Origin of the sequence: Enterococcus sp. DIV0703, assembly GCF_051711065.1 — a bacterium.
GTDB classification, from domain to species: Bacteria; Bacillota; Bacilli; order Lactobacillales; family Enterococcaceae; genus Enterococcus_B; species Enterococcus_B hirae.
This window is the reverse complement of sequence record NZ_JBIOLX010000001.1, coordinates 1-115,343: the sequence shown is the minus strand read 5'-3', so window position 1 is coordinate 115,343 and position 115,343 is coordinate 1. Positions and strand designations below refer to the sequence as shown.

The 115,343-nt window shown below is 37.0% G+C and carries 122 protein-coding genes and 1 pseudogene (1 of these 123 running past the window's edge); 13 read left to right on the top strand and 110 right to left on the bottom strand.

Annotated features, from left to right (window positions below; genetic code table 11):
• From IGK81_RS00615 to rpsL, 49 genes are all read right to left on the bottom strand, one after another.
• Positions 1–1,022, bottom strand: the 5' end (the start) of a protein-coding gene (locus IGK81_RS00615; RefSeq protein WP_051641762.1) for a hypothetical protein. 1,609 nt of this gene lie to the left of the window's left edge; 1,022 of the gene's 2,631 nt are visible here — the first part of the coding sequence; the start codon lies at positions 1,020–1,022; its stop codon lies off the left edge, out of view.
• A gap of 345 nt (positions 1,023–1,367) precedes the next feature.
• Positions 1,368–1,670, bottom strand: a complete 303-nt coding sequence (locus IGK81_RS00610; RefSeq protein ID WP_034698620.1) for a hypothetical protein — start codon at positions 1,668–1,670, stop codon at positions 1,368–1,370.
• Between the two features lie 347 nt (positions 1,671–2,017).
• Complete coding sequence (locus IGK81_RS00605) at positions 2,018–4,645, bottom strand: hypothetical protein (RefSeq protein ID WP_412003977.1); 2,628 nt, start codon at positions 4,643–4,645, stop codon at positions 2,018–2,020.
• Between the two features lie 361 nt (positions 4,646–5,006).
• Entirely contained in the window at positions 5,007–6,764 is a 1,758-nt protein-coding gene (locus IGK81_RS00600) for a hypothetical protein (RefSeq protein WP_232622390.1), read from the bottom strand.
• Between the two features lie 285 nt (positions 6,765–7,049).
• A complete protein-coding gene (truA, locus tag IGK81_RS00595; protein ID WP_010720434.1) occupies positions 7,050–7,796 on the bottom strand; it encodes a tRNA pseudouridine(38-40) synthase TruA in 747 nt (248 codons plus the stop codon).
• Positions 7,797–7,811: 15 nt separating this feature from the next.
• A complete protein-coding gene (locus IGK81_RS00590; protein WP_010720435.1) occupies positions 7,812–8,609 on the bottom strand; it encodes an energy-coupling factor transporter transmembrane component T family protein in 798 nt (265 codons plus the stop codon).
• The gene (locus IGK81_RS00585) at positions 8,599–9,468 is read right to left on the bottom strand and encodes an energy-coupling factor ABC transporter ATP-binding protein (RefSeq protein ID WP_034697740.1); all 870 of its coding nucleotides are present in this window, start codon (positions 9,466–9,468) and stop codon (positions 8,599–8,601) included. Before IGK81_RS00585 ends, IGK81_RS00590 begins: the two co-directional genes overlap by 11 nt.
• Positions 9,444–10,283 (bottom strand): energy-coupling factor ABC transporter ATP-binding protein, encoded by an 840-nt coding sequence (locus IGK81_RS00580; RefSeq protein WP_034697737.1) that lies wholly within the window; start codon positions 10,281–10,283, stop codon positions 9,444–9,446. The genes IGK81_RS00585 and IGK81_RS00580 overlap by 25 nt, the downstream gene beginning before the upstream one ends.
• Before the next feature lie 272 nt (positions 10,284–10,555).
• Positions 10,556–10,936, bottom strand: coding sequence for a 50S ribosomal protein L17 (rplQ, locus tag IGK81_RS00575; RefSeq protein WP_005880733.1), 381 nt, complete (start codon positions 10,934–10,936; stop codon positions 10,556–10,558).
• Between the two features lie 27 nt (positions 10,937–10,963).
• A complete protein-coding gene (locus tag IGK81_RS00570; RefSeq protein ID WP_005880735.1) occupies positions 10,964–11,902 on the bottom strand; it encodes a DNA-directed RNA polymerase subunit alpha in 939 nt (312 codons plus the stop codon).
• Between the two features lie 79 nt (positions 11,903–11,981).
• Positions 11,982–12,371, bottom strand: coding sequence for a 30S ribosomal protein S11 (gene rpsK / locus IGK81_RS00565; RefSeq protein ID WP_002288714.1), 390 nt, complete (start codon positions 12,369–12,371; stop codon positions 11,982–11,984).
• 27 nt (positions 12,372–12,398) lie between these two features.
• Positions 12,399–12,764 (bottom strand): 30S ribosomal protein S13, encoded by a 366-nt coding sequence (rpsM, locus tag IGK81_RS00560; RefSeq protein ID WP_002288713.1) that lies wholly within the window; start codon positions 12,762–12,764, stop codon positions 12,399–12,401.
• Between the two features lie 17 nt (positions 12,765–12,781).
• Positions 12,782–12,898 carry a 50S ribosomal protein L36 gene (rpmJ, locus tag IGK81_RS00555; RefSeq protein ID WP_002288710.1) on the bottom strand — a complete coding sequence of 39 codons (117 nt, stop codon included), beginning with the start codon at positions 12,896–12,898 and terminating at the stop codon, positions 12,782–12,784.
• Positions 12,899–12,930: 32 nt separating this feature from the next.
• The gene (gene infA, locus IGK81_RS00550; protein WP_002288695.1) at positions 12,931–13,149 is read right to left on the bottom strand and encodes a translation initiation factor IF-1; all 219 of its coding nucleotides are present in this window, start codon (positions 13,147–13,149) and stop codon (positions 12,931–12,933) included.
• 191 nt (positions 13,150–13,340) lie between these two features.
• Positions 13,341–13,988 (bottom strand): adenylate kinase, encoded by a 648-nt coding sequence (locus IGK81_RS00545; RefSeq protein ID WP_010720438.1) that lies wholly within the window; start codon positions 13,986–13,988, stop codon positions 13,341–13,343.
• A gap of 59 nt (positions 13,989–14,047) precedes the next feature.
• Positions 14,048–15,343, bottom strand: coding sequence for a preprotein translocase subunit SecY (gene secY / locus IGK81_RS00540; RefSeq protein WP_010720439.1), 1,296 nt, complete (start codon positions 15,341–15,343; stop codon positions 14,048–14,050).
• On the bottom strand, positions 15,343–15,783 hold the full coding sequence (rplO, locus tag IGK81_RS00535) for a 50S ribosomal protein L15 (protein ID WP_010720440.1): 441 nt from the start codon (positions 15,781–15,783) through the stop codon (positions 15,343–15,345). Before rplO ends, secY begins: the two co-directional genes overlap by 1 nt.
• A gap of 61 nt (positions 15,784–15,844) precedes the next feature.
• Positions 15,845–16,024 carry a 50S ribosomal protein L30 gene (gene rpmD, locus IGK81_RS00530; RefSeq protein WP_010720441.1) on the bottom strand — a complete coding sequence of 60 codons (180 nt, stop codon included), beginning with the start codon at positions 16,022–16,024 and terminating at the stop codon, positions 15,845–15,847.
• 14 nt (positions 16,025–16,038) lie between these two features.
• Entirely contained in the window at positions 16,039–16,539 is a 501-nt protein-coding gene (gene rpsE, locus IGK81_RS00525) for a 30S ribosomal protein S5 (protein WP_002288681.1), read from the bottom strand.
• A 20-nt stretch (positions 16,540–16,559) separates the two neighbouring features.
• A complete protein-coding gene (gene rplR, locus IGK81_RS00520) occupies positions 16,560–16,916 on the bottom strand; it encodes a 50S ribosomal protein L18 (protein ID WP_005880747.1) in 357 nt (118 codons plus the stop codon).
• Between the two features lie 158 nt (positions 16,917–17,074).
• Positions 17,075–17,611 (bottom strand): 50S ribosomal protein L6, encoded by a 537-nt coding sequence (gene rplF, locus IGK81_RS00515; RefSeq protein ID WP_010720442.1) that lies wholly within the window; start codon positions 17,609–17,611, stop codon positions 17,075–17,077.
• Between the two features lie 31 nt (positions 17,612–17,642).
• Positions 17,643–18,041, bottom strand: coding sequence for a 30S ribosomal protein S8 (gene rpsH, locus IGK81_RS00510; protein ID WP_002288675.1), 399 nt, complete (start codon positions 18,039–18,041; stop codon positions 17,643–17,645).
• 36 nt (positions 18,042–18,077) lie between these two features.
• Entirely contained in the window at positions 18,078–18,263 is a 186-nt protein-coding gene (locus tag IGK81_RS00505) for a type Z 30S ribosomal protein S14 (RefSeq protein WP_002356214.1), read from the bottom strand.
• An 18-nt stretch (positions 18,264–18,281) separates the two neighbouring features.
• The gene (gene rplE, locus IGK81_RS00500) at positions 18,282–18,821 is read right to left on the bottom strand and encodes a 50S ribosomal protein L5 (RefSeq protein WP_002288671.1); all 540 of its coding nucleotides are present in this window, start codon (positions 18,819–18,821) and stop codon (positions 18,282–18,284) included.
• 25 nt (positions 18,822–18,846) lie between these two features.
• Entirely contained in the window at positions 18,847–19,158 is a 312-nt protein-coding gene (gene rplX, locus IGK81_RS00495; RefSeq protein WP_010720443.1) for a 50S ribosomal protein L24, read from the bottom strand.
• 36 nt (positions 19,159–19,194) lie between these two features.
• Complete coding sequence (gene rplN, locus IGK81_RS00490) at positions 19,195–19,563, bottom strand: 50S ribosomal protein L14 (protein WP_002288669.1); 369 nt, start codon at positions 19,561–19,563, stop codon at positions 19,195–19,197.
• Positions 19,564–19,620: 57 nt separating this feature from the next.
• Positions 19,621–19,887, bottom strand: a complete 267-nt coding sequence (gene rpsQ, locus IGK81_RS00485; protein WP_010720444.1) for a 30S ribosomal protein S17 — start codon at positions 19,885–19,887, stop codon at positions 19,621–19,623.
• A gap of 24 nt (positions 19,888–19,911) precedes the next feature.
• On the bottom strand, positions 19,912–20,100 hold the full coding sequence (gene rpmC, locus IGK81_RS00480) for a 50S ribosomal protein L29 (RefSeq protein ID WP_002288664.1): 189 nt from the start codon (positions 20,098–20,100) through the stop codon (positions 19,912–19,914).
• A complete protein-coding gene (gene rplP / locus IGK81_RS00475; protein ID WP_010720445.1) occupies positions 20,090–20,524 on the bottom strand; it encodes a 50S ribosomal protein L16 in 435 nt (144 codons plus the stop codon). Before rplP ends, rpmC begins: the two co-directional genes overlap by 11 nt.
• 2 nt (positions 20,525–20,526) lie before the next feature.
• The gene (gene rpsC / locus IGK81_RS00470) at positions 20,527–21,183 is read right to left on the bottom strand and encodes a 30S ribosomal protein S3 (protein ID WP_010720446.1); all 657 of its coding nucleotides are present in this window, start codon (positions 21,181–21,183) and stop codon (positions 20,527–20,529) included.
• A 13-nt stretch (positions 21,184–21,196) separates the two neighbouring features.
• Positions 21,197–21,544 carry a 50S ribosomal protein L22 gene (gene rplV, locus IGK81_RS00465; RefSeq protein WP_002288657.1) on the bottom strand — a complete coding sequence of 116 codons (348 nt, stop codon included), beginning with the start codon at positions 21,542–21,544 and terminating at the stop codon, positions 21,197–21,199.
• 21 nt (positions 21,545–21,565) lie between these two features.
• Positions 21,566–21,844, bottom strand: coding sequence for a 30S ribosomal protein S19 (gene rpsS, locus IGK81_RS00460; protein ID WP_010720447.1), 279 nt, complete (start codon positions 21,842–21,844; stop codon positions 21,566–21,568).
• A gap of 42 nt (positions 21,845–21,886) precedes the next feature.
• Entirely contained in the window at positions 21,887–22,720 is an 834-nt protein-coding gene (gene rplB, locus IGK81_RS00455; protein WP_010720448.1) for a 50S ribosomal protein L2, read from the bottom strand.
• 39 nt (positions 22,721–22,759) lie between these two features.
• Positions 22,760–23,050, bottom strand: coding sequence for a 50S ribosomal protein L23 (rplW, locus tag IGK81_RS00450; protein WP_034697734.1), 291 nt, complete (start codon positions 23,048–23,050; stop codon positions 22,760–22,762).
• The gene (gene rplD, locus IGK81_RS00445) at positions 23,050–23,673 is read right to left on the bottom strand and encodes a 50S ribosomal protein L4 (RefSeq protein ID WP_010720449.1); all 624 of its coding nucleotides are present in this window, start codon (positions 23,671–23,673) and stop codon (positions 23,050–23,052) included. Before rplD ends, rplW begins: the two co-directional genes overlap by 1 nt.
• A gap of 27 nt (positions 23,674–23,700) precedes the next feature.
• Positions 23,701–24,330 (bottom strand): 50S ribosomal protein L3, encoded by a 630-nt coding sequence (gene rplC, locus IGK81_RS00440; RefSeq protein ID WP_002290445.1) that lies wholly within the window; start codon positions 24,328–24,330, stop codon positions 23,701–23,703.
• A 30-nt stretch (positions 24,331–24,360) separates the two neighbouring features.
• Entirely contained in the window at positions 24,361–24,669 is a 309-nt protein-coding gene (gene rpsJ / locus IGK81_RS00435; protein WP_010720450.1) for a 30S ribosomal protein S10, read from the bottom strand.
• 459 nt (positions 24,670–25,128) lie between these two features.
• A complete protein-coding gene (locus IGK81_RS00430; RefSeq protein ID WP_034697718.1) occupies positions 25,129–26,028 on the bottom strand; it encodes a ketose-bisphosphate aldolase in 900 nt (299 codons plus the stop codon).
• A gap of 18 nt (positions 26,029–26,046) precedes the next feature.
• Complete coding sequence (locus tag IGK81_RS00425) at positions 26,047–26,898, bottom strand: class II fructose-bisphosphate aldolase (RefSeq protein WP_010720452.1); 852 nt, start codon at positions 26,896–26,898, stop codon at positions 26,047–26,049.
• Between the two features lie 24 nt (positions 26,899–26,922).
• The gene (locus IGK81_RS00420) at positions 26,923–28,005 is read right to left on the bottom strand and encodes a PTS fructose transporter subunit IIC (RefSeq protein WP_126342725.1); all 1,083 of its coding nucleotides are present in this window, start codon (positions 28,003–28,005) and stop codon (positions 26,923–26,925) included.
• Between the two features lie 15 nt (positions 28,006–28,020).
• A complete protein-coding gene (locus IGK81_RS00415; protein ID WP_010736797.1) occupies positions 28,021–28,335 on the bottom strand; it encodes a PTS fructose transporter subunit IIB in 315 nt (104 codons plus the stop codon).
• A 20-nt stretch (positions 28,336–28,355) separates the two neighbouring features.
• Positions 28,356–28,844, bottom strand: coding sequence for a PTS sugar transporter subunit IIA (locus IGK81_RS00410; RefSeq protein WP_034697711.1), 489 nt, complete (start codon positions 28,842–28,844; stop codon positions 28,356–28,358).
• Position 28,845: 1 nt separating this feature from the next.
• Entirely contained in the window at positions 28,846–30,315 is a 1,470-nt protein-coding gene (locus IGK81_RS00405; RefSeq protein WP_438757322.1) for a BglG family transcription antiterminator, read from the bottom strand.
• A 240-nt stretch (positions 30,316–30,555) separates the two neighbouring features.
• Positions 30,556–32,532, bottom strand: coding sequence for an N-acetylglucosamine-specific PTS transporter subunit IIBC (gene nagE / locus IGK81_RS00400; protein WP_034697705.1), 1,977 nt, complete (start codon positions 32,530–32,532; stop codon positions 30,556–30,558).
• A gap of 9 nt (positions 32,533–32,541) precedes the next feature.
• On the bottom strand, positions 32,542–33,378 hold the full coding sequence (locus IGK81_RS00395; RefSeq protein ID WP_010736794.1) for a PRD domain-containing protein: 837 nt from the start codon (positions 33,376–33,378) through the stop codon (positions 32,542–32,544).
• Positions 33,379–33,731: 353 nt separating this feature from the next.
• The gene (gene tuf, locus IGK81_RS00390; protein ID WP_010720459.1) at positions 33,732–34,919 is read right to left on the bottom strand and encodes an elongation factor Tu; all 1,188 of its coding nucleotides are present in this window, start codon (positions 34,917–34,919) and stop codon (positions 33,732–33,734) included.
• A gap of 171 nt (positions 34,920–35,090) precedes the next feature.
• A complete protein-coding gene (gene fusA, locus IGK81_RS00385) occupies positions 35,091–37,175 on the bottom strand; it encodes an elongation factor G (RefSeq protein WP_010720460.1) in 2,085 nt (694 codons plus the stop codon).
• A gap of 78 nt (positions 37,176–37,253) precedes the next feature.
• Positions 37,254–37,724 (bottom strand): 30S ribosomal protein S7, encoded by a 471-nt coding sequence (gene rpsG / locus IGK81_RS00380; protein ID WP_010720461.1) that lies wholly within the window; start codon positions 37,722–37,724, stop codon positions 37,254–37,256.
• Between the two features lie 91 nt (positions 37,725–37,815).
• The gene (gene rpsL, locus IGK81_RS00375; RefSeq protein WP_002294318.1) at positions 37,816–38,229 is read right to left on the bottom strand and encodes a 30S ribosomal protein S12; all 414 of its coding nucleotides are present in this window, start codon (positions 38,227–38,229) and stop codon (positions 37,816–37,818) included.
• Between the two features lie 308 nt (positions 38,230–38,537).
• Between rpsL and rpiA the strand changes: the two genes are divergently transcribed.
• The 3 genes from rpiA to gpmA all read left to right on the top strand — a co-directional run bounded on the left by rpiA (position 38,538) and on the right by gpmA (position 40,935).
• Entirely contained in the window at positions 38,538–39,221 is a 684-nt protein-coding gene (rpiA, locus tag IGK81_RS00370) for a ribose-5-phosphate isomerase RpiA (protein ID WP_010736793.1), read from the top strand.
• 137 nt (positions 39,222–39,358) lie between these two features.
• Positions 39,359–39,940, top strand: coding sequence for a recombinase family protein (locus IGK81_RS00365; RefSeq protein ID WP_010720463.1), 582 nt, complete (start codon positions 39,359–39,361; stop codon positions 39,938–39,940).
• A 308-nt stretch (positions 39,941–40,248) separates the two neighbouring features.
• On the top strand, positions 40,249–40,935 hold the full coding sequence (gene gpmA, locus IGK81_RS00360) for a 2,3-diphosphoglycerate-dependent phosphoglycerate mutase (RefSeq protein ID WP_010720464.1): 687 nt from the start codon (positions 40,249–40,251) through the stop codon (positions 40,933–40,935).
• 54 nt (positions 40,936–40,989) lie between these two features.
• On the opposite strand, the gene deoD is transcribed toward gpmA, so the two are convergent.
• The 13 genes from deoD to IGK81_RS00295 form a co-directional block, all read right to left on the bottom strand.
• Positions 40,990–41,697, bottom strand: coding sequence for a purine-nucleoside phosphorylase (gene deoD / locus IGK81_RS00355; RefSeq protein ID WP_034697702.1), 708 nt, complete (start codon positions 41,695–41,697; stop codon positions 40,990–40,992).
• A 21-nt stretch (positions 41,698–41,718) separates the two neighbouring features.
• On the bottom strand, positions 41,719–42,537 hold the full coding sequence (locus tag IGK81_RS00350) for a purine-nucleoside phosphorylase (protein ID WP_010736792.1): 819 nt from the start codon (positions 42,535–42,537) through the stop codon (positions 41,719–41,721).
• A gap of 212 nt (positions 42,538–42,749) precedes the next feature.
• Entirely contained in the window at positions 42,750–43,916 is a 1,167-nt protein-coding gene (deoB, locus tag IGK81_RS00345; RefSeq protein WP_034697699.1) for a phosphopentomutase, read from the bottom strand.
• A gap of 97 nt (positions 43,917–44,013) precedes the next feature.
• Positions 44,014–44,970: an ABC transporter permease gene (locus IGK81_RS00340; protein ID WP_010720468.1), complete on the bottom strand. Its 957-nt coding sequence runs from the start codon at positions 44,968–44,970 to the stop codon at positions 44,014–44,016.
• Positions 44,970–46,103 (bottom strand): ABC transporter permease, encoded by a 1,134-nt coding sequence (locus tag IGK81_RS00335; RefSeq protein WP_010720469.1) that lies wholly within the window; start codon positions 46,101–46,103, stop codon positions 44,970–44,972. Before IGK81_RS00335 ends, IGK81_RS00340 begins: the two co-directional genes overlap by 1 nt.
• Positions 46,096–47,658: an ABC transporter ATP-binding protein gene (locus IGK81_RS00330; protein ID WP_010720470.1), complete on the bottom strand. Its 1,563-nt coding sequence runs from the start codon at positions 47,656–47,658 to the stop codon at positions 46,096–46,098. Before IGK81_RS00330 ends, IGK81_RS00335 begins: the two co-directional genes overlap by 8 nt.
• 502 nt (positions 47,659–48,160) lie before the next feature.
• On the bottom strand, positions 48,161–49,243 hold the full coding sequence (locus IGK81_RS00325) for a BMP family lipoprotein (RefSeq protein ID WP_010720471.1): 1,083 nt from the start codon (positions 49,241–49,243) through the stop codon (positions 48,161–48,163).
• 73 nt (positions 49,244–49,316) lie between these two features.
• The gene (locus IGK81_RS00320) at positions 49,317–49,715 is read right to left on the bottom strand and encodes a cytidine deaminase (protein WP_010720472.1); all 399 of its coding nucleotides are present in this window, start codon (positions 49,713–49,715) and stop codon (positions 49,317–49,319) included.
• Positions 49,716–49,732: 17 nt separating this feature from the next.
• Positions 49,733–50,395, bottom strand: coding sequence for a deoxyribose-phosphate aldolase (gene deoC / locus IGK81_RS00315; RefSeq protein ID WP_034697697.1), 663 nt, complete (start codon positions 50,393–50,395; stop codon positions 49,733–49,735).
• A gap of 14 nt (positions 50,396–50,409) precedes the next feature.
• A complete protein-coding gene (locus IGK81_RS00310) occupies positions 50,410–51,711 on the bottom strand; it encodes a pyrimidine-nucleoside phosphorylase (RefSeq protein ID WP_034697695.1) in 1,302 nt (433 codons plus the stop codon).
• Positions 51,712–51,851: 140 nt separating this feature from the next.
• Entirely contained in the window at positions 51,852–52,868 is a 1,017-nt protein-coding gene (locus IGK81_RS00305) for a LacI family DNA-binding transcriptional regulator (protein WP_010720475.1), read from the bottom strand.
• 168 nt (positions 52,869–53,036) lie between these two features.
• Positions 53,037–55,358 carry a hypothetical protein gene (locus tag IGK81_RS00300; protein WP_438757312.1) on the bottom strand — a complete coding sequence of 774 codons (2,322 nt, stop codon included), beginning with the start codon at positions 55,356–55,358 and terminating at the stop codon, positions 53,037–53,039.
• Between the two features lie 353 nt (positions 55,359–55,711).
• The gene (locus IGK81_RS00295; RefSeq protein WP_034697692.1) at positions 55,712–56,317 is read right to left on the bottom strand and encodes a class I SAM-dependent methyltransferase; all 606 of its coding nucleotides are present in this window, start codon (positions 56,315–56,317) and stop codon (positions 55,712–55,714) included.
• A gap of 265 nt (positions 56,318–56,582) precedes the next feature.
• Between IGK81_RS00295 and coaA the strand changes: the two genes are divergently transcribed.
• Both coaA and guaA read left to right on the top strand, forming a co-directional pair.
• Positions 56,583–57,506, top strand: a complete 924-nt coding sequence (gene coaA / locus IGK81_RS00290; RefSeq protein ID WP_010720479.1) for a type I pantothenate kinase — start codon at positions 56,583–56,585, stop codon at positions 57,504–57,506.
• Positions 57,507–57,565: 59 nt separating this feature from the next.
• Complete coding sequence (gene guaA / locus IGK81_RS00285) at positions 57,566–59,131, top strand: glutamine-hydrolyzing GMP synthase (protein ID WP_010720480.1); 1,566 nt, start codon at positions 57,566–57,568, stop codon at positions 59,129–59,131.
• Positions 59,132–59,198: 67 nt separating this feature from the next.
• Here the strand turns inward: guaA and IGK81_RS00280 are convergent, their stop codons facing one another.
• From IGK81_RS00280 to IGK81_RS00265, 4 genes are all read right to left on the bottom strand, one after another.
• Entirely contained in the window at positions 59,199–60,392 is a 1,194-nt protein-coding gene (locus IGK81_RS00280) for a site-specific integrase (protein ID WP_000237798.1), read from the bottom strand.
• 26 nt (positions 60,393–60,418) lie between these two features.
• Positions 60,419–60,619 (bottom strand): DUF3173 domain-containing protein, encoded by a 201-nt coding sequence (locus tag IGK81_RS00275; RefSeq protein ID WP_000633909.1) that lies wholly within the window; start codon positions 60,617–60,619, stop codon positions 60,419–60,421.
• 495 nt (positions 60,620–61,114) lie between these two features.
• Positions 61,115–61,345 carry a helix-turn-helix domain-containing protein gene (locus IGK81_RS00270; protein WP_000845144.1) on the bottom strand — a complete coding sequence of 77 codons (231 nt, stop codon included), beginning with the start codon at positions 61,343–61,345 and terminating at the stop codon, positions 61,115–61,117.
• Positions 61,342–61,764, bottom strand: a complete 423-nt coding sequence (locus IGK81_RS00265) for an RNA polymerase sigma factor (protein ID WP_000804878.1) — start codon at positions 61,762–61,764, stop codon at positions 61,342–61,344. Before IGK81_RS00265 ends, IGK81_RS00270 begins: the two co-directional genes overlap by 4 nt.
• A gap of 531 nt (positions 61,765–62,295) precedes the next feature.
• On the opposite strand from IGK81_RS00265, the gene IGK81_RS00260 reads away from it, so the two are divergent.
• Positions 62,296–62,649, top strand: coding sequence for a helix-turn-helix transcriptional regulator (locus tag IGK81_RS00260; RefSeq protein ID WP_001227349.1), 354 nt, complete (start codon positions 62,296–62,298; stop codon positions 62,647–62,649).
• A 57-nt stretch (positions 62,650–62,706) separates the two neighbouring features.
• Here IGK81_RS00260 and IGK81_RS00255 read toward each other — a convergent pair whose 3' ends face one another.
• The 23 genes and pseudogenes from IGK81_RS00255 to IGK81_RS00145 all read right to left on the bottom strand — a co-directional run bounded on the left by IGK81_RS00255 (position 62,707) and on the right by IGK81_RS00145 (position 86,337).
• Complete coding sequence (locus IGK81_RS00255) at positions 62,707–62,892, bottom strand: cysteine-rich KTR domain-containing protein (RefSeq protein ID WP_413926387.1); 186 nt, start codon at positions 62,890–62,892, stop codon at positions 62,707–62,709.
• Between the two features lie 100 nt (positions 62,893–62,992).
• Positions 62,993–64,912 carry a tetracycline resistance ribosomal protection protein Tet(M) gene (tet(M), locus tag IGK81_RS00250; RefSeq protein WP_000691737.1) on the bottom strand — a complete coding sequence of 640 codons (1,920 nt, stop codon included), beginning with the start codon at positions 64,910–64,912 and terminating at the stop codon, positions 62,993–62,995.
• A gap of 15 nt (positions 64,913–64,927) precedes the next feature.
• Positions 64,928–64,975: pseudogene (locus IGK81_RS00245) on the bottom strand (hypothetical protein); the annotation flags it as partial.
• A gap of 313 nt (positions 64,976–65,288) precedes the next feature.
• Complete coding sequence (locus IGK81_RS00240) at positions 65,289–66,218, bottom strand: conjugal transfer protein (RefSeq protein WP_000584387.1); 930 nt, start codon at positions 66,216–66,218, stop codon at positions 65,289–65,291.
• A gap of 16 nt (positions 66,219–66,234) precedes the next feature.
• Positions 66,235–67,257 carry a bifunctional lytic transglycosylase/C40 family peptidase gene (locus tag IGK81_RS00235; protein ID WP_000768374.1) on the bottom strand — a complete coding sequence of 341 codons (1,023 nt, stop codon included), beginning with the start codon at positions 67,255–67,257 and terminating at the stop codon, positions 66,235–66,237.
• Positions 67,254–69,281: a CD3337/EF1877 family mobilome membrane protein gene (locus IGK81_RS00230; protein WP_000192390.1), complete on the bottom strand. Its 2,028-nt coding sequence runs from the start codon at positions 69,279–69,281 to the stop codon at positions 67,254–67,256. Before IGK81_RS00230 ends, IGK81_RS00235 begins: the two co-directional genes overlap by 4 nt.
• Positions 69,278–71,731, bottom strand: coding sequence for an ATP-binding protein (locus IGK81_RS00225; protein ID WP_000941001.1), 2,454 nt, complete (start codon positions 71,729–71,731; stop codon positions 69,278–69,280). Before IGK81_RS00225 ends, IGK81_RS00230 begins: the two co-directional genes overlap by 4 nt.
• On the bottom strand, positions 71,715–72,110 hold the full coding sequence (locus IGK81_RS00220; protein WP_000723886.1) for a conjugal transfer protein: 396 nt from the start codon (positions 72,108–72,110) through the stop codon (positions 71,715–71,717). Before IGK81_RS00220 ends, IGK81_RS00225 begins: the two co-directional genes overlap by 17 nt.
• 70 nt (positions 72,111–72,180) lie before the next feature.
• The gene (locus tag IGK81_RS00215; RefSeq protein WP_000234705.1) at positions 72,181–73,206 is read right to left on the bottom strand and encodes a hypothetical protein; all 1,026 of its coding nucleotides are present in this window, start codon (positions 73,204–73,206) and stop codon (positions 72,181–72,183) included.
• Positions 73,207–73,284: 78 nt separating this feature from the next.
• Positions 73,285–74,451 carry an IS256 family transposase gene (locus IGK81_RS00210; RefSeq protein ID WP_000195404.1) on the bottom strand — a complete coding sequence of 389 codons (1,167 nt, stop codon included), beginning with the start codon at positions 74,449–74,451 and terminating at the stop codon, positions 73,285–73,287.
• 162 nt (positions 74,452–74,613) lie between these two features.
• Positions 74,614–75,114, bottom strand: a complete 501-nt coding sequence (locus IGK81_RS00205) for an antirestriction protein ArdA (RefSeq protein ID WP_000421245.1) — start codon at positions 75,112–75,114, stop codon at positions 74,614–74,616.
• A gap of 61 nt (positions 75,115–75,175) precedes the next feature.
• Positions 75,176–75,937, bottom strand: coding sequence for an abortive infection family protein (locus IGK81_RS00200; RefSeq protein ID WP_000494842.1), 762 nt, complete (start codon positions 75,935–75,937; stop codon positions 75,176–75,178).
• A 59-nt stretch (positions 75,938–75,996) separates the two neighbouring features.
• Entirely contained in the window at positions 75,997–76,218 is a 222-nt protein-coding gene (locus IGK81_RS00195; RefSeq protein ID WP_001009054.1) for a hypothetical protein, read from the bottom strand.
• Complete coding sequence (locus IGK81_RS00190; RefSeq protein WP_000055367.1) at positions 76,215–76,487, bottom strand: hypothetical protein; 273 nt, start codon at positions 76,485–76,487, stop codon at positions 76,215–76,217. The genes IGK81_RS00195 and IGK81_RS00190 overlap by 4 nt, the downstream gene beginning before the upstream one ends.
• Complete coding sequence (mobT, locus tag IGK81_RS00185; RefSeq protein ID WP_000426691.1) at positions 76,484–77,668, bottom strand: MobT family relaxase; 1,185 nt, start codon at positions 77,666–77,668, stop codon at positions 76,484–76,486. Before mobT ends, IGK81_RS00190 begins: the two co-directional genes overlap by 4 nt.
• A 181-nt stretch (positions 77,669–77,849) precedes the next feature.
• On the bottom strand, positions 77,850–79,253 hold the full coding sequence (locus tag IGK81_RS00180) for an FtsK/SpoIIIE domain-containing protein (RefSeq protein WP_001130247.1): 1,404 nt from the start codon (positions 79,251–79,253) through the stop codon (positions 77,850–77,852).
• Positions 79,254–79,274: 21 nt separating this feature from the next.
• Positions 79,275–80,048: a hypothetical protein gene (locus IGK81_RS00175; protein WP_000185760.1), complete on the bottom strand. Its 774-nt coding sequence runs from the start codon at positions 80,046–80,048 to the stop codon at positions 79,275–79,277.
• A 9-nt stretch (positions 80,049–80,057) separates the two neighbouring features.
• A complete protein-coding gene (locus IGK81_RS00170) occupies positions 80,058–80,435 on the bottom strand; it encodes a YdcP family protein (protein WP_001234189.1) in 378 nt (125 codons plus the stop codon).
• 20 nt (positions 80,436–80,455) lie between these two features.
• Complete coding sequence (locus IGK81_RS00165) at positions 80,456–80,770, bottom strand: YdcP family protein (RefSeq protein ID WP_000421280.1); 315 nt, start codon at positions 80,768–80,770, stop codon at positions 80,456–80,458.
• 465 nt (positions 80,771–81,235) lie between these two features.
• Positions 81,236–82,402 (bottom strand): helix-turn-helix domain-containing protein, encoded by a 1,167-nt coding sequence (locus IGK81_RS00160; RefSeq protein WP_034697689.1) that lies wholly within the window; start codon positions 82,400–82,402, stop codon positions 81,236–81,238.
• Positions 82,403–82,438: 36 nt separating this feature from the next.
• Entirely contained in the window at positions 82,439–83,158 is a 720-nt protein-coding gene (locus IGK81_RS00155) for a hypothetical protein (protein ID WP_034697686.1), read from the bottom strand.
• Between the two features lie 804 nt (positions 83,159–83,962).
• Positions 83,963–84,514 (bottom strand): hypothetical protein, encoded by a 552-nt coding sequence (locus IGK81_RS00150; protein ID WP_034697681.1) that lies wholly within the window; start codon positions 84,512–84,514, stop codon positions 83,963–83,965.
• Positions 84,515–84,888: 374 nt separating this feature from the next.
• Positions 84,889–86,337 (bottom strand): helix-turn-helix domain-containing protein, encoded by a 1,449-nt coding sequence (locus IGK81_RS00145; protein WP_034697678.1) that lies wholly within the window; start codon positions 86,335–86,337, stop codon positions 84,889–84,891.
• 531 nt (positions 86,338–86,868) lie between these two features.
• On the opposite strand from IGK81_RS00145, the gene IGK81_RS00140 reads away from it, so the two are divergent.
• Positions 86,869–87,318 (top strand): hypothetical protein, encoded by a 450-nt coding sequence (locus IGK81_RS00140; protein WP_034697676.1) that lies wholly within the window; start codon positions 86,869–86,871, stop codon positions 87,316–87,318.
• 512 nt (positions 87,319–87,830) lie between these two features.
• On the opposite strand, the gene IGK81_RS00135 is transcribed toward IGK81_RS00140, so the two are convergent.
• A complete protein-coding gene (locus IGK81_RS00135) occupies positions 87,831–87,971 on the bottom strand; it encodes a hypothetical protein (protein ID WP_164885437.1) in 141 nt (46 codons plus the stop codon).
• A gap of 90 nt (positions 87,972–88,061) precedes the next feature.
• Complete coding sequence (locus IGK81_RS00130) at positions 88,062–88,643, bottom strand: TMEM175 family protein (RefSeq protein ID WP_010720484.1); 582 nt, start codon at positions 88,641–88,643, stop codon at positions 88,062–88,064.
• 217 nt (positions 88,644–88,860) lie between these two features.
• On the opposite strand from IGK81_RS00130, the gene IGK81_RS00125 reads away from it, so the two are divergent.
• Positions 88,861–89,052 carry a hypothetical protein gene (locus IGK81_RS00125; protein WP_063626391.1) on the top strand — a complete coding sequence of 64 codons (192 nt, stop codon included), beginning with the start codon at positions 88,861–88,863 and terminating at the stop codon, positions 89,050–89,052.
• 99 nt (positions 89,053–89,151) lie between these two features.
• On the opposite strand, the gene IGK81_RS00120 is transcribed toward IGK81_RS00125, so the two are convergent.
• Positions 89,152–89,970: a ZIP family metal transporter gene (locus IGK81_RS00120; RefSeq protein ID WP_010720486.1), complete on the bottom strand. Its 819-nt coding sequence runs from the start codon at positions 89,968–89,970 to the stop codon at positions 89,152–89,154.
• 167 nt (positions 89,971–90,137) lie between these two features.
• Here IGK81_RS00120 and spxB point away from each other — a divergent pair, with 167 nt between their 5' ends.
• Positions 90,138–91,868 carry a pyruvate oxidase gene (spxB, locus tag IGK81_RS00115; RefSeq protein ID WP_034697673.1) on the top strand — a complete coding sequence of 577 codons (1,731 nt, stop codon included), beginning with the start codon at positions 90,138–90,140 and terminating at the stop codon, positions 91,866–91,868.
• 99 nt (positions 91,869–91,967) lie between these two features.
• Here spxB and IGK81_RS00110 read toward each other — a convergent pair whose 3' ends face one another.
• Positions 91,968–92,489 carry an HdeD family acid-resistance protein gene (locus IGK81_RS00110; RefSeq protein WP_010720488.1) on the bottom strand — a complete coding sequence of 174 codons (522 nt, stop codon included), beginning with the start codon at positions 92,487–92,489 and terminating at the stop codon, positions 91,968–91,970.
• Positions 92,490–92,897: 408 nt separating this feature from the next.
• Here IGK81_RS00110 and IGK81_RS00105 point away from each other — a divergent pair, with 408 nt between their 5' ends.
• On the top strand, positions 92,898–94,520 hold the full coding sequence (locus IGK81_RS00105) for an ABC-F family ATP-binding cassette domain-containing protein (RefSeq protein ID WP_010720489.1): 1,623 nt from the start codon (positions 92,898–92,900) through the stop codon (positions 94,518–94,520).
• A 314-nt stretch (positions 94,521–94,834) separates the two neighbouring features.
• Here the strand turns inward: IGK81_RS00105 and IGK81_RS00100 are convergent, their stop codons facing one another.
• The 6 genes from IGK81_RS00100 to dnaB all read right to left on the bottom strand — a co-directional run bounded on the left by IGK81_RS00100 (position 94,835) and on the right by dnaB (position 100,387).
• Positions 94,835–94,921, bottom strand: coding sequence for a putative holin-like toxin (locus IGK81_RS00100; protein ID WP_223603319.1), 87 nt, complete (start codon positions 94,919–94,921; stop codon positions 94,835–94,837).
• Positions 94,922–95,292: 371 nt separating this feature from the next.
• The gene (locus tag IGK81_RS00095; protein WP_223603319.1) at positions 95,293–95,379 is read right to left on the bottom strand and encodes a putative holin-like toxin; all 87 of its coding nucleotides are present in this window, start codon (positions 95,377–95,379) and stop codon (positions 95,293–95,295) included.
• A gap of 349 nt (positions 95,380–95,728) precedes the next feature.
• Complete coding sequence (locus IGK81_RS00090) at positions 95,729–95,833, bottom strand: putative holin-like toxin (RefSeq protein WP_191984885.1); 105 nt, start codon at positions 95,831–95,833, stop codon at positions 95,729–95,731.
• Between the two features lie 256 nt (positions 95,834–96,089).
• Positions 96,090–96,953: a DegV family protein gene (locus tag IGK81_RS00085; RefSeq protein ID WP_010736781.1), complete on the bottom strand. Its 864-nt coding sequence runs from the start codon at positions 96,951–96,953 to the stop codon at positions 96,090–96,092.
• 336 nt (positions 96,954–97,289) lie between these two features.
• Complete coding sequence (locus IGK81_RS00080) at positions 97,290–98,582, bottom strand: adenylosuccinate synthase (protein ID WP_010720491.1); 1,293 nt, start codon at positions 98,580–98,582, stop codon at positions 97,290–97,292.
• Between the two features lie 437 nt (positions 98,583–99,019).
• Positions 99,020–100,387 (bottom strand): replicative DNA helicase, encoded by a 1,368-nt coding sequence (gene dnaB / locus IGK81_RS00075; RefSeq protein WP_010720492.1) that lies wholly within the window; start codon positions 100,385–100,387, stop codon positions 99,020–99,022.
• 459 nt (positions 100,388–100,846) lie between these two features.
• On the opposite strand from dnaB, the gene IGK81_RS00070 reads away from it, so the two are divergent.
• The gene (locus IGK81_RS00070; protein WP_258863291.1) at positions 100,847–100,978 is read left to right on the top strand and encodes a hypothetical protein; all 132 of its coding nucleotides are present in this window, start codon (positions 100,847–100,849) and stop codon (positions 100,976–100,978) included.
• 48 nt (positions 100,979–101,026) lie between these two features.
• Complete coding sequence (locus tag IGK81_RS00065) at positions 101,027–101,518, top strand: hypothetical protein (RefSeq protein WP_034697671.1); 492 nt, start codon at positions 101,027–101,029, stop codon at positions 101,516–101,518.
• Positions 101,519–101,910: 392 nt separating this feature from the next.
• Here the strand turns inward: IGK81_RS00065 and rplI are convergent, their stop codons facing one another.
• Both rplI and IGK81_RS00055 read right to left on the bottom strand, forming a co-directional pair.
• The gene (rplI, locus tag IGK81_RS00060; protein WP_010720494.1) at positions 101,911–102,363 is read right to left on the bottom strand and encodes a 50S ribosomal protein L9; all 453 of its coding nucleotides are present in this window, start codon (positions 102,361–102,363) and stop codon (positions 101,911–101,913) included.
• A gap of 5 nt (positions 102,364–102,368) precedes the next feature.
• Positions 102,369–104,342 (bottom strand): DHH family phosphoesterase, encoded by a 1,974-nt coding sequence (locus IGK81_RS00055; RefSeq protein ID WP_034697669.1) that lies wholly within the window; start codon positions 104,340–104,342, stop codon positions 102,369–102,371.
• A 238-nt stretch (positions 104,343–104,580) separates the two neighbouring features.
• Between IGK81_RS00055 and IGK81_RS00050 the strand changes: the two genes are divergently transcribed.
• Positions 104,581–104,988: a hypothetical protein gene (locus tag IGK81_RS00050; RefSeq protein WP_034697667.1), complete on the top strand. Its 408-nt coding sequence runs from the start codon at positions 104,581–104,583 to the stop codon at positions 104,986–104,988.
• 148 nt (positions 104,989–105,136) lie between these two features.
• Here IGK81_RS00050 and rpsR read toward each other — a convergent pair whose 3' ends face one another.
• The 9 genes from rpsR to dnaA all read right to left on the bottom strand — a co-directional run.
• Entirely contained in the window at positions 105,137–105,373 is a 237-nt protein-coding gene (gene rpsR / locus IGK81_RS00045) for a 30S ribosomal protein S18 (RefSeq protein ID WP_002288370.1), read from the bottom strand.
• Positions 105,374–105,398: 25 nt separating this feature from the next.
• Positions 105,399–105,911, bottom strand: coding sequence for a single-stranded DNA-binding protein (gene ssb / locus IGK81_RS00040; protein ID WP_010720497.1), 513 nt, complete (start codon positions 105,909–105,911; stop codon positions 105,399–105,401).
• A gap of 51 nt (positions 105,912–105,962) precedes the next feature.
• The gene (gene rpsF, locus IGK81_RS00035; RefSeq protein ID WP_010720498.1) at positions 105,963–106,262 is read right to left on the bottom strand and encodes a 30S ribosomal protein S6; all 300 of its coding nucleotides are present in this window, start codon (positions 106,260–106,262) and stop codon (positions 105,963–105,965) included.
• A 399-nt stretch (positions 106,263–106,661) separates the two neighbouring features.
• Positions 106,662–109,160, bottom strand: coding sequence for a DNA gyrase subunit A (gene gyrA / locus IGK81_RS00030; RefSeq protein ID WP_010720499.1), 2,499 nt, complete (start codon positions 109,158–109,160; stop codon positions 106,662–106,664).
• A 19-nt stretch (positions 109,161–109,179) separates the two neighbouring features.
• Complete coding sequence (gene gyrB, locus IGK81_RS00025) at positions 109,180–111,126, bottom strand: DNA topoisomerase (ATP-hydrolyzing) subunit B (protein ID WP_010736776.1); 1,947 nt, start codon at positions 111,124–111,126, stop codon at positions 109,180–109,182.
• Complete coding sequence (gene recF / locus IGK81_RS00020) at positions 111,127–112,248, bottom strand: DNA replication/repair protein RecF (RefSeq protein WP_034697664.1); 1,122 nt, start codon at positions 112,246–112,248, stop codon at positions 111,127–111,129.
• Positions 112,235–112,477 (bottom strand): S4 domain-containing protein YaaA, encoded by a 243-nt coding sequence (gene yaaA, locus IGK81_RS00015; RefSeq protein ID WP_010720502.1) that lies wholly within the window; start codon positions 112,475–112,477, stop codon positions 112,235–112,237. The genes recF and yaaA overlap by 14 nt, the downstream gene beginning before the upstream one ends.
• 211 nt (positions 112,478–112,688) lie before the next feature.
• Positions 112,689–113,819 (bottom strand): DNA polymerase III subunit beta, encoded by a 1,131-nt coding sequence (gene dnaN, locus IGK81_RS00010; protein WP_010720503.1) that lies wholly within the window; start codon positions 113,817–113,819, stop codon positions 112,689–112,691.
• A 189-nt stretch (positions 113,820–114,008) separates the two neighbouring features.
• Positions 114,009–115,343: chromosomal replication initiator protein DnaA (gene dnaA / locus IGK81_RS00005; RefSeq protein ID WP_010720504.1), on the bottom strand; the 1,335-nt coding region annotated here is incomplete at its 5' end.

The window sequence follows — 115,343 nt, the reverse complement described above, 5'->3', positions numbered from 1 at the left end:
GGAGCATATTTTTCACAAAACTCGCGCAGGTCAATACTAGAAACACGATCCACGTTTCTTACGACATAAAGATGAAGACGGACATCACGTAGTCGTCCTATAGTCCATTTAATAGACTCATTCAAACTAGAGGTTTCTTGCTTTCTTGATTGTTTAATCAACGAAGCAAGTGATTTATTGTACTTCTCTTCTAGTTGCTTTAGTTCCTTCTTATTTTTAGTATGAATGTCAAAGTCAAATGTTTTATGATTATAGCTTCTATGAGTTAAACGTTCTTTGCTATTTGTTATAAGTATATTTTTACTATCTATATCGTGTATCCTTGCTTTTTGTAAAGTTTTGCTTCGACTTAGATCGTAATAATCATAGCTATGTCGATCGTTTAGGTATTGTAATATTTTATACATTTCAGGTTGAAGTTTGTTATGCAAAATCTTAACTAAACTCCTTACTTTTTCTAAATCTTTTGTTTCTAACTTCTTTATTTGCTTATAGAGCTTACCAATTTCTTTTAGATCTTTTTTTGATGGTTTAGCTAAATAATCTACTGATTGTTCTGGAGGGTCTGAGATTCCATTAGAAAGAGCAACTATTTTTTTTTTGTATGTTTGATTCAATGGTTGCCCTTCTACGCTTCGATCATCAAACAAATGATCTTTATGATACAAAGCGTGAACATCAATACCGAATTGTTTTTTAAGCTGATTTCTAGCAAGAATTTGGTATCGTATGTTTAACAAGTTACGTAATTTTTCTTTCGATTGATTGGTATCCAAATCCCCTTCTTCATAAGCTGGGATGATTTCTTTGTACAAATCTTCTTTCTCGTGTTTCAACTCTTTCATTGTTAGCTTACTATAGTCAACGATCATGGCTTGGTTTTCGTTAGCCCCAGCATTCTCCCATGGGTCTGCAGCTTGTTCAAACTCATCCTCAGAATCCGAACTATCGTCAAAAATTTGAGAGTAAGTAATAGGGTTATGGCTTGATGTTCCTAAATATGTATCTTCTTCAGTTTCCATAAAATAACTCTCCTTTCGTTAATAAACCTACTAAGTCCTTCACATTATATACTCAAAACAAGCGGTCCCTAGTCCATTTTTTTCTTTATTTTTAAAATTTAAGTTCTGTGATAGTAACAGAGGATTCAGTAAACTGATTGATCTATTTTAGAATTTACCCGTAGTACGCAAGCTTACCTGAGTCTTCCAATTAGGAACTCCAAAAATAAAATAACACAAATGATACATCCTGGCTGAATGCTTCTGTCACTCTTGATGCTTTATTTATCTATTAGTTAAAAAGAACGATCATTTCTAGTTACAGATTTCGGTCGACTATTAGAAAAACTATTTGTTGATGGTAAATTATACCGAAGGACCTTCTGATGATTGCTGGTTTTTTTGATAAAGTTCAGTCATTTTATTTTTGTAAATTTGATTTAAAGGTTGTATTGATTCTAAAGTTTGCTCCAAACTTGATTCTATAGCTGGTATAGAAAATAAAGACTCTTTTTGATAAAAAATGGAAATATCTACACCAATACTTTGTTCAAATTCTTTTTTTATTGCAAGTTGATATCTTATTTCCAACAAATTAGATAGATTTTCTTTAAATGTTTCGGTATTTACCTCCCCTTTTTTAGATAACGCAATAATAGTTTTATACAATTCTTTTTTTTGTTTGTTGCAATTGTTTTATTGTCATTTGATGATACTTGGTTCGGATCGCATTGCCTGCTCTTTAGGGATACCATCGTTTTTTTATTTTCCATGGTGCTTACCTTGTCCTATTGATTGCTTATTTTCCATAAATTTTTTCTCCCTTCGCTCTTTCAGTCCCTATGTCATAGGTAAATTATAATGTTGTGGTGTCTTTTTTTTGTCCCTTACTTTTTTGTCTATTTATTCATAAAACTACCGACCCCCAGAAGTTAGTTTTTGAGCTAATCTTTAGGGATCGGTACAAAAATGATTTTAGATTCTTTAACTGTTTGTTTTACATTTTATAATTTAAATTAGACACTAGTCTCTCTTAATAAATCATTACTAGGCTTTCCTTTAGACGGATCAAATTGTTGATTTTGCGCATCCTGCTGTACTTTACTTTGTGCTCCATTTATTCTATTTAATAATCGTCCTTGGTCATTTTCTGGATTCATTCCCTTATTTTTATTCACTTCAGCGTAAAGGGGTTCTATTTTTTTCACAGGATCTGGTAAATACTCACGGCAATCTTTAATTCCTAAGTTCTTTAATGTAGGACACTCATTAATAGGGGTATTAATGTGATAAAATGGTTGTTCGATTAGCGTGTATTTATTAAGTAGCTTATCTATTTCTGGTAGTAGCTTTATGAACTCTTCATTCGCCCTTTTATATGATCCCTCTTTATCCAATCGTTTTATATAATTGACCTTATTAATAATCCAAGCTCTATCTTGAGCATAATCAACCTTTTTGGATTCTAAATAGTTCTTCGCTATTCTAGCCTTATATTGATCCATATTAAAAAATTCATTCAACTTCCCAACTGATACCGGGTCAGCACTCCTTGTCACATCCTGAAATCTTTTGCTAACCTCCTGTGTAAAATCATCCACCAGATCAGGACTTTTATCTTTTAATTGCGTTGCTGCTGTCTCCTGCCATGCATGAATGATTTTTTGGGGATCAACGTTGTTTCGCTCAGCAAATTTGTGACAAAATTTCTCATAGTCCATCCCAAGCATGTGTTCGATCGTTTTTCTAGTCTCAAGTTGATGATGGATGTCACGTAAGTTGCTTAGATTAGTGATGAATTCTTTTTCATGCACATCCTTATTTAGTGAAGTTTTAGCATTTTTAAAAAGCTTATAAAATTTAGTAACTTGTTTATTGAAAACCAATTCAAGTTCCTTCAACTCTTTTTTGCTTTGTTTAACGTACTGCAAGTTTTTAGTATCAGGTGACGGATAATTAAACTTTAATCGATTCGAAGCATCCAATATCTTCTCAACATTTCCCCATTTATGAAGACCGGCCTTTTTCAACGTTTTACTTTTACTCAAATCGTAATAATCATAGGTCGATAGGTTATTAGGTATATTTTTGTTCAATACTTCTACTATAAGTGGATAAATCTGTGCAGCTGATTCTCTTCCAGACAATATTTGATTGGTATTAAATTGATGTTTCATTTTCTGATATAATTTAGCTCTTTTTTTCTTATTCTCATCTTTAGTATTGTCAGTTGTTACTTGTGGTATATTAGTTTTCGTTTGGTTTATAAAATTACTGATTGCAGCATCATATTTGTTTATCATGTCTGGATTGTCTCTACCTAAAAATTTAGAATTATTTAAAATTTTTGTGAAATCAAAACCAACCTTTTGAATCAGTTCTTTTTTTATGGCGATTTTATAGCGAATATCTAGTAATCTCTCTACTTTTTCAGAAAATTCTTTTGTACCTACTTTATGTTCTTTAGATAACTGAATGATCTCTTTATATAGTTTTTGCTTTTCATTTCTTAAAGAGTTCATGGATTGCCAAAGTTCCGGTTTTGGACCTTGATCCCGGTTATTATCTACGACTTCATAATCATTATTAATATCCGCAACTTCATCATAGATGCTAAAAGATATTGAAGACGTGGTAGAAGCATTACTTGGACGAGGAGTTGGCTCTAAACTTACTTCCTCAAGATTCCCGTTCTTCCTATAACTGTCTACTTCATAATATTCAACTGGTTCGTCATACCCATTATCCTCAACAGCACTTGAACGAGAAGTTCGCTCCTCAGGATTCCCGTTCTCCCCATAAATGTCTACTTCATCATATTCAACTGGTTTGTCATACCCATTATCCTCAACAGCATGATTTCCGTTTTGTCCTTGACTCGTAAGTTGGGAACTATGTATTGTGTTGTCCTCTGAACTGTTTTTTAGACTCTCTTGTTGTTTCTTTTGGAATTCTTTAAATTTCATTTTAACCACTTCTGCTAAACTAACCGAAGAGTTTTGGCTATTAGCACCAACACTTAAATCTTGCCTTCGAATTTGTTTTAAACCAAGTTGTTCCCTTACTTGATGTATCATGTGATATGTATTTAAAAAATTCTTTCTCTGAAATAATAGAGATTCTATTACTGCAGTGTCAGTCATTCCATCAGGAGCAATACCCTCGTCTTTTTTTAATAGGTTCAAATTGTTCTTAGTAGCTTCCCAACCTTCTTCAATTGAACTAATTAGCTGTTCTCTTTCATGCGGTCTAGCTTTCTTCAGTGATTCCACTCCATCACTAATACTTTTGTTATATGCTAGTATATCTTGTAAAATACCATCTGAATCTTGCTTTTTTTCGCTTACAGCACGTGTAAATAAACGTGTGCTTTTACTTGCTACTAGCCTTTCATGTGCCTTTAGTTTAGTTTTTATAGTATTCGGTATCATTTCAGTTAAGTTCATCACTGCTACTTCTAGTTTTTCTTTGGTTAATTGCTTATTGTCTTTCGATAACGTTTTCTTTGTTTCTTCACTTATTTTTTTATGAAATGTTTCGCTATCATAAAATCCTAGATTGTTAGCTATCGCTATAAGGTCTCCATGTATAGTCTCCAATGTTTCCTGATTATTTTCCATTAATGTTTCCTGATTATTTTCCATTAAAAAATCTCCCTCCGTTAAGTTAGTCCATATTGTATACTAAAATCCAATCATTCCTTTACCTATTTTTTCTTTTTTTTAAAATTTATGTTTCGCTTAGTAAAAATGTTTGACATTCGTACACATCGTCTAACTTAATATCTAGTCATTATTTTTCATATCTACTCTTCCAATATTTAGCTGAGTACTGAACTCGATTCGCATATTCATAAAACAAAATCATGAATTGAAGCATTCTATCCTACAAAAATGGCTCACCTTGAGTAGCTATGGTACGTTCTCAAATAATTAAACAACAGGTATACTCACTAGCCGTATAAAATCCATCTGAATTCTTTATTTAAGGGTTGATTATCAGCTATTACCTAGATAAAGATTGTCCATTTGTCACAGTATTTTGGGAAATTCTATTTTTTTCTAACTCCGCACCTTGTTTTGCTCTATCACAAGCTTCGTTTATAGAACTCTTTGTTTCAAAAAACTTAGTTAACGCTTTGACATTTGTTTTTGGTACCAGTTGATTGGTTTTATTGTTATGTTTTTCTTGATCAACTTCTAGTTTCGAAGAAGTGTTTGCCGTAAGATCTGTTCTTGTTGGCTCAGGTTGCTCTAGCTTCTCCTTACTCGGTAATGTCAAAGGGATGTTTTCTGTAAATTCTTTTTTTGCTGACTCGGGTTGTTTTGGTTTCTCTTCGCTCAATAGTTTCGAAGGATTATCGTCTGCCGAGTTTTCTACTGTTTGTTCTACTGATATTTTCTGTGCCGTTAGTTTATTTAACATTAACTGGTTTAATACATTATCAAAGATTGATCGTTGCAGTTTTTGATCACCTTGTAGTTTTGAAGAATTGTTTTCCGTAAGATCTGTTCTTGTTGGCATGGGTTGTTTTGGTTTCTCCTCATTCGTTAATGCCGGAGGAGTGTTTTCCGTAAGATCTATTCTTGTTGACTCGGGTTGTCCTGACTTCTCCTCACTCGGTAATATCAAAGAGGTGTTTTCTGTAAATTCTTTTTTTGCAGACTCTGCTGTTCTTTCTTGTGCTACTGGATTATTTAACTTTATTTGGTTTAATACATCAACGAATTTTCTTCTATGCTCTCCTTGATCAGAAGGTTTAGTTTTTGACGATTCCTTTGTTATTGGCACTGGTATTACTGTTGTCTGATGTATGGGCAGGTTCTTTAGGAATATGTTACCCATAGCGTTTTTAAAAATTTCTTTCTCAGTTGCTGTCATAGCCATAAACGATTTTGAACCGGTTGTTTCTCCCAATATGCTAGTTGAATTTTCCATCTTCGCACTCGATAGTATGGATGGATTATTGTTTGCCGAATTTTTTGCTGAGGCTGATGTTACTATTTTTGGCTGTATGGTTAGGTTTTGTTGGAATATATTACCCATAGCGTTTTTAAAAATTTTTTTCTCAGCTGCTGTCATAGCCATAAACGATTTTGAACCGGTTGTTTCTCCTAATATGCTAGTTGGATTTTCCATCTTCGCACTCGATGGTATTGATGGATTATTGTTTGCCGAATTTTTTGCTGGATCTGGTGTTACTATTTTTGGCTGTATGGTTAGGTTTTGCTGGAATATATTACCCATAGCGTTTTTAAAAATTTTTTTCTCAGCTGCTGTCATAGCCATAAACGATTTTGAACCGGTTGTTTCTCCTAATATGCTAGTTGGATTTTCCATCTTCGCACTCGATGGTATTGATGGATTATTGTTTGCCGAATTTTTTGCTGAGGCTGATGTTACTATTTTTGGCTGTATGGTTAGGTTTTGTTGGAATATATTACCCATAGCGTTTTTAAAAATTTCTTTCTCAGTTGCTGTCATAGCCATAAACGATTTTGAACCGGTTGTTTCTCCCAATATGCTAGTTGAATTTTCCATCTTCGCACTCGATAGTATGGATGGATTATTGTTTGCCGAATTTTTTGCTGGATCTGGTGTTACTATTTTAGGCTTTATGGTTAGGTTTTGTTGGAATATATTACCCATAGCGCTTTTAAAATTTTCTTTCTCATCTAGTCTCGTCTCAATAAAGGGTTTTTCCTCATGTACTTCTCCCAGTATGCTGATTAAAGTATTCTGATCTAATTTTTCATTGCTCATATCATTTATTCTCCTTTCGCTCATTAGGTTCTATTATAAAGAAAAGAATCCTCTCTTTAGCAACAACTTTTTCTTTTTTATATACTTTATGTTATTTCGATTGTTATTTTAAATAATAGTTATTTTATATTTCTATAAAATTGATCATTTAGCTACTTAGATGCTAGTAATATTTTGTTACTGTTATTATTTTTTGGAGAATTAAAACTCATAAAAAAATAAAAAAACGTTCCGTTTAGAGAAATATTTTTTCTCTAAACGAAACGTATGAATGAAAGGTCTTTATTAATCATACACCACTTCATACAGATATAACCCTTCTGGATGAGCTGTGGGACCTGCAGCATTTCGATCTTTTTTCGCAATGATTTCGGGTATACTATCCTCTGAAAGTCGTCCGTTCCCAATCTTCAGCAACGTACCGACAAGGATCCGAATCATCTTGTACAAGAAACCATTCCCACGAAAAGTAAATAACAACTCATCCCCGGCCTCATTGACTTCCATCTTTGCTTCATAGATCGTTCTTACTTTGTCCTCGATTGAACTTCCAGAAGCACAAAAAGAAGTGAAATCATGTGTACCTATTAAGTCAGGCAATGCTCGTTGAATTTTCGATAAATCAAGTGGATAGGGGAAATAACTTGCGTAATGCCGACGAAACGGGCTGCGTGGTTTTCCAATATCGACCCGAAACTGGTAAGTTTTTTCTTTTACTAAATAGCGCGCGTGAAAATCATCTGAAACGATCTCAACGGCTTTAACTGCGATATCTTCTGGCGATTGCGTATCTAATGCAAAACGCATACGTTCTAAAGGTCGTTCTTCAGGGTAATCAAAATGGATCACTTGCCCCATCGCATGGACCCCTGCATCAGTACGGCCAGAACCAAAGACAGTGATCTCTTTTCCATTGGCCATTTTCTTTAGCGTTTTTTCCATTTCCTCTTGGACAGTACGACCATTTGGTTGCTTCTGAAAACCATTAAAATGGGTACCATCATAGGCAATAATTGCTTTATAACGTGTCATACTTTCACCTACTCATCAACTTCTTAAAAAGACTAATGCAATGGTCATCAAGACAAAAACAACAAGGACCATCGTATCTCGTTGATGCCAATGCAGTATGCGGTACTTTGTTCTTCCTTCACCACCTTGGTATCCTCTTGCTTCCATGGCAGTCGCTAAATCTTCTGCCCGGTTAAAACTGCTAACAAACAAAGGAATCAGTAAAGGAATAACTGCTTTCATTTTTTGGACTAGACTTCCTTCACCAAAATCAACCCCACGAGCTCGTTGTGCATTCATGATTTTCTCTGTTTCATCCATCAACGTTGGTACGAATCGTAGAGCAATCGAAAGCATCAACGAAATTTCATGCACCGGAAAGCGAACTGCTTTTAATGGGCGAAGTAAATACTCAATCGCATCAGATAATTCCAAAGGTGGAGTCGTTAATGTTAATAAGGTAGACATAAAAATGATTAGTACAAATCGGCAAAAAATAAACAGCCCATTCATTACACCGAACTCCGTAATATTGAAGATTCCCCAACTCCAGTAGGTAGCACCACCGCTAGTAAATAATACTTGGAGTGCCACTGTAAATAAAATCAACCAGATCAAAGGACGGATGCCTCGGATGAAAAATTTGAAATCTACCTTTGAGAGAAAGACAGCAAGTAAAGTGAAAACAGCTAATAACGCATAAGTCTGCCAATTATTTGCCAAAAAAATAATTCCAATAAAGTAGAAACTTGCTAATAACTTTGCTCGAGGGTCTAATCGATGGATCAAAGAATCTCCAGGCATGTATCGACCAAAAATTAATTTATTCATCATCAGGTTGTCCCCCTACTAATGCTACGAGCTGATCTGCTAATTCATCTGCAGTGATTGGAAGTTCGGAAAAAAGCGCTGTTCGACTATTCAGCTTTTCCGCAAATTCTGTCGCAGTCGGAACACCTAATTGCTTTTCTTTGAGCCAAGATAGATTTTGAAAAACTGCATGAGGTTGACCGCTATTTACAATCCTACCTTTTTCTAAGACATAAACATAATCAGCGTAATTTGCCACATCATCCATTAAATGAGTGACCAATACGATCGTAATTTTTTGTTCTTTGTGCAGTCGCCAGAACATATCCATCATTTCTTTTCGACCTTGAGGATCAAGTCCAGCCGTTGGTTCGTCTAATACTAGTACTTCCGGCTTCATAGCAAGTACACCTGCAATCGCTACTCGACGCATTTGTCCTCCTGATAATTCAAAAGGAGAACGCTCTAAGTAAGTTTCATCTAAACCAACTTGTGCTAATGTTTCTTTAGCTAAATCTCGTGCATCTTCCTCACTGACACCAAAGTTCTTTGGTCCAAAAGCAATATCTTTTGCTACCGTTTCTTCAAATAATTGGGCTTCAGGAAACTGAAAAACAATACCTACTTTTTTACGAATGGGTTTTAAGTTTTTATTATTCGTATCGGGCTTGATTTGTCGATCGCCAATATGTACGATCCCGCTGGTAGGTTTAATCAACGCATTCAAATGTTGCAGTAAGGTTGATTTCCCACTTCCAGTATGCCCGACTAAGGCTGTGTAGCTATTTTCTTTAATCATTAAATCAATATCAAATAATGCACGTTGTTCGAATGGTGTGTTTGGTTGATAGGTGAAATCTACTTTTTCAAAACGGATGTCCATAACCATTCCACCATCCTTTCTTCTGTCATATATTCACTAGGAACATCAATTCCTCGTTGCTTCAAGGCGCTTTTCAATTTTTCAGGAAAAGGAAGATCTAACCCTAAATTGATCAATTCTGGGCCAGCAGAAAAGATTTGTTCTGGTGTGCCTTCATTGACTAATTCTCCTTGTTTCATCACTAATATCCGATTGGCATTTGCTGCCTCATCGATATCATGAGTGATAGATATGACGGTCAAATTACTTTCGTCTTTGATTTTTTTAATCGTAGAAATCACTTCTTCACGACCTTCTGGATCAAGCATACTAGTAGCTTCATCTAAGATAATAATATCTGGACGTAGAGCTACGACTCCAGCAATGGCTACTCGTTGTTTTTGTCCACCAGAAAGTCTTGCTGGTTCACGTTTGGCAAAATCGATCATACGTACCTTTTCTAGCGCATCTTGTACACGGATCACCATTTCTTCTCTAGGTATACCTTGGTTCTCAAGACCAAAAGCAACATCATCTTCAACAGTAGATCCAACAAATTGGTTGTCTGGATTTTGGAAAACCATTCCAACCATTCGACGGATCGACCAGATATTTTCTTCATTAAGTGTTTGATTGCCAACTTTCACAATACCAGACTCTGGTAGAAGCAACCCATTGATTGTTTTTGCAAGTGTTGATTTCCCTGATCCATTATGTCCGATGATTGCGATCCACTCACCTTGCTTGATGGTAAATGAAATGTCTTTTAATGCTGGACGAGGGTCATCAGGTTGATATTTGTAATTAATCTTTCCTAATTCAATTATTGGCTCCATAATTACTCCTTCTCCATCCTAAGTTCCTACTAACACTATCAAAAAACACCTGATTTTTCAATTGTTTCCGTTTTAATTAAAGTGTTTTTTTACACCTTCAATTAGATGTCTTGACAGGTAATTGAAGGTACAAAAAAACACTTTATGATGAGTGCATACTCCCCAAACCGATAGATTTGGGGAGTAGCGCTGAGCTAGACTCGGAAGAGTTAACTTCCAACATCATAACACTCTAAAAGAATCATCTATAAAGTGATGTTATTAGTGTGATTTTAGACAAGTTCTAAGACAACCATTGGTGCACCATCACCGCGTCTTGGTTCTGTCTTCAAGATACGAGTGTAGCCACCTTGACGTTCAGCATAACGAGGTGCAATATCATTAAATAGTTTTTGTAAAGCTGATTCAATGACGATGTCCTCATTTTCTTCACGTACGCTAGCAACTTCATTACGTACAAAAGCCGCAGCTTGACGACGTGCATGTAAGTCTCCACGTTTGCCTAAAGTGATCATTTTTTCTGTAGTTGAGCGAACTTCTTTCGCACGAGCTTCAGTAGTCACAATACGTTCGTTAATTAATAAGTCAGTTGTTAAATCACGCAACATCGCTTTACGTTGGCTAGATGTGCGTCCTAGTTTACGATAACTCACGTTGGTTTCCCTCCTTCGTAAAAGGTTTTAATCTTCCTTACGTAAACCTAAACCTAAGTCGTGTAATTTAGCTTTCACTTCTTCTAATGATTTACGTCCTAAGTTACGGACTTTGATCATTTCTGGCTCAGATTTATTTGTAAGTTCTTGTACAGTATTGATTCCTGCACGTTTCAAACAATTATAAGAGCGAACAGACAAGTCTAATTCTTCAATTGTCATTTCTAACATTTTTTCTTTTTGTGTTTCTTCTTTTTCGACCATGATTTCAGCATTTTTAGCTTCATCAGTTAGGTTTACAAAGATGTCTAAATGTTCTGTCATGATTTTTGCAGATAAACTCATTGCTTCCAACGGTTCGATTGAACCATCTGTCCAAATCTCCATCGTCAATTTATCAAAATCTTCACGGTGTCCAACACGAGTGTTTTCTACTTGGTAGTTCACACGACGAACTGGCGTGTAGATTGAATCGACTGGAAGTACACCAATTGGCATATCTTCTTTTTTGTTTTCATCTGCTTGAACATAACCACGTCCTGGCTTCACTGTTAAGCGAGCGTGGAACGTAGCTCCTTCAGAGACGCTACAGATGTACATATCTTTGTTAAGAATTTCTACCTCACTATCAACGATAATATCGCCAGCAGTTACTGTAGCAGGTCCGGTAATATCGATTTCAAGGGTTTTTTCTTCTTGACCATACATTTTAAGTGCTAAGCCTTTAATGTTCAAGATGATTTGAGTGACGTCTTCTCTTACCCCTTTAATGGTAGAGAATTCATGCAGTACACCATCGATTTGAATATTAGTGATGGCAGCACCTGGCAAAGAAGATAATAAAATACGACGTAGGGAATTCCCTAAAGTAGTCCCATATCCTCTTTCAAGAGGTTCAACGATGAACTTGCCATAATCTTTTTCTTCATCAATTTTTGCGATTCTTGGTTTTTCGAACTCAATCATTCTTATCTTTACCCCTTTCAAAACGAAAAGTGTCTTGTTCAATGACGTTACTAATAGAACTCAAAATGAGCGGCACTCATTAAACACGACGGCGTTTTGGAGGGCGGGCACCATTATGAGGAACTGGAGTCACGTCACGAATTGCAGTCACTTCTAAACCTGTAGCTTGTAATGAACGAATTGCTGCTTCACGTCCAGAACCAGGTCCTTTAACTGTTACTTCAACAGTTTTTAATCCGTGTTCCATTGCTGCTTTTGTAGCTGTTTCTGCTGCCATTTGAGCGGCAAAAGGAGTTGATTTTTTGCTTCCTTTGAAGCCTAATGAACCAGCTGATGACCACGCTAATGCATTCCCGTGAGTATCAGTGATCATGATGATAGTGTTGTTGAATGTAGAATGGATATGTGCAATACCTGCTTCTATATTCTTTTTCACACGGCGTTTACGATTCACTTTTTTTGCTGCCATGAAGTTCTAACCTCCTTCACTTAAGAATTATTTTTTCTTGCCAGCGATAGCGCGAGCTGGACCTTTACGAGTACGTGCATTGTTTTTCGTGTTTTGTCCACGAACAGGCAATCCACGACGATGACGGATTCCACGGTATGAACCGATTTCCATCAAACGTTTGATGTTTAAGTTCACTTCACGACGAAGGTCACCTTCAACTTTTAATTTATCTACTTCTGCACGGATAGCATCTGTTTGTTCATTCGTTAATTCACGAACACGAACATCTTCAGATACACCAGCATCAGCTAAGATTTTTTTAGCAGTAGTGTTACCAATACCATAGATATAAGTAAGAGAAACTACTACACGTTTATCACGAGGAATATCTACTCCTGCAATACGAGCCATATTTATTGCACCTCCAATTATCCTTGACGTTGTTTATGTTTTGGATTTGCTGGGCAAATCACCATAACGCGTCCTTTACGACGAATTACTTTACAATGTTCGCACATTGGTTTTACTGATGGTCTTACTTTCATGATAATACCTCCTGTAGTTTTACGGAGTACAATTATTTAAAGCGATAAGTAATACGGCCACGGTTTAAATCATACGGAGACAATTCAACCGTCACTTTGTCACCAGGTAAGATACGGATGTAATGCATACGGATTTTACCTGAAACAGTAGCAAGAACTTGGTGTCCGTTTTCTAGTTCAACTTTAAACATTGCATTCGGCAAAGTTTCGACGACTGTACCTTCGACTTCAATCATATCTTCTTTTGCCACGCACAGTACCTCCTTGTACTTGTTTCGCATTTTCACACGATAAAATGGCGGAAACTGCAGTTCCCACCTCAAAATTCTCAAAATGGATCATCTAGAGGATTTCTCTAGAAGTCGGACTGACATATTCTATCATAATTTATTGAACTTGACAAGAGTAACTGCTTAATGCAAGTCGGCTACGGGCAATCGTGCTATTTTTCAATAATTTTTTGGACATCAGTAAATACAGCATCGATTTCACGATCACCATCGATAGTGTTTAGCAAACCTTGTTCTTTGTAATAGGCCAAGATTGGTTCACTATTTTTGATGTTGATAGCCAGACGATTTTTAACCGTCTCAGGTTTATCATCTTCTCTTTGATAGAATTCATGCCCACCACAACGATCACATGTATCTTCAACTTTTGTAGGGTTAAAAATTTTATGATAAGTTGCTCCACAATTGCTGCAAATGAATCGGCCAGCTAAACGCTCAACCAATACATCTTCACCAACATGGATATCGATGACTGCATCAATTTTTTTGTCTAAGTCTTTTAACATTGCATCTAGCGCTTCTGCTTGCTCAAGTGTACGGGGAAAACCATCTAATAAGAAGCCTTTTTCCGTATCAGGTTCAGCTAAGCGCTCTTTCACGATTCCATTTGTTACTTCATCAGGAACTAATTCACCTTTATCAATATAAGACTTTGCTTCCAAGCCAAGAGCTGTTTCATTTTGCATTGCTGCACGGAACATGTCTCCTGTTGAGATGTGAGGAATATGATAAGCATCAATGATTTTTTCTGCTTGTGTTCCTTTACCTGCGCCTGGTAGCCCCATTAAAATGAGGTTCATTGTTTTCCCTCCTAATAAATGTGAGAACGTGTGTTGAGGAAAAACCTCAACACGCTTTCTTACTCGATAAATCCAACGTACTTACGTTTCAGCATTAAGCCTTCTAACTGTTTCGCAGTTTCTAAAGCTACACCGATGACGATCAGTAAGCTAGTACCACCTAACCCAATGGACTGAGGCAGATTCCAAATCATTTGAGCAATGATCGGTAATAAAGCCACTAAACCAAGGAAAATCGCACCGACTGTACTTAAACGCATCAATAAGCTTGAGACATACTCTTCAGTTCCTTTACCAGGACGTACGCTTGGTATATAGCTTCCTTGTTTTTGTAAGTTTTCCGCTAATTTCTCAGGGTTTACTTGAACAAAAGCATAGAAGAATGTGAATGCGACGATCAAGATCGTATAAATAGTTGCACCAGGTGCAGTATTATAGTTAAAGATCTGCATCATTATTTTATACCAGTTTTCAGCCCCAAATCTTCCACTCAATGCTTGTAAAACCGCATTAGGTGTCGCAATAAACGAACTTGCAAAGATAACCGGGATAACCCCAGCCGCATTGACTTTCAACGGTAGATAACTACTTGTTGGCGCCCCTGCTACACGTTTCGTATATTGAATTGGGATTTTGCGTTCAGCTTGTTGGAAAAATGTAACGCACGTTACGATCAATAAGATTGCAACGATTAAAATAGCAATGAAAATTGCAGATTTCCAGATATCTGATTGATTGATATTTACGAAATAGTCTTCATAAATTTCTTTTACACTTTCAGGAAGTCGAGAAATGATCCCTGCAAAGATGATCATTGATACTCCGTTACCGATTCCTTTTTCTGTGATTTGTTCTCCTAACCAAGTGACAAACATTGTACCCGCAGTCAAAATCAGACCGATAGTAACATAGGTTGAAACGTTAGGGTTATTCACAAAACCTAGTTGAGCATATTGGTTAAATCCAGCAGTGATCCCAACAGATTGGACAAATGCCAATACTAATGTCAGGTATCGAGTTGCTTGATTCAACTTCTTACGACCAACCTCCCCTTGTTTTGACCATTCAACAAAACGTGGCACGATATCCATTTGTAACAATTGGATAACGATCGAAGCTGTAATGTAAGGCGAAACCCCCATTGAGAAGATGGAGAAGTTTTGCATCGCACTACCACTCACCAAGTTCAACATGTTGAAAAAAGGCAAAGAAGAAAGGTTTTGCAATGAACTAGCATTTACTCCGGGCACAGTGATATGAGCACCTAAGCGAAATACAAATAGAACAAAAACAGTAAATAGGATTTTGGATCTAATGTCTTTTACTTTAAAAGCATCTTTTAACAGTTTGAACATTAGATCACCTCAATTGACCCACCAGCAGCAACGATTGCTTCTTCAGCTGCCTTAGAGAATTTTGCGGCTTTCACAGTCAATTTCTTAGTTAACTCACCGTTAGCTAATACTTTGATTCCAGATTTTTCGTTTTTCACGATTCCAGCTTCTACTAAAGCAACTGGAGTTACTTCAGCACCATCTTCAAAACGATTTAGGACATCAAGGTTGATGACTGCATAATCTTTGCGGTTCACGTTTGTGAAACCACGTTTTGGTAAACGACGGAATAATGGAGTTTGACCCCCTTCAAATCCTAGACGTACACCACCGCCTGAACGAGCTTTTTGACCTTTTTGACCACGTCCAGCAGTTTTTCCGTTACCAGAAGAAGTACCACGTCCAACACGGTTACGTACTTGTCGTGAACCTTCTGCAGGTTTTAATTCATGAAGTTTCATAGGTTTGGCACCTCCTTAATATTCTAGTTCATATTTCTTACTATATACTAGGTTTGTTTAATTAGATTTCTTCAACGTCCACCAAGTGAGAAACAGTGTTGATCATGCCTTTGATTGCTTCATTAGCAGGTTTAACCACTGAGCTGTTAATCTTTGTAAGACCTAACGCTTTTACTGTATCACGTTGGTTTTGAGGACGTCCGATAATACTGCGTTTTAAAGTAACTTTTAATTCAGCCATTATTTTTGTCCTCCTTATCCGATTAATTCTTCAACTGATTTGCCGCGAAGTTCTGCAACTTCTTCTGCACGTTTCAATTGTTTCAAACCTTCAACAGTTGCACGAACAACGTTGATTGGTGTATTTGAACCTAAAGATTTAGAAGTGATATCTGCTACCCCTGCTAATTCCAATACGGCACGAACTGGTCCACCAGCAGCAACCCCAGAACCTTCAACAGCAGGTTTCATTAGGATTCTACCACCACTAAAAGCACCGATGACTTCGTGTGGGATTGTTGAACCAACCATAGGTACTTCAACTAAGTTTTTCTTCGCATCTTCAATTGCTTTACGGATTGCTTCAGGTACTTCTTGTGCTTTACCAGTACCAAATCCTACATGTCCGTTTTTGTCACCGACAACAACTAAAGCAGCAAAACGTAGACGACGTCCACCTTTAACAACTTTCGTTACACGGTTAATTGCAACAACGCGGTCTTCTAATTCCAAATGTTTTGGATCGATATAAACCATGAATGGTATTCCTCCTTTTCCTAAAATTCTAGTCCATTTTCGCGAGCAGCTTCAGCTAAAGCTTGCACACGGCCATGGTAAAGGTATCCACCACGGTCAAAGACTACTACTTTAATGCCTTTTTCAGTTGCACGTTCAGCAACTAATTTACCGACAGCTTGTGCTGCTTCTGTTTTTGTTCCACCTGAAATTTCTTTATCCAAGGTAGAGGCACTTGCTAGCGTTACACCCGCTACGTCATCAATAATTTGAGCGTAGATGTTTTTGTTAGAACGAAAAACGTTCAAGCGTGGGCGCTCAGCAGTACCAGAGATATTGTTACGTACACGACGATGTCTTTTCTGACGTGTTTTGTTCTTATCTGGTTTTGTAATCACAATTGTCACCTCTTTAATTTTATTGTACTGCACTTAGGCAGAAACACCAAAGTCTCGAAAAATAGAAGCTGCGGCACAAGTTAAATTTCTTTTGAATGAAGGTAAACTTCTGCAAAATCCTTTTTTCCTGCTGCTGGCTTCTATGCAATTTTTCTAAACTATTTACCAGTTTTACCTTCTTTACGGCGTACATATTCGCCAACATAACGAATACCTTTACCTTTATAAGGTTCTGGAGGACGAGTTCCGCGAATGTTCGCAGCTAATTCGCCAACTTCTTCTTTGTTCGCACCTTTAACAATTACTTGTGTGTTAGCTGGTACTTCAACAGTTACGCCAGCTGGTGGTGTGATTTCTACTGGATGTGAGTAACCTACGTTCAAGACAAGTTTTGATCCTTGTAATTGCGCACGGTACCCAACCCCGATCAATTCTAATGCTTTTTGGAATCCTTCACTAACACCTACAACCATGTTGTTGAAGTTAGCACGAGTTGTTCCATGGATTGTTTTCATTTCTTTACTGTCATTTGGACGAGTGAAAGTCACTTCGTTTCCTTCGATATTCATTTTGATATCAGAAGAGAAAGTACGTGTTAATTCACCTTTAGGTCCTTTAACTGTAATGTTGTTTCCATCTTGAGTAACTGTTACTCCTTCAGGGATCACAACAACTTTATTTCCAATACGGCTCACTTAAAGACACCTCCTTGTAAATTCTAGTTGATTACCATACGTAAGCGATAACTTCGCCGCCGATATTTTTTTCACGAGCTTCTTTATCAGTAACAACACCTTCAGAAGTCGAAATGATTGCGATACCTAAACCGTTCAATACTTTTGGTACTTCGTCAGCTTTGACATAAGCACGCAAACCTGGTTTAGAGATACGTTTTAAGTTAGTGATAACACGTTCGCCGTTTTTACCAAATTTTAGGAAAACACGGATCACGCCTTGTTTGTCATCTTCGATATATTCAACATCACGAACGAAACCTTCACGTTTTAAGATTTCAGCGATGTCACGTTTAATTTTTGATGCAGGAACTTCTAAAGACTCATGTTTAACCATGTTTGCGTTACGGATACGAGTTAGAAAATCTGCAATTGGATCTGTCATGACCATTGATCTTTTACCTCCTTCTTATGCGAATTTACTTTTTTACCAGCTAGCTTTCTTCACGCCGGGAATTTGACCTTTATAGGCAAGTTCGCGGAAGCAAATACGGCAAAGATGGAACTTACGATAAACTGAATGTGGACGTCCGCAACGTTCGCAACGAGTGTAAGCTTGTGTTGAATGTTTTGCAGGGCGTTTGTTTTTAGCAATCATTGATTTTTTAGCCACGTAGTTCGCCTCCTTTAATTATTTTTGGAATGGCATGCCTAATTGTGTCAACAACTCACGAGATTCTTCATCTGAGTTAGCTGTCGTTACAATAACGATGTCCATACCACGTACTTTATCTACTAAATCGTAATCTACTTCTGGGAAGATCAATTGTTCTTTAATACCTAAAGTATAGTTTCCACGACCGTCAAAGGCTTTTTTACTTACACCATGGAAGTCACGTACACGTGGTAGAGAAACTGAAACCAATTTGTCTAGAAATTCGTACATTCTTTCTCCGCGCAAGGTAACTTTTGCCCCAATTGGCATTCCTTCACGTAAACGGAATCCAGCGATTGATTTTTTAGCTTTAGTAATCATTGGTTTTTGTCCAGTGATCAAAGTTAATTCTTCAACTGCTTTATCTAAGTTTTTAGCGTTTGATACCGCATCACCAACACCCATGTTGATGACGATTTTTTCAACTTTAGGTGTTTGCATAACAGAGCTATAGTTAAATTTTTCCATCAATGATGGAGTTACTTCTTTAAGATATTTTTCTTTTAGGCGGTTCATTCAGTAAGCCCCTCCTTCCTTAAACTTATTTATTATCTAAAACTTCACCGGTTTTTTTAGAAACGCGGACTTTTTTGCCATCTACTTCTTTGTAGCCAACTCGGCCAGCTACGCCAGTAGAGTCGATCACCATCACGTTAGAAACATGAATTGGTGCTTCCATCTCAACAATTCCACCTTGAGGAGCAGCTTGAGAAGGTTTTTGGTGTTTTTTAACAACATTCACACCTTCGACAATGACTTTATCTTTTTTCGGAAACGCTGCTAATACAACGCCTTCTTTATTTTTGTCTTTTCCAGTGATAACTTTAACTTTATCGCCTTTTTTAACAAACATAACTGTTTCGCACCTCCTTTGATAAGTGTCTCAAGATTATAAAACTTCTGGTGCTAGTGAAACGATCTTCATGAAGTTGTTTTCACGTAGTTCACGTGCAACCGGCCCAAAGATACGCGTTCCACGAGGGCTTTTATCATCACGAATAATCACTGCAGCATTTTCATCAAATTTAATATATGAACCGTCTGTACGACGAGCTCCTGATTTTGTTCGAACGATAACGGCTTTTACGACGTCACCTTTTTTGACAACCCCACCTGGCGTTGCTTGTTTAACCGTAGCAACGATCACATCACCGATGTTAGCAGTTTTACGACCAGAACCACCAAGGACTTTGATCGTCAAAATTTCACGTGCGCCTGAATTATCAGCGACTTTTAAACGACTTTCTGCTTGGATCACGTTGTGTATCCTCCTTTCAGATTTTGCATTCAATCTATATAGGAAAATCTCGTGTTATTAGATAATAACTGCTTCTTCGACTACTTCCAACAAACGGAAACGTTTTGTAGCTGATAATGGACGAGTTTCCATAATTTTCACGATGTCGCCAACTTTAGCTGTGTTGTTTTCATCATGCACTTTGTATTTCTTAGAATAGTTCATGCGTTTGCCATAGATAGGGTGGTTTTTCTTTGTTTCAACAGAAACTGTAATGGTTTTATCCATTTTGTCAGATACCACGCGACCTTGATAAACTTTGCGTTGATTTCTTTCTTCAGTCATACGCTTAATGGCCTCCTTCCATAATTACTTAGCTTGTTCACGCAATACAGTTTTGATGCGTGCAATCGATTTACGTACTTCTTTAATACGTGCAGTGTTTTCTAATTGACCTGTTGCTAATTGGAATCTAAGATTAAACAATTCTTCTTTTAATTGTTTTTCTTGATCAAGCATTTCGGCAGTGGTTAATTCTCTGATTTCTTTAACCTTCATTCGATTCACCACCCATTTCCTCACGTTTTACGATCTTAGTTTTCATTGGTAATTTGTGAGAAGCTAGACGTAACGCTTCACGAGCCACTTCTTCAGACACGCCTGCAATTTCAAACATGATTTTACCACGTTTTACTGGTGCAACCCATCCTTCAGGTGCCCCTTTACCAGAACCCATACGTACCCCAATTGCTTTGGCAGTATAAGATTTGTGAGGGAAAATTTTAATCCATACTTTCCCACCACGTTTCATGTAACGAGTCATTGCGATACGAGCAGCTTCGATTTGGCGGTTAGTGATCCAATGTGAATCAACAGCTTGCAAACCGTATTCACCGAATGCTACTTCTTTACCACCTTTGGCTTCCCCGCGCATTTTTCCGCGGAATTCACGACGGTGTTTTACACGTTTAGGTACTAACATGATTATTTCCCTCCTTTCTCAGTGTTTTTTTTAGTTGGAAGAATTTCTCCACGATAGATCCACACTTTAACTCCTAGTTTTCCGTATGTTGTATCTGCTTCTTCCCATGCGTAATCAATATCCGCACGTAATGTGTGAAGAGGAACAGTTCCTTCTGAGTATCCTTCTGAACGAGCGATGTCCGCACCGTTTAGACGTCCAGATACTTGAGTTTTGATCCCTTTAGCGCCAGCACGCATTGAACGTTGGATGGCTTGTTTTTGAGCGCGACGGAAAGCAACACGATTTTCTAATTGACGTGCGATTCCTTCACCTACTAATTTTGCATCTAGATCTGGTTTTTTGATTTCCACGATGTTGATATGGATTCTTTTACCAGTTAATTTATTTAATTCTTTTCTTAGGTTTTCGACTTCAGATCCGCCTTTACCAATAACCATACCTGGTTTTGCTGTGTGAATTGAAATGTTAACACGGCCTGTAGCACGTTCGATTTCAATTGTTGATACAGCAGCATCAGCAAGTTTAGTTGAAATAAATTTACGGATTCTTAAATCTTCGTGTAAGAACTCTGCATACTCTTTTTCAGCATACCATTTAGCATCCCAGTCGCGGATGATGCCTACACGCATTCCAATTGGATGTACTTTTTGACCCACTGATTATCCCTCCTTATTTTTCTGATACGACTACCGTGATATGACTTGTACGTTTGTTGATTGGAGAAGCTGATCCTTTTGCACGTGGACGGAAACGTTTCATTGTTGGTCCTTCGTTAACAAATGCTTCAGATACTACCAAGTTTTCAACATCTAAGTCAAAATTGTTTTCTGCATTCGCAACTGCTGACATCAATACTTTTTCAATGATTCCAGCAGATTTGTTTGGTGTGAATTTCAAGATTGAAATTGCATCCGCAACACTTTTACCTCTGATAAGGTCAATTACTAAACGGGCTTTTCGAGGTGAAGTGCGAACTGTTTTTGCAGTTGCTTTAGCTGATGTGATTTGTTCTGCCATTTGGTTTTATCCTCCCCTCAATTAGCGTTTCGTTTTCTTATCGTCTGCAGCATGGCCACGATAAGTTCTTGTTGGTGCGAATTCACCTAGTTTGTGTCCTACCATATCTTCTTGGATGTAAACTGGTACGTGTTTACGTCCATCGTATACTGCGATGGTATATCCAACAAAACTTGGGAAAATGGTCGAACGACGAGACCAAGTTTTGATAACTTTTTTCTTTTCAACCCCTGCTTGAGCTTCAACTTTGTTCATTAAATGCTCATCAACGAAAGGTCCTTTCTTTAAACTACGACCCATGGTGAACCTCCTCTCAAAATGTGCGACACATGGTCAAAGAAATTATTTATTTTTACGACGACGAACAATAAGTTTGTCTGATTTAGCTTTTTTATCACGAGTTTTGTAACCAAGTGCTGGTTGTCCCCAAGGAGAAACTGGTGCTTTACGTCCGATAGGAGCTTTACCTTCACCACCACCGTGTGGGTGATCGTTAGGGTTCATTACGCTACCACGTACAGTTGGGCGTTTACGCATCCAACGAGAGCGTCCAGCTTTACCGATGTTGATCAATTCGTGTTGTTCGTTACCTACTGAACCGATTGTTGCACGGCAAGCAGCTAAGATCATACGAACTTCACCAGAGTTTAAGCGGATCAATACGTATTTGCCTTCTTTACCAAGTACTTGAGCACTTGTACCAGCAGAACGGATTAATTGTCCACCTTTACCAGGTTTCATTTCAATATTGTGGATAACAGTACCAACTGGAATGTTTTCTAAAGGAAGAGCATTTCCGACTTTGATATCTGCATCTGGACCTGAAACAAGTTTCATTCCAACTTGTAGTCCTTTTGGTGCTAAGATGTAAGCTTTCACTCCATCTTCATAGTGTACTAACGCGATGTTAGCTGAACGGTTTGGATCGTATTCGATCGTTTGAACAGTTGCAACAACGTTATCTTTGTTACGTTTGAAGTCGATCACGCGATATTGGCGTTTGTGTCCGCCGCCTTGGTGACGTACAGTGATGCGGCCGTTATTGTTACGTCCAGCATGGTTTTTCAATGGTTGTAACAATGATTTTTCAGGTGTTGATGTTGTGATTTCAGCAAAATCAGAACCTGTCATGTTACGACGACCATTTGAGGTAGGTTTGTACTTTTTAATCGCCACGTTTTTCCCTCCTAATTTAATGAGTTATCTAGTAAGTGCTTATTCAGCAGCTTCGAATAATTGGATTTCTTTTGAATCTTCAGTCAATGTAACGATCGCTTTGCGACGTTTTTTTGTATATCCTGCATATTTGCCCATACGTTTGAATTTCGCACGTACGTTCACGATGTTCACGTTTTTAACTTTTACGTCAAAAGCAGCTTCAACCGCTTGTTTTACTAAAGTTTTGTTTGCACGAGTGTCCACTTCAAAAGTATATTTCTTGTCATCCATGGCAAGCATTGTTTTTTCAGTGATCACTGGGCGTTTGATTACGTCTAGTAAGTTCATTATGCAAGCACCTCCTCAATTTGAGTAAGAGCAGTTTGTGTTGCTAACACTTTTGTATTTGAAACAACATCTAGAACACTTACGTTATCAGAAGTTACTACAGTTACGTTTGGTAAGTTACGTGCTGATAAAGCAGCAAAGTCGTTACCATTCTCTAGAACAACCAATACTTTAGAGTCAATAGATAAGTTAGCAAGAACTTGTTTAAATTCTTTTGTTTTTGGTGCATCGAAGCTTAATCCTTCAATTGCTACCAAGTTGTTTTCAGCAACTTTTTCTGACAATACAGATTTCATTGCTAAACGACGAACTTTTTTAGGAAGTTTGTAGCTGTAAGAACGTGGTGTTGGTCCAAAGACTACGCCACCTCCACGCCATTGTGGTGAGCGGATTGATCCTTGACGAGCACGACCAGTTCCTTTTTGACGCCATGGTTTACGTCCACCGCCTCGAACAGCACTACGGTTTTTAACCGCATGTGTTCCTTGTCTTAATGACGCACGTTGCATAACGATTGCATCGTAAACAACACTTTCATTTGGTTCAATTCCGAAGATTTCTTCGTTAAGTGTGATTTCACCGTTTTGGCTTCCATCTTGTTTGAATAATGCTACATTCGGCATTCCTTAGTTCCTCCTTTCTTCCTACTATTATTTAGCTTTCACAGCTGATTTGATAGTGATTAATGATTTTTTAGCTCCAGGAACATTTCCTTTAATTAAGATAACGTTTCTTTCTGCATCAACGCGAACAACTTCCAAGTTTTGGATTGTTACGCGGTTGCCACCCATACGGCCAGCAAGACGTTTGTTTTTGAATACACGGTTAGGTGCAACTGGACCCATTGACCCAGGACGACGATGGTAGCGAGAACCGTGAGCCATTGGTCCGCGGCTTTGGCCGTGACGTTTGATAACCCCTTGGAATCCTTTACCTTTCGTAGTACCTGTTACATCAATAATGTCTCCTGCTTGGAAAACATCTACTGTAATTTCTTTTCCTACTTCATATTCTCCTAGCTCAACATTTTTGAATTCACGAATGAAGCGCTTAGGAGCCGTGTTTGCTTTTGCAACATGACCTTTCGCAGGTTTGTTTGATAAAACTTCACGCATATCTTGGTAACCAACTTGAATAGCTTCGTAGCCATCAGTTTCCATTGTTTTCACTTGTAGCACTACGTTTGGAGTAGCTTCTACAACAGTTACTGGAATTAATTCGCCAGATTCAGTGAAGATTTGTGTCATTCCCACTTTTTTCCCTAAGATTCCTTTGGTCATGAGTACACCTCCATTAATTTTATTTTAATATTATAGTTTGATTTCGATGTTAACACCAGATGGTAAGTCTAGCTTCATCAAAGCATCAACAGTTTTTGGTGTTGGGTTCACAATGTCGATAAGACGTTTGTGTGTACGCATTTCGAATTGTTCGCGTGAATCTTTGTATTTGTGAGTCGCACGAATAACTGTGTAAAGACTGCGTTCAGTTGGTAATGGAATTGGACCAGACACGCTAGCTCCAGTTCTTTTTGCAGTTTCCACGATTTTATCCGCCGCTTGATCTAAAATACGGTGTTCATACGCTTTTAAACGGATACGAATTTTTTGTTTTGCCATCTTGTTCCCTCCTTCGCCTATTTTGAAAAGTAGACATAGCTCCACGAAAATTTCCGTCACGCTCGTTCGTGGCAAAGCGTCCGGGCGTGTCGCAACCTCTCGTTTCTTAGCCGACGAAATCCTATAGATCACGTCTGTGACATTTACGTTTAGGTAAACGCACCTTTGTAATTATAATATATATAAATCCACAAAGCAAGGCTTTTTTCCTGTAAAAAACAATTTGTTTTCATAAGTTTTCATTTAGATAACTTTAGATGCCTCTTATCCTTAAATGTCACATTTTATTTCTACTAAACTTCCTTCCTATAGTAGTTCGCCTATCTTCAGTTATTCAAAAAAACCGCAGAACCCCCAATCATGTTGGTTTCTACGGTTTTTTATTCTATTAACTATCGGAAGTGATAGACGATCTAAGCCATACACTTTTCTTGAAAAACAAAGTTTGGATTATTTTTTTTAGTTCTGTTCTTGTCGCCAAGGTTGAATATTCGCTTGACGATAGACTTTTGCTTGGTTGATTGAATGGAAGAGTTCCATCTTTTGCTTCACCACTTCTTTTGCTGCTGCGATACATTCAGGATAAATGGCATTTGGATCCCATAGCTCTGTTGTAGCTAAGATCTCACGACACTTTTTATAAAAAGCATATTTATAGTCGGATGAAATATTGACTTTCTGAATACCGATTTGCACTGCTTTTGCAATTTCTTCGTCTGGGTTAGCAGATCCTCCATGTAAAACTAGCGGAATGGTTACTTTTTCTTTAATACTTGTTAAAACATCCATTTTCAATGCTGGCTTGACATCTTTTGGATAGATACCATGAGCGGTTCCGATTGCCACCGCTAACGAATCGATTCCTGTACGTTCCACAAATTCCTGTGCATCTTCCGGCTTCGTATAAATGACTTCCGATACACCGCCTTCTACTGAAGTACCCGTGTTACCAATCGTTCCTAGTTCGCCTTCAACTGAGACCCCGATCTTATGGCAAACATCTACCACTTCTTTTGTTAGTGCAATATTTTCTTCAAATGGCAACAAGGAGCCGTCGATCATAACTGAACTAAACCCACAATGAATCCCTCGCATGATACTTGCTAAGCTATCGCCATGATCCATATGGATAACGAAAGGCACAGCGCTGTTTTTCGCTCGGCTTACTGCATATTGGAAAAACTCATCTTTGGTAAAGTCTAATTCTGTCGGATGGACTGCAATGATTGCGGGTGCATCATTTTCTTCTGCCGCCTCAATGACTACTCGTAAAAAGTTGCTGTCAGCAACGTTAAACGCCCCTACTGCAAAATGATTTTCCTTGGCAATTTCTAACATTTGATTCATATTGATTAACATCGTCTATTTTCTCCATTTCTATGATTTATTGGTTGAACCTGATAGTTGAATGTATTGCTGAACTAACTCTTTTCCTGCTATGACTGTTTGTTGGATGAGAGTGGGGTATTCGATCGTTGGCTCCTGTTGTAGAAGCTGTTGGCATCTTTGTTGTTGCGCCTTCATAAAATCAGAACCAACATTAATCTTATTGATTCCTAACTCAATGGATTGGCGAATGTTGTCTTTTCCCGCTCCTGACCCCCCATGTAAAACTAACGGAAGTTGAGTCTTCTCTTTTATTTCTTGGACAATATCGAAACGAAAACGTGGTTTGTACCCTTTAGGATAATCTCCGTGACTGGAGCCATAGGAAATCGCTAAGCAGTCCACACCCGTTTCATTGATCAATCGGATTGCTTCTGCTGGGTCCGTACACATGGCATCATCTGTAAAATGGTCGCCTGTGACTGCCCCCATATTTCCTACTTCTGCTTCTACGCTCGCATCATACGTTTGGGCAAATTGAACCATCGCTCTCGTTATTTCGATATTCTGATCCAAGGGATACATCGAAGCATCCATCATGACGCTGGAAAATCCTTCTTGTAAGCACTGTTTGACAAATGCGATGTCTTGACCATGATCTAGATTAATCGCTACTTCGACTTTGGCATCCTGTGCCATACGGATGATGGGCTTCGTTAAATAATGATAATTGATGTGTTGCTTTAAGTGATCTTGCAATAAATCTATGATGATCGGCGCATGTAATTCCTCAGCAGCTTGGATCGTTGCTTTTGCTGTTTCTAGATTAAAACAATTGATCGCCATGACAGCATAGTTTTCTTGATTTGCTTTTTTGAGCATCTCTTTCATTGACACATACATATCAAATCCTTCTCCCTACAGTTTTTAAGATAATTTAATAGAAGAAAAATCTACTTCTTCCTCTTCTTCCTCTACGACAGGGTGTTCAGCTGGCGCCTTTTTCAAAACAAACAATAGAATGCCGGTAACTGCAGAACCAATCAATAAGGCAAAGGTAAACTTCAACGGATCCGTCATTGCTGGGATAATAAAGACCCCACCAGAAGGAACTGGTGACCCAATTCCCCACGACATACTCAAACCTCCGCCAATCGCTGCACCAGCTGTACACGAAATGATCACACGAAGCGGATCAACTGCCGCTAAGGGGATAACGCCTTCCGTAATCATGCAAAGTCCCATCGGAAAAGCAATCTTAATGTTGTTTTCTTCTTCTTTTGAATATTTTGTTTGCCGAAATAACTTAGATAAAACCCATGAAATGGTGACACCGAAAGGCGGAACCATTGACGCTAACACTTTCACAGCTTCTGGTTCTTGCACACCTTCCAAAAGCATCCCATCAGCAAACAATGAGGCTACCTTATTGACTGGTCCACCAAAATCAAAGGCAGCCATTCCACCGACAATTGACCCAAAGAGGAATTTCCCAGAACCTTGTAGTCCTTGTAAAAAATCGGTCATCGCTTCTGTTGCCCAAACAATCGGTACACCTACCACGAAAAACATCAATAAACCGATACTAAGGGTCGCTAACAGTGGGATGATCATCATCGGCATCAATCCTTGTGCCCACTTAGGAACTTTGAGATATTTCACCAATAATAGGACAAAGAACCCCACCAAGTAACCGCCTAACATACCACCTAAAAAACCTGCGCCAATGGCATTGGCAATTAACCCCATAAACAAACCTGGACCAATCCCTGGGCGATCGGCAATGGAATAGGCAATCGCTGCAGAAATCACTGGAGCCAATAATCCCATGCCCAAAACCCCTAGAGAAACTAAGGCATCGGGTACAGAATAAGACGTTTGATAATCATTGATGACTTGCCCACCTGTTAAATTCCCAATAGCGATCAAGAGTCCAGCGGTCACAACAACTGGTAACATGTATGAAATAGCTGTCAGTGCATGCTTTTTTAATTGTAGTTGACGAAGCATCCAATTCCTCTCCTTTTATGTTTTACTGAGTTCTTCTTCAATTTTAGTAATCAACCCTTTCGGTGCTTTAATGACCATGTTCGTAGGAATCTCAATCACTTTTTTTCCTTCGAACCGCTCCTTGCCACCAATTTTGATATCTGCTGCTATAATGACGACATCTGCCTGCTTGATCTCCTCCTTCGATAACTCGTCTTCTGTACCAATTGTTCCTTGTGTTTCGATGTGCACTTCATGTCCTAATGCTTTTGCTGCTTTTTCTAATTTTTGTTTGGCAATATACGTATGTGCAATTCCTGAAGTACAGGCTGCTACTCCGACGATCTTCATTTTTCCTTCCTCCTTTTCTTTTAGACAGTTGGTTCTTTTGATAATAGTTCCATTAATTCTGCTTTACTAGTTGCCTGATTCATTTTTTCGATAATGGTATCTTCTGCTAATAACATTGCTACTTTTTGTAACAATTTGATATGAACGGTATTGGCATCTGTATCTTTTACTGCAAATAAGATAATGACCTTTACAGGCTGCTCATCTAATGATTCCCAAGGGATCGGGGTCTCGACTTTACCCACAACCAAAGAAGTCTGAATGACACTCGCCGATTTTCCGTGGGGAATCGCCACTCCGTTTCCAATCCCTGTGATTCCTTCTTTCTCCCGTTGAAAGACATCTGATGAAAAATCATCAACATCTTTGATAATGCCGTTTTCTTTTAGTAATTCACTTAATTCGAGAATCGCTTCTTTTTTTGTTTTCGCTTTCATTTCTAAGCGTATCAGTTTTTCTGTAATCACATTTGCGATACTAAATTCTGACATTACCTGTTTTGTAACCATTTCACATCTCTCCTAACATTTGCTTCACACGTTTTTCGTCTTGCTTGGTAAATACTGAGTTTACTAATATCGTGGGAATCTTCGGTGGCTCATTCAAACAAACCGTTGTTAAAATCAAATCGATCTTACTAAATTCCGCTTGGTTTTTCTGGTACTGCCGAGAAGATAAAACAGCGATAATCTCTAATTCAGGAAAGGCTTTTTTTACTTTGACTTTCAATAGTTCTGAAGTTCCAACACCACTACTACACATGATCAATACACGTTTTTTTATTGGGGCTAACTCTTTGTATCTCACAAAGTATAATGTTAAAAATCCAATTTCATCTTTGGATATATGGTTTGTATGAAATTTTTTTTGGACCATTTTACTGACAAATTCTACTAATTGAAACGTTTCCTGGTACTCTAATTCAATGTCTTGCAATAAATCATTTTTGATTGTGATCTCATGTTTTAATCGATACAATAGCGGCTGAATGTGACTATACAAATCATGTCGGTTTCGTTCTTGATCAATCGCCACTCCCATGAGCCGGCTCATCGTAGCAGAAAAAAAACGGGTGATTTCTTCAGCTTCATTTGAGATATTTTGATGTTTAATCGAACCATTTTCGATCCTGGAGGAAATCAAGTATTGAAAAAGATAAAAAGTTTCACTTTCAGGGAGAGTCGTATTTAAATATTGACCTAATTTGAGCATGACTTGCTTTGATAGTTGGTACAGTTCCTGGTTATAATGGATCAGCGCCTGATCTTCTTCATCTAAATCCCACGTATCTTCTTCTAAATACACGACCCCTTCACGAAAGCGTTTGACTAAGATATAAATATGAGAAAAAATATTCATTGCATGTGGATAGGCAATTCGGCTGACTAGTTTTTGTTCGATAAACTCAACGATCGAAGTAATAAAATTGATATCAAATGAGCTGATCATTGGGTGACTAGGAACCACTTTTTTATCTTCCAATAAATGGATACTTAATAGCATATTCACTACTTTACGAATATGTTTTTCTGTTCCTTCGATACCAATTCGGGTACCTTGTCGTTTAAGTTGGAGGTGGTTTTTCATTAAAAATAAACTGATCTTAGCCAAATCATTACTAATTACCGGATCACTGACATAATACGGATGGAACAATTCATTGATTAATAACTTCTTGGGTGCCTTAAACAACAAATTAAGCAAAATCGCATTTCTTCTTTCCAAAGGTCCTTGACTCGTTCGACTTTCATTATGCGTTGCACTCACATTTAAATATTTATCGTAGTCTAACCGAAATCCTTTGCCTGCCTCTGCCAAAATGATTTCCCCGGTTTCAGACACATCATTTATCTTTTTAATCGTACGGTAGACCGTTTTCGTAGAAACATGGGCAAATTCAGCTAACTCCTGAGCTGTAAGGGATAAGCCATGTTTAACAAAGTATTCGACCATTTCTTTCTCTCTTTTGCTTAGCTGCATTTGTTCAACCTCCTTGTTTATACTATAACGGAATTTTCTGACAACTCATTTTTTGTTCTGTCCATTACTCTGGACATTTTTAAAAGCGTTTACAAAAAGTAGCAAAAAAGACAAAAAACACCGAAGCAGGCAAAAACCTGTCTTCGGTGTTTTACATGAGACATCAGAGTACATAAAAGTGATAAATAGACGAAACGATGAAAATAAGTGACTATTGATTGGTGTCAGTAGTTTTCTTCCTTAATTACTCTTAACATGACCAATCACAGCATTTGCTTTAACTACCCCACTAGCATCCATCGTTAGCTTCGCCACTTTTTCACCATTGGTAAAAGCAACGATCAGATCTGATTGTTTGTTTGCCGATTGTAGTGCCACCAAGTCCATGGTTGCAATTAATTGACCACGTGCAACTTTTTGTCCCTCTTCAACGTATATCGTAAAAGGCGCTCCTTTTAAGTTCACGGTATCGATCCCCATATGCAAGAGAACTTCAATTCCTGATTCCGTTTTGATACCAACTGCATGTTTCGTTGGAAAAATATTGATAATCGTACCAGCGATTGGAGCAAACACTTCGCCATTCGTTGGTAGAACCGCAAACCCGTCTCCCATCATTTTTTGTGAAAAGACATCATCTGCCACTTCTGTGATTGGCATTAGCTTCCCATTTGCTACCGCAAAAATATCTTGGTTTTGTGGATCAACGACTGTTTTGGTTGTCACAGTAGGCGTGGACTGAACAGTTCCTTTGCCACTACTTCCATGAATTTTTTTCATTTCATCTGCAACAAATTGGACTTCCGTTCCAACGATCACTTGAATATTTTTAGCATCAATTACTTTCAGACCTGGAACGCCAGTCGCTTTGATTTTCCCTTGATCAACTTTTGCCGTATCTTTTACATACAAGCGTAAACGTGTCGTGCAATTGTCAATGGAAACAACGTTCGCTGCACCACCTAATGCTAGATAAAGTTGATTAGCTAGCGTGGCAAATCGATTGTCACCAGTTGGCACTGTTCCTACTTCCCCATTTTCTGCAACTCCAGTATCTTCTTCACGCCCCGGCGTCATCAAATTGAATTTTTTGATGACAAATAAAAATGTAAAGTAATAAATCACACCCATCGCCAAGCCTAATACCAATAGCATTAATGGTTGATTGGCAATAGGTACACGTAAGCTTAAGAAGAAATCAATAAAGCCGGCGCTGAAATTAAAGCCCGCTGTCCAATGGAAGGTTGCTGCGATAAACATCGAAATCCCTGTTAAAGCAGCATGAACGACATACAATGGCCAAGCGACAAACATAAATGAAAATTCTAACGGTTCAGTCACTCCTGTAAAGAAAGAAGCGAAAGCGGCAGCTAACATCAAAGATGCAGTCACTTTTTTCTTTTCTGGTCGCGCACATTGATAGATAGCAAGTGCACCAGCAGGTAACCCAAACATCATGACCGGGAAGAATCCAGCTTGGTACATACCGGTGACTCCTTTTACCCCTTCACTTGCCCAGAATTTACCGATATCATCAATTCCAGCTAAATTGAACCAAAAAACATTGTTCAGTGCATGGTGTAAACCAGTTGGAATCAGCAAACGGTTGAAGAAGCCATATAGACCAGCACCTAACGCGCCCATTCCAGAGATCAATTCACCGAAACTAACCAATGTATCATAAACTGGTGGCCAAACAAAAATCAATAAAGCAGAAATAATTGCCATTAAACCAGCTGTTACGATCGGTACTGCTCGTTTTCCACTAAAGAAAGACAACGCCATTGGCAATTTAACTCCGCTGAAGCGATTATACATCGCACCAGCGACTAAGCCTGCCAAAATTCCAATAAATACATTTTTATTATTGATTGCATCAAAAGCGATATTCACTTTTTCAACATCCACTTTAGTAAACAATGCGACAGAAGCACTATTGACTAATGTGACTGGTGCTAAAAAGGCGATCAATCCTGCCAATGCTGATGAACCATCTTTGTCTTTAGACATCCCCAATGCTAACCCAACAGCAAAAATGATTCCTAAATTATCTAAGACTGTTCCTCCAGCTTTGATCATAAAAGCGGCAAAAATGTTATTGCCACCCCAACCAGTCGGATCGATCCAATAACCAATCCCCATGAATAAAGCAGCTACTGGTAGGGTTGCTACTGGTAACATCAAGGAACGTCCCATTCGTTGTAAGTATGTTTTCATTTTGTTCTCCTATTCTGTTGTCCCTCGCAAGCGTTCGATATGAATAACTAAATAACCAAGTTCTTCGCTTGTAATAGACATTTGATATTGTTTAGTTAAAAGTACTCGAATTTTTTTTGCGACTGCATAACTTCCTGAATATTTTCGTTTGACTATCTCAATAATCTCCTCGTCTAAGACCGCATACTGCTGATTGTGATACCGTTGGATCAACAACCGAAGATGGTTTGCTAAACGAGAATAATTCAGTGCCATTTGTTCGGAATGGATATCGATCCTCAGCTCTTTTTCAATCAACTGGATAATTTCCGACACGATCGTGACTTCGCGAATGCTACGATGATTACTAGTTTGTCCGCTATGACCACTATGGATATGTATCGCTATATAACCCGCTTCATCATATGTATAAGGAATAGCTAAAGTGTGATTCAAATAATCAACTGCCCATTGCGCAATACTAAATTCTTCGTGGTACAGCGCCTCGATTTCTCGCAGTAATTTATTTCGAATAACAATTCCATTACGAATATTTTCAGCAGCAAAAGCAATATGATCCGTTAACGCGATCAACACATGCTCGTTCAGCTTTTTCATTAAAACTGTTTCTGCATGATCAATGATGTGTTCAGCGGCAAAAAGAAACTTTTCGTCAATTTGATTCAGCAAACTTTGTAGTTTCATTTGACTTTCTGGCTCCATCACAAACATCCGCTCAATTTCTCGATGAAAAATCAAGTCATTGCGCTTTTTATCGAATCCAACACCTTTACCAATTGCGACCTTTTCTTGTCCATCGTCATCGACTAAGACCGCATTTTGATTAAAAATCTTTTTGATTTTCATAATAATAACCCTTTTTCTGCAGAATTAAAGTTACTTCATGGACCAATCATCCTTTATCAATCTTAAGCTTGACAACAAAAAAAGCATAGAAAAATTCCACCAAAGTCTCCTTATCGACGGAATCTTCCCATGCCTAGTATGATCTAGTCACATGAAAAATAAATATGTTAACGCTTTAATTTTATCGAGGGAACGTTTTTTTGTCAACATCTTTTTTTCCTTTTGTCAAACAAAATGCTTTCATTTACTCAATAAAGTTTAAAATAAGCCATAAAAAAAGCCATGATGTCTAATGACACCATGACTTTTTATTGTCCGAATACAATGTTGCTTACAATTCAGTTGATCAAAGATTAAGCTTTGATTTCAGTAACGACACCGGCACCAACTGTACGTCCGCCTTCACGGATTGAGAATTTAGTACCGTTTTCGATAGCGATTGGGTGGATTAATTCAACTTCCATTGTTACGTTGTCGCCAGGCATAACCATTTCAGTTCCTTCTGGTAATTCAACAACACCTGTTACGTCAGTTGTACGGAAGTAGAATTGTGGACGGTAGTTAGTGAAGAATGGAGTATGACGTCCACCTTCTTCTTTTGTCAACACGTATACTTCTGCAGAGAATTTTGTATGAGGTGTGATTGTACCTGGTTTAGCTAAAACTTGTCCACGTTGGATGTCTTCACGTGCAACACCACGTAGTAAAGCACCAATGTTGTCTCCAGCTTCAGCGTAGTCTAATAATTTACGGAACATTTCAACACCAGTAACTGTTGTTTGAGCTGTTTCTTCTGCGATACCAACGATATCTACAACGTCACCAACGCGAACTTGTCCACGTTCAACACGACCTGTAGCAACAGTACCACGACCAGTGATTGAGAATACGTCTTCGACTGGCATCATGAATGGTTTGTCGTTGTCACGTTCTGGAGTTGGGATATATTCGTCAACTGCAGCCATCAATTCAAGGATTTTTTCTTCGTATGAAGCGTCGCCTTCTAAAGCTTTCAAAGCTGAACCAGCAACTACAGGAACATCGTCACCAGGGAATTCGTATTCTGTTAATAAGTCACGAACTTCCATTTCAACTAATTCTAGTAATTCTTCGTCGTCAACCATATCTACTTTGTTCAAGAATACAACGATGTATGGAACACCAACTTGACGAGATAATAGGATATGTTCACGAGTTTGAGGCATAGGACCATCAGCAGCAGATACTACTAAGATAGCTCCGTCCATTTGAGCAGCACCAGTGATCATGTTTTTAACGTAGTCCGCGTGTCCTGGGCAGTCAACGTGAGCGTAGTGACGAGTGTCAGTTTCGTACTCAACGTGAGCTGTTGAAATTGTGATTCCGCGTTCGCGTTCTTCTGGAGCACCATCGATTTGATCGTAAGCCATAGCTTGGCCGCCGTTTTTCTTAGATAGTACAGTTGTGATTGCTGCTGTTAAAGTTGTTTTACCGTGGTCAACGTGTCCGATTGTACCAATGTTAACGTGTGGTTTAGAACGGTCAAATTTTTCTTTTGCCATTTTAAAATGTCCTCCTAAAAATACAATATATTTTTTATTTGTCTGATAGGTATGTGATAAACCAAAAGTCTATCACATGCCCATATCATCGATAATTATTTTACACGAAACTATATTAAAAATACAGTCTCTTTAGATAATCTGTCAAACAGACGATCTTGTTTTAAGAAATTATTCAGCTTTACCGCCGTTTTTCTTAATGATTTCTTCTTGGACTGATTTAGGAACATCTTCATAGTGGTCAAATACCATCATAAATGTACCGCGTCCTTGAGTTGCTGAACGCAATGTTGTTGCGTAACCGAACATTTCAGCCAATGGAACAATCGCATTAACGATTTGTGAGTTACCATGTGCTTCCATACCTTCAACGCGACCGCGTCGGCTAGTTACGTGTCCCATGATATCACCTAAGTAATCTTCTGGAACAGTAATCGTTACTTTCATCATTGGTTCTAAAATAACAGGACGTGCGTGTTTTGCAGCAGCTCTTAAAGCCATAGATGCAGCAACACGGAAGGCTGTTTCATTTGAATCGACGTCATGGTATGAACCATCGTAAAGTTTTGCTTTGATATCCACTAATGGATAGCCAGCAAGAACACCGTTATTCATAGATTCTTCTAGTCCTTTTTCAACAGCAGGGATGTATTCACGAGGAACGACCCCACCGACGATTGCATTTTCAAATTCGAAGCCTTTACCTTCTTCGTTTGGTGTAAATTCAACCCATACGTGACCGTATTGACCTTTACCACCAGACTGACGTACGAATTTACCTTCAGCTTTTGTTGCTTCACGGAATGTTTCACGGTATGAAACTTGTGGAGCACCAACGTTTGCTTCAACTTTAAATTCACGTTTCATACGGTCTACTAAAACGTCTAAGTGCAACTCACCCATACCTGAGATAACAGTTTCACCAGTTTCAACGTTTGTTTCAACTCGGAATGAAGGATCTTCTTCAGCAAGTTTTTGCAACGCAACACCCATTTTATCTTGGTCTGCTTTTGATTTAGGTTCAACAGCAACTTGGATAACTGGGTCAGGGAATTCGATTGACTCAAGAATAACCGGTGAGTCTAATGCACATAATGTATCCCCAGTTGTTGTATCTTTCAATCCAACAGCAGCGGCGATATCACCTGAGTACACTTTATCAATTTCTTGACGAGTGTTGGCGTGCATTTGTAGAATACGTCCGATACGTTCTTTTTTGCCTTTAGAAGCGTTCAATACATATGAACCACTTTCAAGGACACCAGAATAAACACGGAAGAAAGTTAGACGACCTACGAATGGGTCAGTCATTACTTTAAACGCTAATGAAGCAAAAGGAGCTTCATCGTCAGCTGGACGTGTTGTTTCTTCGTCTGTTTTTGTATCGATCCCTTTGATTGCTTCGATATCAACTGGAGAAGGCAAGTAATCAAGAACGGCATCCAACATTAATTGAACCCCTTTGTTCTTGAACGCTGAACCAGCTAATACAGGGAAGAATTCAACATTAATTGTTGCACGGCGGATACCAGCAATCAATTCTTCTTGTGTGATTTCTTCACCTTCAAGATATTTCATCATTAGTTCTTCGTCTGTTTCAGCAACAGCTTCGACTAATTTTTCGCGCCATTCTTGAGCTTGTTCTAAATATTCTTCAGGAATTTCAGTTTCTTGAATATCTGTTCCTAAGTCATTTGTATAGATTTCAGCTTTCATTTTAACCAAGTCGATGATACCAGTGAAGTTTTCTTCAGCACCGATTGGCAATTGGATTGGATGCGCGTTTGCTTGCAAACGATCATGCAATGATTTTACTGAGTACAAGAAGTCCGCACCGATTTTATCCATTTTGTTACAGAATACGATACGAGGCACTCGGTACTCAGTTGCTTGACGCCAAACTGTTTCAGTTTGAGGTTCAACACCTGACTGTGAGTCAAGTACAGTTACCGCACCATCTAATACACGTAGAGAACGTTGAACTTCAATTGTGAAGTCTACGTGTCCTGGTGTGTCGATGATGTTTACACGGTAACCTTTCCACTGCGCTGTAGTCGCAGCAGATGTAATTGTGATACCACGTTCTTGTTCTTGTTCCATCCAGTCCATTTGTGAAGCTCCTTCGTGGGTTTCACCAATTTTATGGATTTTACCAGTATAGTACAAGATACGCTCTGTTGTTGTAGTTTTACCTGCATCAACGTGAGCCATGATACCAATATTACGAGTTTTTTCTAGCGAAAATTCTCTTGCCATTTTCTTACTCCTCTCTTTATTTAAATCGATTGTAAATTGACTTTCTGCTGTCGTTTAACCCAACAGGCAGAGAGGATCTTACCAACGATAATGAGCAAATGCACGGTTGGCATCAGCCATTTTATGAGTGTCTTCACGTTTTTTAACAGAAGCACCAGTGTTGTTTGCAGCATCCATGATTTCTTTTGCTAAGCGTTCTTCCATTGTGTGTTCACCGCGCAAGCGAGCGTAGTTTACTACCCAACGAAGAGCTAAAGTTGTACGACGTTCAGGGCGAACTTCAACTGGTACTTGATAGTTTGAACCCCCAACACGACGTGCTTTAACTTCAAGAACAGGCATAACATTTTTCATAGCTTGTTCAAACACTTCTAATGGATCATTACCTGTAGATTCTTTAATCAAATCAAAGGCGTTATAAATAATACTAGCTGCAACACCGCGTTTTCCGTCAACCATTACACGGTTGATCAAGCGAGTTACTAATTTTGAGTTATAAATAGGATCTGGTAAAACATCACGTTTTGCAACAGGACCTTTACGTGGCATCCGTAACTCCTCCTTCCGAAATATTCTTCATAGTAATTGCCTTACTCTCTTAACATAGTAAGAACAAGTTTCATTTGTTTAATAATTAAAATTAAGCTTTAGGTTTTTTAGTACCGTATTTAGAACGGCTTTGTTTACGGTCGTTTACACCAGCTGTATCAAGTGCACCACGAACGATATGGTAACGTACCCCTGGTAAGTCTTTTACACGTCCACCGCGTAGTAATACTACGCTATGTTCTTGTAAGTTGTGACCAATCCCTGGGATATAAGCAGTAACTTCAATTAAGTTTGACAAACGAACACGAGCATATTTACGTAAAGCTGAGTTCGGTTTTTTAGGTGTCATTGTACCCACACGTGTTGCTACCCCACGTTTTTGAGGAGAGTTCACGTTTGTTTGAGTTTTCTTAAAGCTGTTATATCCTTTGTTCAAAGCAGGTGAATTAGATTTTTCCACCTTTGATTTACGAGGTTTACGTACTAATTGGTTAATTGTAGGCATTCCTTGTTTCCTCCTTCCCACGATTCGCGTCTAGTTCCACACATCCAGGTGGTTCTTTTTTTGCGATAAAAAATAAATGCAATTCTGCATCTTTATCAAATATGCTTTGATAAACAGTCAGCACGTCTCTTTACTAGAGACCTGTAGATAAAGCACCTTGGTTAGGATATCATGAATAAAGTACTCTGTCAACCAGTGTTATGTATTTTTTTTAGCCATTTGAAATTAAAAAAAGGACGCTATCTTTTTCCAATCATTCAATATAAAATAGCTATGAATAGAGACGAAAAAAAAGGTGGGAACAACAGATGAATTTGAAACAAGCAGCTGGAATTGAAGCAGCTAAATTTGTGAAGGACGGAATGATCGTTGGTTTGGGTACCGGTTCTACAGCCTATTATATGGTAGAAGAAATTGGTAGAAGAATGCGTGAAGAAGGATTAAACATCACTGGTGTCACTACATCGAATGCCACTAAAGAACAAGCAGAAAAATTAGGTATCCCTCTTAAGAGTATTGATGAAGTACCCGTAGTTGATCTCACGATCGATGGTGCTGATGAAATCAGTAAAGCATTTCAAGGAATTAAAGGTGGTGGCGCAGCATTACTTTTTGAAAAAATTGTTGCTACGTATTCAAAACAAGTCATTTGGATCGTTGATGAATCAAAATTAGTGGAGCAACTTGGGCAGTTCCCTCTTCCAGTAGAAGTGATTCCTTATGGCGCTCAACAATTGATGCGGATCTTTGATGAGAAAGGTTACCAACCTGTTTTACGTCAAACCGAAACAGGTCAGATAGTCAAAACGGACAGTGGTCATTACATTATTGACTTACATTTAGAAGTGATCAATGACCCTGAAGCTTTAGCAACGTACCTTGATCAACTGGTTGGTGTCGTTGAACATGGACTGTTTTTAAATATGGTTTCAAAAGTCGTTGTCGGCTCCGCACAAGGCGTATCAATTATCGACTCACCTCATCAAAAATAACAACCCTGATATTAGTTATAAAAATTAGCAAAAATAGTTCATTTTAAAAACATAAAAAAACTATCTTTTCAATGGACTTTATGCTACATTTTTACTGTTATCTATAGACAGAAAATCATTGCTAGAAAGGAATCACCATGAAGATTATTGGTTATGCACGCACAACCATAAATGATGTTGATCTTACAACACAAGTGGAGCAACTCTCTAATTTTGGTTGTCAGGAGATTTTTCACGAGACATACAAGTCTAAAGATGCGGTGTCTAATAATATTTGTTTAGAAAAAGTAATCAAGGAAATGCGACAAGGCGATACTTTAGTTATCTGTCAACTTCATCGTCTAGGGAAGTCTACTCGTCAGCTAACAGAACTCACACAATTATTCAAAGATCGTGGCTTACACCTAGTTAGTATCCAGGAAGAGATCGATACGCGTACACCGATGGGGAAAATCTATTTTCAACTAATGGAAGGATTAGCCATTATGGAGTGCTCTTTAATCAAGGAACGGACACTTGTCGGGTTAGATGAAGCACGTAAAAAAGGTAAAATCGGGGGTCGTCCAAAAATCGATCCAAAAACAATTAAAAAAATTCGTCGGCTTTATTATGAGAAAAAAGAAACGATCCAATTAATTTCTACTAAATGTGGTGTATCAGTCGGAACCTGTTATAAATATATCAATCTTCCAGAAAAAGAGATTCAGCAATTATCTTAAACGACTGCCTACATCTTGATATTCTTTCATTTAAAAATGGATTGGCGCAACAAACGCAGACTGTCTGCTAAAGACGAATCAACTGTATATAATGAATAGGTAGGTGGATCAATGACAGTGCAGCCATTGATCCACCTACCTCTGTTTATCTGTCACTGTAAGAATTATTTTTGTTTTTTTATCTGTCTATCTTCTGATTTTCCCTTTCATTAACTTCATTTTTCAATGGAAATCTAGTCAAAAAAATTGTACAATAAAGCAGAACTGAAATTTTCAGAAATATAACCTATTTTAAAGGAGAGCTAAACATGCCAAAATTAGTTTTTTCTCGTCATGGTCTTAGTGAATGGAATGCATTAAACCAATTTACTGGTTGGGCTGACGTAAACTTAGCACCAGAAGGAATCGAAGAAGCCAAAGAAGGCGGACGCAAAATCAAAGAAGCTGGAATTGAATTTGATGTTGCTTACACTTCAGTTTTAACTCGTGCCATCAAAACATGTAATTTGATTTTAGAACACTCAGATCAACTTTGGGTTCCTCAAATCAAATCATGGCGCTTAAACGAACGTCATTATGGTAAATTACAAGGATTGAACAAAAAAGAAACAGCTGAAAAATATGGAGATGACCAAGTACACATTTGGCGTCGTTCATACGACACTCTTCCTCCATTGATGGACGAAAGTGACGAAGGTTCTGCTGCAAACGATCGTCGTTATGCAATGTTAGACAAACGCGATATTCCTGGTGGCGAAAACTTGAAAGTTACTTTAGAACGTGCTTTACCATTCTGGCAAGACGAAATTGCTCCAGCTTTACTAGACAACAAAACTGTTTTAGTAGCTGCACATGGTAACTCTCTACGTGCTTTAGCAAAACACATCGAAGGAATTTCTGATGAAGATATCATGGATCTTGAAATTCCAACTGGTCAACCACTTGTTTATGAATTAAACGATGACTTGACAGTTGCTAAAAAATACTATTTATAATAAATAAAAAAAGTGGGCAAGCGATTCAATTGAATCACTCGCTCACTTCTTTTATTAATCTGCGATTGCTGTTTCTAATCCGACTTCGATCATTTCGTTAAATGTCGTTTGTCGTTCTTCTGCAGTTGTTTCTTCTCCGGTAAGCAAATGGTCACTCACTGTCATGATTGCTAATGTTTGGACATGATATTTTGCTCCCAAATAGTATAAAGCAGCTGCTTCCATTTCCACACCTAGCACACCTAGTTCAGCTAATTTAAACGTTTCTGTTGAATCATCTTTATAAAATGAATCTTCCGAGAGAACATTCCCTACATGTGTGGTAAATCCTTTGTCTTTTGAAATTTCATACGCCTTCAACAATAAATTAAAATCACTGATCGGCGGAAAATGAAAGGCTTGGAAATTTTTCTCGATCATCGAAGAACTAGTAGCTGCTCCTTGAGCTAAAACAAGATCACGAACATGGACATCTTTAGATAATGCACCACATGTGCCCACTCGTATCAATTTTTTCACACCGTATGAATGAATCAATTCATGGGCATAGATCGTCGCTGACGGCATCCCCATCCCCGTTCCTTGTACCGAAATACGTTCGCCTTTGTAGGTTCCAGTAAAACCTAACATCCCACGAACTTGGTTGTAACATACTGGATCTTCTAAAAATGTTTCAGCAATATATTTTGCTCGTAAAGGATCGCCTGGAAGTAGTATTTTATCAGCGATCTCTCCTTGTTTTGCTTCAATGTGTACGCTCATCTGACACTCTCCTTGATTCAGTTATAGTAATACTAATACTTCTTTAATCAATGCCTTAAATGATTGTTTGACACGTTGCGTTGTTTCCACCACTTCTTCATGGTTAAGGTTCGCTTGCATGCCTGCTGCTAAATTAGTGATACATGAAATGCCGAGAACTTTCAATCCGCTATGTGCTGCAACGATCACTTCTGGCACAGTGGACATTCCGACTGCATCTGCTCCCATCGTACGTGACATCCGAATCTCTGCTGGTGTTTCATATGTTGGTCCAGAATAGCCCATATATACCCCTTCTTTAAGAGTCAAATCTAATTGGCTTGCAGCCTCTTTGGCTACTTCACGGTAAGTTAAGGTATACGCCTCGCTCATATCAGGGAAGCGTGGACCGATCTCATCTTCGTTAGGACCAATCAATGGGTTTTGACCTGTGAAGTTGATATGATCAGTAATCAACATCAAATCGCCAGGAACAAATGATTCATTTACCCCACCACTTGCATTCGTGACAATCACCGAATGAGCCTTTAATGCTGCCATTACCCGCACAGGATAAGTAACAGTTTGCATTGAATGACCTTCATAAAAATGGAATCGTCCTTGCATTGCCAAAACTTTTTTACCAGACAAGGTACCATAGACTAATTGACCAGCATGGCCGACAACTGTTGATGTTGGGAAAAATGGGATTTGGTCATAAGGAATCACGATCGCTTCCTCGATTTCTTCCGCTAACTCTCCTAAACCTGAACCTAAGATCAAACCAAAATCAATTTCTTTTACGCCCTTTTCTAGAATAAATTGAGTCGTTTCTTGTAACATTTCGCTTAATTGGGTCATTTACTTTCTCCTATTAACTATTTTTTTCTACAGAAGTCAAGAGGTTAGAAGCCCTGTCGTTCGACTAGCTAAAAAAACAGGTATGCCTGATTAACAAGGCTTTTTCACCTCTTGATTGATACTGTTAAAGCAAGATGGCTCTTTGAACAAAATGATTGACCTATCTTAGTTACGCTTTTTCAGGTCAAATTTTCAAACGCGGTCTGTCATTCCTATTTCAAAAATTTTAAGAAACTTTCGCCGTTTTCGGTAGCAGGAACATCGAAGTTTTCAGCAATCGTTGCTGCAATATCTGAATAGTAGCCTTGTGGCAAGCTTCCTTGTCCTTGCATTTTTTTGCTGAAAACTAATAATGGTACATATTCACGTGTATGATCTGTTCCAGGGAATGTTGGATCATTTCCATGGTCAGCAGTAATCATCAGTAAGTCGTCCTCTGCCATTGCCTCTAATATTTCAGGAATACGTAAATCAAAATCTTCAATTGCGTGGGCATAACCTACAACATCCCGACGATGTCCAAATAATGCATCAAAATCAACTAAATTAGTAAAACTGATCCCTGTAAACTCTTTTTTCATCACATTTAATAATTGGTCAACGCCATCCATATTGCTTTTCGTACGGACGAACTCTGTAATTCCTTGTCCGTTGAAGATATCGTTGATTTTTCCAACAGCGATAACGTCTTTTCCTGCTTCTTTTAATGAATCTAAAACCGTATGCCCGAATGGATCCAATGCGTAATCATGTCGGTTGCTCGTACGAGTAAAATTACCAGGTTCTCCAACGTAAGGTCGCGCAATAATTCGACCAATCATGTATGGGTCGTCTTTAGTAATGTCACGAACGAACTGACAAATCCGATAAAGTTCTTCTAAAGGAATAATTTCTTCATGCGCAGCAATTTGTAGAACCGGATCTGCGGACGTATAGACGATCAAATCACCAGTTTTCATTTGATGTTCACCATAGTCATCTATAACAGCGGTTCCACTATATGGTTGATTGCAAACAATTTTGCGTCCTGAGAAGTCTTCGATTTGTTTGAGTAATTCATCAGGGAAACCGTTAGGAAATACTCGGAATGGTGTCTTGATGTTCAGACCCATGATTTCCCAGTGACCGGTCATTGTATCTTTTCCTACAGATACTTCCTCCAATTTAGTGGCATAGCCTTGGTGGTTTTTAACCGCTTCGACACCTTCTAATGGGCGAATCGTTCCTAATCCTAACTGTTCTAAATGAGGAATTGTCAAACCAGCTTCTTTTGCGATATGCCCTAGTGTATCTGAACCTTTATCACCAAATTTTTCAGCATCTGGCGCTTCACCGATTCCTACTGAATCCATGACAATCAAATGTACGCGTTTAAACATGATTATTCCTTCTTTCTTTTTTATTATTGCTATTAAATCAAAAAGGGCGAGTCGAAAAAACATTTCCCGTAACCCACCCTTTTTATTCACTAAAAGTTTATTTTGATTTTATATAATTTTTACCGTTTGCTTTAGGTCCAGATGCTTTTCCTAAGAACGCTACTAACACAATAACGGTTAATAGGTAAGGTGCAATCTGCAGCAATACTGGCGGTATCGAAGAAATCACTGGTAATTGAGCCCCGATGATACTTAAACTTTGCGCAAAACCAAAGAATAAAGAAGCGCCCATGGCCCCTAGTGGATTCCATTTACCGAAGATCATAGCAGCCATTGAGATAAACCCTTGACCTACGATCGTTCCGGCAGAGAAATTCCCTGAAATCGATTGAGCAAATACTGCGCCACCCATTCCGCCAAGTAAACCAGAGATCAATACCCCAGAATAACGCATCGCGTAAACATTGATTCCCAATGTATCCGCTGCTTGAGGATTCTCACCCACTGAGCGTAAGCGAAGTCCAAACTTTGTCTTAAAAATAATAAACCAAGCAAGAATCGCAATTAAAATGGCACAATAAGCTGGTAAAAATGTATTTTTAAAGAAAATTGGTCCAATCACAGGGATTTTTGATAATCCAGGAAATGAGAAATATCCTAAGTTAACTGAAATATTATCAGTTTGTCCTTTTCCATACCATGTTTTGATCAAAAATACACCCAAAGCTGGTGCCATCAAGTTGATAACTGTCCCGCTGATGATATGGTCTGCACGTAAACTAACAGTTGCTACTGCATGTAATAAAGAGAATAACACACCAACTATCCCACCGACTAAAATAGCGATCCATGGTGTCATGTCTCCTAAGGTAGGACTCATGGTTAGATTAAATACTACCGCACTGAAAGCACCCATAACCATGATGCCTTCTAAACCTACATTGACAATCCCACTTCGTTCAGAAAAAGTTCCACCTAAAGATGTAAGAATTAATGGTGTTGAATAAACCAACGTTGAAGTGAGGATTAAAGCAATTAACTCAGTTGTTGACATTATAATTCTCCTCCTTCTTGACTCTGATTTGTTGGTTTCGATTCAACAGTCTCCACGATCGCTTCTTGTTTTTTACCTTGGAAGAATTTCGCCATAATGAAACGAATCAAGAAGTTGATCCCAACAAAGAAAATAATCAATGCAATCGATACATTTACGATTTCAAATGGTATACCGGCACCTGTTTGCATCCCCAAACCACCGATTTTCAAGATACTGAACAAGAGTGCTGAAAGTAAAATTCCAATCGCTGAACCAGAACCTAACAGTGACACAGCCATTCCGTCAAATCCGATGGCTAATGAAGTTGTTTGGACGAAAAAGTTTTGATACGTTCCTAATCCTTCGACTACTCCACCAAGTCCTGCTAAAGCGCCTGAAATCATCATGGAGAAGACGATCGTACGTTTACTACTCATTCCAGCATACTCAGAAGCAAAAGGATTTAGACCTACCGAACGAATTTCAAAGCCTAACGTCGTTTTCTTCATCAATAGCCAAACAACAACCAGTGCAATCAATGCTAAAAACAAACCAGCATTTACACGAGAACCGCCAAACATTTGTGTCAGCCAAGGTAATCTAAGAGAAGCATTTTGCCCAATCAAATTTGAAGAATCTAAGCTTGAACGATACGTATCCGGCATGATGTCATGTAAAGCAAAAGTACTTAAATAAAGTAAAATATAGTTCATCATAATAGTGACGATTACTTCACTTGTACCGAAAAAGGCTCTTAACACCCCTGGAATAGCAGCAGCCAAGGCTCCTGCCAAAGCACCTAAAATCACACAAGTCGGTAATAAAATGACTTTTGGCAGATCAGGAAAGGCAAGTGCTACCCACACACTAACGATCCAACCACAGAGTGCTTGTCCCGAAAGCCCGATATTGAAGAATCCTGCTGAGTTCGCAACAGAAAAACCTAATGCAGTAAAAATCAACGGTGTTGCTTGCCGTAATGTTTCACCAATACTTCTTTGAGAACCAAGGGACGCATTTAACATTGAAGAATAACCTTGGCCTGGGTTATAACCAAAAGCTGCCATCAAGATAGCACCTAAAACTAAACCTAGAATTACCGAAAAAATAGGAACTAGGAGATTACGTATCTTTTCATTGCGATCATTCATGTGCGCCACCAACCTTTTCTAACTCTTTTCTTGCTTCTTCTAAAGAATAGCCCGCCATAAGTAATCCTAGTTCATTTTCAGAAGTTTCTTTTGGATCAACGATTCCCACGATTTTTCCTTCGTGGAGTACCGCAATACGATCAGAAACATTCAAAATTTCTTCTAATTCAAAACTAATCAATAAGACCGCTTTGTATTTGTCTCTTTGTTCAATCAAACGTTTATGAATAAACTCGATTGCTCCAACATCTAGCCCACGTGTCGGATTAGCAACGATCAACAAGTCAGGATCACGATCGATTTCCCGAGCAATAATTGCTTTTTGTTGATTCCCACCTGATAATGCTTTCGCTGGCACAAGTTCATTCGTTGTTCGAACATCATACTCTTCGATTAATTCTCGTGCATGTTCATTGATCAACGAATAATTCAATAAGCCATTTCTACTGTAAGGTTTTTGGTAATAATTTTGTAAAGCAATATTCTCCGCTAACGTCATATCCAGCACTAAGCCATACTTATGACGGTCTTCGGGCACATGTCCTACACCAGCCTCCGTAATTTTTCTTGGCTTTTTATTCGTGATATCTTCATCTTTTAAGCGAATTGTTCCACTTTCTGCTTTACGTAAACCGGTTAACGCCTGGATCAATTCTGACTGCCCGTTACCATCAATACCAGCAATTCCTAAAACTTCTCCTGCTCGTACTTCTAAACTTAGGTCTTTGACTGCGTCCAATCCTCGGTTTTCTTTAACCACTAGATTTTCAATCGATAACACAACTTCTTGAGGCTGACTTTCTTTCTTCATTGTCTTAAATGAAACCGTACGTCCAACCATCATATCTGCCAATTGTTGTGAAGAGACATCTTTTACATTTACTGTCCCAATCCCTTTACCACGACGGATAACGGTACAACGATCTGCTACAGCTTTAATCTCATCTAACTTATGGGTGATCAAAATGATCGATTTTCCTTCTTTGACCAACTCTTTCATGATTACAATCAGTTCGTCAATCTCTTGTGGCGTTAATACTGCTGTAGGTTCGTCAAAAATCAAGACATCTGCCCCACGATAAAGTGTTTTTAAAATTTCTACCCGTTGTTCCATTCCAACAGAGATATCTCGGACATACGCATCAGGATTGACCGATAAACCATATTGTTCAGAAAGCTTTTGGATTTCTTCACGTGCTTGGCGACGATCAAGTACCCCTGCTCGACTTGGCTCACTTCCCAAAACAATATTTTCAGTAACAGTAAATGCATCCACAAGCATAAAGTGCTGATGGACCATTCCGATACCTAGCTGGTTCGCTTTTGTCGGACTTGTAATTTTCACTTCTTTCCCATGCATCAGTATTTCACCTGATGTTGGCTCTAAAAGGCCTGAGAGCACATTCATCAAGGTTGATTTTCCGGCACCATTTTCTCCAAGTAAAGCGTGGATCTCTCCTGCTTTCACTTGCAAGTTGATGTTGTCATTTGCTTTGAACGTACCAAACTGTTTGGTGATATTCCGCATTTCGATGACAATATTTTCTTGAACCACAATTTTTCACATCCTAACGATTTCTATCTAGGCAACGATTAACAAAGATTTTTCATAAAATCTCAAATTGAAGCAAAAACTTCAGGGGATTATTCCCTTATCAAGAGGCTGTGAAAAGAGCGTTTTGACCTGAGCATTAAGGAAGAAAATCTCGAAACAGCTTTTCATGTTTTGAGATTTTTTGACTTAATGCCGAAGGTCAGCTCTTTGAACGCCGTTTATCAAGAGGCTGTGAAAGAAGCGTTTAGCTCCGAGCAAATAAGAGAGGATTTTTTAAAATAGCTTCTCATATTTTTAAAAATCATCGCTTATTGTTGAGGAGCTGCTTCTTGAACGCCGTTTAGTAAGAGGCTGTGAGCAGCATGTTCTACTTCAAGAATTAAGAACAAAAAAACGAAAATAGCTTCTCAGCAACATCTTGATAAAGAAACAATCGTTAGTTATTTACTAAACCATAGCCTTGTCAAACAATTGTCCAACAAGGCTATAGAAATTCGTTTGATTATTTTTCAGGAGTTTCTGGTACTTTGATATCTCCTGAGATGATTTTTTCTTTTGCTTCATTCACAGCTTTTTCTGCTTTTTCTGAAAGTTGACCTTTTGTGATACCAACACCGTCTTCTTTCAATCCGTAAACGGTATGTTCTCCACCAGGGAAATCACCGTCAGCTGATTTTTGAGCTAAGTCTTCAACAACAGTTCCTACACCTTTTAGAGTTGATGTCAAAGTAAAGTTTTTCTTTTCACCGTTTAAAGTGTATTCGCCTTCGTCCGATTGGTCACGGTCAACCCCGATAACCCAAACTTTTTTGTCGCCTGATTCGTTTAATGATTTCGCTTCTTGGAATACACCGTTACCAGTACCACCAGATGCGTGGAAAATGATATCTGCATTTTGTGCATACATTCCTTGAGCAATTGAACGTCCTTTATCTGGCGCTGAGAAGTCTCCTGCATATTGATTCAAGACTTTAATTTCTTTGTTTAAAGCTTTTGCACCAGCATCTACACCAGCTTTGAATCCTGCGTCAAAACGATCGATTACTTCACCTTTTACCCCACCAATGAAACCAACAGTGTTTGTTTCAGTTGTGTAAGCTGCGGCAATCCCAGCAAGATAAGAAGCTTCGTTATCTTTAAATGTTGCTGAAACCACGTTGTCTTTGCCGTCGATAACGTCATCAATAATAGCAAAGTTTGTTTCAGGATTTGATGCAGCTTGCTCTTCAATAGCTGGTTTCAATTTATAACCAATACCAAAGATTGTTTTAAAACCTGCATTCAAAGCTTGGTCAATATTAGGGATATAATCTGATTCATTTGCTGATTGGAAATATTGGAACCCATCATTCCCACGTGATAGATCATGATCTTTCCCCCAAGCTTGTAGTCCTTCCCAAGCTGACTGGTTGAATGAACGGTCATCAACACCGCCCGTATCTGTTATCAATGCTGCAGTTGCTGTTTTTGAACCGCTGTTTCCACCGGTTGAATCAGTTGAATCTGATCCGCTGCCACATGCGCCCAATAATAACCCAGCAGATAACGCTACAGCACTTAAACCAAATAATTTTGCTTTTTTCATTTCTGTAAAGCCCCCTAAAATAATTGTTTTATTTTTCAACAGTCAGCTGACTGAATGAACATGAGTGATAATTCTATAGATCTTTTTCTGTAAAGGCGTAAGGTAATAGTTCTTTAACCGTCATTGCCTTAGTCACACCGTTATCCCCTACTAAAGTTACCGGCATGTCTGGTACACAAAACTCAGCCATTACTTGACGACAAGCACCACAAGGAGAAATTGGCTCTGGCGTATGACCAGCCACTACTAAATGAGTAAACTCTTTTTCTCCTTCAGAAACAGCTTTGAAAAAAGCCGTGCGCTCCGCACAATTGGTTAAACCAAACGAGGCATTTTCGATGTTGACTCCTTGATACGTTTTTCCAGATTCAGTGACTAAACATGCACCTACTGGAAAATGTGAATATGGTACATATGCTTTATCCAATGCTTCTACTGCAATGTTGATCCATTCTTGCTTCACTTCTGTCATAAGCTTCCCCTTACTACTTAATAGCCTTCGCCAGTAGATCCTGACATAATCGAAACTCCTGCACTGGTACCAATTCTTGTCGCACCAACTTCAATCATTGCCAAAGCTTCAGCTTCGTTATGGATACCACCAGATGCTTTTACACCCATTTCAGGTCCAACAGTTTCACGCATTAAACGAACATCTTCGACTTTTGCTCCTCCAGTTGAAAATCCTGTAGAAGTTTTAACAAAGTCTGCCCCAGCAGCTTTTGCCAGCTCACAAGCTTTTACAATTTCCTCATGATTTAATAAAGCTGTTTCGATGATGACTTTGACTAAAGCACGATCTTTGGCCGCTGCAACCACTGCTTCAATATCTTTTTGGACTTTATCAAACTGTTGAGACTTCATTGCCCCAATATTGATGACCATATCCACTTCATCTGCGCCATTTTCAATCGCATTTGTAGTTTCAAAAGCCTTAGTTTCAGCAGTATTAGCTCCTAAAGGAAAGCCAATTACTGTACATACTGCCACTGGTTCGCCTTTTAATTGTTCTTTTGCTAGTGCGACCCATGTTGGGTTGATACAAACAGAATAGAAATGGTATTTCTTTGCTTCTTCAATAATTCGCATAACGTCTTCTTGAGAAGCATCTGCTTTTAAGATGGTGTGATCGATCATTCGGTTCAATTCCATTTTTTTCTCTCCTTTTATTCGGTGATGATATCATGTATCAATGTAGGCTTTTCAGCCGAGTCACTAATTTGGATATTTTGATAGAGCAATTCTTGAACAGAAGAAATCTCTTTTGTATTACTGTAGATTGTCAACAATGATTCTCCCTCTTTTACAGGATCACCAATTTTTTTATTTAATTTAAGACCAACTGCGTGATCAATATCATCTTCTTTAGTTTTGCGTCCTGCACCTAACATCATAGCTGCAATCCCCAACTCATTCGCAACGAGTTTTGAGACAATACCACTCGATTTGGCTGGCAACTCAACAACATACTTAGCTGTCAGTAACCGTTCTGGTTGGTCTACGATAGAGTCATCTCCACCTTGATTACGGATCATTTCCTTAAATTTGTCTAAGGCTTTGCCAGATTCTAGTGCTTCTTGTAGCAAACTTCTAGCTTCTTCGATTGTTGCTGCTTGATTGGCTAAGACCACCATCTGACTCCCTAATGCATAACACATTTCCAGCAAGTCTTCTGGTCCATTGCCGTTTAACGTTTCAATTGCTTCCACAACTTCAAGACTATTACCAATTGCTTCACCAAGAGGTTCAGACATATCAGAAATTACGGCTACTGTCTGACGATGAGCTAATTTTCCAATACTAGTCATTGTTTTTGCTAAACGTCTAGCATCTTCAATATTCTTCATAAAGGCGCCGTCACCTGTCGTCACGTCTAAAACGATCGCATCTGCTCCTGCGGCAATTTTCTTACTCATGATCGAACTGGCAATCAAAGGAATCGAATCCACTGTCGCAGTCACATCCCGCAAAGCATAAAGTTTTTTATCTGCTGGTGCAAGATTTCCTGATTGTCCAATAACAGCCACTTTACTCTCATTGACAATTCGGATAAACGCTTCATCAGAAAGCTCGATTTGAAATCCAGGAATTGCTTCTAGTTTATCCAGCGTACCACCTGTATACCCCAAACCTCTACCAGACATTTTGGCAACTGTAACACCCACACTTGCGACTAAAGGTGCTAAGATCAACGTTGTCGTATCTCCCACACCACCTGTAGAGTGTTTATCCACTTTGATCCCATCTAAAGGACTTAAATCAATGACATCTCCTGAGTGGGCAATGGCAAGTGTTAAATCCGTGATTTCTCTATCGGTCATATCTTGATAAAAGATCGCCATCAACAATGCGCTGATTTGATAATCTGGAATTTCACCATTCGTGTATTTTGTAATAATATACTCGATTTCTTTTGTCGATAATTCATTTCCGTCTCGCTTTTTTTCAATCAGATCCACCATTCGCATTGCTTGATCCTCCTCGTCTTCATTCGGTATTATACAGGAATTTTCCAAAAGGTAAACCACTTTAGTAAACCAGTTTACTAAGAATACAAAGAGCTACTCACCGCCTTTGTAAACACTTACATAAGCAATATAACGCTGAGTTATCCCTTTGTCAATGTTTTTATGCTCTCACGAATAATTAATTTTGTTTCAAAGACTTTGTTCGGAACTTTGCGTTGTGGGAACTCGATCGTGTCGATCAAAAATCTTGCGGCATAAAATCCAATATCAGAACTTGGCTGTTTCACTGTTGTCAATTGAGGGATCATATACTCGGATAACTTCAACCCATCGAAACCAATAACTGAAATATCATCGGGGATTTTTTTGCCTAATTCATCAATCGCTTGGTAACAACCAATCGCCATTGCATCATTTCCACAAAAAATTGCTGTAAGGTCTTTGTGCTTTAAGAGCCGTTTAGACGCCTCGTATCCACCTTGGACCGTCAACTCCCCTTGTTCTACATACTTTCCATTGAAAGGGATTCCATGATCCTTTAGTGCATGACGATACCCGTTGAACCGTTCTTCTAACTGGTAATAGCCTGTTGTTTCTTTGAGCATACCGATTTTGGTATGACCGTTCTTAATAAACAAAGAAACTGCTTGATAAGCCCCCTCATACTCTTTTACGATCAACCGACCATTATCTCTGGTATTCAATCCACGATCAATCAAAATAATCGGCATATTTTTATAAAAACCACTATCTAAAGAATAGTCATCTGGTAAAACATTGGGCGTAGCCAATAAGATTCCATCCACTGAGCGATGAGCCAATTCTTTTAAATACTTGATTTCATTTTCTTGACTATGACGAGAGTTGCAAAGCATGATCACATACCCCAGTGGATTCAAGTAACTCTCGACCCCTTCAATCAATTTAGAAAAGAAGAAGTCAGTGACATCTGGCACGATCATACCAATCGTTTTAGAATGACGATTGATCACATTCGAGGCAAAGTAATCTGGTTTATAATGGTGCTCGTTAACAATATTCAGGACTTTTTTTCGTGTTTTATCACTAAAGCGGCTCCCTTTATTATTTAAAATTTGTGATACAGTGGTGACTGAAACACCTGCCATTTCTGCAATGTCTCGGATCGTTAGTTTCACTTCTTCTCCTCCTTTATGATGTAAATTCTTTTTTAGTTTACCAAAAGCATATAAAAAAGAATAGATAGAAAAAAATAAGAAAAAATCTTTTATTCACTAATAAAAATAAATAGCTTGGAAAGTGCCAATTTCCTAAACTGACTTCTTAAAAAATTCTGTAACTGCCGATCATCTGTCATTGTTCTTCTCTTTCATAGGAGTTTTTTCATTGACTTGAGTAACTAGCGATTGATCTTTTCTATTATTGATTGCACTAGTTACTTTCTCACTCAAAGAAGACTTCTGACTTTGGGTTACTAAATGATCAGCAGCTATATGTTCAGAATCCCGTTTTTCAATCGCTCCTACCATTCTATCTACCTGCTTGAGAAGTATTTTTTTCTCATCATGAGCTATCTCCTGATCGTTTAAGATTTCATTATGGAGTTCTAGAATCTTTTCTCGAACAGATGAAAAAAGTTGAAGCTCTTTTTGATAACCTGCCGTTCGATCCGTGGCGATCATCGTTGTTAGCTGTTCAAGGAAAGGTTTTTTATTTTCAATAGGAATCTTTGGATCTTGCCTTACTTGTTGCCTAAGATTTAAAAAGTTTAAATCATGTTTATCGACTGCCTGAAAATAGTCTGCCGTATTTCCTTTCATAAGAAGCTCTCCGATATCCATAGCTAGCCTCTGCTCTTCATTCTCTTGCAAATCTTTTTTAGTCAGCGTAGCTTGTTGACTGCCTTTTTCTTGTTCATCCTTGGGAACAGAAATCTTTCCCCCATCCCCTATCAGTTGTTTCTCCTGGCTCTCAAATCTATTTATGGCATCAAAGAGTCCTGTTCTTATCTTTAGAATTTTTTGTAACTTTTGTTCGTATTTAATCATGCGATGATCAATTTGTTGCTCCTTCTTCGTCTTTTGAGAAACCTCTTGTTGGTATCCTAGTTGTATATTTTGAACGTGAGACTTTAAAACAAGAGCAACAAGTGTGGAATCTTGCCGATTTTCTCCACCAACTCGTTGATTTTTTGCTGTTGGTTCCTTTAACTCAGATAAAACGATTACTTTCAAATGTGGAGGGATTCGTTCCTCTTGATTGATTCTTTTAATCATTTCCTCTTCCCATTTATTTTCACTTATAAACTTTTGGCACTCTTTGATATCACTTTGAGCAGTTACATGTTCCTTTTGTTTTTCATTACTATTTGTGGCTTTTTCTATTTGTTCAAAAAGCGGCTGATAGGTTTTATCCGTTGCCACTCGTTCTTTTAGTACTTCTAACAGTTGCTTTCTAATGAAAAATTCCTGTTTGATAACTGATATTTTTTTGATGTTGTTCTTTTTCGCTTCCTCTGAGGGATTAATTTCAGAAATGAGAGCTTTTTTTATTTCTTCTGAATACTCTTTGCTTTGTTTGATGCTAGCTACCACTTCTCGGGTCAATTGTTTGTCACTCATCAATGCTTTATATGTATCTAGTTTTTCTTGAGCCACTTGTTTTCTTACTAATTCTTCGGTCAACACATTCTTTGTTAGCCAATCCAAATTTGACTCATCTTTGATTCGTTTGAGCAAGTCAATTCGCTCTTGTGGTACATCTTTTTTGAACATCTTATGTAAATCCTTATTTTTTTCACTTAGATCCGCGACTGCTTCTTCAAACAGTATAGCTTGACTATTAAATTTGGCGATACGTGCATCTAAATCGTTATGAAGTGCCTGTTTTTCTTCTGGAGTCAATCCATCTTGATGATCAATTTGTTCTTTCACATGTTTTACTTTAGAATAATCTGCCACGCTTCTAATACTAACAAACTCCCAATAGACTGTTTTATTTCTCTGTGAAAGCTTGTCAAGCGTTGCCGCAGGACGATTTTGAATTTCTTGATTTAAGTTGTCTCGTCGCTGATCGTTGGGAATCGTATGGGTTAGAAATTCTTTTACCAGTTGTTCCCTCTCTGAGCGAGAAAAATCAAGTAGTTCAAACAGCAGCATGTTTCCAACAAATAGGACATCGTTGTTTTTTTGAGAATGGTAGCCTTTTTTGATCTGAGCAAATTTCTTTGGCTTTTTTTGGTAAAGCTTAATCATAGGCTTGTCGTTCATGATTTGAGTAAACCCGTTCTTAGCATCTCGATTCTTAAGTAAGAAATCAAATTTTTCTTGATCTTTCCATATCAATAGATTTTTATACTTAGACACCAGCGTGGGACGATACTGATGCAAACCATGATGTACTAATCCATCTAAGAGATCTAAAAGTTCATTTGTTAAAGCAACATGTTGATCATCTGGCTGAACTTCACTTTTTTCTCTTTTGCTATTTAATTTTTCTCTCTTCGTTTTATTGTTCTGGACGATCCCCTTCGCCTTTTCTTCCCATGCTTTAAATGTTGTAGCCATTTCGACATGGTCTTTTTCTAAATACTTTAATACGTTTTCCTGGTTATACATTGGTAATTCTAAAATAGATTTAGTATCTACTATCATTCTGGTTTGTGTCATCTTTTTATTCTCCTTTCAAGTCACTCAAATTTTTCAATACCATGCTAGTTTTGTTTTCTAAAAAAGGAAGAAACGTTATTCAATTATTAGCTCCTCGAAATACGCCACTTTTCAATAGGAAAAAGTTCCACTAGTTAGCGAAGTGTCTCACTCCTTTCATCAACTTTTTTACGATCTCCATATTCCCATGACCTAGAGTACCTATCGCCTGTTTTTTAAATAGAAAGAAAGGGACAAAAATAAACCGAAGGACCCGCAAATAGTTACTTCTATTTTAGGATTCTTCGGTTGCTTTTAGAGTGTGTTATTTTGTCATAGCTTTTTATTTAGTCTCAAACACCACAATCAAACAGTTATTCTTTGATACTTTTGATGATATAGTACCCTTTCTCTTTATGGACGATTTCAGCATTCCCAAAGGTCTCTGCCATTTTGCTTTTTGCACTAGGAGCCCCTTGTTTTTTTTGAATGACAATGGTTAGTGTTCCACCCGATTTTAACCTTGGATATGCTTCGGTTAAAATTTCGTGTACCACTTTTTTACCGGCACGAATTGGCGGATTGCTGACGATTGCTGCATAAGTTTCTTCATGAACTGCTTCATAGATATTCGATTGATGAATATCCACCTGTTTGATCCCATTGCGGTTCGCATTTCCTTGAGCTAATTCTACTGCCCGAGAGTTAATATCGACCATCTCAACAAATCGCTGACTAGCAAAAGCGATCGCCAATCCAATCGGACCATAGCCACAACCAACATCCAAAATTTTGCCATCAGCTGGCAACTCTTCCCAATTAAAGGTATCAATTAACACTCGTGAACCAAAGTCGACTGTTTCACGTGAAAATACTCCTGAATCTGTTACAAATTGGAAGTTTTTTCCTTTTAATTCAAATGACCATTGTTCAAAGTCATGTTTTGTCGTTGGCTCTTGCGAATAATAATGATTCGTCATATCGTTCATCCTTTTTATATTGTTTCTTGTTTCTTAGTCTATCCTTTTATCAATTGGCATGCAATGTCTATTTTTCCTAGTTTAAATAAATAGTTGATCAGAAACACGAACAGAATGAATTTTGATATGTCATCCTTTTTATTTATTCAGTTAACAGTTATTCACTTAAAAATAAGAGACTTATAACCATTCTCGTTTAGTGGTGGGGTTTAGCCATGTTTTATGTTAAAATGATTCCATTGATGGGAGAATGCAGGAGGCTATTATGAATGATCCAATGAACTACTACCGTGTGGCAAGAGAAGAATGGCGTGAATTTTATCGTAATGGACAAGCACCTTTGACCCAAGACGAGCTAGATAACATCAAAAGTTTAAATGACCGTATTTCAATGCAAGATGTTCGAGATATCTATGTTCCTCTTGCTCATTTGATTTATCTATATATGAAAGAATTTGAATCTCTTTCGTTAAGTAAAGGTCTATTTCTTCATAAATATGTCGAAGTACCGCCATTTATTATTGGAATTGCTGGGAGTGTTGCCGTTGGAAAAAGCACAACAGCTCGCCTGTTACAAACGATCTTATCACGTACATTTAAACGCAGGAATGTTCAGTTGATTACAACTGATGGTTTTTTATATCCTAATGAAACGTTAAAAGAACGAGGGATCATGAATCGTAAAGGGTTCCCAGAAAGTTATGATATGGAGATGTTGATCGATTTTCTTAATCGAGTAAAATCCGGTCAGGAAGAAATAAAAGTACCTGTTTATTCACATGACATTTACAATATCATTCCTGGCGAATATGAATTGATCCAACAACCTGATATTCTGATTGTTGAAGGAATCAACACGCTACAACTGCCTGCTAATCAACAAATCTATGTCAGTGATTTTTTTGATTTTTCTGTTTATGTTGATGCTGATTCATCATTAATTGAAAAATGGTATTTAGATCGATTCGGTGCCTTACTCGACACCGCTTTTCAAAATCCACAAAATTATTACTATCAATTTGCTATTGGCGATCGTGACGATGCATTTAAAATGGCGCAAGAAGTATGGAAAAATGTGAATTTGAAAAATTTAAACGAATATATCTTGCCTACTCGTGGCAGAGCAGATATAATTCTCCATAAAACTGAAAATCATATTATTGATTCGATTTTCATGCGAAAATATTAGCATTTTAAAATAGTTTATTCTATTTTGAGATAAAATTTAAAGGGATAGGGGTAATAAATGTGACAAACGTTGCCGACATGACAAACGTTGAAAAGATTATCGTATTAGACTACGGTAGCCAGTATAACCAATTGATTACACGACGCATCCGTGATTTAGGAGTTTTTTCTGAATTATTGAGCCATCGGGTTTCTGCTGAAGAAGTAAAAGCAATGAATCCAAAAGGAATCATTCTTTCCGGTGGCCCTAACAGTGTGTATGATGAAAATGCTTTTGGAATCGATCCAGAAATCTTTAACTTAGGGATTCCTGTATTGGGTATTTGCTACGGTATGCAATTGATTACGTATAAGCTAGGTGGGAAAGTTGAACCAGCTAAAAACCGTGAATACGGAAAAGCTCAGTTAGAAGTAACCAGTGACGATGCAGTATTGTTCAATGACACACCTAAACAACAAACCGTTTGGATGAGCCACGGGGACTTAGTAACCCAAGTTCCTGAAGGATTTGAAATCGTTGGTACAAGTAAAGACTGCCCGATCGCATCCATCCAAGATACAAAACGTAATTTCTATGGTATCCAATTCCATGCAGAAGTTCGTCATTCTGAATACGGAATCGAATTACTCCGTCATTTTGCTTTTGATGTTTGTCATTGTGAAGGAAACTGGACAATGAATAACTTCATCGATATGCAAATCGAAAAAATTCGTGAACAAGTTGGCGATAAAAAAGTATTGCTTGGACTTTCTGGCGGCGTGGATTCTAGTGTCGTTGGTGTTCTTTTACAAAAAGCAATCGGTGATCAGCTAACTTCCATCTTTGTTGACCATGGTTTATTGCGTAAAGGCGAAGCAGACCAAGTAATGGAAAGCTTAGGCGGGAAATTTGGTCTAAATATTATCAAAGTGGATGCAAGAAAACGTTTCTTAGACAAGTTAGCCGGCGTTTCTGATCCTGAGCAAAAACGTAAAATCATTGGTAATGAATTTGTGTATGTTTTTGATGATGAAGCAACAAAATTAGCGGGAGAAGAAGGAATTGCTTTCTTAGCCCAAGGAACACTTTATACTGATGTGATCGAAAGTGGAACGGAAACTGCTCAAACGATCAAATCTCACCATAACGTGGGTGGTCTACCAGAAGACATGCAATTCCAATTGATCGAACCTTTGAACACATTATTCAAAGATGAAGTCCGTGAATTAGGAACACAACTAGGAATGCCAGATTCAATCGTTTGGCGTCAACCTTTCCCAGGTCCTGGTCTAGGTATCCGTGTCTTGGGAGAAATCAGTGAAGAAAAACTAGAAATCGTCCGTGAATCAGATGCGATCTTACGTGAAGAAATCGCAGCAGCTGGCTTAGACCGTGACATTTGGCAATATTTCACTGTTCTACCAGGAATCCGCTCTGTCGGTGTAATGGGCGATGGCCGTACTTACGACTATACAGTAGGTATCCGTGCAGTCACTTCTATTGATGGGATGACAGCAGACTTTGCCCGTATCCCATGGGATGTTTTACAAAAAATCTCTGTCCGCATCGTAAACGAAGTCGCTCACGTCAACCGTATCGTGTACGACATCACTTCTAAACCACCTGCAACTGTGGAGTGGGAGTAGTTGTAGGAGAGCCAGAAATCCTTGTTTATCAAGGGTTTCTGGCTCTTCTTATTTTTTTACTGCACTTTTATTGCACTTTTTTCATTTCTTTGTTTCGCAAGTAGTCTACAGTAAATTGATTCTTTGGTGAAGTATCATAATTTTGTTTTGCTTCTTTAAAGGAAATGGCTCCATTTAATTTGTTAGCTACCTCAAAATTACTGTTAGGATAAAGATGTCCATACGTTCCTAAAGTCGTCTCAATATCTTCATGTCCTAAACGGTCTTTAATGATGAGTGGGTTTTCTCCCATACTGATTAACAAGGAAGCATGCGAATGCCGTAAACCATGAATTCTGATTCGATGAATACTAGCCAGCTTAGCATAGCGTTCAATAGCATGTGCTAGCGTATGTTTTTGGGTAGGAATACCGTTATAGCTCATTACAAAGTCTGTCTGAATTAGATTTTGTTGTGCTTTCTTCCATTCGGATAGATAATTTAGAGTACATTCATCTAATACAATATGACGAACACTCGCCTTTGTTTTTGGTTCAACAAATCTATAATCCGATTGATTCTTGTAATAAAGTGTTTTGTTGATGGTTAGTACTCCAGAGTCAAAATCAATATCTTCCCATTGAATGGCAGTAGCTTCACCAATTCGCATTCCAGTCATAAATAAAAACCACAGAGAGATAAATAAAAAGTGTTGATAGTAATCTTCTTTATAAATTAGAGAGATTACTTTTTCAAATTCTTCTTTTGTCCAAAATTCAATTTTAGACTTTTGCTTTTTCACATTGCCAATAATCTTAGATGGATTTGTGGTGGTTATCCCAAGGACAATTGCTCGATCCATAGCAACTGAAAATAGTCCTTGAACAGCTCTCACATAAGAAGACTTACATTTCTTTGATAATTTTAGTTGCCAATTTTGCACATCAATAGGCTCAATATCGGAAACAGCCATTTTATCAAAATAAGAGAAATGTTTCTTAATAGTTGGTAAGCGATTTTCATATGTTCTGAGCTTTACCTGTGTCTTATACCATGGAAGAAAAATTTCAAAGATATAATGATTAAACGTCATTTTATCCTTATTCTCACTTAATTCTTCTGGTTTCATCAGTAGTAGTTTTGAATATTCTTCTCTTGCTTCTTTTTTAGTAGTGAATCCACTACGATATTTTTGAATTTTTTTTCCTTTAGAATCATAACCTAGATTTGCACGAAAATAATAGGTTCCATTCTTTGCTTTTTTTATTGGGTCTTTAACCATAGTTTTTACTCCTTACTGTGCAAAAACTACTCAGACCTGTTTTCATTTGAAAACCGAATTCCTAGAATTTCTTCAACAGCTTCACGAGGGACTCTATCTAACTTTCGAGATTGATAGTAGGTATGCCCTTTTGTAATCATCAATTCTTTTGCTTTTTTTATGATGTCTGCTGAAAAAGAAGTTCCATATCCTAGCTCAACTAAATCTTTTTTTGTGACCGTTATCATTATTACTCCTTTCCCATTATAGGCTAGGAAAACTCCAATATTCACCTATAATTATATCAAATATTTTTATGATAATACATTGACAAGAGAAGAATATCCCAGCAATCGAACAGCTCTAGCAAAGCTCACGGGCATTTCACCCCTGCATGATTTTCATGTAGCCGTACCCATTGTCTGCGACGCTACTAACGCTCGGACTGTGGCTATACGGGAGTATCATTATCACGATAAGAAAGTCATGGCAACAATCCTGCTAAAGATTGTTTACGAAGTTTTAACATGAATCGCTCGCTATCTTCATAGATCATGGCGTGTTAGTTCGTTGGCTCTTTTCTTATCGAAACGTATTCGATTGGCTTTATTCAATTGTCAAAGAACGTTTGGCTTGTTAGCCTATCAAAACATACTGAACATACAGTAGGCTTTGATGGAATAACAAACCTCCCAAATCGGGAAGCGTGGAACGGTTCAACACGCTTCCACGAAAAAATGAGATTATTTAATTTCGAACGCTAAAATCTTGGTGATGAGTTTTGTTTCCATTCTGCCACGTAGGGTTTCATCAATAACCATATGAGAATTGCCATATTCGTCTGTCATGCGACGCAAAGAACGTTTTGAGGTATACCCTCGATAATGTTTAACAATCTGATTAATTGCTTCCACGTCGCCATCTGTCGCCTTTACAATGAGGGGGAAGGGAACCCTTGGATAGGCTGTTTTCATTCTTTACACTCCTTCATGAATTCTTTAATCATGGCTAGTCCACTTATTCGATGACGATAAACTGTTGAACGATTTACATTTAGTAATTCTGCAATTTCCACATCACTCATATCCATAAAATAATGAAGTAAAATGATGTTCCGCTTGTTCTCTGGAAGGTGGCGTAAGGCTTCGCTTAACAAATCACTTTCAACATTGATTCTTAATCCATACAATGTGAATAGTTGAAAATCAGTGACATACGTATCAACCGTAGAAAAAGAGGTGACAAGGTAGTTATCTATTTCAGAAAATGAAACTTCTTTTTTGGACAGTCTGCTTAGATGTTTGAAATAATCTTTCCGTTCATCTTCAATGGCTTGTTTGCAGATATAGTCAAACTGATTTTCTATGGTTTCTTGAAAAGAAGATGGTTTCATGTTTTTCACCCCCTTTCTGTCGTGAAAGGGAGTGGCATGTACTTCTTTATCTCCCTTCATACTAAGTCCCGACACGAAAGGGGGATTTGTTGCATAAGTGAAGAAAAATCTTAAAAGATATTCACGAAGTAGCCAAAAAAACACATAAACAGATTGTTTTCTCTGTTCATGTGCTTCAATTGTTCTGTCTATACGATTTGTAAAACCACATTGATGGTCATATTTATCTAGTGTAGGTGGGTAAGTTTTTTTGATAAGAACCTAATTAAGAGAATTAGATAGTGACGTATCTTTTTCATGGCGACTGTGACCTCCATTCAGTCGCCAATTTTATCTACTTTTTAGCAGCATAACTAAATTTTATATAGTTGTATGGGTAAATAAAATCAGCGACCTTTCTATTTGAGATTGGATTTATCACATTCATAAGCATAATAGCGCTCTTAAAAGAACTCACAAACTACATAACACGTTTTTCTATACCTGTTTCCACTTGGATAGGAACAGTAAAATGTATAGAGGTGGTTTATTATGCGTAAAAAAGAAGATAAATACGATTTTAGAGCCGTTGGTCTAGCGATTAAAGAGGCTCGAATAAAACGTGGTCTCACCCGTGAACAAGTAGGAACAATCATTGAAATTGACCCACGTTATTTAACAAATATAGAAAATAAAGGGCAACACCCAAGTACACAGGTGCTTTATGATCTTGTATCATTACTCCATGTGTCTATTGATGAATTTTTCTTACCTACAGATAATTTGATAAAAAGCACTCGAAGGCTACAGATAGAAAAATACATGGATAGCTTTACAGACAAAGAACTATCCTTAATGGAAGCACTAGCAAAAGGTATCAATGAAGCAAGAAATATTGAAGGCTAGTCAGTAAAATTCAGATAAACAAAAAGAGCCGATAAGATGAGAGTTTCATTTCTCAAATTATCGGCTCTGCGTCTTGGCGTCTGGCTCTTTGATTGTTATTATATTCATTTTTTGAACATTAATTAAAGTTTCGTTCTTACATTTGGGGCAGTATAAAGGGAAATTTTTAAGTATAGTATCCACTCGTATTCGTAGTCTTGTTTTATTTCCACAAATAGGACACAATATCCACTTGTAGTTTATAATAACAATCTCCTCCTTTCCACTTTAATTCAAATCTATATTAAAGAATATTTCATCTTATTTAATAAGAAACCATATTTATATAACAACATAAAACGCACTAAGTTATTTTATTGAACATATATCTTACTTTATCTATCCGACTATTTAGACGACGGGTCTGGCAAACAGGTTCGCCAGTGGTAACCTGATATCCTTTTAGCTCTGCTAAACAAACACTAAGCCCATTTGTAAAAAAAGTTAAATCATTGCGATAATCTTGAATACATCGAGCAGGAATTTCTCCAATAATAATGACCTCATTATTTTTCAGTTGAGTATTTACGATATTTGCACAATATTTGGGAGCATCGTTATATGCCCGTGAAAGATATTCCTGTGGTGCATAAACTTTAAAACTAAGATATGGCTCTAACAATTCTGTTCCAGCTTTTCTAAAGGCTTGCTCCAGTACAATAGGAGTAAGCATCCGAAAATCTGCTGGAGTACTAACAGGGCTATAGTATAAACCGTACTTAAAACAGATTTTACAATCCGTCACATTCCAACCATATAATCCTTGTTCGCAACCATAGCGTATCCCTTCCATAACTGCATTTTGAAATGATTGATTTAAGTATCCAAGAGAAACCGAGCTCTCATACTGCATTCCACTTCCCAACGGAAGCGGTGATACAGATAAACCAATGGAAGCCCAGAAAGGATTTGGCGGCACTTCGATGTGAATGGTATATTCTGCATTTTTTAACGGTCTCTCCATATAAATGACTGTAGGCTCTTTTAGTTCTATCTCCACATGATACTTTTCTTGCAACAGTGCACTAATCACTTCCATTTGTACTTTCCCTAAGAAAGAAAGTATAATTTCATGTGTCGTAGAATCCACGTAATATCGTAGAAGCGGATCACTATCTGAGATTTCCAAAAGGGCATCAAGCAACATTTCTCTCTGTTCAGGTTTACTCGGTTCAACAGTTGTTTGTAGTAGAGGGTGCGGATTTTCAATCTTTTTTCTCTGTGGCAATAGTTTTGTATCTCCAAGAACACTATTTAACTTCAAAAACTCATTTTGCAAAATAACAATTTCTCCAGAATAAGCTCTATCAATCTTACATAATTCACCATTTATTGAAGTATACATTTCTGTAACTTTTATTTTTTCTTTTTCTGATACTCTAACCGAATCTCGTAAATGTAGTACTCCACTATAAAGGCGTATATATGCAAGACGTTGTCTTTTTTTTGTATATTCAATTTTGAAAACATTTCCGCAAAGTTCAGACGGACCTCGATGTGTTGATGAATAAAATTTATTAGTAATAACTTCTATAAGGTTATCAATCCCTATATTACTTTTTGCACTTCCATGATAAAGAGGGAACAGAGAACAATTCTGAAATCTTATGCTTTCCTCTTGTTCGAGTTCCAATGCTTCTAATGATTTACCGGACATATATTTCTCTAAAAGGTCATCGTTTCCCTCTATTACCGTATCCCATTGTTCAGATTCGGTAAAGTTCGTCACACACATATTAGGATACAGTTCTACCTTCTGTTTGATTACAATTTCGGCAGAAAGTTTCTCTTTAATATCCTGATAAACCGTTGATAAATCAATTCCATTTTGGTCAATCTTATTGATAAAAAAGATTGTGGGAATCCCCATTTTCCTAAGTGCATGAAATAATATACGAGTTTGTGCTTGTACGCCATCTTTTGCAGAAATCAGTAGAATTGCCCCATCTAAAACTGATAATGAACGATATACTTCTGCTAAGAAATCCATATGTCCTGGCGTGTCTATGATGTTCACCTTCGTATTTTCCCACTGAAAAGAGGTTATTCCTGTCTGAATTGTAATTCCTCTCTGACGTTCTAAAAGCGTATTATCCGTCCTCGTTGTACCTTTGTCCACGCTTCCTAATTCTGTAATCGCTCCACTGTTATATAATAAGCTTTCTGTTAAGGTAGTTTTTCCTGCATCAACATGAGCTAAAACTCCAATATTAATAATTTTCATGTGATTTTCCTCCATTCAAAAACCCAAAAGGGCATAAAAATCCCAGTGATAAATACTTTTATCACTGGGATTTTTATGCATAACCATAGGTATACAAAGCATACAGATATTCTCTGGATACTTTAGAATCACATGATAAAGGTATTCTTAAACTGGGTACAAAAAACTAAGCCCTCCTAAAAAAGGACATCTAATTATTTGTTCCCGCTATCAAATTGACAGTTTATTTAAGAATACCTTGCCGCATATTTATTAACTCCTTTTAAATAGTCACTTAAATAATAGCACGTAAGAGCATATTTGTAAAGGAATCTCCAATTTTTTATCAAAAAGAGTACATGATTACAAAGTATCTGTAATCATGTACCAATATTTGTTATTTTACAATCTTCCAATTATCTTGTTTTTCTAATATCAACTCAAATTGCGAGATTTGGGTTGCCTTTGTTTCTTGATCTAAATATTTCACAGCGACATTCACGATTACTTGGTTATCTTTTCTGGTAAAGATAGGATTCACCAATTCCTCGAAAACATATTCCTTGTTAATCATAGGTAACACATGATTACTTACATAGTAAGTCAATTCTTTTTCTGTGGCGGTAGGATAGAGCTGGAAGAACGTTTCTAAAAAGCTAGTGATTTCGTCCATCGTTTCTGTATCTACTGTATGGTCACTTTCTAGCTGTTTGGGTTGGTAGTCCGATTTTTGAGGTTTCTTACTCATTGTCGGATTTTTGATAATAACCATATTATCTGATTCATCTATATGGACAACCACATGAAAGCTAGACGATATAGTTTCCTTGTCTTTGTCTTCGGTAATAACTTGTTCAACAGAAAACAGTACCTCAAAGGTGTTCTCATTCACTTGAGAAACCTGCCACACCTGTATATCGTTCACACTAGAACTAGTAGGAATATCCTTACGAATCATTTCTTCATTTAATACCTGCAATTCTTCCGTCAAATAATGGGTCAATTTTTCATTTCGTTTATCAATGGCTTCTTGGGATTGTTGCCACGAAAAGTAGTCTTTCGCAAAGGATTTCACAAAACTTTCTACTTGGTTGGTATCGACAATCTGCTGTTTAATGATTTCTGTTTCACGGACAGTATGAGTGTCAATGGCAGTAAAATTTTTATAGATTCCAAATCCGACACTACCAATCAATAAAACCCATAAAACAAAGGTTAATTTCTTATGCGTGCCAACTTTAATCATCGGAACTTTTCTTTGCTTGCTCGGTTTTTTAGATTTCTTTGGTTTCTCCTTCTTTTCTTTTCGCTCGATTTTTATAATCATTTGATTCATTCCTTTCTTAGTTATGAATAACACGTCTAGCCCCAATCAGATGGTCTTGCCAATAACGACTGCTTAAGTCGCCATAACCGATTGGGTCGCCTGCATGATAAAAGCGATTTCCCTCTAAATATATCGCCACATGAGTCACATATGTGCCTGCATTATAGGTTGAATGAAAGAAGATAAGGTCGCCTGCTTGGGCTTCTTCCATAGAGATTTCTTGCGTAGCGTCATACTGATCTTGGGCGACACGAGGGAGAGAAATGCCAGCTTTGTCATACACCCATTGTATTAAGCCACTACAATCAAAAGAGGTGGTAGGCGACGCCCCTCCAAAGACATAGGGAAACCCTTCGTATTTCAAGGCTTCGTCCATAATGACTTGCACGGTTTCATCATCAAATTCTGTTGGGGAAGTGTCGGTTAGGTATTGTGAAACCAACTGAACATAAAACTGATTTCCATAGTTATATCGCCAACCACCATTCACAGGTATGGCTATGGGATTGGGATAGTCTGCTTTTTGACCACCCGACTTCTCTTTAGAAAACTGTTCGGCTAATTCATAGGTATATTTTTTCCCATGACTCCTCACATAATTTAAAAAGCCACCGCCATAATTATAAGATTGGATAACAGAATCTATATCCACTCCTTGTTGTTCTGCACTGGTTAATAATTCACTGAAATATTTAACCCCTTGTTTGATGGACTCTTCGGTACTCAAACTGTTGGGCGGTAAACCCAAAGATTCGGAACTTTGCATAACATCTTCTGCTGTACCGCCCGATTCCACTTGCATAATGGCTAAGATATAAGAAACATAGTCTTCAATCCCATATTCCTTACCATATTTTTCAATCAACGGACGGTGTGCCAACACTTCTGGTGAAACGGTCACACCGCCTTGTGAAATAGAAGAATCCTTGTTGTTTTCGCCACTGTCCGTATCATCTGCAAAGAAAATGACTAGGAATAATAAGAGAAAAAAGAAGAGAGAGAAGACCACACTACAAATCACTGTTATTTTTAGCTTCATGTTTGTTGTCCTCGCTTATCCGTTCTTTTATTTAGCTTCCTCTGATTGAATTGCTTCGGTGGTGTCTTTTGTTTTTGCTCTTTTTTCAATGGTCGCTGATGATTTTCACGTTTAGTGTTTTGTGACAAAACAGGCGTGACGGTTTGCTGACGCTTGCGAACATGCTGCTGGTTATTCTGAACAGGAGATGATGGGTTTTCTTTTCGTCTTTTTTCTTTTGCTTTATCCAGCTCCAAACGCTTTTGAGCAATGTTCTTTCGTTTTTGCTCCTGCTGGTTCATACGCTGTTGTTTGCGTTGAGCTTTGGTATCTGCCATAGATTGTTTAAAGTCTGTTACATTATGAGTGACATTCTCTTTTCCTTGATGAAGGGCATATTTGACATGGGTTGGTGTCGCCTGTATCTGTTGTTTAGCCTGCTTTCTTTTATTGACTAGACGATTTTTCGTGTCCAATACATGGGCTGTCTTTTCACCTAATCGTTGCCCGATACCGCCTTGTTGCTTTTTCACATTGGAAAGTGCTGTTTCTTTCTTTGGTGTAGTCCGTTCATTTTGACGAGTATGGTTAGCTTTATTGGTTTGATTCTGCTTTGTTGTCATTGTCTTTTGCTTCGTTGACCCTGCTTTTCCACGAAAAATCTTACTCATACTGCGTTGAAATCTTCTGGTTTGTCGATTCATCATTTGACGAGGTCTGCGAAACACTTGTCTGCCCATGTTTTGAGAGTCGTTGCTTTGTAAAGAGAATAGGCTCATTAAATCGCCCAGTTTAAAATAAATCCCTGCAAAGGTCACAATTTGTAAAAACATAATCATGAAAAAGGGAGAACTTGCTGACAGCGAATAAAGCATAGTGGAAATACTAAAGGCAACGGTAATAATCAAGGTAATACCAGCCCTTGTCATAATCACATTAAATAACTTGGTAATGGCATGCCTGCCCATGCCATCAAAACTCGGCAACATACTTAATAGGAAACTGATTGGCAAAAACATAGCGAAAATAATAAATAGCACTTGCGAAAAAATCATGATTCCTGTTAGAAGGAAAACAAAAATCGAGATACCAATATTGAATACAAACAAAAAGAAGACCGTTCCTAATCGGGAAATGGTCTTCGGGAGTGTTAAATAGGTATTGTCATGATCTTCAATTTCTTCAATCACTACATTTTCTCTATCTTCACCATTGTTTGTATCTGGACTGGTAGCCAATAACTTTTCCACACGGTCTTCACCTAAGGTTTCTATATCGGTTGAGCCATATTGAAGTAATAACCACGGTTGCTTGACTTGAACAGAAAATAGGCTATCACGTATCATATCCACACTGTCTTTGCCTTGACTATCCGTATCGGGAAGGACAATCTTTGTCCCAATATCTAAACTGGCAGTGCTCACATCTTTGGAAAAATCATTGATTTTCGCAATATAATCGGGAGCATACGCAATAAAGGAAGCTGATAGAATAAACACCACCACAAAATTTAACACAGCTCGTATAGCTTTGGTCGTTTCTCGTTTCACCAGTCCTGTATAGGCAACGTAGATTCCAACAATCAGAATAAAAAGAAGAAGGAAGCCGACATAAAAACCCGAACTGGAAAAGCCATTCGGTGTAATCCCTGCAATGGTCTGCATGTTCTCACCAATCGCTTGAGACGTTTGACTAATGAAATCCAAGGCGTAGGCTTCTTTGACCAAATAGCCTGTGGCGTTGGAAAGATAAAGAGAAATCGTCCAAATGAAATTGGTAATGGCATACAGTCCATACATCACTGATTGCCCTATGCCGTCACTCCAATTCCACGGCAGCCAGCCCCAGCTATTGTCCACATAATAATCAAGCTGATAATGATTTAAACCATACTTGGAATACTCGTTGCTTGTATCAATGGTTTCATCAACTAAGCCTGTTGCTTGTACTGCATTGCCCAGCGTGCCTAATAAAAGTAAAATAACGCCCACACAAAGGAGCGTTATCCAACTATAGTGAAGAAATTTCTTTTGTTTTTGTGTCATTTTTCCCCCTCATTTCGCACAGGCGGTCTGGTATCAAAGGCATGAAGCAACTCTTCAAAAATCGGGTGAAACTGCATAACCCCTACACGACCATAGATGTCTGAAACTAAACATTGTCCATTTTCTAATTCACGTAAGCGTTTCTGATTGTTTTCATCTTCCTTGTCCACGCCAAAAAATTCTAAGGTCTTTTTGATTTCCACTAGGTCAGTGGAACGAAAGGCGAATTTCAAGCCAATATTATTCTTCATCTTTTCATCTAGTAAATCGTCGGCGTTTTGAGTAACGAAATAGACCCCTGCATTCATGGCACGCCCTGCCCGAACTAAACGCATAGATAGAGCTTTTCCTTGTGCCACTTGTAAAAAACTCCAAGCTTCATCAAGGTCAACAATTTTAAAAATGGAACGGTCAGAGTGGATAAAGTCTAAAGCAAAGGTACTAATGACAATCAGCATTGCCACACTTAATAATTCCATGGTGGTGTATTCTTCAAAAGAGCTATTGGAATCGGGTAAGACCAAATCTGCCACTTGAATAATATTGAGTTGTTTTTCCAAGCTAATGGATTGGGTGACATTGCCATCACTGAATAACAGATGGGCAAAATCATAATCGACAAAGCTTTCGATATGGTCAGCAATACTATTGCTGATGGGTGTATCTTCTTTTCGCAATTCATCAATCACCAATAACAACCCTCGTTGTTCGCTTTGAGTGACACTCCGAATCGCTTTACGCAGGACAGGAAACTTCTCGCTATCTCGGCTGGAAATGCCTGTTAAGAACGTGAGAATATCAATGGCTAGGCTTTCTGAATCTTTCGGGAGTTTTAAGATCACATAAGGGTCAAGTAACCCTTTATTGTCGTTCTCACTCGTGAGATTAACGATATTGATTTCATGGGCAATATCAGGTAAGGTTTCTTTCCATTTGCCACGTTCAGCTTTTGGGTCTACAATGATTGCCTGTCCGCCAAAGAGTACCGAATAATAGACCAGCATATTGTTAGAGAATGATTTTCCGCCACCTAATGAACCAATAAAAGCAGACGCTAACGCATTCGTCACAGAGCCTTTAATTCCTTGACTTGCAAGGCTGGGTTGGAGATAAATATTTCTGCCTGTATCGAGATTGTAACCGACGTAAATACCAGAATTTTCACCAAGCATTTGTGTAGCTCCGAAACCAAGACCAGCCAAAAAATCCGACGTGACATATTGAATATAGTCATTGATATATCGCTTGCTTGAGGGAATAAATTCATTATGCAAGCCTAGCATATCGCCAAAAGGTCGTACTAATTTGATAGACAAATCATCATAAAAATCTTTTACTTCATCACAACGTTGTTTCAACTCGTCCAGATTTTTTGCCGATACCCGTACCACATAGCTTAGTTTGTACATGGATTCTTTGGTTTGGTCTAGGTTGGTTTCTAATTCGTCGACAGATTCTAAAGCGTCCACCACATTGGTACTGGTTTCATTGTCGCTTTCCCATGCGTGACTATCCAAGTCTTTCAATTCTTTCTTTTTGTTGCGAACGGTAGACAGAGCTTTTTTATTAGCAACAATTTCAACATTCATGCTGGTATCAATCGGGAAAGTGAACTGTTGTTGCTGGTAATAAAAAATCTCACTATTGGGGAAATCCAATTCGCCGACGATACTGTTAATCGTAAAATACGCCACATAAGTGGTAGTATCTTCCTGTTCCATCCGTAAGTAGCGTTGCTTTTCTTCGATTAAACAGCGAGTGGGTTTAATAATATCGTATTTCTTTACCAACACTTTTTTATCTTCATATCGTTTGGGTAAATGGTAGTCGTAGTCATCAAAAGGAATCCCTGTTTGACCGTAAAGGTGGGCAATGATATACCCAAAATCATCTTTCCCCAATGGGCGAATGTGAAAGCGTCTGGATAATTTACTTTCTAATAACTGTTCCATTTTAGAAAAGCGTTCGATTTCTGACATAGGCATAGAAACAAAATCGCCCATCAACTTGTGATTCACGCCATGAAAGAATTCCGCAAATGCTTTTTGAATGTCTTTGCCAATATTTTTGACCGATACTTCCTGTTCATTCAGCAAGAGTTTAAAACCAATAAAAAAGCGATAGTCCACTTGATTGTCACCAATCATAGAAACTAACGCTTCGGTCTGTTCATCTATTTTTTCGTAAGCTATCTCTTTTAATCGTCCAGTGATTTCTTTTTTCGATTGTTCCTGTGTCGCTCGAATACTTGATTCGGTTGCTAGTTGCAGGGCATGAATCTTACCATCACGATTTTGGGCAATCAATTGACGGAAATTATCATGAACTTGAACTTTTTCATCGGAACTTAAAAAACTGTAATTATAGGGAATTAATTCATAATAAGCAAATACTTCGCCATCATGATTAAATACGAGATTATCTTCGATATATTTAATGGGGTGTGCCATTTAATTGTTCACTCCTTACAATCGTGATTGATTCATTCATTTTTTCTTTATTTAATCGTATTTGTTTGCCAGCATAGGTTATTTTAGGGCGTAGAGCATAGGTAATAATAGATTTTAAAAATCCATAGGGTTTCTTCCCGTCAAAGGTTTTTTGACACATGAACCAAGTGAGGACAACGGGAATCCCTAAGTATTTGAGTAGTGCTCCGTCAATCAAGGAAAGTGGTGGTAAACTGCCAAAGATTATAACGACAAACAAAGAAACGATAAACCATGTCATTTGTGTAAAGGTTATGGGAAAAGGGAGTTGTAAATCATTAATTGCATAAATCACTTTTTCTACTGACCAAATACTGGTGTAACTTCTTATTTTTTTCATGTCTTCACGTCCTTTCCGTAAAAATAGAAAAAGAGCAATCAAAATAGGTGATTGCTCTATAAAATAATAATTATTTTGTGACTTTTAATTGTTGAAAAATAGTTATTCTGAGTAAATCATCTAAAAGACAGCAGGTATGAAGTAATACCCAATTTAATCTACTGTATTCTGTATAGTCAAAATGAAAGTGTTTCATAAATTTTTGAGCGAATTTTTCTGCTTTTTCGTTAAAACCTTTGAAATCACCATGTCCGATTTTATTTCTCATTTGTCTTAATAATTTTGCTACTTCACTCGAAACCTCTCCATATTTCTTATCAAGATAAGGTATTAGTAATTTGTCAATTTCATTTGTATTCTGATTTGGTTTTAATAATACAAGTTCTAACAAAGTAAAAGTCTTTAAATAATGATTTTGATTATAACTATTATCACTATATATCCCGTTCATAATATAATCTAATTTGTAATAATCGTTTTCCGATTTTAGTATAGAATCAATTCGGTTGCCCATTTTTTTAAGTTCCGTAATGTAGTCGTCTGTAGTCCTGCACCCTTTAAAGTTTGAATCAATTCTAAAACTTAGATTTGATAATATCCTAGTATGCTCTTTAGGATTCATATTACTTGTATAAATGCAGTTCATATGAATACCATTTTGTATATCATGATTTACAAAGTTACTAAAATACATCACTTTTTCAGCGTAATCCTCTTCACAAAAACGACCATCAAAGCAATTGCTTGTCCAATCAAAAAAAGGCATATCCTGATATTCATAGTCAAAGAATAGACATATCATATTATCAACAAGGCATTGAAGACATGACTCAATAGAATCTAAATTATATTTTGTATAGTCTTCAACATTGGCGTGAACGATTTCTTTCAAATAAGATATAGAATATTCTGTTTGAAATGTTTTACCATACCTTTTCAAATTATCTGCCATGTCAACTTTTTGTTGTCGAATTTCTTGTAACATGTCTTCTATAATGCTTTCCTTCCAGTCATCAGAAACATTAGATATATATAGTTTCAATTTATCTGACAATTTTATTTTTGTTATTTTCCCATAAACATCTATTATTACCAATTGAACAATCCTCCTTAAAGTCAAGTCCATAAAATTGTGTAAAATACAGTACACTGTTTTAAAGCTTTAACCTATAGGTTAAAATTGAATATATTTTCTGGTAGAGCTTAGCCAGTCTTCGTGACGGTCAATAAGAACTGCACCGATTAAACGATTGGCAGAGGCGTGATTCGGAAAGATTCGGATAACTTTTTCTCTGCGTCTGACTTCTTCATTTAACCGTTCAAGAAGATTCGTGCTTTTTAATCTCGATTGACCTTTACCGACAACGGCGTATTGAAAGGCATCTTCGAATCCTTCATCTAGTTTTTCACAGGCTTTATGGTATTTTGATTGTTCGCTATAGGCACTTACTATAGTATTTTTAGCCTTGCGAGCCGTTTCAATATCCGTAAATTTGAAGAGTGCTTTGACTTCTTCTCTGAAAGGTTTTGAATCTTTCTTAGGGATACAATTGAGGATATTACGCATAAAGTGAACCTGGCATCGTTGCCATGAAGCGTTTGTAAATGACTTCTTGATGGCTTTGACTAAGCCTTTGTGGGCATCGGAAATGACCATTTCCACTTCACTTAACCCTCTGGTTTTGAGGTAGTCGAAGAAGAGAGACCAAGTTTCGTCACTTTCTTCATCTTGAATCATAAAGCCAATAATCTCACGCTCTCCATCTTCTGATATGCCAATCGCTATATGGCAGCTTTTAGATACGACACGATGATTCTCTCTGATTTTGATGTAGATAACATCTGTCATAACATAAGGGAAAGACCTGTCTGATAGAAAACGATTTTGCCATTCAGAGACCATAGGGTCTAACTGGGCAGTTAAACTGGAGACAAAGGATTTAGAGACTGATTTACCGCATAGTTCTTCAACGATTTGAGAGACTTTACGTGTAGAGACACCAGAAATATACATCTCTAACATAGAGGCTAACAAAGCCTTCTCATTGCGTTGATACCGCTCAAATACAGTCGGTGCAAATTCACCGTCGCGTGTTCGGGGAACTTTCAACTCAAGAGAGCCAATACGAGTCGTTAATTCTCTTTCATAATAGCCGTTGCGTTGGCTTCTTCGATCGTCTGATCGTTCATAGTTTGTGGCTTGAATATAATCTGTTCGCTGCTCGTCCATCAACTGATTAAATACAGTTTGTAAAATTTGTTTAGCCGCATTATCTTTGACCGACTGGTCAATTAAACTTTGAATATCTTCTGTTTCCAGTGTAAAATGTACTTGGGTCATATGATTGCCTCCTGGGTATGTTTTTAGTGGTTAAAAACATTGTACCGTAAAGAGGCGTTCATATGGCCTTTTTGCTTTTACACAATTATATGGACTTTATCCTCCTTAATTCAGAACGTATAAAATTATTATAGCAGTATTGCTAGTTTAGAGTAATCCATGTTAATTAGAATACTCAAATACTCCATGAGAGGTGATAAGATAATTTCCCTCTATTTCCATATCACGTCCCAAAGCTTGATAATCAATATAATTTTGTAAATTAGAAGGTACTTCACCAAGTTGTCCTGTTTCTTCCACATAATAACGGGCGACATCTTCCATAGAATCACATTCACTATAACAATGAATATTCTCTTTGTTTTCCAGTAATTCTTCCAAGCTACTAAACCACATGCCTTGAATTTCTTTGAGTTCATTATAAATAGGTGTACCTTCGATTTCTTGAATGGCTTCACATAGACGGTTGATTTCACTAATTGGCGTGTATTCGTCCACATCAAAAGGAAGCTCAAAATCATGTATGGCGTATTCTTCGTAGTTCTCATTTAAACCGATTCTTTCTGCCATTTCTTCCTCATCAATTGGTGGAGTAAACCATGATCCAACTAATTCACCTTCATTATACCGTCCCAAATTTGCCACATAGACTTTCAATTCCAATTCTTATCACATCCTTTTTATAAAATATAGTCAAAAAAAAAGTAGCAATCAGTTAATGACGCTACTTATCAAGGTATCCGCTAATATAATCTGTAACTGTACTTGAAATACCTATTATTAGTTTTGCTTCTCTCTTTCCAATAATATTTGTATTAGGATGTGCAAGTGAATGCCTATTTCTTGCTTCATTAAGAGAGCTAATCATTCCATTTGATGACCTTATCGTTGTCTTCACTATATCAGCAAGTTCAGTAGGTTGAATTTCTTTTTCAATTAATTGTTGTATCCTACTATATAATTTAGATAGATTTTCGTCTCTAGGAACTGTAATTTCATATTTTTTTAGTATTTCAATTAAATATCCATGAAAAGCAGTGTGAACTCTGTCAAAGGCACGTTGATATTCACCATTACTCATGAAAGACTCAGCGTCTTCAATAGCTTGTGAAATCACATCACTAATTTTCAACTGACTAAAGTTAATTACTTCGTAATTCTCTGGAAGTGGTACTAAAATAGTATCCACTAATACATTATCACCTTGTTTATCATATATGGAGCTTGCTGTCTGGGTAAGCAAATCTTTATGACTTTCAAAAAAGTCTAAATCATCAAAAGGAGCTCTTATTTTAAGATAGGTGCAAAGCGTATTCCAATCCCTTTTGTATCCTTTATAATAAGTAAACTCGTTAGTCTCATCTAAAGTTACCTCTGATATTTTCATTTTAGAAACAATCTCGTTACCTCCTTCATAATAATTTGAAGAGCTCTTTCTTTCTAATGTTTTAATTAAAAGAGATTTAAATTGATCATTTGTAAACATATTCATGGATCCTTTCATAACAAAATATATACTTCCTATTTTATCATGAAAAATATCTGTTAAGCACCAATGATTCGGTTAAATAAGTTTAATAACACATCTTTCACGCCAGCTGCATTGAACACAAGTCCGACGGCGATTAAAGCAATAATCAAAAAGCCAATAAGTTTTGAAAATTCTCGTTTAAAACCTAAAAACAGTCCAATGACGACAATCGCTAACAATACCAATGACTGTGCATTATCCAAGAACCAGTTGTACAAATTCTGCCCAAAATTCATGTGATTGTCCTCCTTTCCTTAAGATATTTTTCTCGATAGTAGATATAGCTTTTTACACGCTTTAATAATTGAAAAGGAGTTAAATGCTCTCCATAAACAGTTATTCGACTGGTATAATTCTTATAAAAGCTCACTTTGTAAAAATCATAGGTATAGATGGTATCACCAGCTTGCCGTTTTCCCTCAATAATGAGAGACGTATATTTCCCTGTATTTTGTATATACGCTTGAAACCCTAACTTCTTTAATTCTTCTGTTAAGAGGCTCATGTAATCAAATCCTCCATGCCTAGATGTTGTTGTTCAATTAATTTCTCATGTTTTTCTGTCAGTTTGGCTTCATGAATCATGGTGGAAATAATGGTTGTACCGTTGAGAATATCTAAAATGCTTGCGACTTTTAATGTAGGGGCGACTTGATGATGTAACCAGTTCAATGTTCGTTCAAAAGAATAAGGTTCTGGCTGTATGGTTAGGCGTAATGCTCCACGATTTTTGCCGATAAACCATTCCCAGCGTTCATTGGTTTGCCAATCACTCCGTCGCTTGGTTTCGTCCTTATCGGCAAAGCGAATATAACGATTGATAATCTCAAACGCTGTTTTTTCTGCATTTTGATGTTCCAACAAATCTTTCATGGCTTGAGTGGCTCTGTCGTTTTTCAAACGAATTTCAAAGCGATTCTTTATTTCTGCGTCTTCTAAGGCAATATCATTTTTCACGTATTGCTCATAATCTTTCTCATATATACAGAAATAGACTTCGCTTTTTAATGAGCCAATATAAAGGGTGTTTCCCATGTCTGGTTTTTCATCACGGTGAACCAATTCACCACTGCGATAATTTTTAAAGCTCCGAAAGACGGAAATACATTCTTCCTGTTTACATTTCTTTGCCAATTCTGGAATATTCAAAATCCCTGTTTTATCGTTGATGGCTAAATCCAAGCGTTTGAAAATACCTTTATGTTCCATGCAATCTTGAAAGAAACCATACCAGCTCCGATGTTGAGCCAATAGAAAGTTTTCAAATTGCCGACAGCCTTTTCCTTTCAGTTCTAATAAAACCCCTTTACTTACATCATGAGAGACTAGGACAACAATATCACCGAAACGATAGTGTTCGGGATAAGAATAATAGCCAAAGTCTTCGTGTAGCATATAATCCATATTCAAGCGTAAAACCTCACCGATAATTTGAGACACATCATTGGTAGGGAATCGAATCCGTACATAGTCGAATAACATCTCCAATGGGTTATCGGGATTGAAGCGTTCCAAAGCGTTCAGTAAATCTTCTTTCACCTGTTGAGTAGGGACTGCCTTGCCTGTTTCAATATCCGATAGGTAAGGTCTGGTAATATGAGAAGCAACCGCCAGTTTATTTTGAGAAACGCCATAAGCCAGTCGCTTTTCTTTCAATTCCTTAATCCAAATTTTTTCGTTTTCCATTCGCAAACCTCCAATCTAAAAAAGATGTAAACTATGACCCTTGAGTTTACATCTTTCCTATTTTCCGCAATTCCTTGTACCATCAACATTGGTTGATGAGAATTGCCTGTTTTCAGTTGTATTTGTGCCCCCCTGTTAGGTAGAGGGGGCTAAAGGATTGGCGTGGCTAACGCCACACCAATCAAAGCAAGTCTGAACCTGTACCTTTCACTTCGTGCGGTACAGGCTCAGATTGCTTTTTTTGAATGACTTTTCCTATTTCTCCTAAGAAATCATACCTTTTTGGTACAAGGGGTGTATAAAACTCACTAATCACACTTTTTCCTGTATCCACATAACCTCTTCCCTTGATGGGTTTTAAGAAAAATTGTTTTTGTGTATCGCTTCCAAACATCATACCGAAGCCCATTTCAGACATACGACCCAAAGCCACACGGAAGTTAAAGTTATCTCGAATACCATCACTAAAATATTTTGCGTCTGGACGCTGACAGGCAAGAATTAAAAAGAAGCCTGCTTGTCGTCCGAGCATAACAATTTGTTTGAGTTTATTCATAACTTGTGCACTATCACGACCTAACATATCCATCATCGCCACATATTCATCAAAAATCAGGAAGTTCGCAGGTAGACCAAGATACGCATAATTTTCTCCTGTTTTGTAGTTCGGGTGTTGCTTCATGGTTTCACTACGGGCAATCATATCGTCGTAAAATTGACTAATACATGCCAGCATATCGTCTTTACGGTAATAGACATTATCTATGACCGCTCCTAAGTCTGCCAAATCAGCATTTTTAGGGTCGAGAATATAAAGCTTCGCATTTGTATGCAGGAGAGATTCAATCAATGTGAGAATAAAATAGGATTTTCCACTACCCGTGCCCCCAGCAATTAACATGTGAGGGAGAGAATCAAACTCCCAATAGACCGATTCCATCAATTTGACACGTCCATCTTGAGCTACCACATCTTCAATGCCAATTCGATTGCCAATGGTGTCATAAAGTAGAACATACTCTACATAAGAATCTTTCAACGTTTTTTCCACTAATTCACAATACAAGCCTGTTTCTAGTTTGTTTTCTAAGTGCAAGAGCTGATCTTGATATTTCCCTAAAGTGATTTCTACATGAATATGGATCAGTCCATCTTTCATTCGGTAATACATTTTAGGAAAATGGCGGATTCGTTGTTTGGTTTTCTTGCTGGATAAGTCTTTAAAGAATCCCTCTGATTGAGTTTCTTCGGCTTCATACCAATGGTTTTCTAAAATCATACGAGCTAACTTTTGACGGTGCTCTAACTGTTTTATAGAATCTATGCGATAGTGATAATAGAGCCAGCTGATGAGTCCGCATACAAAAAAAGCAGTGAGAATACTGCTCCAAAAGTATGGCGTATGCAGTTGATAGAAAAATGTATCTAACTGAACTGTTTGCCAATTCACCGATTGTAACGTTCTCCAATGAAAAGGGAGTAGAACGACTAGAAAAACTATCAGCAATGAAATCAGCACAAAATGATAGACCAAGTCCTTATCGTTGGCTTTGATTCGCTTTCCTCTGTCATGAAGCAATGGCATAAAAATCCTCCTTTCCATCTATCAAAATAATTGTGTATTGTAGATACGAGCCTGTTTATCAAAAGTTGGTTGAGAAATGGCTTCATATTTCCGATAAGCGATTCGCTTTTCAAAGCGTAAATCTTTTTCTTTCGGATAATAATGACGTCGATAGAGCGTGTGTCCTAACAGTTTTTTCGCTTCTTTTGTCAACGGATAGAGATAGCGAAACATGCGTCCATTGATTTTCTCAATCCCTTTGTATTCGCAAAATGCCTGGGAAAGCCAATGCTTTTTCTCTACCTGTTCAAAACGAGCATTTTCCTCTAATAAAAGGCGAGCACTTCGAGGGTGTATCTTTTCCCATGACTGTTTATCACGATAGACACTTGTCTTGAAATACCCGCAGTAAAAGAAGTTGGACGCTTGATAGACATAGCCACATTTTCCCTCAATTCCATCTGCCAATGTATATAAAAAATGACAGTCCGTATGTTCTTTCAACCACTTAATTAGAGCTGAAAGAGCTTGACTGCCAAAATAATTGGTTTGATTCATTTCTGGAAGAAAACACATCTTTCCAATTTCTAAATAATCTGTGGTTTGAAGGGAACTGTCGGGAAAGAGTTTGCGTATGGTTTGTAGGGGTTGCGTACCCCAGCCTAATTCCACAACGCCTAATAATTTTTCTTCTGAAAAAATCCCTAGAAAGTATTTACACAATCTAGGGAGTATCTTTGAATAATGGTATTGCCGAATAAAAGAAATGGCTTCATCTTTCGGAATTTCTTTCAAAATCAATGGTGTGTTTGTCATAAGCAACACCTATTTTTCACTTTCGGACGCTTCTTTTTTATATTTCTGATGAGGTTTTGTCTGTCCTTTTAATACAAGATCGTCTGCTTTCACGTACCAATCAACGTCTGCCCCTCGAAAAGTAGCCGTCGCTACGGTATCTGCCACAGGATTGATTAATTCCACTTCTGCGTTGTAGTCAAATTCTTTCAAAGGAACAGAAGCGGGGATACTGACTTGTATCATGCGTCCTTGTCCTTTTGATTTTAAGTCATAGGTACGTTCTTTAATTTCTTCGGAAACCGAACCATCTTCATTTTGAATACGAACCTCACGACGTAAAGCGGAAAATTTCAATGTGCCAAATGTCTGGTCTTTTTCAATCACAATACCTTCTGCTAATCTCATATTTTTTCACCTTTCCTTTCTTAAGCTTTCACCATATCGTCTGCGTGCATAATGTAATTGGTAAATCCTCTATTGCCAATTTTATAACCTTCTGCGGTAATACGTGGGTTGATGAGTCTGACTTTTTCGTCGGATTCAAAATGTTTCTCGCCAGCTTCGGAGGGAAGAATGACAACAATATCATCTGCTCGTTGAATCGTTGAGTATAAATTGTAGCTACGAGAGAGAATAGTTGGTCTGCCATTGACTCGACGTTGTTCAATATTCCCTTCACCAGCATATTCTAATTGACCAAATGTTTTTTCCATATTGGGAATGACATATTTTAATTCCATAAGTGTATCGTTCCTTTCTCACATAAAATATTTTTGGCTTACTTTATTCATTTAAAAATTTGTTAGTATCACAACCTTTCAAAGCATAAAAAATAGACGCTCATTATGAACGTCTATCATTTAAATGAATATTGAGTTTAGAATTCCATTTCGAATTTAATCAGGTCTGCTTAGGTGCAAATACTGCACTTTTATTGCACTTTTTATTTTTTTAAATATAATTTATTCGATTTTATACGTTTCCAAAATCCTTGATATTACAGCATTTTCGCTTATATGCCATACCCTTAAAACAGAGTGGGAATAAGAAACAACCCGCTAGAAAAGCCTATGTCATAGGTTTTCTAGCGGGTTTCTTTTAGTGTGATCACAGTTGGGTCACACTTGTGTTCATTATTCTTTTTTCTGTCGATAATGGATCCTTCGTTTCTAAAATCAAATCTATCCTTTGATAAAACTTGTAAACTATACAGAACCAAAATTAAGTTTCAAAACATTATTTAAATCTGTAAAATTTTCTTCTTTTGCAAAGGGACCGAAGAAATCAGGTTCAATCGAAAACATTTTTTCTAACAAGCTTCTATTCATCCTAAAATTATTTTCAATGCTTGATAAATCAGTTAACTTATTCGTTAGAACCAAGTTGAAAATACTTCGGATTTTTCCAGGACGCTTAAATACAATTTCCCTATCCAAGGGTTCTTCTAATCTGTAATTTTTTATAGCAATTTGTCGATAAAAATAGCTATGTTGTTTTGGTGTAAGAAATCCTAATTTATAAGCTCGCATTTCAAGAGCTTGAATGGATACATTGTATTTGGCCTTTAAAGAGATATAACTATCTGGATTTGATATCTTCTTTATTTTTTCTAAGTCTTTTTGAATAATTTCTGACGGCAATAAAAAACATGAAGCAAAATAATCTGCTTCTCTTTCTACTTGTTGTCGTTCATTTTTATCTAACAGAGAAAAGTCAACATACGGGTGTAGTAACAAATGTCCTAATTCATGAGCTAAATCAAAATTTCTTCTCACTGCCGATTTTTTTATACCTAATACAATGATTGGGACATCTTCTGTTGACCATGCACTATAAGCATCTGCCTTCCCACCAACATTTTTTTCTAAAACATAAATTCCTGACTTTTCTAATGATAATAATAGGTTACCATTATCAGATTGAATTTCTAAAAACTTTCTAGAAAGAGTAGCAATCTTTTCTATTTTCTCATTTGTTATTTCATCAAATAAAATTTCAGAACTTTTTTGTCTAAAATCTAATAACTTATTAGGTGGTACATTTAGAAAGCTTTCTAAATAATTAATCACTTTAGAAGCCACATTTAAATAGACTATCTCACTATTAGTTTTTTTTCTAGAAGAAATATCTGCTTTTCTATACGCAACATTATTTTCAAAAAAGGTCTTTTCAACACGGAATTCTTCAAAGAAAAAAGTGGATTTCACTTGCAAAATTTCTTTCATTTGTAAGATATTTTCAAATGATGGTTCTATCATTTGTTTTTCAAATTGCCATATCGATTGTTCAGATACTCGTAGTTTTTCTCCAAGTTCCTTACGTGAAAGACCATGCAACATCCTAATTATTTGCAGATTTTTCCCATAAAACATTGTGCTCTTCCTTTCTTAATACACTGCACTGGGAAACTAATTGGAGATTTCTTTTTCCTCTTTAGGAATTGTATAATCATAATCATAGAGATCACCAATTTCTTCTTTTTCACCAACTACAGCAGAATATTCTTCATCTTCTATAATTATAGACGTAGTTTGCAAATACGGTGTTAAATTTTGAATTATATGTAGTTCTTTTGTTTCGTCATCAGGTAAAACAAGTGAAACTGATTCTATCACTTTTGCCGTATTCGTTTTATAAACCACTATGTAAAAATTTTCATATTTTGATAACTCTTGTTCTGAAATCATTGGTTCTTCCAATGGAAGCTCTAATTGAATTGAGGTATTAGGCACTTTCTTTTGACCTTTACGAACTGAATTAAGGATAGGTTTATTTATCTTAGCATAATCAGACAAATATTTACTTACTTTTTTCTTTTTTTCTTTTGAGAAAGTTTGATTTAATCTATAGTCATTTTTTACGATAAAAAGAGAAGGTTTTTCTCCACCAAAGGAAAACTCTAAATATTCCCAACTTTCGCCTGCTTTTTCGCGTTTATTTTCTGCAAAATTAAAAGTTTTTCTAGCAACACCGTCATCAATAAAGTTCCCTTTTGTAAAAGCAAATCCAGCAGAAACTTTCAATTTTTCTTTCATCTCTTTACGAATATCTAGATATTCTTTGTAACCAAGTAATAACCCATCAACAACCAATTGTGCTTCTTCTGCATTTAGAACTTCATTTGCCATCTGTCCAACTCCAATCTACTTATATTTGAAGCAATTATATCCTATATTTTTTTAAAATTAAACAAAAGAATACAAAAAAGCTGTTTTTTTAAAGTGAGATTTAAAAATTAAAAAAATAGAAGTCATTATCAACATGTACTTCTATTCTTATAGTTCTAGACTGAAACAAATACAACATAGCAATAAAATAAATACTCTTTTCTTATTTTCATAGTATCACCTTAGAAGAAAACAAAGACGACAGTTTTCGCAGCCAAATAAGCAGTATTTCTACGAATATGGAACAAAAAAATTCATTTGCTTCAAAAAATAAGATTGATTATGTATTTTAAAATTTCGCTTTAATAAATGATGAAAGTGTCGCAAGTAATTTGTTTATAGCATTGAACAAAAAGGAATTGTTGAAGAAAGAAAAAAGTTTATGGATTAAGTTGCAAGAAACAGCAACAAGTGGCATTAGATAGATTATTTTTAAATAGAAATAAATTTAAAAAGAACTGTGAAGCCTTTGATATCAAAGGTGCTCACGGTTCTTTTTTTCAAACAATGAATCTTTATAACTCTCTAGCAAAGACAATCTACTTCCTGTTTTTTATAAATACTATCAAAGAGGATTATACCATTCATGTGAAGCCACCCAATCAACAAAAAATAATGATAGGAAGCATGTATTTTCTTTATAAAAATTACCTGCAGCCTTTTGATAAAATTCTTTCTATCTCCATTTCCAGTCAATCGTTCTAATTTCTTGCCACTCTTATCTTTGACAATCAATTGACTATTCGTATAAAATCGGAGATCTTGCTAAAAATAAAGAACGTAAAAAATCAGAAAAGCTAACTCGATGACCATAAAGTTAATAACTTGTTTTTTTCTTATTGCAGTTATCTTTTCGATATCTTCCCTGTCCAACAGAACGATTTTCAATGGATTATTGGGATGTTCATTTAGATAATTCTCCCAAAACTGCGCTTGGTTCTGACTTGACGGAGCGATTATACTAAGAAGTAAAATACAAAAGGTTAATGCAATGATAAATAGGAAACTAGTCGAAAAATCTTGATAAAGCATACTAGTGACCAAAGCGCCTATAATACTTGCAAGTAATGCAACAGTCAATAACATTTGAATACCTCTTTTAAAAGTGGTATTCAAATACATATTTTGATAATTTATAATTGCTGTTTTTCTCAGCTTTAAGTCCTCGTTACTAAGTTCGGGGAACATTTCACTCACTTTATTTTTTTTCTTCTTTTCCATAGCCATTCTTTGATTACGTAATCTAAAACCACAAAAAATAAAGACGGGTATCGCTATAATTGCATAAAATTGACTAACTAATCTCAGTACTTCCATTGAGGACCTCCATCTGTTTCCTAATTAATTAGTCCATAATAGCAAAGTACATTAAACTTTTCATTAATATTAAATGAGTAATTTTTACTGCAAACTTACTTGAATTACTACCAAAACAATGAGGATATATTTCTCTTCTCTAAAAGAACAGAAAGAAGTTTTTCTTCTTTCTGTCCAAATGATTCTAAGATTTCTCTTTACCAATATCATATCATTTAACAAAGAGCCCATAAAATTAGGTTAACTTTTAACCTATCTCTTCTTTTTGTTTCTTTTATCTGTGGAATATTCATTCACCATTGATCAGCGTTTCCCCTTATTGACCACCTATGTTCAAACTAACAATTTCTCAAAGTTAATAAATATCAAACACGCTATGTAATTTCTGTTCTTGTTTGTTGATAAAAGAAAATCAAGTTTTGAATTTCTCTTGATTTGGGATAAATAGAAATACCAAATATAGGGATATTAAACTGTCTGTTCAGCATCGTATTGGAAACAATACAATCATAATTTTCCTTATGTAGCATCTGATCTGTAACTACCGGGGTTTTGCTGGCTACAAAACGATATCGTCCCCCTAGATAAAGCTCAAGCTTTGCAATAATGTAGCTAGCATATTGTTCAGAATTGGTTACAATCAAAGCCCTAATTTGTTTACTCGTTTCAATCTTTTTTAGTAGATCATGCCAGTAGACAAGTAACAAAGCGACTAATTTTCTGGTAAATTCGTCATTTTTCATATACTTTAATAACTCTTTTTGATCCTTGTTAATCAAATAATTCTTTAGTCCTACTTGAATACTTTCGATTTCTGGAAGTATCTGTTTTAAAAACTGATGATGTTTATCATATAAAATAAAAGAAAGATTTTCCATATAGTCGCCATCATTAATTATTTTATAGCAGATTTCTTGTCGTTCTTCACATTTGATCTGATATTTTATTTCCAAATAATCAAGCAATATCCCAACCATCTTTGTTAAATAAGGTTTTTGTTGGTAGTCATCGCTGCTGTTCTGTATATCCAGTAGCGAACAAACAAACGGCTGTTCAAAGATGTATTTTATCAGATCCTGATCCTCTTCGAGAGATAACCATAAAGAAGTATTTTGCTTCTCATTTGATTCTAGGCATAAAAGATTATTCTGCTCTTTTTCAATGAATTGTTTTTCATTTTTTACTTGGTAAATTTTCATAGCAATATAAAATAAAAGCTGATTATGTTTTCGGTGTTCCAGTTTACGAATTATATCTTGAAGTTGATTATTCGTTATGTATTTTAAGTATAATTGACGACTTTTTTGACAAATTTCTTCATTGAAGGCCTCTTCTAAACACACATATTTTTCTAAAAGTAACTGGATCGTCAACTTTTCAATTAACTGTGTATTTCCCGTTAATCGAATCAATCCTCGAATTCTTAAGTGATATTGCTCTAAGGAAAGGTTGATGCGCTTCACCATTCGTCTTAAAGTGCTCTCTGAAATAAATAGTTGTTCCGTTACTTCCAAGTAGTTCGTATATTTATTTAACACGATTGCTTCTAAAAATTGATACTCAATCGATTCATTCATAATAATTCGGTAAATATATTCTTCTGTGACATGAGGAGCAATTTCTGCAAATATCCCATTCTCACGATCAGTATGTATATTAATTTCTTTTGCATAAGAATCGATATCCATCAAGTCATTTCTCAATGTTTTTGAAGAACACTTTAATTGAGATTCTAAATCTTGAAAGCGATAGGTTTCTCCTTCAAAAAGCAATTCCAGTAGAAGTAACTGTCGTTTCATTTTTTTCGATAAAATATTTAACATTTACTTCCTCCCCTCTTTTTACCAACTATAAAAAAGCATTCACTTTTTTCTATTTGAATGTTCCTATTTATATTTTAAAGAAAATTTTTAACGAATTAGAATTTTTTTTTCAAAAAAATAGTAAAAATGGGTATAAAAAATATGAAAAATAAGCAATCCTATCTACCTATTTTATAAATAGATCATTTATGGCCTTTTTTTGCCCTTAGACCTTGCAAATAAACAGAATGCTGATCTTGCCAACAGAAAATAGTATCATTCGCCTTCTCATTTTAAAAAATAACTAAATAAATTATTTTAGCGAAATAAATTATTTGATTGAAACATTTATTCAGTAAAATAAACTGCTAAAATTAAGTATTTTATGCTTTATTTTTTTTATATTTAAATTTATACTGTTTTTAAAGCAATTAATTAATAACAAAAATTAATAAAAAAAGGCATATATTATACCATTTTAAATGATTAAAAAACTATTTTTATCATAAATGTACTTTTTTACATCATAACTGTTAGATGGGAGTGTCCAAGGTGAAGAAAACAATTATTATAGTTAGTAGTTTTTTAGGTTTAATTGCTTTATTTTTTATGATTGAATACTTTGCTTCTCCTGTAAAAGATGTTACTTCAAAAGCTGAAATGAAAATGACTACTGGAGCCAAGATGGAATATGTGCCAACAAAAGATGAACTAGTAAAAATTGAAGGAGATCAACTTCAATTACTGAGCATTTACACAGTAGTTGGTATCCATTTCGACAGACATTCTTATGTGACGTTAGCAAATGCCGAACAAGAAGAAATCAACTTTTCTATTTCAATTATAGACAAACAAAAACAGACATTTTCAATCCCCGCCATACAATTCTCACCTCAAAATTTACAGCTCTCTGATTCTTTTGGCTTAGCAAAAAAAGAAGCACGCTACTTTGCTTATAAAAAAAATTATCCTGTCGCAAGTGCCACTCATACAACAGACTGACCAATTAAATATACCTTGTAGGGGTATATTTAATTGGCTTTTATCTTTTTCAATGGAAAGAACCTCGAATAACTTTTCTGTTTATTCTTTTTTCTTCTCCCACTCGACCATTGATCTTTTATACTAACTATTTAATTCGAGACGGCTTGTTCCCTTTGTTTTTCGTCATTTTTCCTAATTTATTCGATCCTTCCTGTGAAGAAAATAAACAAATTATTAAATCCGTTATTTTAAAAAGATAAAATAACGCTATACTCAAAAACTAAAAGTTATTTAATCAGATGGATTAATCTATATAAATTGTTATCTGCCTATTCATTTAATATTTATACAAAAATATTGTATAACTGCTTTTATCAATAGGTTGGAACTTTTCGTTTTCGTTATACCCTGTGGAAAACTTTCGGAACAGATTACCTCTCTGATACGTATCTGTGTATAATTAGATACAACGAATCCCTGATCTTTCAATTCTTTAGACTGAAAGATCAGGGATCAAAAATAAACGCTACTTACTTCTTTAATGCTACAACAAATGGAATCATCATAGATAACAAAATAACCGATAAACTACATTGCCGATGATCTATATAGATAAGGATCGTTATCATGCTCGTAGTTAGACCGATATTCAATTTTTTTTGATTGATCATAAGCATCCCTCTTCAAGGAAGATTTTCCTCTAGAAGTTCGACCATTTTTTTATCTTTTTGTTATATTTCTCTTAATTTTTTTGTACATCTTTAATTACTATATTGAGATTCGATTTTACGGCTAGGAATCAACCAACCAAGTAAAATCACAGCATTCGTTACTAAAACAGCTATTGGTGTAATGACATAGCCTAAAATAATTCCTAAAATATTTAACCCAATTGACCAGTAGGATTTTCGATAGTTATCTAGTAATTCTTTGATATTCTTTTTATTTTTAGGATCAGACTGAACCAACTCTCTTGCTAAAATATAGTAAGCAATATTAGCTCCTAAAGTTACTACACCATATGTGATTTCTGGCGCTAAACTATGACTATACTCGCTGATCCAAGACGTAACAAAGGGAAAAAATGATAAAGCAAAGATAAAAAAGCTATTCGCCCATAAAACTCGCCAATTTACTTTATGAACGACTTGAAACATATGATGATGATTATTCCAATAGATGACCAATGTAAAAAAGCTGACAATATAGATCATAAAACGATATCCTAAGGCACTTAGCGCTTGCCAAGTGTCAGTGTTTGGCTGGTGAAGCTCTAAGACCAAGATAGTCATAATGATTGCGATAACTGCATCGGTAAAAGCTTCTAAACGATTTTTTGGCATATTTTTGCCTCCTTTTCTGACTTATTGTAGTAAAGATAGCTAGAAAAAAGCAACTAAATCAGTCTATAGTTGGAGGTAACGCTCACTCTATACTGCTATACTCAATGAAACAAGAGGATTTAACTATCGTAGTTCTCTAATAACTAAGCTAAGTTCTTAAGTATATTCTTATTAAATTTAACTTATTTTGGGAACTAGCAAGAAATGAGGGGTTTGTATGGGACAAAGAAATACTTTTTCAACTATTTTCATGCTAATAATGGTATTGATTATAGGTAGTTTTGTAATTAGCCTTTTTACTAGTATTTTATGGTTTGCAATTAAATTACTCATTCCTATTGCAATCATTATTTGGCTAATTCGTGTAATTTCTGGAACAAATCGTCGACATCATCGAAAATATTACTAATATTGAAAAAAGCAGCACACGACAGATTCCCCAGTCTTGTGCTGCTTTTTTCGTTGTATTTTTTGTCAGTTGTTCAAAATGATATATCATTTGATGGTATTACCCTAAAGCTACATCTAGTACCATCATAATGATAAAACCTAACATCACCCCAAAAACGGCAAAATGTCGTTTACTTGATAATGTTTGTTGGGCTTCGGGAATTAATTCCTCAACAACCACATAGATCATCGCACCTGCTGCAAATGCCAGTGCATAAGGTAAAAGGATGGTTACTCGTGTCACTAGCACCGCGCCAATCACACCTGCGATCGGTTCAACAATACCTGAAGCTTGTCCATATATAAATGCCTTTGTTCGACTCAAGCCTTCTTGTCTTAAAGGAATCGAAACAGCTGCACCTTCCGGAAAATTCTGAATTCCAATACCCAATGCAACCGAAATGGCTGCCAAAACGGCCGCTGTTGGATTATCGGCTGTACTGGCAGCCCCAAATGCCACCCCTACAGCCAAACCTTCAGGGATATTGTGCAAGGTGATCGAAAAGACTAATAAGATTGTTCGTTTTAAATGCGTAGGTAGGCCTTCTTTTTCGTGCTGTGGGCCAAAGTGCATATGGGGAAGCGTTTTATCAGCGATATAAAGAAAGACACCACCTAATCCAAAACCAATACTAACGACCAGCCAAGCGATATCGCCATTTTCTTCAGCTTTTGTAATCGCTGGATCAAGCAATGACCAAAAACTAGCAGCAATCATGACCCCCGAAGCAAAACCAAGCATGAGATTCAATACTTCTTTTTTGATTTCTTTAAAGAAAAATACCAACCCAGCCCCCAGAGCTGTCATAAAATACGTAAATGCTGTCCCCGCTAATGCTTGTTGCCACGGGGCTAAGCTTAGTAGCCATTCTGTCATTTTATTCTCCTTTCGTGCCTTTACTTATTACTCTAGCATATTCAAAAAATCATGACTACTGTTTGTGTGAAAAAGCGAATCAGTTGGGCTTTTATTCTTAAAGCACTATACTTTAATTAATAAAGTTACGAAATTTTATCATTCATTTGATAAAGGAGTGGGAGAATATGGCAACAATCAATGCTGGTATCGCAATGGTCAAAGTAATGGAAAGTTGGGGAATCGAGCATATTTATGGGATTCCTGGTGGTTCGTTTAATTCAATCATGGATGCTCTTTACCATGAAAAAGATCAAATAAAATATATCCAAGTACGTCACGAAGAAGTAGGAGCGCTAGCCGCAGCAGCCGATGCGAAACTAACAGGAAAAGTTGGGGCTGTTTTTGGTTCTGCTGGACCAGGTGCCACGCATTTGATCAATGGTTTGTATGATGCACAAATGGATCATGTTCCAGTTGTTGCGTTGCTTGGACAAGTTGCAACTACTGCTATGAACTATAACTCTTTCCAAGAATTAAATGAAAATCCAATTTTTGCAGATGTTAGTGTCTATAATCGGACAGTTATGACACCTGAAAGTTTACCTCATGTAGTGGACGAAGCAATCAAAGCAGCCTATGAAAATAAAGGAGTAGCTATTGTAACTATCCCTGTTGATTTAGGTTTTGCAGACATTGAAGAAGAGAAAATATCTAACGCAGCTACTCATAAAACAGGTACTGTCCTTCCTGATGAAAAAGATGTAATTGCTGCTCTTCCTTTTATTGAAAAAGCTAAAAAGCCTGTACTTTACATTGGACAAGGTACTCGTAATGGCTTTTCACAAATCAAAGATTTTACAGAACACTTTTCCATGCCAGTTGTTGCTTCTGTTTTAGCGAAAGGCATCATTCCAGATAACTATAAAAACTTTCTAGGCTTTGCTGGACGTGTGGCCACAAAACCTGCAAATGAAGCATTAGCAGAGGCCGACTTGATTTTATTTATGGGTAGTGACTTTCCTTTTGGTCGTGCGTTCTTTAACCCAGAGGCTGAATTTATCCAAGTGGACATCGATGCTTCAAAGTTTGGTCGAAGACATGCTACCTCCCATACCATTTTAGGGGATGCCAATACCACATTAGCGAGATTAACACAGCTGGGCGAACCACGTCCTGAAGATCGCTGGTATCTAGCCAACCAAGAGAACAAAGCGAATTGGGTAAACTGGTTAAACTCATTCGCTGACCTTGAAGACCAACCGATTCGTCCTGAAGCTGTTTATAAAGAAATCAATCGGATCGCTGAAGAAGATGCGATTTTTGTAACAGATGTTGGGAATACGACGATCCATTCCATTCGATTATTAGACATGAACGGCAAACAAAAACACACGACCTCTGGTTGGTTCGCTACAATGGGGAATGGGGTTCCAGGTGGCATTGCCGCACAATTAAGTTATCCTGATCGACAAGTCTTTACTTTAAGCGGTGATGGTGGTTTTGCAATGGTGATGCAAGATATCATTACACAAGTGAAATACCAACTACCGATTATTAATGTGGTTTTATCGAATACATCGTTTGGGTTTATTGAAGCAGAACAAGAAGATACTGAACAGAAAAAATTTGGTGTGTTTTTAGAAGAGGCTGACTTCGGAAAAGCGAGTGAAGCACTGGGAGCTGATGGTTTCACGATTACTGAGTATCACCAATTAAGACCTGCATTTGATGCCGCTAAAAAATCCCAACGACCAGTAGTAATTGATGTAAAAATCAATAACAAACGTCCTTTACCGGTTGAAGATCTTCATCTTGATCCAAGAAAATATACAGAAGAAGAAATCAAACAATTCAAAGAAAAATACGAAGTGCATGATTTACCTGTATTGAATGAATTATATGAAAAAAGGAAATAATTGAACCTCTACTCTTTGAGAGATTCAGACATATCAACTATAAAAAAGAAGCAACCAGGAAAATTCAGCCTGATTGCTTCTTTATATACTTTACTTTGTTTATCTGAACGCATATACGATATGGTTGATCCCAAAGAGCATAAAATAAAAACCGACAAGAAAACTTAAAGTCAAAGCGGAGGAAATAGGATTAAACAATAGTATACATCCTAATACCACACCCAAAATATTGATGATTACTGTAAACCAATAGTAGCCTGTGCTATAACCTTTCGCTAAATCAGCTGTAAATAAAGCTAAGATAGAGTCGGCAATAAACCAAATGGCAAAAACAAACGGTAAAGCAACTACTCCTGCACCAATATTGAACAAGAAGAAAATCCCGACTAAAATATCAATGATACCAATAACCAACGGCATTTTCCCTTTATATCCTGTCAATTCTTTCATGCGATTTCGTACAAATAATTCAAAAATTCCTTTTAAAAAGGCAAAAATAGCAAAAACAACGACAATCGCCACTAAATTACCAACAGGATCTTGAAAAGAGATTAATGAAACAAGGACAAATAAAATCCCTAAAATTAATGATCCCCAGTCTAGTGTTTTTCTTTCATTCATTTTCATTCCAACTTTCATTTTAATCTATTATTATACTAACGCTCTCTTTAAATAACGTCAAAACATATGCTGGTGATGAAAAGCAAAAGTAATTTCTTTTCTGATCAGCTTTTGCTGCTATTATTTTTAGTAAAAGCTACTACTTCTTATAATTTGCGTATATTCACTACCAACTTATTCTTCTACTAAATAAACGAGCATTTTGCCTTTCTATCTTAGATATCTTCGAACCTCATTATTGCTTCATACGTACAAATTTTTTCACTCTTTCATAATTTTTTAGTATTTTTTATTCCCATGTTCCACGTGAAACACAAAGAATAATTGATTACCTTGAAACTTTCTCTTTTCCCCTATATAATTCTAGGAGGCTCGTTAAATATTATAAAGATAAAGTGAGGAAAAAAATTGATTACTGTAAATGATGTAAGTTTGCACTTTTCAGACCGCAAACTATTTGATGATGTTAATATTAAATTTACTCCAGGAAATTGCTATGGCTTAATAGGTGCAAATGGTGCAGGTAAATCAACGTTCCTTAAAGTATTATCAGGAGACTTACAACCTTCTACGGGGACCGTTTCCATGGGACCAGATGAGCGAATGGCTGTATTGAAACAAAACCATTATGACTATGAAGAATATACAGTTTTAGAAACAGTTATTATGGGACATAAACGTTTATACGAAGTTATGAAAGAAAAAGACGCTATCTATATGAAGGAAGATTTCACTGATGAAGATGGTATCCGAGCAGCTGAATTAGAAGGTGAGTTTGCTGAATTAAATGGTTGGGAAGCTGAACCTGAAGCTGCTGTTTTACTACAAGGACTGAATATTCCAGAAGAATTGCACCATCAATTGATGAGTGAACTTACTGGTGGTCAAAAAGTCAAAGTACTTTTAGCTCAAACATTGTTTGGTAAACCGGATGTGTTACTCCTTGATGAGCCTACGAATGGATTAGATATCCAATCCATCAACTGGTTAGAAGAATTTTTAATTGAATTTGAAAATACGGTTATCGTTGTTTCTCATGACCGTCATTTCTTAAATAAAGTATGTACCCATATGGCAGATTTAGATTTTGGAAAAATCAAATTATACGTTGGTAACTATGATTTTTGGCTAGAATCAAGTCAACTTGCTGCAAAATTACAAGCAAATGCCAATGCCAAAAAAGAGGAACAAATCAAAGAACTACAAGAATTTATTGCTCGTTTTAGTGCGAATGCTTCAAAATCTAAACAGGCAACTTCTCGTAAGAAAATGTTAGAAAAAATTACTCTTGACGATATTCAACCTTCTTCACGTCGTTATCCATTCGTTGGATTTAAACCAGAACGTGAAATCGGTAATGATCTTTTACAGGTCGAAAATGTGAGTGTAACGATCGACGGTAAGAAAATATTAAATGATATATCATTTAATTTAAGCAAAGAAGATAAAGTTGCGTTTGTTGCTGAAAATGATATTACAACTACAACTTTGTTTAAAGTAATCATGGGTGAGATCACTCCTGATACTGGAACTGTAAGATGGGGCGTAACAACGAGCAATTCTTATCTACCAAAAGATACAACGAAAGAATTTGATAATGAATTGACGATCTTAGATTGGTTACGTCAGTATGCAAGTAAAGAAGAAGACGATAATACGTTCTTACGAAGCTTTTTAGGACGCATGCTATTTTCTGGGGAAGAAGTATTAAAACCTGTCAATGTCCTTTCTGGTGGTGAAAAAGTGCGTTGCATGCTTTCTAAAATGATGCTTTCTAAAGCAAATGTCCTAGTTTTAGATGATCCTACAAACCATTTAGACCTAGAATCGATTACAGCACTAAACGATGGCTTGATGGCCTTTACTGGCTCTATCCTTTTCGCTTCACATGACCATCAATTTATCCAAACGTTGGCTAATCGTATCATTGCCGTTTCTGATAAAGGCGTTATCGATCGAGCAGATACAACCTATGATGAATTTTTAGAAAATAAAGATATCCAAAAACAATTGGATGAGCTTTGGAAATAAGACAACAATCATTGTAGAGTTAAGAAAATAGCCTATCGGGGGCATCTCATCAGTCGGTGAGATGTCCTTTTCTTCTACGATAAACACTGTCTTTCACAACTACCAAGACACCTTCCATTTACTTTCTATATTCATCATTTTTTCTTATTTCGCTTAATCAACCGCTTTATTTTTTCTGATGTGTAAGCTATAATAGAAAATGAAAAAGGGATTGCGCAAACAATCCCTTCATCAGTAACTCGTGCCGTTAAAAAGACGGTAGCCTTTTTAGAATGGTGACCATCTAAAACTTCTGCTAAAAGTGATTTAGATGGTTATTTTTTTTGGTCTTTTTTGTCAATTAACAACAACACAAATGTCGCAAATGCGAGCATGAGTTGTATTGCTTCATATACTGACAACTTTATTCCTTTCCAGGGACAAAGCTCTTAACCATAAGCATCACCCCTTATCTAAGAGATTAGCTACCATCTTTTACACTCCACGAATTACTGGTTTTATTGCAGCAAACTTATCGAAAACTTGCTATCCTCATTAACTTTATTTTTAAATAATAATGTTATTTTTTACCTGACATGTATTTGATTCGTGTGCCTTCATTTTTTTTAATCAACAGCTTTACTTTTTTCCAATTGATAAGCTATAATGGATAGTGAAAAAGGGATTGCTCTAACAACCCCTTCATCAGTAATTCGTGCCGTTAAAAAGACGGTAGCTTTATTTTTTGGGTATATATACCATCTAAAAACTCTGCCAAAAGTGATTTAGATGGTTATTTTTTTTGGTCTTTTTTGTCAATTAGCAACAGCACAAATGTCGCAAATGCGAGCATGAGTTGTATTGCTTCATATACTGACAACTTTATTCCTTTCCAGGGACAAAGCTCTTAACCATAAGCATCACCCCTTGTTCAAGAGATTAGCTACCATCTTTTACACTCCACGAATTACTGGTTTTATTGTAGCAAATTTAGTACAAACTTACTATCCTCATTAACTTTATTTTTAAATAATAATGTTATTTTTTACCTGACATGTATTTGATTCGTGTGCCTTCATTTTTTTAATCAACCGCTTTACTTTTTTCCAATTGATAAGCTATAATGGATAGTGAAAAAGGGATTGCTCTAACAACCCCTTCATCAGTAATTCGCGCCGTTAAAAAGACGGTAGCTTTGTTTTTAATGTGATAACCATCTAAAAACTCTGCTAAAAGTGATTTAGATGGTTATTTTTTTGGTCTTTTTTGTCAATTAACAACAGCACAAATGTCGCAAATGCGAGCATGAGTTGTATTGCTTCATATACTGACAACTTTATTCCTTTCCAGGGACAAAGCTTTTAACCATAAGCATCACCCCTTGTTCAAGAGATTAACTACCATCTTTTACACTCCACGAATTACTGGCTTTATTATAGCAAATTTAGGAAGTACTTACTATCGACAAAAGATTTAACTTAATAGAAATCAGTTATTTTATATTCTAAAAAAGAACCACTCGAAGAATATTCTTTTTCTTCTGAATGGTTCTTTTTTTGGTGCGTTTCTTCTACAACGACTACTCATTTTCTATCGAGTGATTCCCATTGAGAATATGGCAATACATCCATATCCTGTATGGCTTGCGATGGTAGGGCCAAGTGGATATAACTTAACTTCTTTCATCTTAATATTCTCTTCAAGTAATTGTTTTGTTTTTTCAGCACTTTCTAAATCGCCAGCATAAGCAATATAAACAGTTTGTTCTAATGGAGCGACAATGGTTTTAACAGTTTCTTCAACAATTTTTTGTATCGATTTATTTCGTCCTCGTACTTTGCTGATATTCGTCAAACGTCCTTCCTGATCGACTGTGATAATTGGCTTCACGTTTAGAATACTACCTAGTGTAGCACTAGTTTTAGAGATACGCCCCCCACGTTCAAGGTGTTTGAGATCATCAACGGTTACCCAAGAATGTACTTTTAAGTAATTGTTTTCTAACCATTCTAAGTTCTCTTCTAATGTTTTCCCCTCGTTTTTCAATCGAACAGCTTCCAATACTAATAACCCTTCCCCAACGCTTGCGGCTTTTGTATCAAAGACCTTTACTTGTGGATCTGGATATTCTTCTTTTAATAATTCTACTGCTTGTAACGCACTACTATAGGATCCACTTAAAGCACTGGAAAAAGCAACATAAAGGATAGGAATATTTTGTTCAACATAAGGACGGAAAAATTCTAAGTATTGACCCACATTGATTTGTGAGGTCGTTGGGGTAGCCCCATTTCTTAATTGTTCCATATAATGATCATAATTAAACGTTTTTCCCAGATCATCTACTAATTCTTCTTCATCTAACTGGATCTTCATTGATAAATAATCAACCTTGGCTGCTTGTAGCACTTGATAAGGCAGATCACAACATGAATCGGTTACGATTTGATACACACCCTTCAACTCCTTCAACTTTTCATTTTACCCTTAACTCCTATTATAGCAAATCTCTTGCATGGAAAATAACGTTAACTATGTTTGTAAAAAGGAAAACCATTGTCTTCGTAAAATTTTAATGGATGATTAAAAAGAAGAACAACGCTCACCTCTAAACCAACTTTGATTACTTATTGAAAAAAAACGCCAAAATCTACAAAAATGTTAAAAACAAATTTCGCAGTTTCGACGTTTTCTTTCTTTACCGCATGAGCATTCTTACCTATACTTCTGCTATTTCGTTCATTCTTAAGGAACAAGAATGTCCTGTCTCAACGAACTTAGCTGAATGGCTTAAATTTGTGCCCAGACGCTTTCTAAGATATTTGTTTGTGTTCTATCAGGTCCAACAGAAAATGTTGAAATACGCACACCTACGAGTTCAGAAATACGTCTGACATAGTTACGTGCATTTTCTGGTAATTCAGCAAGTGTTTTGCATGCTGTAATATCTTCAGACCAACCTGGAAGTTCTTCATAAACAGGTTTACAACGTTTCAATTCTTTCAAACTTGCTGGATAATGATAAATCAATTCTCCATCGAGCTCATAAGCTGTACAAATTTTTACTGTATCAAGTCCACTTAAGACATCAATTGAATTAAGGGATAGATTAGTAATTCCTGAAACACGTTTTGAGTGACGCATCACTACTGAATCAAACCATCCCACACGTCGTGGACGACCTGTAGTCGTTCCGTATTCGCGACCAACTTCACGAATTTGTTGTCCCGTCTCATCAAACAATTCAGTTGGGAATGGACCATCTCCTACACGAGAAGTATAAGCTTTACATACACCAACAACTTTATTGATTTTAGATGGACCTACGCCACTACCGATCGTTACGCCACCTGCGACTGGGTTTGAAGAAGTAACAAATGGATAGGTTCCTTGGTCGATATCCAGCATAACCCCTTGTGCGCCTTCAAATAATACTCGTTTTCCTGCATCTAGGGCATCATTTAAAATGACAGATGTATCGGTAACATACTGTTTGATTTGTTGACCATATTCATAATATTCTTCAAATATCGAGTCAAAATCAATTGGCTCAGAATCAAACATTTTTACAAATTGACGGTTTTTATCTTCTAAGTTTAAACGTAAGCGTTCTTCAAAAATTTCTTTGTCTAGTAAGTCAGCGATGCGGATCCCTACACGAGCTGCTTTGTCCATGTATGCTGGTCCGATCCCTTTGATTGTTGTACCGATTTTATTTTCACCTTTTGCATCTTCTTGTAATTGATCCAACTTGATGTGATAAGGCAAAATAACATGTGCTCGGTCAGAAATACGTAAGTTATCAGTAGTTACACCTTTTTCATGTAAATAAGCTAACTCTTTGACTAATGATTTAGGATTGACTACCACACCATTCCCAATCACACTGATTTTATCTTTATAAAAAATCCCCGAAGGAATCAAATGCAGTTTATAAGTAACACCGTTGAATTTGATCGTGTGTCCTGCATTATCGCCACCTTGGTATCGTGCGATCACTTCAGCATTTTCACTAAGAAAGTCAGTAATTTTTCCTTTCCCTTCGTCGCCCCATTGTGTACCTACCACTACTACAGATGACATTTGAACACCTCGTTTTATTTTATTTAATCCTGAATTATTGTAACAATAACTCATTACTTATTCAACTAAAATCGAATGATTCTTTTATTTATTTTATAAAAACGCTTGAAAAACGAACGATGATAAATTTTAAATAGAAACTAGTGTAAACCAAATTATTCAGAGAAGAAAGTTCCTTTAGTACAAAGCAAATAAGATAGTTTTTTAGGGTTTATTACTCGTTGCCACTGACAGAATCGTAATCTAAACACCTTTGCTTATTAGAAATAATGATTACTAGGGTAGACTGCTTCCTAATTTACTATACTATTATTTCCCAAATGTGATTCTGCTGGGTTCTCTTTTGATAAAGAACAGTTGGAATGATCGATAGCTAAAAAAGCACCTCCAAATTAACGAGATAATTTGGAGAATGCTTCTTTATAGTCAATTTATAATCAATATTCTTCTCTCGGGGATAACGACGAAAATTTGTTGTATTCTTTGATAAACAGTAATTCTACTGTACCACGGGCACCACTACGGTTTTTTTCGATGATGACTTCAATGACATTGTCGTTTTTTGGTTCGTTATCCTCATTGTCTTCGCCACCTTCTCTTTCATAGTAATCATCTCGATATAAGAAGGCTACGATATCAGCATCTTGCTCAATGGAACCCGATTCACGGATATCACTTAATACAGGACGTTTATCTTGACGTTGTTCTACTCCACGGGAAAGCTGGGACAACGCAATAACTGGTACTTTTAATTCTTTGGCTAGCTTTTTTAATTGACGTGAAATATCAGATACTTCTTGTTGACGATTTTCTCTCCCGTTTCCTTCAATCAATTGCAAGTAGTCGATCAAGATCAATCCAAGATTTCCTTTTTCCTGCGCTAATTTTCGGCATTTGGCACGAATCTCAGAAATTTTTATTCCTGGAGTATCATCAATAAAGATATTTGCCCGTGACAAACTACCCATTGCAACGATCAAATTGGACCACTCTTCTTCAGAAAGTTGTCCGGTACGCAAATGGCTTGCTTCGATCGACCCTTCCGCACAAAGCATCCGATTAACAAGTGACTCAGCCCCCATTTCTAAACTAAAAATAGCAACTGAACGATCGGTTTTTGTCCCGACATTTTGAGCTATATTTAATGCGAAAGCTGTTTTCCCTACCGCAGGCCGAGCTGCTAGGATGATCAATTCCTCAGGTTGAAAACCTGCTGTCATTTTATCAAGTCCTTGGTATCCAGTCGGTAATCCTGTGATTTCTTCATTATTTTGGGCCAGCTGGTCAATATTTTCAATGGTTGAGTTCAGGACTTCTGCAATAGATAGAAAGCCACTGCGGTTTCTTTTTTCTGATACTTCTAAAATACTGCGCTCGGCATCATCCAGAATCGACTGGACTTCTTCCCCTTGTTCAAACCCTTTTGTCACGATCCCAGTAGCTGTTTGGATCAGTGTGCGCAGCAATGATTTTTCTTCAACGATTTTCGCATAGTAGACGATATTTGCTGCAGTAGGTACTGCTAACGCTAAATCTGAAAGGTAGCTTAACCCACCAGCATCTTCTAATAAGTTCGCTTGCTCCAACCGATCTTTTACAGTCACTACATCTATTGCTTCATTACGGTCATTTAATTCGATCATTGTTTCAAAAATGATTTGATGTCCCCGACGATAAAAGTCTTTCGGTTCTATGTACTCCATGGCATCAATGATCGTTTCAGCATCTAAAAAAACCGATCCTAAAACCGCTTGTTCAGCTTCAATATTTTGCGGTGGAATTCGATCCTGCCACACTTCATTCATACATATCGCTCCTTGTCTTCAATTGCTTTATTTTACAAGAAAATCGTAAAAAAGTCACTTTAAAAAAGTGAGTGTAATGGTTGCTTATCTTTCGAAATCAATAAAAGAGACAGTCAATACCAAGAATAAGTACAAAAAATACATATGTAGATTCATCAAAATCTTAAACTAGCAAAAACTTTGAGAACGAAGATCCCTTGATAAAATGAAACAACTATAAAAAGTATATCAGTCAAGTGATCCTTTACGCTAGTACCAAACTAGCTATATGTTCAATAGGTTTTGTCATAATCGAAAAAGAAAAAAAAGGAAACTTTTTTTATTTTTTTCTATTTTTTCATTTTTGACAAAAAATAGATCACTTATGATTATTTAATACTATATACTATTGATTGTGCTATAATTCATTACAGAAAACGTTTTCTAGTCCGCATAAAAAATTTTAGGAAGAAGTTTGTCATGAAAAAAATGAAACTCGTTGCTATTTTATTGTCTTGTCTGTCTTTATTTGGATCCGTAGTACCAGGAGTAACACAAATCGTTGATGCAGCTGAGAAAACCGCTAGTGTACCAGCTGAAAACCATTTTTAACTAGATCAAGTCACGATTGTCGAATCCAATGAATTATACAAAACTTTTGTGAAAGAAGTGAATCGTCCAGAGATCAAACAACAGTTACTGAATCAGCCAGACTCAGCAGAAACAAAAGCTTTGATCCAGTCTCTTATCTTAAAATATGATGGTGCTGAAGTCCACTATGCTTATGGTGACAATACGTTCGCACGAGGACTTTACGATACTACCGGGTGGTCAGAAAAATTTGTGAATGGTGGTATCAACGATTACGCCACTAGTAAGACAGGATTAGCTAATTTAAGAGACTATTTAGGTTTTTGTTCTATTGGTTTAGCAGTAAATGGTGCGGGTTATGGTGCTGTAATTGGTGGTATGATTGGAGCTGTAGTTGGGACAATTATTGGTGCTGCAGTATTAGCCAAACGTTGCGATCAAGGTCAAAGTGATGTAAAAACAATGATTAGTAAAAATAGATCAAATGGAGGAGTGCGGATGACTTTAACAGCAGAATTTCCGATTTGCAGTTTAACGTCACAAACGCAGTGTAGTATATGAGACTGGGAACTTTATTAATTTATTCAACAATCCTTGTGATGATATTACTATTTTTGAAATATCGCAAGAAAAAATAATCTAAGCTTAAAGAGTCTAGGACATGAACAAAAAAATCTGGTTAATGTCCCACTTTTTTGATCTAGGGTATTAAAAAGCACATAATCTTGTAAGAATAAAGTAGCTAAAATCAATTGAAAAGAAAGTATGCTTTCCATACCATCCTATCAAATATCTTTACCATTAAATGAAAAAAATCAGCCGGATTTTGACATGATTCATCAAAATCCGGCTGATTTCTTTTTGAAGAGAACTCTCAGTCTCTGCGATCATTTCTCAACAAGTCCTATTACAAAACCTCAAGAGACTGCTAACAGAAATGATTGGTGAGGTAGCTATTCTGCTACCACATGCACTTTGATCGTTGCAGTCACTTCATGATGCAATTTGACTGGTACGTTCGTGTAACCTAACGTACGGATTGGATTATTCAATTCGATTTTTCGTTTATCTAGTTTTACTTTGTATTGCTTGTTCAATCCTTCAGCAATTTGTTTTGAAGGGATTGAACCGAATAAACGTCCATCTTCACCCGCTTTGGCTTTCAGTTCGACAACCGTTTCTTCTTTTTCTAAAAATCCTTTTAGTTCTTTTGCTTCTTCTAAAATTTCAGCTTCTTGTTTTTCTTGTGCCTTTTTTTGTCCAGCTAATTGGCTAATACTACTTTTATTTGCTTCTTTTGCCAAATTATTTTTTAATAGGAAATTTTGTGCGTAACCATTCGGTACTTCTTTAACGTCACCTTTTTTTCCTTTACCTTTTACATCTTGTAAGAAAATGACTTTCATATCCATTACTCCTTATCATATAATTGATTCCTATTTTCTTTGATTGCAGCAAGTAAACGCTGTTTGGTTTCTTCTACTGTGACACCTTCCAATTGGGTCGCTGCATTGGTGAAATGACCGCCGCCGCCAAGAGACTCCATGATCACTTGAACATTGATCGTGCCCGAACTACGAGCACTGATCCCGACTAGCCCGTCCGTTCGTTTCGTGATGACAAAAGCCCCATTGATATTGATCATTGATAAGAGGGTGTCTGCCGTTTTCGCAGCGATCACACTATTATATTCCTTTTCATCTGTCCCAGCTGCTACGACAATATCTGAAGTTACATATTCGCTCTGTGCAATCAAATGGCTGATTTCCAAATAGGTTGCTAAATCTGAACTCAATAAATATTGTACTAGGGAAGCATCCGCACTACAAGACCTTAAATAACTTGCTACATCAAAAGTTCGTGCCGTTGTGCGTACATTAAAACTGTTCGTATCAACAGTCATGCCTGCCAATAACAACGTCGCTTCAAAACGATCTAAGCGATTCGTGCGATTGCTTTGATACTGAATTAGTTCTGTCACTAACTCTGAAGCAGAAGAAGCAGAAGATTCGATATACGTCAACAGCGGCTTACTTGGGAACTCCTCCCCACGTCGATGATGATCAATAATAACGATCTTATCAAATTGCTCATATAGGCTCTGAGAGATCGATAGCGAGGGTTTGTGGTAATCTACCATAACTAGCAGGTCTTCTTCTTTTTTAAGCTCCATCGCTTTTTTGGGCGAAATCAGCTGTGCTTCTAGTTCAGGGTGTTTATGAATTTCCTCTAAACATCGTTCTACGTCTGGAATAATCTCGTTTTCATCAAGTACGATATACGCTTTTTTTTGATTGAAACGAGCTAAGCAACTTACCCCAAAAGCTGAACCAATGGCATCCATATCGGGGAATTTATGCCCCATGATAAATACATCGCCAGTTTCAGTAAAAATCTTACGAAGTGCAGTACTCATCGCTCGTGAACGTACACGGGTTCGTTTGACTGACTTAGCTGATTTTCCTCCATAGTAAACAGGTTTTGCTCCCTCACGTAGTTCTTTCACGACAACTTGGTCGCCACCTCGAACTAGAGCAATGTCCAAATTATTTTGGGCTTCTCCCCCAATTTCATCTAACGAATCTTGCCCGTAAGCAATCCCCATACTTAGAGTAATTGGCAAATTTTGTCGCTCTGCTTCTGCACGTAAACGATCCAACAGATCAAATTTTTTGTCCATCATTTTTTTCAAATCAATCATTTGTGCGACAAAGAAAAAGCGTTCTGCAGTGATCCGCTTAAAAAAGACATGGTATTCGTTCATCCAATCAGACACCATTGTAGTCACAAACGAATTGAGATAAGAGATTTCTTTGTCATCTAACTTATCGATAGCATCTGCATAATTATCAATTGATAAGATACCAATCACTGGCTGACTGTTGGTTTGGTGGAGCTTCAACAATTGATTTTGGGTGATATCGTTGAAATAAACGACCCCCTTTACTGTATCCATTTCAAATTGAAAGGTTCGATCTGCTAAATATACTTGTTTTTTCTTTTTCTCTTTTGCCGAAAAAAAAGCATCTAATAGTTCTTCTTCTGTTAAGCTGCTTTGATCTTTGATTTTTAAGGCGAGTGGGTTCAACCATTCAATTTTTTGGCTTGTTGGTTGGTACGCAATCACTCCTACTGGCATCACTTCGGAGACATAAGCAAGATTGTTCTCAGCCACCGTTGAGGCTTGTTGGATTTTTTCACGATTTTTTATCATTAGCCATCGTTTTAATTTCAACCAATAACGTAAGCCAAAAAGGTTCATCAAAAGCACAACCAAAGCGCTAACAAAACGAAATGGCATAAATAATACAACCAGTACTTCAAGCAATAAAAATAAAAAAATGAAGAGAGGTCTAGGGGTTAAGTTTTCTTTTTCTTTTTCCATCTTCTTCCTCCCATAGTTGATTAGTTTAATTTTACCATAACTTCCCGTATTCAAGCGACTAAACAAATGCTTGATTATTTAACTGAAAATACTTTTCACTGTATTAAAAAAAATGGTAGAATAACTTGTTTTCAACCTTGAAATGACAGTTATCATCTAACCTCAAACCGAAATAAAGCAAATTATTACTACTTTGAATGTTCAAATGAGCAATTTATAAAAGACAAAGGAGCATTATATGAATAAAATGAACAAATTAAGCTTCCATCATATCGGTAAACCAATCGATCTGGAAGAAATCAAAGATCATCCAGAAACAAAGTATAGTCCTTTATTCGATATGTACTCACTGGATGTGAAAAATTCTTTATCTATGCCAATCGAACTCCATGCCTTTGGTCCCGATTGTCGTCTTGATCCAATCATTCAAAAAGAAGCTCATGTTGCTTTTACAGTCGATAACATTGAGCTAGCATTGAAAGGACAAGAAATCATCATGCCTCTTTATCAACCTTTCGCTGACTACCGTTGTGCAATGATCTTAGTCAATCAGCAACCGATCGAGTTGATTGAGAGCAGCTTGTCGGAAAGTCAGATTTGGGGAGATGGAATTTTTAAAGATAGTATTCTTTATCCCCAATCCTAAACGAAAATCGTGGGTGCTTTTCTCTATGACTCTTCTAAGTATAGATGACACTCTTTTTTTTTGATAATAAAACATCTAAACATTCATTCTCAAAAAGTAAAAAACGAGGGAACGGTAGTAAAACCATTTCCTCGTTTCATTATTTCAATTAATCTTCACTTACGAAAGGTAGTAAGCCCATGATACGTGCGCGTTTGATAGCAACAGTAATTTTACGTTGGTTTTTAGCGCCTGTACCTGTTACACGACGTGGCAAGATTTTTCCACGTTCTGAGATAAATCTTTTTAGTAATTCAATATCTTTATAATCGATATATTCAATATGGTTAGCAGCAATATAGTCTACTTTACGACGTTTACGTCCGCCTCTTCTTTGTTGTGCCATTCTATTTCCCTCCTATCAAATTCGTTTAGAATGGTAAATCATCGTCTGAAATGTCGATCGTTGAACTTGAACCAAATGGATCAGAATTGTCACGATCAAAATCAGGCATACCGTTGGATGATTGAGATGTTTGATTATAGTTATTACTTCCGCCAAAATCATTTGTCGATTGACCAGAGCTTTGGTAACCGCCAGTTTGTTGACGATTTTCAGATGCAGCACGACTTTCCAATAATTGGAAGTTTTCAGCAACTACTTCTGTTACGTATACACGTTGTCCTTGCTGATTATCATAAGAACGAGTTTGGATACGTCCAGTAACTCCTAAAAGAGTCCCCTTACGAGCATAGTTTGCTAATGTCTCTGCTGATTTACGCCAAATCACACAATTAATAAAGTCAGCCTCACGATTGCCGTTTTGGCTAGTAAAATTACGATTAACAGCTAAAGTAAACGTTGCTACTGCAGTGCCACTTGATGTATATCGTAAATCCGGATCTTTAGTTAGACGTCCAACTAGTACAACATTATTAATCAAAAGATTCATCTCCTCTCATCGTTGTTCTATTGTTCCACATGAAACAATAAATTATGCTTCTTCTTTCACGATCATGTGACGAATGATATCGTCGTTGATTTTAGCAAGACGGTCAAATTCATTGACAGCAGTTGCTGATGATGGAGAAGACACTTTAACGATGTGATAGATACCTTCACGGTAACCGTTCATTTCATACGCTAAACGGCGTTTTTCCCAATCTTTAGATTCGATAACTTCAGCTCCGTTATCTTTCAAGATTGCATCGAAACGTTCGATTAAAGCAGTTTTTGCTTCTTCATCAATGTTTGGACGAATAATGTACATGATTTCATATTTCGTATTTTCCATTGATTTTCACCTCCCTATGGACTTTCGGCTCTTAGATTCCCAAGAGCAAGGAGAGTTTTCTAATAAATTAGACTACTCACAATCTTTAATTATACACGTATAGAGTGAAAAAAGCAATAAGCTGAAGGGAAAATAGTGTAGAAAGAAGTTTTTAATAAAATGTTTTACTAAATGACTGCCGAAAGTTCTCTTTTTGAATCTCTTGAAAAACACGATCTCCTACAATAACAAAGTATAAAAACTACAAGAGCTATTCGTAGGTGGATTCTTTTTTATGTTGCAAAAGAATCCATAAACATAAAACAATAATAAGCCACAACCTCCGACAATCATTGTGTATCGGAGGTTGTGGCTTATTTTTACAAGCTTCCCATCGCTGGGATAAGCCCTGTTTTTTGACTATTCTTCTGTTTTATCTATTGTGGTATCTTCCACGGTCTCTGTTGGTGTCTCAGTTTCTTCTGTGCTTTCTGGCTCGACGGCCGCCATTGTCACAACCTTCGTATCAGCTTCCATTTTGATCAAACGTACGCCTAGTGTAGCACGTCCAGTTTGAGAAACAGTTGAGACATTGAAACGAATAATAACGCCTTTATCTGTGATCAGCATGATATCTTCTGTTCCAACAATCGTGGCTAGTCCAGCTAATGGACCATTTTTTTCAGTGATATTTGCTGTTTTGATCCCTTTACCGCCGCGACCTTTCACTGGATACTCTTTCACTTTCGTTCGTTTACCATAGCCTTTTTCAGTAATGATCAAGACTTCATGATTTTCATTCATCAAGGCAGCACCAATCACATAATCGTCTTCTCTTAAACGAATACCTCGAACTCCTGACGCTGTCCGTCCCATGTCCCGAACAGCTCCTTCCGCAAACGTTACCGAATAACCATCATGTGTACCAATGATAATGTTTGATTGACCATCTGTTAACAACACGTTGACTAATTCATCGTCTTCTTTTAAGCCAATCGCAATCAATCCATTACTGCGGATATTCGCAAAAGCAGTTACGGTGGTCCGTTTCACCGTTCCTTGACGAGTAGTGAAGAAGAGGTAATGTCCTTCTTGAGCTTCACCGGTGACTGCAATAATTGCTTGAATTTTTTCACTTGAATCGATCCCTAACAAGTTAATGATCGGGATTCCTTTCGCAGTTCGACCATATTCTGGAATTTCATATCCTTTGGCACGATAGACTTTCCCGTTATTGGTAAAGAACAGCAAGGTGTCATGTGTCGAACAAGAAACAAGGTTTTTGACGAAGTCATCGTTATGCACGCCCATTCCTTGTACACCACGTCCACCACGACGTTGTGCTCTAAATTCATTGTTCGCTAAACGTTTGATATACCCATTGTTCGTGAGTGTAATAACGATTTCTTCTTCTTCGATCAAGTCTTCATCTTCAAGACTTAAAACTTCACCCACTAGTAATTCTGTACGACGTTTGTCACCAAAACGTTGGTTTAATTCTGCTAACTCTGTTTTGATGATTTCGGTCACACGTTCTGGACGAGCAAGAATATCCGTTAAATCTTCGATCAATCGTAATAATTCTTGGTATTCATTTTCGATTTTCTCACGTTCTAAACCAGTTAGACGACGTAAACGCATATCTAAGATCGCTTGCGCTTGTCGATCAGATAATTCAAAACGATCAATCATCGTTGTTTTTGCTTCATCGTCAGATTTAGACCCACGGATAATTGCAATGATTTCATCAATATGGTCCAATGCGATCCGTAAACCTTCTAAAATGTGAGCTCGTGCTTCTGCCTTTTCTTTTTCAAAAATCGTTCGGCGAGTGATCACTTCACGCTGATGCTCTACATAGTTTTCAAGTATTTGTTTAAGACTCAGTACTTTAGGAACGCCTTTTTCAATGGCCAGCATATTGAAACCAAATGAATTTTGTAATGAAGTCAACTTATACAGGTTATTTAAAATAACCGAAGCACTTGCATCACGGCGGATATCGATAACGATCCGCATTCCTTCACGGGAAGACTCATCACGCAAATCCGTAATTCCTTCAATCCGTTTATCGCGGTGTAATTCAGAGATTCGTTCGATCAATTTTGCTTTATTGACCATATAAGGAAGTTCCGTTACGATAATTCGTTCTTTGCCATTAGGCATCTCCGTGATTTCTACTTTTGCTCGAACAGTTATTGAGCCTTTCCCCGTTTCGTAAGCACGGCGAATACCTGATTTACCCATTACGAGACCACCGGTTGGAAAATCGGGACCAGGTAAAACTTCCATCAATTCATTGGTTGTTACTTCTGGATTTTCCATCAATAGATCGATCGCTGCTACTACCTCAGATAAATTATGAGGGGGGATATTCGTCGCCATACCAACTGCGATCCCTGTTGTTCCGTTAACTAGCAGATTAGGAAAGCGTGCTGGAAGTACGACTGGTTCCCTTTCTGTATCGTCATAGTTACTTTGGAAATCTACAGTATTTTTATTGATATCCCGTAGCATCTCCGTGGCAATTTTACTCATACGTGCTTCGGTGTACCGCATCGCAGCTGCTCCATCACCATCGACAGAACCAAAGTTACCATGTCCATCCACTAGCATGTACCGATAACTAAATGGTTGTGCCATCCGTACCATGGATTCATAAATAGCACTGTCTCCATGGGGGTGATACTTACCCATAACATCCCCAACGATTCTGGCAGATTTTTTATGGGCTTTATCTGGGGTCACACCCAATTCGTTCATCCCGTATAAAATACGGCGATGAACAGGTTTTAACCCATCTCGAACATCCGGTAGTGCACGAGCAACAATAACACTCATCGCATAATCGATGAAGGAGTCTTTCATTTCGCTAGTTAGATTGACATCATGGATGTTCTCTCTGATTTCTTCACTCATCTTTTTTCCTCCTTCATGACTAAATATCTAAGTTTTTCACATAATGGGCATTTTCTTCAATGAATGCACGACGAGGTTCCACTCGATCACCCATTAACATTTCAAAAATTTGATCAGCTGCGATAGCATCATCCACACTAACACGAGCCATCATACGATTGCTAGGGTCCATCGTTGTTTCCCATAGTTGATGGTCATCCATTTCACCTAACCCTTTGTATCGTTGAACACTTGGTTTTGGTGTAGCTGGTAGAGAAGCAACTACTTGTTTCAAATCTTCTTCAGCGTTTTTACCGGGTTGTACATACGTGATTTTTTTCCCTTGTTTTACCCCGTATAGCGGCGGTTGTGCAATATAAACATATCCCGCTTCAACAATTGGGCGCATATAACGATAAAACAAGGTTAAGAGCAATGTTCGAATATGGGCACCATCGACATCGGCATCCGTCATAATCACTAATTTGTGGTAACGAGCTTTGGAAACATCGAAGTCTTCACCGAATCCTGTTCCCATAGCGGTAAATAAAGAGCGGATTTCTTCATTGGCTAGAATTTTATCCATACTTGCTTTTTCAACATTTAAGATTTTCCCACGAATCGGTAAAATTGCTTGAAATTCACGATTTCGCCCTTGTTTTGCTGAACCGCCGGCAGAATCTCCTTCGACGATGAACAATTCGCATTTTTCTGGATCATTACTTGAGCAATCCGCCAGTTTACCAGGCAAATTACTGATTTCTAATGCGCCTTTTCTTCTGGTTACTTCACGGGCACGTTTCGCTGCTAGACGTGCTTTAGAAGCCAACAATCCTTTTTCAATGATTTGTCGTCCAACACTTGGATTTTCTAACAAGAATTTCATGAAATGCTCGCTAAACAGACGATCTGTTACTGTCCGAACTTCAGAATTACCTAATTTTGTTTTGGTTTGCCCTTCAAATTGTGGATCTGGGTGTTTGATCGAAATTACTGCGGTCAGTCCTTCCCGCACATCTTCACCAGTTAAGTTATCATCATTTTCTTTCATCAATTTTTGTTTACGTGCATAGTCATTGATCACACGTGTCAACGCTGTCTTGAAGCCAGATTCATGCGTACCACCTTCATAAGTATGGATATTATTTGCAAAACTCATGATGTTGGAGTGGTAACCATCGGTATATTGCATGGAAACTTCTACCGTGATGTCTTGTTGTTCTCCTTCTAAATAAACTGGCTCTGGAAAAATGACCGTTTTATTTGCATTCAAATATTCCACATAGCTCTTGATCCCACCGTCATAATGGTACTCTTTTACTACTGGAGATTCTTCTCTCTTATCTTCAATCGAGATCTTCATTCCCCGGTTCAAGAATGCTAATTCGCGGATACGGGTCGCTAGCTTATTAAAATCAAAAACTGTTGTTTCCGTAAAGATTTCTGGATCTGGTATAAAATGAACAGTTGTCCCGTTTCGATCGGTTTGTTCAATAATCTTCAGATCATCGACAACAGCACCACGACGATATTCCTGATAGTACACATTTCCATCTTTGTAGACTTTTACATCAAGCTGAGTGGAGAGCGCATTTACAACCGAAGAACCTACCCCGTGAAGACCACCAGATACTTTATAACCGCCTCCGCCGAATTTCCCACCAGCATGGAGTACCGTAAACACCGTTTCTACCGCTGGACGACCAGTTTTGGCTTGGATATCAACGGGGATACCTCGGCCATCATCGATGACAGTAATACTGTTATCTTTTTCAATTATTACTTGGATTTTCGTCGCAAATCCTGCTAGGACTTCATCGATAGAGTTATCAACGATTTCCCATACTAAGTGATGTAATCCTTCCGAACTTGTGGAGCCGATATACATACCAGGACGTTTTCGAACGGCTTCAAGTCCTTCAAGAACTTGGATCTGACTGGCATCATATTCTTTTGCACGTTCTACTAAACTTTTTTCATCTGTCATTTAGCCTTCTTCTCCTTTTATTTCCCCTTGCTGAACATAAAAAATCTCTGGTTCAACAGTCATTTTGTTTTTTACATGATCAAGTGTCGTTGTTGTTAAGAAAGTCTGTACCTTTCCTTCAATCGTTTCTAGTAAATGTAGTTGGCGATTATCATCTAGCTCACTCATTACATCATCAAGTAAAAGAATTGGATACTCCCCAGTTTCTTCTTTGATCAAATCAATTTCAGCCAACTTAACACTTAAAGCAGTGGTCCGCTGCTGTCCTTGAGAACCATACGTTTGCACGTTTTTTTGATTGACGAAAAAAGAAAGATCATCACGATGTGGTCCAATTGTCGTTGTTCCGCGAAACATATCTTTCTTTTTGTTTTGATTCAACAATTCTAAAAATTGTGTTTGGATCTCTTCTTGTGTTTGTGTACTTAAAGAAGAAAACGAGGTGACATATTCAATCTCTAATTGCTCTTTTTGATGGGTGATTTGTTGGTGCAATGTATTTGCCCAAAATTCCAGTCGTCGAACAAACTGTGCACGTGCTTTCAATACTTTACTTCCAAATTCAGCTAACTGTTCAGATAAAATATCTAAATAAAGTAAATCTGTTTGTTTTTTTTCATTCAGTTGTTTCAAATATTGATTTCTTTGTTTTAGGATACCTTGATATTGAACCAAATCGTAAAGATAGATCGGATTGATCTGTCCTAACTCCATATCAAGAAATTTTCGCCTGATCTGCGGACTACCCTTTACTAATGAAAGGTCTTCAGGTGCAAATAAAATGACATTTAATTGACCAACATAGCTACTTAATTTTTTTTGTTCGATATGATTGATCTTTGTTTTGCGTCCCTTTTTTGAAAGAAGGATCTCCAAAGGAATCTTAGAGGTTCCTTTTGTCACTTCGCCCTGGATCAGTGCTTGCTCGCCTTGCCATCCGATCAATTCTTGCTCACTGCTAGTACGGTGACTTCTCGTCATAGCCAAAACATAAATACTTTCCAAAAGATTCGTCTTACCTTGGGCATTTTCTCCTAAAAAAATGACAAGGTTTTTAGTAAACGTAATCTTTAATTCCTGATAGTTTCGATAATTTTTTAGATACAGCTTATTCAGCCTCATTATCGTTTATTCCTTTTTTTACCATAAAAAAAGTTCCCACTTCTGGAACTTCAACCATCATGCCGGGATAAAGTTTTCGTCCACGACGATTCTCTGGTTCGCCGTCTACCAAGACAGTGTTTTCAGCTAAATACCATTTTGCTTGTCCACCACTGCTAATTACTGTGACTTCTTTTAGCATTTGACCCAACGTCATAAATTCTGTTTTTAGAATGACTTGTTGTTTCAATGTTCATCCCTCATTTTCATTAATAAATGTATACTCTATTATACCTTTTTTTAGGCAATAAAACAAATTTATCCATATATTTTTCCATATAAGACGATTTAAGCGAAAAAAGGTGTTTTAAACAAAAATAAACAAAAAGCCTTAAAAGTGATTTTATGGCTTTTTGTTTATTTTTTGTTTTTTTCATTACTTTTTCAAAATGATATACAGATTAGTTCGTACGTACTGGTGTGATTAACTGGATAAATTGAACACCATCTTCTGTTGGTTCTAATGTAAACGGACGAATAGAAGAAATAAATTTCACTTTGATACTCATATCACCAAACGCACGTAACGCAGCTTTCATGTAATCAGGGTTAAAGGAAATATCCAAAGGATCCCCACTACTTGCCACATAATTCAGACTTTCTTCTACTTTTCCGATTTCAGGTGAGTTTCCATATAGAATCACCGCATCTGATTGGATAGATAAACGAACGATATTATTACGTCCTTCATGAGAAAGTAATGAGGCACGTTCAATCGCTGCAAGGAAACTTGGAACAGAAAATTCTACTTCTGTGTTGAAGCTTGAAGGAATCAACCGATTCGTATCGGGGTAGTTTCCTTCCAACAGACGGGAATAAAAATACATGTTTTCTGTTTTAAAGAGTACTTGGTTTTCCATGATACTGATCTCAACGATTTCTTCTTCATTTGTCAATGAACGAGATAATTCAGTCAGACTTTTACCAGGAATCACGATATCAAAATGATCAGCTGCTTGTTCAACTGGAATCACTCGTTGGCTTAGACGATGGGAATCAGTTGCGACAGCCAAAAGAGAATTTCCTTCTAAAATAAAATGGACCCCTGTTAGAATTGGACGACTTTCATGTTGTGAGACAGCGAATACTGTTTCATTGATCAATTTCGTTAAGACATGTACCGGTAATTTCATTTGATTATGGCTTTCAACGACAGGTAAATGAGGGTAATTGTCTGCATCTAACCCATTGACTAAGAAGTTGGCTTTTCCTGAAGTAATGGCTACTTGTTTATTCTCTAAGACTTCAAGAGTAAAGGTGTCTTCTGGTAAGCGACGGATAATTTCACTAAAGAAACGAGCTTGTAACACAATTGCTCCAGTTGATTCAATTTGCATTTGGGCTTTTTCATTTTCAACAGATAAAAAAGTTTCAATAGAAATATCTGCATTACTCCCAGTTAGCGTTAATCCTTCTTGAGTCAAAGTAATTTTGACCCCAGTCAAGATTGGAATAGTGGTTTTACTTGAAATAGCACGTTGAACAGTTTGCAATTCTTGCATAAAACTTGCTCGATTTAAAGTTACTTTCATGTTGTGTCTCCTTTAAGCGTTTATTTATTATTAGTTAATATATAAATAATAAAAGTATTAGGTACTGTTGATTCTGTTGAAAACTAAAAAAATGCAAGAAATAAAAGAAAAAACAGCTGTGGAAAATCTGTGTATAACTTTTAGGCTTTTTTTGATTTTATCCACAAAGCGTTTTTTCGTTTTTCAAAGTTAATTTAATAAGAAATTTTTGATTTCGGATACTTCATTTTGCATGCTGACACTTGATTCCATTAATTGCTGGATTTTTTCGTGAGCATGAATCACTGTTGTATGGTCTTTCCCACCAAATTCAGCACCAATTTTTGGTAAAGAACTATCCGTTAGCTCTCTTGCTAAGTACATAGCGATTTGTCTCGGTACAACGATTGATTTGACACGTTTTTTTCCTTTTAGGTCTTTTAACTGAATATGATAATATTTCGCGACTTCTTCTTGGATCTGTAAGATAGATAATTGCGGATGACCTTTACCAGATTTTAGTGTTTTCAGTGCATCTGCAGCTAAACTAGTTGAGATATCTTCACTATTCATCGCAGCAAATGCTTGAACGCGAACGAGTGCTCCTTCTAATTCACGGATGTTTGAATCAATTTGTCCGGCAATGTAACTCAAGGTATCATCGGGTATTTCCAAACGTTCGGCTGCTGCTTTTTTACGTAAAATCGCAGTTCTCGTTTCTAAATCGGGTGGTGTGATATCAACTGATAATCCCCACGCAAAACGTGAAACCAAACGTTCTTGTAATTTTGGAATCTCATTTGGTAAACGATCACTCGTCAATACAATTTGTTTTCCTTCATTGTAGAGTGCATTGAAAGTATGGAAAAATTCTTCCTGTGTTGCTTCTTTTTCAGCAAAGAATTGAATATCATCGACCAGCAAAAGATCGACGTTTCGGTATTCTTGGCGAAATTCCTCTGCAGTTTTGTTTTGGATCGAGTTAATAAAGTCATTGGCAAATGTTTCACTACTAACGTATTTGACCTTTGCATCAGGCTCGCTTAACAACATTTGATGTCCGATAGCATGCATCAAATGGGTTTTACCGAGGCCGACACCACCATAAAAGAACAAAGGATTATAAATGGAACCAGGGTCTTCTGCAACGACTAAAGCTGCCGCATGAGCCATTTGGTTTCCTTTACCGATAACGAAGGTATCAAATGTATATTTTGGGTTCAACATCGCCTTCTTTATTGGATTTGCAACAGGTATTTTAGGACTTTTGATTTCTTCGACGACTTCTTGCTCCACCTCTTCACCAGTTACAAACCTTGGAATGATCTCTTTTCCAGTTAGCATGTAACCAACTTCAACAATTTTGGTTGTTAGATTCTTTTCCCAATATTCTTTATGAATTTTACTTGGTACTTCGACGACTAATTGACTCTGATCCAATGAACGTGGATGAGCGGTTTCGATCCAAGTATTATAGCTCGCAGGTGAGAGATCCTTTTGATAAGTTGTTTTTAATTCGTTCCATAAAGCATCGAGGGATACCAT

Coding starts and splice junctions, on each gene's coding strand:
- IGK81_RS00605 (WP_412003977.1), bottom strand. CDS start 4,645: ATGGAAAATAATCAGGAAACATTAATGGAAAATAATCAGGAAACATTG.
- IGK81_RS00600 (WP_232622390.1), bottom strand. CDS start 6,764: ATGAGCAATGAAAAATTAGATCAGAATACTTTAATCAGCATACTGGGA.
- truA (WP_010720434.1), bottom strand. CDS start 7,796: ATGACACGTTATAAAGCAATTATTGCCTATGATGGTACCCATTTTAAT.
- IGK81_RS00590 (WP_010720435.1), bottom strand. CDS start 8,609: ATGATGAATAAATTAATTTTTGGTCGATACATGCCTGGAGATTCTTTG.
- IGK81_RS00585 (WP_034697740.1), bottom strand. CDS start 9,468: ATGGACATCCGTTTTGAAAAAGTAGATTTCACCTATCAACCAAACACA.
- IGK81_RS00580 (WP_034697737.1), bottom strand. CDS start 10,283: ATGGAGCCAATAATTGAATTAGGAAAGATTAATTACAAATATCAACCT.
- IGK81_RS00570 (WP_005880735.1), bottom strand. CDS start 11,902: ATGATTGAGTTCGAAAAACCAAGAATCGCAAAAATTGATGAAGAAAAA.
- rpsK (WP_002288714.1), bottom strand. CDS start 12,371: ATGGCAGCAAAAAAAGTGAATCGTAAACGCCGTGTGAAAAAGAATATA.
- rpsM (WP_002288713.1), bottom strand. CDS start 12,764: ATGGCTCGTATTGCAGGAGTAGATATTCCTCGTGATAAACGTGTAGTA.
- rpmJ (WP_002288710.1), bottom strand. CDS start 12,898: ATGAAAGTAAGACCATCAGTAAAACCAATGTGCGAACATTGTAAAGTA.
- IGK81_RS00545 (WP_010720438.1), bottom strand. CDS start 13,988: ATGAACCTCATTTTAATGGGGCTACCAGGCGCAGGTAAAGGAACACAA.
- secY (WP_010720439.1), bottom strand. CDS start 15,343: ATGTTCAAACTGTTAAAAGATGCTTTTAAAGTAAAAGACATTAGATCC.
- rplO (WP_010720440.1), bottom strand. CDS start 15,783: ATGAAACTTCATGAATTAAAACCTGCAGAAGGTTCACGACAAGTACGT.
- rpmD (WP_010720441.1), bottom strand. CDS start 16,024: ATGGCTGAATTAAAAGTTACTTTAAAACGCAGTATTATCGGACGTCCT.
- rpsE (WP_002288681.1), bottom strand. CDS start 16,539: ATGGTTTATATCGATCCAAAACATTTGGAATTAGAAGACCGCGTTGTT.
- rpsH (WP_002288675.1), bottom strand. CDS start 18,041: ATGGTCATGACAGATCCAATTGCAGATTTTCTAACTCGTATCCGTAAC.
- rplE (WP_002288671.1), bottom strand. CDS start 18,821: ATGAACCGCCTAAAAGAAAAATATCTTAAAGAAGTAACTCCATCATTG.
- rplX (WP_010720443.1), bottom strand. CDS start 19,158: ATGTTTGTTAAAAAAGGCGATAAAGTTAAAGTTATCACTGGAAAAGAC.
- rpsQ (WP_010720444.1), bottom strand. CDS start 19,887: ATGACTGAAGAAAGAAATCAACGCAAAGTTTATCAAGGTCGCGTGGTA.
- rpmC (WP_002288664.1), bottom strand. CDS start 20,100: ATGAAGGTTAAAGAAATCAGAGAATTAACCACTGCCGAAATGCTTGAT.
- rplP (WP_010720445.1), bottom strand. CDS start 20,524: ATGTTAGTACCTAAACGTGTAAAACACCGTCGTGAATTCCGCGGAAAA.
- rplV (WP_002288657.1), bottom strand. CDS start 21,544: ATGGCAGAACAAATCACATCAGCTAAAGCAACTGCAAAAACAGTTCGC.
- rpsS (WP_010720447.1), bottom strand. CDS start 21,844: ATGGGTCGTAGTTTAAAGAAAGGACCTTTCGTTGATGAGCATTTAATG.
- rplW (WP_034697734.1), bottom strand. CDS start 23,050: ATGAACTTACTAGACGTAATCAAACGCCCAGTGATCACTGAAAAAACA.
- rplD (WP_010720449.1), bottom strand. CDS start 23,673: ATGCCGAATGTAGCATTATTCAAACAAGATGGAAGCCAAAACGGTGAA.
- rplC (WP_002290445.1), bottom strand. CDS start 24,330: ATGACCAAAGGAATCTTAGGGAAAAAAGTGGGAATGACACAAATCTTC.
- rpsJ (WP_010720450.1), bottom strand. CDS start 24,669: ATGGCAAAACAAAAAATTCGTATCCGTTTAAAAGCGTATGAACACCGT.
- IGK81_RS00430 (WP_034697718.1), bottom strand. CDS start 26,028: ATGTTAATCAATATGAATCAAATGTTAGAAATTGCCAAGGAAAATCAT.
- IGK81_RS00425 (WP_010720452.1), bottom strand. CDS start 26,898: ATGTATGTGTCAATGAAAGAGATGCTCAAAAAAGCAAATCAAGAAAAC.
- IGK81_RS00420 (WP_126342725.1), bottom strand. CDS start 28,005: ATGCTTCGTCAACTACAATTAAAAAAGCATGCACTGACAGCTATTTCA.
- IGK81_RS00415 (WP_010736797.1), bottom strand. CDS start 28,335: ATGAAGATCGTCGGAGTAGCAGCCTGTACTTCAGGAATTGCACATACG.
- IGK81_RS00410 (WP_034697711.1), bottom strand. CDS start 28,844: ATGGTTACAAAACAGGTAATGTCAGAATTTAGTATCGCAAATGTGATT.
- IGK81_RS00405 (WP_438757322.1), bottom strand. CDS start 30,315: ATGCAGCTAAGCAAAAGAGAGAAAGAAATGGTCGAATACTTTGTTAAA.
- nagE (WP_034697705.1), bottom strand. CDS start 32,532: ATGAAAACATACTTACAACGAATGGGACGTTCCTTGATGTTACCAGTA.
- IGK81_RS00395 (WP_010736794.1), bottom strand. CDS start 33,378: ATGAAAATCAAAAAGATTTTTAATCAAAATGCGGTCTTAGTCGATGAC.
- tuf (WP_010720459.1), bottom strand. CDS start 34,919: ATGGCAAAAGAAAAATTTGACCGTTCTAAACCACACGTTAACATTGGT.
- fusA (WP_010720460.1), bottom strand. CDS start 37,175: ATGGCAAGAGAATTTTCGCTAGAAAAAACTCGTAATATTGGTATCATG.
- rpsG (WP_010720461.1), bottom strand. CDS start 37,724: ATGCCACGTAAAGGTCCTGTTGCAAAACGTGATGTTTTACCAGATCCT.
- rpsL (WP_002294318.1), bottom strand. CDS start 38,229: ATGCCTACAATTAACCAATTAGTACGTAAACCTCGTAAATCAAAGGTG.
- rpiA (WP_010736793.1), top strand. CDS start 38,538: ATGAATTTGAAACAAGCAGCTGGAATTGAAGCAGCTAAATTTGTGAAG.
- IGK81_RS00365 (WP_010720463.1), top strand. CDS start 39,359: ATGAAGATTATTGGTTATGCACGCACAACCATAAATGATGTTGATCTT.
- gpmA (WP_010720464.1), top strand. CDS start 40,249: ATGCCAAAATTAGTTTTTTCTCGTCATGGTCTTAGTGAATGGAATGCA.
- deoD (WP_034697702.1), bottom strand. CDS start 41,697: ATGAGCGTACACATTGAAGCAAAACAAGGAGAGATCGCTGATAAAATA.
- IGK81_RS00350 (WP_010736792.1), bottom strand. CDS start 42,537: ATGACCCAATTAAGCGAAATGTTACAAGAAACGACTCAATTTATTCTA.
- deoB (WP_034697699.1), bottom strand. CDS start 43,916: ATGTTTAAACGCGTACATTTGATTGTCATGGATTCAGTAGGAATCGGT.
- IGK81_RS00340 (WP_010720468.1), bottom strand. CDS start 44,970: ATGTCAACAACTGAGTTAATTGCTTTAATCCTCACTTCAACGTTGGTT.
- IGK81_RS00335 (WP_010720469.1), bottom strand. CDS start 46,103: ATGAATGATCGCAATGAAAAGATACGTAATCTCCTAGTTCCTATTTTT.
- IGK81_RS00325 (WP_010720471.1), bottom strand. CDS start 49,243: ATGAAAAAAGCAAAATTATTTGGTTTAAGTGCTGTAGCGTTATCTGCT.
- IGK81_RS00320 (WP_010720472.1), bottom strand. CDS start 49,715: ATGACAGAAGTGAAGCAAGAATGGATCAACATTGCAGTAGAAGCATTG.
- deoC (WP_034697697.1), bottom strand. CDS start 50,395: ATGGAATTGAACCGAATGATCGATCACACCATCTTAAAAGCAGATGCT.
- IGK81_RS00310 (WP_034697695.1), bottom strand. CDS start 51,711: ATGCGAATGGTGGATCTGATTGAAAAAAAGCGAGACGGAAATGAATTA.
- IGK81_RS00300 (WP_438757312.1), bottom strand. CDS start 55,358: ATGACACAAACCAGAATGATAGTAGATACTAAATCTATTTTAGAATTA.
- IGK81_RS00295 (WP_034697692.1), bottom strand. CDS start 56,317: ATGACGAATCATTATTATTCGCAAGAGCCAACGACAAAACATGACTTT.
- coaA (WP_010720479.1), top strand. CDS start 56,583: ATGAATGATCCAATGAACTACTACCGTGTGGCAAGAGAAGAATGGCGT.
- IGK81_RS00280 (WP_000237798.1), bottom strand. CDS start 60,392: ATGGTTAAAGACCCAATAAAAAAAGCAAAGAATGGAACCTATTATTTT.
- IGK81_RS00275 (WP_000633909.1), bottom strand. CDS start 60,619: ATGATAACGGTCACAAAAAAAGATTTAGTTGAGCTAGGATATGGAACT.
- IGK81_RS00270 (WP_000845144.1), bottom strand. CDS start 61,345: ATGAAAACAGCCTATCCAAGGGTTCCCTTCCCCCTCATTGTAAAGGCG.
- IGK81_RS00265 (WP_000804878.1), bottom strand. CDS start 61,764: ATGAAACCATCTTCTTTTCAAGAAACCATAGAAAATCAGTTTGACTAT.
- IGK81_RS00260 (WP_001227349.1), top strand. CDS start 62,296: ATGCGTAAAAAAGAAGATAAATACGATTTTAGAGCCGTTGGTCTAGCG.
- IGK81_RS00240 (WP_000584387.1), bottom strand. CDS start 66,218: ATGATTATAAAAATCGAGCGAAAAGAAAAGAAGGAGAAACCAAAGAAA.
- IGK81_RS00235 (WP_000768374.1), bottom strand. CDS start 67,257: ATGAAGCTAAAAATAACAGTGATTTGTAGTGTGGTCTTCTCTCTCTTC.
- IGK81_RS00230 (WP_000192390.1), bottom strand. CDS start 69,281: ATGACACAAAAACAAAAGAAATTTCTTCACTATAGTTGGATAACGCTC.
- IGK81_RS00225 (WP_000941001.1), bottom strand. CDS start 71,731: ATGGCACACCCCATTAAATATATCGAAGATAATCTCGTATTTAATCAT.
- IGK81_RS00220 (WP_000723886.1), bottom strand. CDS start 72,110: ATGAAAAAAATAAGAAGTTACACCAGTATTTGGTCAGTAGAAAAAGTG.
- IGK81_RS00210 (WP_000195404.1), bottom strand. CDS start 74,451: ATGACCCAAGTACATTTTACACTGGAAACAGAAGATATTCAAAGTTTA.
- IGK81_RS00200 (WP_000494842.1), bottom strand. CDS start 75,937: ATGTTTACAAATGATCAATTTAAATCTCTTTTAATTAAAACATTAGAA.
- IGK81_RS00195 (WP_001009054.1), bottom strand. CDS start 76,218: ATGAATTTTGGGCAGAATTTGTACAACTGGTTCTTGGATAATGCACAG.
- IGK81_RS00190 (WP_000055367.1), bottom strand. CDS start 76,487: ATGAGCCTCTTAACAGAAGAATTAAAGAAGTTAGGGTTTCAAGCGTAT.
- mobT (WP_000426691.1), bottom strand. CDS start 77,668: ATGGAAAACGAAAAAATTTGGATTAAGGAATTGAAAGAAAAGCGACTG.
- IGK81_RS00180 (WP_001130247.1), bottom strand. CDS start 79,253: ATGCCATTGCTTCATGACAGAGGAAAGCGAATCAAAGCCAACGATAAG.
- IGK81_RS00175 (WP_000185760.1), bottom strand. CDS start 80,048: ATGACAAACACACCATTGATTTTGAAAGAAATTCCGAAAGATGAAGCC.
- IGK81_RS00170 (WP_001234189.1), bottom strand. CDS start 80,435: ATGAGATTAGCAGAAGGTATTGTGATTGAAAAAGACCAGACATTTGGC.
- IGK81_RS00165 (WP_000421280.1), bottom strand. CDS start 80,770: ATGGAATTAAAATATGTCATTCCCAATATGGAAAAAACATTTGGTCAA.
- IGK81_RS00160 (WP_034697689.1), bottom strand. CDS start 82,402: ATGTTTTATGGGAAAAATCTGCAAATAATTAGGATGTTGCATGGTCTT.
- IGK81_RS00155 (WP_034697686.1), bottom strand. CDS start 83,158: ATGGCAAATGAAGTTCTAAATGCAGAAGAAGCACAATTGGTTGTTGAT.
- IGK81_RS00150 (WP_034697681.1), bottom strand. CDS start 84,514: ATGGAAGTACTGAGATTAGTTAGTCAATTTTATGCAATTATAGCGATA.
- IGK81_RS00145 (WP_034697678.1), bottom strand. CDS start 86,337: ATGTTAAATATTTTATCGAAAAAAATGAAACGACAGTTACTTCTACTG.
- IGK81_RS00135 (WP_164885437.1), bottom strand. CDS start 87,971: ATGATCAATCAAAAAAAATTGAATATCGGTCTAACTACGAGCATGATA.
- IGK81_RS00130 (WP_010720484.1), bottom strand. CDS start 88,643: ATGCCAAAAAATCGTTTAGAAGCTTTTACCGATGCAGTTATCGCAATC.
- IGK81_RS00125 (WP_063626391.1), top strand. CDS start 88,861: ATGGGACAAAGAAATACTTTTTCAACTATTTTCATGCTAATAATGGTA.
- IGK81_RS00120 (WP_010720486.1), bottom strand. CDS start 89,970: ATGACAGAATGGCTACTAAGCTTAGCCCCGTGGCAACAAGCATTAGCG.
- spxB (WP_034697673.1), top strand. CDS start 90,138: ATGGCAACAATCAATGCTGGTATCGCAATGGTCAAAGTAATGGAAAGT.
- IGK81_RS00110 (WP_010720488.1), bottom strand. CDS start 92,489: ATGAATGAAAGAAAAACACTAGACTGGGGATCATTAATTTTAGGGATT.
- IGK81_RS00080 (WP_010720491.1), bottom strand. CDS start 98,582: ATGTCATCTGTAGTAGTGGTAGGTACACAATGGGGCGACGAAGGGAAA.
- dnaB (WP_010720492.1), bottom strand. CDS start 100,387: ATGAATGAAGTGTGGCAGGATCGAATTCCACCGCAAAATATTGAAGCT.
- IGK81_RS00070 (WP_258863291.1), top strand. CDS start 100,847: ATGAAAAAAATGAAACTCGTTGCTATTTTATTGTCTTGTCTGTCTTTA.
- rplI (WP_010720494.1), bottom strand. CDS start 102,363: ATGAAAGTCATTTTCTTACAAGATGTAAAAGGTAAAGGAAAAAAAGGT.
- IGK81_RS00055 (WP_034697669.1), bottom strand. CDS start 104,342: ATGGAAAAAGAAAAAGAAAACTTAACCCCTAGACCTCTCTTCATTTTT.
- IGK81_RS00050 (WP_034697667.1), top strand. CDS start 104,581: ATGAATAAAATGAACAAATTAAGCTTCCATCATATCGGTAAACCAATC.
- rpsR (WP_002288370.1), bottom strand. CDS start 105,373: ATGGCACAACAAAGAAGAGGCGGACGTAAACGTCGTAAAGTAGACTAT.
- rpsF (WP_010720498.1), bottom strand. CDS start 106,262: ATGGAAAATACGAAATATGAAATCATGTACATTATTCGTCCAAACATT.
- gyrA (WP_010720499.1), bottom strand. CDS start 109,160: ATGAGTGAAGAAATCAGAGAGAACATCCATGATGTCAATCTAACTAGC.
- gyrB (WP_010736776.1), bottom strand. CDS start 111,126: ATGACAGATGAAAAAAGTTTAGTAGAACGTGCAAAAGAATATGATGCC.
- recF (WP_034697664.1), bottom strand. CDS start 112,248: ATGAGGCTGAATAAGCTGTATCTAAAAAATTATCGAAACTATCAGGAA.
- dnaN (WP_010720503.1), bottom strand. CDS start 113,819: ATGAAAGTAACTTTAAATCGAGCAAGTTTTATGCAAGAATTGCAAACT.